Here is a 96,186-nt window from a genome sequence, read left to right as displayed (position 1 = left end):
CCACGGCCAGCATGCTCGCCGACATCACGCTCAAGATTCAGGAGACACGCCCTAGGTGCTCGCCACCGTCTCCGGCTTCGTCTCCTCGGGGACACGTGTCGCGTGGTAGTCCGAGGTGCTGGTGTGGTCGCGGCCCTCGTCGACGCCGGCCGCGCGCAGCAGCAGCGTGGCGACCACGGCGACGAGGAGGTTGAGGATCAGCGCCAGGAACCCGACGTAGATCTGTACCCGCGAACCGTCCCACGGCGCCCAGCCGAAGAACGACAGCTTGTCCAGGGCGAGCGCCGAGCCGCCGAAGTGCTGCTTGCCGTTGGCCGGGTTGGGGATCTGGTAGAGCAGGTACATCCCCCAGGCCATGCCCGCGGCCCAGCCCGCGACCAGCGCCCCGCGGTGGAACCAGCGCGTGTAGAGCCCGATGGCCACCGCCGGCAGCGTCATCAGAATGATCACACCGCCGATGAGCTGGAGGTCGATGGCGAACTGCGGGTCGACGGCGACGATGAACAGCACGGCGCCGACCTTGACCACCAGCGAGGCGAGCTTGGCCTGCCGTGCCTCGTCGCGCGGGGTGGCGTCGCGGCGGAGGTACTCCTTGTAGATGTTGCGCGTCCACAGGTTCGCCGCGGCGATCGACATGATCGCGGCCGGCACGAGCGCGCCGATCCCGATGGCGGCGAAGGCGACGCCGGCGAACCACGCCGGGAACTGCGTGTCGAAGAGGACCGGCACGATCGTGTTGGTGTCGGCGCGCCCGGTGGAGCCGTTGACCAGCGGCTTCACCCCCGCCGCGATGGCGACGTACCCGAGCAGGGCCAGGAGCGCCAGCAGGAGCGAGTACGCCGGCAGCGCGGCCATGTTGCGCCGGATCGTGCCGCGGCTCTGGCTGGAGAGCACGCCGGTGACCGAGTGCGGGTAGAGGAACAGCGCCAGCGCGCTGCCCAGGGCGAGCGTGGCGTACTGGAGCTGGTTGTTCGCGGTCAGCAGCGTCGAGCCCGCCGGCTGGCCGGTGGTCGGCGACGGCTGCGACAGCTTGGCCTGGCTGGCGTCGAAGATCGGGGCCCAGCCGCCGAGCTTCAGGGGCAGGTAGATGATCGCGACGAGGATGACGATGTAGATCAGCAGGTCCTTGACGACCGCGATCAGCGCCGGCGCCCGCAACCCCGACTGGTAGGTGTAGGCGGCGAGCACGACGAACGCGATGAACAGCGGGGCGTGACCCCAGAAGCCGGTGCCGTTGAGACCGATGGTGCGCAGGACGGCCTCGAGCCCGGCGAGCTGCAGGGCGATGTAGGGCATCGTCGCGACGATGCCGGTGATCGCAATGAGGAGCGCCAGGGTCGGGGAACCGAAGCGGCCGCGGACGAAGTCCGCCGGGGTGACGTACCCGTGCACCCGCGACACCGACCACAGCCGCAGCAGGGGCAGCATGACCAGCGGGAACGCGATGATCGTGTAGGGCACCGCGAAGAAGCCGAGCGCGCCGGAGGAGAAGAGCAGCGCCGGGACCGCGACGAAGGTGTAGGCGGTGTAGAGGTCGCCGCCCAGCAGGAACCAGGTGACCCACGAGCCGAACTTGCGGCCGCCGAGGCCCCACTCGTCGAGGTGCTCGATGTCGGCGGCCCGACGCCAGCGGCTGGCCATGAAGCCCATGACCGCGACGGCGACGAACAGCAGCGTGAAGACGATCAGCTCGACGGTCTGCACGCCGCTCATCGCTCACCCTCCTCGTCGACGTGGCGGGTGATGCGGTGGACCACGATCGTGCAGAGGACCCCGACGGGGATGATCGCGAGCTGGAACCAGTAGAAGAACGGCAGCCCGCCCAGCGTCGGGGTCTCCTGGTTGAACAGGAACGGCAGGATCGTGATCAGCGGGATGAGGAGCAGCAGGTTCCACCAGCGGAACCTGACGTCGGTCCAGCCCCGGGGCGGCGACGTCTCCTCCGTCGGGCTCGAGGACTCCCCGGGTGGTGGGGCGGACGTCGTCATCGCGGGACCTCCTCGTCGGCGGATGCTCACGCAGAGCGCGGTGATGGTAGGCCGAGAGTGAGGTCGAGGTGAAGCGGTTGTGCTGCGCTCTGTACGCAATCGTGCGCCGAGCGTTCACGCGATCGGGTGGCGCGCGCCGGGAGCGACCGAGCGTCGGTACCGGCTGCGCCTGATGCGCACACCCCGGACGAACGAACGGCGCTGTCGCTGCGTCGGTCGCAGCGACGGCGCCGTTCGTTCTCCCGGCGGCGGGGCTAGCTGTCGTCGAGACGCTGCTTGAGGGCGTCGAGCTCGTCGCGCATCGAGGTCGGCAGCTTGTCGCCGATCTTGGCGAACCACTCCTCGATGAGCGGCAGCTCCTCGCGCCACTCGTCGGCGTCGAAGCGCAGCGACGCCTCGATGTCCTCGATCGGCTCGCTGAGCCCCTCGACGTCGATCTGGTCGGCGGCGGGGACGTGCCCGATCGGCGTCTCGGTGGCGGAGGCCTTGCCCTCCATCCGCTCGATGATCCACTTGAGCACGCGGCTGTTCTCGCCGAACCCGGGCCACAGGAAGCGGTTGTCCTCGCCCCGGCGGAACCAGTTCACGTAGAAGATCGACGGCAGCTTGGTGGCGTCGGCGTTCTTGCCCACGTCCACCCAGTGCTGGAAGTAGTCGCCGACGTTGTAGCCCAGGAAGGGCAGCATCGCCATCGGGTCGCGGCGGACCTGGCCCTTGCCGCCCTTGGCCGCGGCCGTCATCTCGCTCGACATGGTGGCGCCCATGAACGTGCCGTGCTGCCAGTCGAACGACTCGGTGACCAGCGGGATCGTCGTCTTGCGACGGCCCCCGAACAGGATCGCCGAGATCGGCACGCCCTGCGGGTCGTCCCACTCGGGCGCGACGACGGGGCACTGCGAGATCGGCACGGTGTAGCGCGAGTTCGGGTGGGCGGCCGGCTTGGCCGAGCCCGGCGTCCAGTCGTCCTCGGTCCAGGAGGTGAGGTGCTGGGGGTCGCCCTCGAGGCCCTCCCACCAGACGTCGCCGTCGTCGGTGAGCGCGACGTTGGTGAACAGGGCGTTGCCCTGCTCGATGGTGCGCATCGCGTTCGGGTTGGTCTTCCAGTTCGTCCCCGGCGCGACGCCGAAGAAGCCGAACTCGGGGTTGACCGCGTAGAGCCGTCCGTCGGCGCCGAAGCGCATCCAGGCGATGTCGTCACCGACGGTCTCGGCGCGCCAGCCCGGGATGGTCGGCTGGAGCATCGCGAGGTTCGTCTTGCCGCAGGCCGACGGGAAGGCGGCCGCGATGTAGTACGCCTTCTCCTCCGGGCTGATCAGCTTGAGGATGAGCATGTGCTCGGCGAGCCAGCCCTCGTCGCGCGCCATCGCCGAGGCGATGCGCAGCGAGTAGCACTTCTTGCCCAGCAGCGCGTTGCCGCCGTACCCGGACCCGAAGCTCCAGATCTCGCGGGTGTCGGGGAAGTGGCTGATGTACTTGGTGTCGTTGCACGGCCACTTGACGTCCTGCTGGCCGGGCTCGAGCGGCGCGCCGACCGAGTGCAGCGCCGGGACCCACTCGGTGTCGCCCTCGTCGAGGCGGCGCTGCACCTCGGGGCCCATGCGGGTCATGATGTGCATCGAGGTGACGACGTAGGCGCTGTCGGAGATCTCGACGCCCAGCTTGGGGTGCTCGGCGTTGACCGGGCCCATGCAGAACGGGATCACGTACATCGTCCGACCGGCCATGCACCCGCGGTACAGGTCGGTCATGACGGCCTTCATCTCGGCCGGGTCCATCCAGTTGTTGGTGACCCCCGCGTCGGCCTCGTCGACCGAGCAGATGAAGGTGCGCTCCTCGACGCGAGCGACGTCGTCCGGATCCGAGGCGGCGTGGAACGAGTTCGGCTTCTTCTCCGGGTCGAGCCGCGTGAACGTGCCGGCGTCGACGAGCTCCTGGGTCAGCCGGTCCCACTCGTCCTGGGACCCGTCGCACCACACCACCCGGTCCGGCGTGGTGAGCTCGGCGACCTCGGCCACCCAAGCGATCACCTCGCGGCGTCGGATCGGCGGGTTCTCGAGTCCTCGGATGGTCGGAACAGCAGTCATGCGTCTCCTCGGTCGCTGGCTCGCTCGCCGCAACGCCGCGGACCGCGAAGCGGCCCCGGTCGCCTCGGGAACGGAGTCATCGCCGGGCACGACGCCGTGCCCGGTCGAATACTCCGACGGTGGGACTCGACGTTAACGAGACTTCCCGAGAAGGACACCGCCGGGCGCTGTCGGGGGCCTCACTTCCACGATCAAGCTGAACGATTCAGGACCGATGGGGTAAACGCAGTGTGTCGAGAGCGGCCGGCAGCACGTCGCCCAGTGCCCCCGTCAACCGGATGCTCGCCACGGCGTCGGCACGGCTCGGACCGCTGGTCACGACCGCGACCGGCAGGCCCCGGCGTGTGGCGGCGTGCACGAACCGGAGGCCGGACATCACCGTGAGCGACGATCCGAGGACCACGAGTGAGCGAGCCCGCTCGACCAGCGCGAAGCAGTGGTCGACGCGCGGGCGGGGGACCGACTCGCCGAAGAAGACCACGTCCGGCTTCAACGGTCCGTCACCGCACGCCGGGCAGGTGATCATCGTGAAGCGGTCGAGCTCGTCGTCGGCCAGCTCGGCGTCGCCGTCGGGGTTGATCGTGACGGCGCGGGCGTCGAGGTCGGGGTTGAGGGCGGTCAGGCGCTGCTGGACCGACGTCCGTGTGGGCATCGCCCGGCACCCCAGGCACACGACGCGGTCGAGCGCGCCGTGCAGCTCGACGACGTCGCGCGCGCCCGCCGCCTGGTGCAGCCCGTCGACGTTCTGCGTGATCACGCCGCCGACCAGGCCGGCGCGCTGCAGCGCGGTGACGGCCCGGTGCCCGTCGTTCGGGCGGGCGGCGGCCATCTGCGGCCAGCCGACGTGGCTGCGCGCCCAGTACCGGTGGCGCGCGACGGGGTCGCCCACGAACGCCTCGTAGGTCATCGGGGCGTGGCGGCGCGCCGCGCTCGTCGGGCCGCGGTAGTCGGGGATGCCGGAGTCGGTGGAGATCCCGGCGCCGGTGAGCACCAGCGCGCCGCCCTCGCCGAGCAGCGTGGCGAGCGCGGGCACGTCGCCGCGCACCGGGACGTCGGCCTCCCACGCCTCCTGCGGCGCGGTGCTCATGGTCGAGCTCCGCGTCGCTGCGTCTCCGGCGGAGCGCATCCTGACCACGCTCTCCATCATGCGCCTGTCCCCCCGTGAGCGAACGTCGGCGTCACAGCCCCTGAGTTCGCTCACGGGGCTCAGCGGCCGGGGGACACCGAGGTCATGTGGTAGTCGGGGACGCGCAGCGGGGGCATGGCGGCGCGGGTGAACCAGTCCTTCCACTCGCGCGGCAGCGTCCGCTCCGTGGTGCCGGCCTCGGTGGCGCGGCGCAGCAGGTCGAGCGGCGACTCGTTGAACCGGAAGTTGTTGACCTCGCCGACGATCTCCCCGCGCTCGACGAGGTAGACGCCGTCGCGGGTCAGGCCCGTGAGCAGCAGCGTCGTCGGGTCGACCTCGCGGATGTACCAGAGGCAGGTCAGCAGCAGCCCGCGCTCGGTCGAGGCCACCATCTCCTCGAGCGTCGCCTCCTCGCCGCCGGTGAGCACCAGGTTGTCGGTGGGCGCGGCGAACGGGACGTCGTACTCGGCCGCCGCGGCCCGCGGGTAGGCCAGCGTCGCGATCTCGCCGTCGCGCACCCACTCGACCCGCCCCGTGGTGGCTCCGTTGTCGAACACCGAGACCTCGTCGCCGGAGTAGGTCGTCGCCAGCACCGGGGTGTAGGCGAGGTCGGGGAAGCCCGGCGCGGCCGGGTCGCCGGCGAGGGTCAGCGGCAGCGCGCCGAGGCGCTCGCCGACCCGCGTGCCGCCGGCCCGCGAGAAGGCCGAGCGGCCCTCCTGCGCGGGCCGCCCGCCCATCGACCAGGCCAGGTAGATCATCAGGTCGGACACCGCCGAGGGCGGCAGGATCGTCTCGTAGCGCCCCGCGGGCAGCTCGAGCCGGCGCCGGCCCCACGGCAGCCGGTCGCGCAGGCGCCCGACCAGCGCGGTGACGTCGATGTCCGCGACGTCGGTCGCGCCCTCGCCGCCCCACACCGACGTGCCGGTCGCGGGGTCCTTGAGGTTGAGCTCGACCGCCCCGCCCGGCTCGACCCAGCGCCGCCGCACCCCGGCCGAGGTGCCGAGCCAGGTGGTGGTGACGCGGTGGTCGGCGAACCCGAACGACGTCTCGTCGGCACGGAACGACGCCCCGAGCTCCTCGGCGAGCCGGCCGAACACGGCCATCGAGGTCGCGCCGGCGGGGTCGTCCCAGTCCCCCGGGGCGCCGTCCGTGGCCGCCGGCAGCGGGGCGGCGTCACGGGCGGGCCCGGCCCGGCGGGCCGCCTCCACCGCGCCGTCCACCGCCTCGCCGATCACGGCGTCGCCCTCGGGGCCGGCCGCGAGCGCGGTGGGCGCGGGCACCGTCGCGACCCCGGCGCCCGTCCCGCCCTCCAGCGGCACGAGCATGATCACCGACAGGCGGCGCTCCACGGTCTGCCCGTTGGTCGTGAGCGTGGAGTTCGCCCAGCGCACGACGGCCTCGGACACCTCGCGGACCAACGCCACGACGCCCGCGTCGGGCGCCCGGCGCGCCGCGATCGCCAGGGTGCGCTCGACCAGCGCGGATCCCGGCGCGCTCACGACCCGCTCCCCGTGTTCAGGACGTTGACCCGGCGCAGCAGCGCCGACGGGCACCCGTGACTGACCGGTGCGACCTGCCCGGGCTGGGCCTTGCCGCAGTTGAACGCGCCGCCGAGGCGCCACGTCGAGCGTCCGCCGACCGCCTCCAGCGAGCCCCAGAAGTCGGTCGTCGTGGCCTGGTAGGCGACGTCGCGGACCTGGCCGACCAGCTTGCCGCCGCGGATGCGGTGGAACCGCTGGCCGGTGAACTGGAAGTTGTAGCGCTGCATGTCGATCGACCAGGAGCGATCGCCCACGATGTAGATGCCGTCCTCCACCCCGTCGATCAGCGCCGCGGTGGACCGGTCGGTGTCCGGGTCGGCGCGCAGCGACACGTTCGCCATGCGCTGCAGCGGCACGTGCTCCGCGGAGTCGGCGTACGCGCAGCCGTTGGAGCGCGCCAGCCCGAGGCGCGGCGCGAACGAGCGGTCGACCTGGTAGCCGACGAGCACGCCGTCGCGCACGAGGTCGAAGTCCTGGGCCGCGACGCCGTCGTCGTCCCAGCCGACACTCGCGAGCCCGTGCGGCACGGTGCGGTCGCCGGTGACGGTGAGGACGTCACTGCCGTAGCGCAGCGTGCCGAGCTGGTCCGGCGTGGCGAAGCTCGTGCCGGCGTAGGCGGCCTCGTAGCCGATGGCCCGGTCGTACTCGGTGGCGTGCCCGATCGACTCGTGGATGACGAGCCACAGGTTGGTCGGGTCGATGACGAGGTCGGTCGGGCCGGCGACGACGCTCGGCGCCGCCACCTTCTCGGCCAGCAGGTCGGGCAGCTCGGCGAGCTCGGCGTCCCAGTCCCACCCGGTGCCGGTGAGGTACTCCCAGCCGCGCCCGGCCGGCGGCGCGAGGGTCCGCAGCGTCTCGAAGCCGCCGCCCGCCCGGTCGACGGTGGTGATCGTGACGTCGGGGTCGACGCGGACCCGCTGCTGGGTCGTCGTGGTGCCCGCGCTGTCGGCGTAGAACGTCTGCTCCTTGACCTGCACGCAGCTCGCGGCGACGTGGTCGACGCCGGGCGCGGCGAGCAGGCCCGTCGACCGCTCGGTCAGCAGGCCGATCTTGTCGGCGACGTCCACGGCCCACGGGTCGACGTCGTACGGCGAGACCCAGGTGACGCCGGCGTGCACCGGCTCGTCGGCGAGCGTGACCCGTTCCGTGACCAGCGCGGCGAGGGTGCCCGACACCTCGAGGGCCCGGCGCGCGGTGGCGGCGGCGGTCTCGGGCGTGAGGTCGACGTGCGCGGCGAAGCCCCACACGCCGTCGCGCAGCACCCGCACCGCGAGGCCGACGGTCTCCTGGTCGGCGGCGACCACGACCCGCCCGTCGCGCAGCTCGAGGTGCTGGCTGCGCAGGCGGTGCACGCGCAGGTCGGCGTGCTGGGCGCCGCCGCGGCGGGCGGCGTCGAGGGCGGCGTCGGCGAGCGCGGCACGGGGCAGGGCGAGGAAGTCCGCGTCCACCGCGTGCGTCACGGGGCTGACCACGAGCGCCGAACCTACCCGGGCGCACCCCGGCCGGGGCGCAATCAGCCGCCGCGGACCCACCGTCCGGTCGCCGGATCGATGGTCGGCGCCGGCGGGACGGGGCCCTCGTCCCAGGGCACGTCCTCCGTGACGACGCCGCCGCCGTCGTGCACGCGCGTGATCACGTCGATCCGCGCGTCGCCGTCGAGGTCGGTGCCCAGCACCAGCGCGTCGGGCCCGGGCACCACCGCGGTGTCGGGGCGGCCGTCGGCGTCGCTGTCGACGGTGGCCGGGCCGAGCACGTGGGTGCCGGTGACGAGCAGGTCGGCCGGCACGGGATCGATGTGGACCTCGGGGTGCAGCTCGGGCACGTCGACCATGCCCCGCAGGCTAGGTCGCGGGCGCCGCCGACGGGTGCGGTTCGGGCACATCCACCCGGTCCCGCAGCTCGGCGAGCCGGCGCAGCAGCGTCTCCGCGCGGTCGCGGCCCTCGCGCGCCTCGGCGGCGGTGCGCGCCGCGACCCGGTCGGCCTCGGCGCGGTCGGCGCCCGCGTGGCGCACGGCGGCCAGCGCGTCGTCCAGGTCGCGCGCCCGGTCCTCGAGCGCGGCGTCGAGGGCGAGGGTCACCTCCCGCTCGGTGGCGATCAGGGCGTCGGCGAGCACCCGCTCGAGGTCGCCGCGCACCTCGGCGAGCGCCTCGACCGACCACTGGCGCAGGTGCGCCCGGTCGGCGGCCAGGCGACGGGCGCGCGCCACCCAGCCCGCCGCGCCCAGCCCGAGGCCCACCGACACGGGCACCAGGACCACCCCGAGCGCGGCCGGAGCGATCGGCACCGCGAGCAGCGGCAGCAGCGCGAGGCGCGAGAGCCCGAGCCCGCCCGACGCGCCGGCCACGACGAGCAGGCGGTCCTCGGCCGGGCGCGGGCGCGGGGCGGGCACGAGCGCGGGCTCGCCGAGGTCGGCGACGCGCAGCGCGGGCAGCTCGCCCGCGGGCACGAGGTCGGCGAGGGTCGCCGCCACCAGGTCGCGCAGCCGCGCCCCGAGCCCCGCGACGACCTCGGCGGCGAGCGTCTCGACCTCGCCCGCGAGCTCGCGGGGCACCGCCGCGAGCCCCGCGCGGTCGGCGTCGTCGATCCGGGCGCGCACCGCGACGCCCAGCGCGCGCACCCGGGCGGCGAGGTCGTCGGTGGCCGCGACCCGGGCGGCCGCGAGGTCGGAGCGCCAGCGCGTGTGGTGGTCGCGGCGCAGCGCGGCGCGGGCGGCGAGGAGCTCGTCGCGCCGTCGGGCGAGGTCCCCGCCGGCCGGGGCCCGCAGGGCCGTCCGGGTCGCCTCGGCGCGCGCCGCGACCCCGTCCAGCGCGCCGGCGAGCAGGCGCAGCGCGTTGGCCTCGGCGAGCATCCGGCGCCGGCGCGCGACCAGCCGGTGCAGCTCGCGCTGCAGGGCGGCGAGGCCGGAGCGCCGGCGCAGGGCCTCGGCGCCCGCCGGCGGCACGTCGCCCGCCCGGCGCGCCAGAGCGGCCGAGACCGGGAACCAGGGCGCGTCCGCGAGCCGCGGCACCCGCGCGGCGACCAGCGCCCGGTCGGCCTCGAGGACCGTGCGCCACCCCCGGTGGGCCTCGGTGCGCGCGAGCGCGAAGACCACGGTGTCGACGCGCGCGGCGGCGCGGGCCAGCGCGTCGAGCTCGTCGACGCCGAGCGGCGCGGCGGCGTCGGCGAGCACCAGCGCCGCGGTCGCCCCGTCGACCGGCCACGTGCCGGGATCGGCGGGGCGGGCGGGCACGACGAGGTCGAGCTCCTCGAGCAGGGGCACCGGGCCCGTCGACGCCGGGGTCGCGCGCACCGCTCCGTCGGCGCCCGGCTCGGGCGGCGTGGCGAGCCCGAGCAGCGCGGCCAACAGCTCCCCGCGCCCGCGTCCCGGCGCGCCGACCAGGGCGACGGTCGGCCGGACCGGGGCCGGCGGCGCGGCGGCCCGGGCGGCGGCGTCGGGATCGAGCCGGGCGAGCAGGGTGGCCAGGGCCTCGCGGGTCCGGGCCACCTCGGCGGGGATGTCGGTCACACCGTCAGCTCCCGCCACAGCCGCACGTAGGTGCGGTGCACGACGTGCGCGAGGTCGGCGATGCGCCGCGGCGCGCCCCACGCCCCGTAGGCGCGCCACCAGGCCGCACGCCGGGACGCGTGGCCCGCGAGCTCCACCGGATGGGCGCCGGGGTGTGCCAGGCGGAGGTCGGGCTGGCCCGGCGCGGCGAGGCGGTCGACCTCCTCCAACAGCTCGGCCGGCAGCCCGAGCACGCCGGCCCGCAGCCGGGCGCGCGCGGCGAGCAGGGCCCGGTCGGCGAAGGCCTCCCGGCGGGCGAGCGAGCCCGCGGCGTCGCCGATGCGCGTGCCCTCGCCGGCAGCCGCCTCCTCGGCCGCCTCGGCCCGCGCCCGCGCGGCACCGAGGGCGGCGAGGTCACGCAGGCCGGCCGCGGCGGCGTGCAGGTCGGCGCGGGCGCGCACCTCGTCGTGCAGCCGCCCGACCAGCGACGCGAGGCCGGACGCGGCGAGCAGGGCGTCGCACAGCTCCCCGACCCCGGCCGAGGCGTCGGCGCGCAGCAGGGCGAGCCCGAGCGCGAGGCCTCGCAGGTCGAGCAGCTCGAGCAGCCGCACCCGCGCCTCGACGCCCACGGGCAGCTCGGCGGTGGTGAAGAGCTCCGCGTCGAGCAGGGCCACCTCGAGCACCGCGGGGTCGGCGCCGGCGAGCAGGCGCAGCGCGCCGACGTCCTCGGTGCGCAGCGCGCCCGTCACCGCGGTCTCGGCGAGCAGACCGATCACCGGCGTCACCGGGCCCACCCGGTCGCCCAGGCGCCGTCCGAGCTCGACGGCCAGCTCGCCCCCGTCGTCGGGACCGACGGTGTCGGCGCGGCCCAGCACGGCCACCACGCCGGCCGGGCCGTGGGTGGCCGGGCCGGGCAGGACCTCGAGGTCGCCCGGGTGGGCCGTGGCGGGCAGCACGACGAGCGCGGCGTCCGCGTGCGCCCCGCCCGTGGGACCCGCCGGGCGGCGTGCCGAGCCGGTGCCCGGGGTGTCGATCACCGTGAGCTCGTCGAGCGCCGCGCTGGTCAGGGTGACGACCAGGTGGTCGACGTCCTCGGGGTGCACACCCAGCCGGTCGCCCACCGCGGCCGGCACCCGCCCCCCGGCGGCCAGGGGCAGCGGGCGGCGGGTGCCGTCGACGAGCACGACGTCGAGCCGGTCGACCGGGCCGCGGACGTAGCAGGCGGTCAGGCCCGTGCACTCGCCCGCGCCGGTGGGTGCGACGCGGCGCCCGATCAGGGCGTTCACCAGCGTGGACTTGCCCGACGACACCGGCCCCGCGACGACGAGCGACGGCGTGGCGAGCATCCGGTCGGCGATCGCCTCGACCTCGTCGGCGGTGGGCAGGGACACCCGCGGGGCCAGCGCACGGCATGTCGCGACGATGGCGCTGCGCAGAGGGCCCACAGTGGTCGGAGAGTAGGCGTCCGGCACGTCACGCAGGGGCGGGTTCCGCAGGTCTGCGAGGGTTTCGGTTGATCGCCCGTCAGGGGAGACTGCTCACGAACCGTCACGCGGGAGGGGAAGCACCCAGTGCTCGACACCGGCACGTACCTCTTCATCGTCGCCGTCGGCGGCGTCATCACGCTGGTGGTGGGTCAGATCCTCATGCGCTCGGGCATCGGCTTCCTGCGCGACGTGTTCGACTCCGAGGAGACCGCGGTCTCCGCCAACCGACTGCTCGGCGTGCTGTTCCACCTCGTCGCGCTCGGCTTCCTCGCCCTGATCTCGACCTACCGCCCGTTCGACGTGCAGGGCACCGTCCAGATCGTCATCACCCAGCTCGGCGGCGTGATGCTGCTCCTCGGTGTGCTCCACGGCCTGACGCTGCTGCTGCTGGCGCGCATCCGCAGCCGTCGCCGCAGCGAGACGATCGAGTCGGAGATGACCGCGCAGTACGAGCAGCAGCGACGTGCCCGGCAGAACCCGCGCCAGCAGGTGATCGAGGGCGGTCCCCCGTCCGGCGGAGCGTCGCACTGACCCGTCGTCCTGCCGAGGCCGTCCGAGCTCGTTCGATCGCCCGACCGGGCGATCCTTCGCTGCGTGGCTAACCCGCTCCGAGATCGCAGCGATGTGCGGGTGTGACCCTCGTCCCCTTGACCCGCCGCCCGCCGCGTGTGGCGGCCGAGCCGCTGACGATGCCGATGCCGCGGCTCACCGACGTCGTGCACGCCGTGACCGCGACGTTCGGCTCGACCGGGTGGACGCTGCGGTTCGGCCCCTCCGGCCAGCAGGTCGTGGTCGACCGGCTCTCCGAGGCGCACGCCGCCGCCCGCCGGCTCGTGGGCGCCGCCCTCGGCCTCCCCGCGGCCGCCGTCCGTATCCGGATCACTCCCGACCGCGCCACGCTCGCGCCGCTGCGCCGCTCCTGAGCCCGGCACCGGCCCCCGCCCGGATCCCGTGTGAAGATCGGGGGGTGGCAGGGCCCGAGCACGACACGCTGTCGACGTCCGCAGGGGACGTCCGGCGTCGCTCGATCCTGAGCTTCACCGACCGCGGCGGGCGGATGACCGCCGGCCAGCAGCGCGCCTGGGACCGGCTGTGGCCCCGCTACGGCGCCCTCGCCCCCGGCTTCGACCGCGACGGTGCGGGGCCGCCGCCACCCACCCGCGACGGGCTGCTGGACGCGCCGGCCTGGTTCGGCCGGGAGGCCCCGCTGCGCGTCGAGATCGGCTCCGGGATGGGCGAGACGACCGCGGAGCTCGCCGCCGCCGAGCCCGACGCCGACCACGTCGCCGTCGAGGTCTACCCGCCCGGTCTCGGCCAGCTCCTCCTGCGCATCGAGGAGCGCGGCCTCGGGAACCTCCGGCTGCTGCGGGGCGACGCGGTCGTCGTGCTCGAGGAGCTGATCGCCCCCGACTCGCTCGCCGGCCTGCGCGTCTACTACCCCGACCCGTGGCCCAAGCGCCGCCACCACAAGCGCCGCCTGGTGCAGCCCGCCACGGTGTCCCTGATGGCCTCGCGGCTGGCGCCCGGCGCGACGCTGCACCTCGCCACCGACGTCGCCGACTACGCCGAGTGGATGCTCGCGGTGACCGACGCCGAGCCGCTGCTGGAGAACCCGCACGGCGGTTTCGCGCCCCGCCCGCCGTGGCGCCCGCGCACCAAGTTCGAGTCCCGCGCCGAGCAGGAGGGACGCCCCAGCCGCGATCTCCTCCTCGTGCGGACCGCGTCCGGGGGGAGCGCCCCCTGAGCACGCGTCGCATCCGGAGGCGGGCGGTTAGAGTCGGCCCCGTGTCCCCCTCGCCCGCCGACCTGGCCACCCCGCCCACCGCGCTGACCGGGGGCGAGGTCGAGGAGACGGGCCCGGCGCAGGCCGAGGAGCCGACCGCGGAGGCCCCCCCGAGCCGCACGCTGCTGGTCTGGGACGCCCCGAACATCGACATGAGCCTCGGCTCGCTGCTCGGCACGCGCCCGACGTCGGCGTTCCGCCCGCGGTTCGACGCGGTCGGGCGCTGGCTGCTCTCCGAGGCCGGCCCGGACGGGCTCGCCGAGGCCACGGTGTTCACCAACGTCGTGCCCGGCTCCACCGAGATCGTGCGGCCCTGGGTCGAGGCGCTGCGCAACGTCGGGTTCGCGGTGTTCGCCAAGCCCAAGATCGCCGACGACTCCGACGTCGACGAGGACATGCTCGCCCACATCGAGGCGCGCCGCGTCGAGGGCGGGCTCACCCACGTCGTCGTGGCCTCCGGCGACGGGCGCGCGTTCCGCGAGCCGCTCGAGGACCTCGTCGCGGCGGGCGTGACGGTCACCGTCATCGGCTTCCGCGAGTACGCGGCGTTCGCCGTCGCGTCCGACATCGTCGACTTCCTCGACCTCGAGGACATCGAGGGCGTGTTCCGCGAGCCGCTGCCGCGCGTCAGCCTCGACACCCTGCCCGACACCGGCGCCTGGCTGCCGCCGCTGCGCTCCCTGCGCTCGCTGCTGGAGCGCTAGTCGGGGGTGGCGCGGAGGCGGAAGAACGCGTTCGCGGCCGGCCGGAACACCAGCACCAGCGCGACGAGGACGGCCGCCAGGTACGTGACCCGCAGGCCGACGACACCGAGCTCCGCCACCCCCGCCCCGGCCAGGGAGGTCGCGGGGGAACCGCCGGCCGCCAGCCAGGTGATCGGCTCGGCGACCGCCGCGAGCGTCCCCACGACACCCATCAGCAGGGCGAGCAACCACCGCACGACGGTGCGGCCCTCGCGCAGGGCGAGCACGAGGACGACGAGCCCCGCGGCGATCACGGCGCGCTTGACCAGCGCGCCCGGCCCGGGAGGGTCCGGCAGCGCGAGGCGGACCAGGGTCTCGGCGACCCCGGCGCCGACGGCGACCAGCCAGACGACGACCGCGGCGCGCACGGGACGAGGGACGGGAGGCGAGACGGTGGGGGTCGACATGCCGGTCACGGTCCGCCGCGCCGCGCGGATCGGACAGCGGGCAGACGCCCGCTCCGGGGTGGGCTGTCCCTACGTGCCGCGCGCCGGGACCCGGTGGGCGCGCTGATGTGAGACTGGCGCCCGTGCGCCGCCGTCTGCATGCCCCGATCGTCCTGCCCTGCGACGAGTCGATGACCGTCCTGCGCGACGCCGTGGTCGACATCGACGACACCGGCCGGATCGCGCACGTCGGGCCGGCGTCCGGTGCGCCGGCGACCGACGCGCCGACCACGCGCGTCACCGGGCTGCTCATGCCCGGGCTCGTCAACACCCACGCGCACACCCCGCTCACCGTGCTGCGCGGCAAGGGCGGCGACCTGCCGCTGATGCGCTGGCTCACCGAGGTCGTGTGGCCCGCCGAGGCGAAGCTGGGCCCCGCCGACGTGCGCGACGGGATGCTCGCGGGCACCGCGGAGATGCTGCGCGGCGGCGTCACCACGTCGACGGAGATGTACTTCCAGAACGAGAACGTGGTCGAGGCCGTGCTCGCGATCGGCTCGCGGGTGGTGCTGACCCCGGGGATCATCACCGCGCCCGGGATGGAGCGCTTCGGCACCTGGCAGCAGATGCGCGACGCGATCAGCCGGTGGATCGACGCCGACGGGCTGCGGTTCGGGCCGGGCGAGCGGATCGAGCTGGGTTACGGCCCGCACTCGGCGTACACGCTGCCCACCGAGGCGATCGTGACCACGGCCGCGCTGGCGAAGGAGCGTGGCGCGCTCATGCACCTCCACGTGGCCGAGGCGGTCGGCGAGGACGACGCGGTGCGCGCGGAGTTCGGCTCGGTACCCGCGATGCTGGAGGCGACGGGCTCGCTGGGCGGGCGGGTGCTCGCCGCGCACGCCATCCAGCTCTCCGACGACGACGTCGCGATCCTCGCCCGCCACGACGTCGCCGTGGCCCACTGCCCGGGGTCGAACGCCAAGCTCGCCGCCGGCATCGCCCGGCTCGCCGACCTGCGGGCGGCGGGCATCCGCACGGGCCTGGGCACCGACTCGCCGGCCTCGAACGACGACCTCGACCTGTGGGAGGAGCAGCGCCTCGCCTCGCTGTTCGCCCGCCAGCGCGGCGCCGACGCGACGGCACTGACCGCGGCGGGCGCGCTCGCCATGGCCACCCGCGAGGGCGCCCGCGCGCTGGGCCGCGACGACCTCGGCGTCCTCGCGCCGGGCGCCTGGGCCGACGTGGCGCACGTGCGCGTCGACGACGCCGCCTTCGTCGACCCCGACGACGACGACCAGCTGATCTCGAACCTCGTCTGGGCCAGCGGCTCGCGGGGCGTGCGCGACGTGTGGGTGGCCGGCGAGCCGGTGCTCGCCGACGGCGCGCCGACCCGCGTCGACCCCGCCGAGGTGCTCGCCGGCGCCCGCCGCGTGGCCGCCAAGGTCCGGATGTGAGCGGAATTCCCGGCTATGGCCGGGAATTCCGCTCACGGGACGATCGCCGCGGCCGGGTCTCGTGCGTGTCGCCCCGCAGCGGCCCCTCGACCAGTCGGGTCAGGCCGTCCACCACGGCCGCGCGGTCCGGGCCGAGCACGCCGAGGACCTCGTCGTAGAGCCCCTGGATCACGGTCGCCGCTCGTCCGACCAGCGCCTCGCCCTCGGCGGTGGTCTCGACGATCCGGGCGCGCCGGTCGGTCGGCGACGGCACGCGGCGCGCGAGGCCCGCCCGCTCGAGCCCGTCGAGCGTGGTGACCATCGTGGTCTTGTCGAGCAGGGCGTCCTCGGCGATCCGGCCCTGCGTGCGGTCGCCGGCGGAGGCCTTGTCGAGCACGCAGTACTGCCGCGCGGTGAGGCCGAGGTCGGCGAGCGCCGTGGTCATCCGGGCCGCGAGCGATTCGCTCGCCTTGTCCACCAGGAAGCTCAGGTCGGGGGTCACGCGCGCCATGTCGGGAGCCTACGGAACCTTCCACAACGGGACGATCTGCGCGACGGGTCAGACGGTGCGCGGGGTCCGGGCGCGTGGCTAGGGTCCGGGCCATGAGTGGCGAGTACCGGCAGGCCTACGACCGCAGCATCAACGACCCCGACGGCTTCTGGCGCGAGGCCGCCGGTCTCATCGACTGGTACCGCGAGCCCGAGACGATCGTGGACGCGTCGGCCCTGCCGTTCTCGCAGTGGTTCGTCGGCGGCGAGCTCAACACCTGCCACAACGCGCTCGACCGCCACGTCGACGGCGGGCGCGGCGACCAGGTCGCGCTCATCCACGACTCCCCGGTCACCGACGACCGCCAGCGCTTCACCTACCGCGAGCTGCGCGACCGCGTCGCCGCGTTCGCCGGCGTCCTGCGCGCGCAGGGCGTCGACAAGGGCGACCGCGTGATCATCTACATGCCGATGATCCCCGAGGCGGCCGTCGCCATGCTCGCCTGCGCCCGGCTCGGCGCGATCCACTCCGTGGTCTTCGGCGGGTTCGCCGCCCGCGAGCTGGCGGTGCGCATCGACGACGCCAAGCCCTCGGCGATCGTCAGCGCGTCCTGCGGCATCGAGGGCAAGCGGACCATCGAGTACAAGCCGCTGCTGGACAAGGCCATCGAGCTCTCCTCGCACGACCCGGGCCCCTCGATCGTCTTCCAGCGCCCGCAGTACACCGCCGAGATGGGCGAGCGCGACGTCGACTGGGCCGAGGCCGTCCGGGACGCCGAGCCCACCGAGTGCGTGCCCGTGGCGGCCACCGACCCGCTCTACGTCCTCTACACCTCGGGCACCACCGGCAAGCCCAAGGGCGTCCAGCGCGACAACGGCGGGCACGCGGTGGCCCTGCGCTGGTCGATGGAGAACATCTACGACGTCGGGCCCGGCGAGGTCATGTTCACCGCGTCCGACGTCGGCTGGGTCGTCGGGCACTCCTACATCGTCTACGCGCCGCTGCTGACCGGGGCGACGACGGTCCTCTACGAGGGCAAGCCCGTCGGCACCCCCGACGCCGGCCAGTTCTGGCGGGTGGTCCAGGAGCACGGCGTCAAGGCGCTGTTCACCGCGCCGACCGCGTTCCGCGGCATCAAGAAGGAGGACCCGGACGCGACGTACCTGCAGCAGTACGACATCTCGTCGCTGCAGACCCTCTTCCTGGCCGGCGAGCGCCTCGACCCCGAGACCTGGACGTGGGCCTCGGAGAAGCTCGGCATCCCGGTGGTCGACCACTGGTGGCAGACCGAGACGGGCTGGCCCATCGCCGCCAACCTGCGCGGGCTCGAGCCGATGGAGCTCAAGGCCGGCTCGCCGTCGGTGATCGTCCCCGGCTACCAGGTGGAGATCCTCGACGTCGACGGCTCCGTGCTGCCGCACGGCGAGGAGGGCGCGATCACGATCAAGCTCCCGTTGCCGCCGGGCTGCCTGCAGACGCTGTGGCAGGACGACGAGCGCTTCCGCGAGTCTTACATGAGCCGCTACGAGGGCTACTACCTCACCGGCGACGGCGGCTACCTCGACGAGGACGGCTACCTCTACGTCATGGGCCGCACCGACGACGTCATCAACGTCGCCGGCCACCGCCTGTCGACCGGCTCGATGGAGGAGGTCCTCTCCGGGCACCAGGACGTCGCCGAGTGCGCGGTCATCGGCGTGCACGACGCGATGAAGGGCCAGGTCCCGCGCGGGTTCGTCGTCCTCAAGGCCGGCGTCGAGCGCGACGAGGCCGAGCTGTCGGCCGAGCTCGTCAGGATGGTGCGCGACGAGGTCGGCGCCGTCGCGTCGTTCAAGAACGTGGCGATCGTCCCGGCGCTGCCCAAGACCCGGTCGGGCAAGGTGCTGCGCAAGACCATGCGCGGCATCGCCGACGGCAAGGACGAGGCGGTGCCCTCGACGATCGACGACGCGACCGTGCTCGACACCCTGCGCCCGGTGCTGCAGAAGGGTCCGGACGTCTAACCGGGCAGGTCGATCAGGGTGAGGACGGCGATCCGGTGGCCGTCCTCACCCGCCACCAGCCGTCCGTCCGCTCACGGGTCCGGCGGACCCGCGGGCAGGATGGTCAGGTCAGTCGGCCCGGCCGAGGCCGTCGTCCGGGATGGCCGCGCCGCCGTAGCCGATGTAGTTGCCGGCCGAGTTGCGCAGGCCGCCGGCCTCGACGTCCTCGATGCTGTGGTTCGCGACCATGGTGCGGACGCCCGCGGTGATGTTGGCGACCGGGTCGAAGATGCCGCGGTCGGCGAGCTCGGGCAGCACGGCGTTGCGGAAGGTCGTGTCGATGAGCTGCATGAGCCCCTTCGACGGCGTGCCCGCCGAGGCGTTGGAGTCCCAGTCGTTGACCGCGTTCGCGCGGCCCGTGGACTCCCGCATGATGATCTTCTTGACGCCGGGGGCCAGGCGCTGCGGCAGGCCCATGAGCCCGAGCGCCTTGGCGATCTGCCCGTCGAGGGTCCGCTCGTTGCCCGCCTCGTAGGGCGTGCCGAACTCCAGGGGGCCGTTCTCCCGCGTGACGCTCATCGACTTGATCAGCGAGGAGACGTCGTCCTCGTCCCCGGCGCTGGCCCCGGAGCCGGACGACGAGGACGCCGACGAGGTCGTCGTGGCCGGCATCGCGATGGGGCTCACCGAGGAGGCGCCGCCGAGCGCGTGGCGCCCGGGCGTCGCGGCAGGAGCGGGCTGGTGGGCCGCGGCGAGCGCGAGCGAGGCGGTCGCGGGGTCGGGCGAGGTGGGGGCCTCGGCGTCGGCGACGTGGGTGTCGAGCGTCTGGATCGCCGGGAGCACGGCACCGGCGGCGACCGCGGCGATGAGGATCGAGCCGGTGGTCGAGGACCGACGGGTTGCGCGCCGGCCGGTCGGGGTACTGCTGAGGGAGAACGGGACGGTGTCGGGGTCACCTACTCCGTGACGGCTCACCATCACCTCCTCGTCGTCGGGATGGGTCCGGCGGTACGAGGGGGAGCCGTCGCCGTGACCGATCCGTGATCGGACCGCCCGAACATAGCGAGGTCCGCGCGACCCGCGGCACGCCCCTCCCCGTCCTCGCGCTCCCTGATCGGGGGCGGTCGCGTGTCCGTGGCGGCGAGAGGTCCGGCGGGCGGCCCGCGATCGCCGATGCCTGCCCGTGCATGCCCGCGGACGGCCGGACGGGCGCGGCGAGCGGTCGACCGGACGGCGGGCGGTCGGGTCGACCGGCGAGGTCGGCGGCCGCGTGGGGCGGGCGACCCTTCGGCGCACGGTGCGGTCGTCCGTCGGGCCGCGCGTGTCGCGGGCCTCAGATCGGGTGCTCAGGCTCCGAGGAGGGCGCCGAGCGCGTCGAGGGCGCGGTCGCCCTCCGCCGCCGCGGCCGCCGACGCGGCGGCCAGCCCGAAGTACCCGTGGACGAGCCCGGCGCCCTCGGGCCGGCGGACCGCGACGCCGGCCGCCTCCAGCGCGTCCGCGTACGCCCGGCCCTCGTCGCGCAGCGGGTCGAGCTCGGCGGTGGCGACGACGGCCGGCGCCACCCCGTCGAGGCCCCCGGGCTCGGCGGCGGCGCGCAGCGGCGCGAGCGCCGGGTCCTCGCGCAGACCGGGCCCGGGCACGTAGTGCCCCCAGAACCAGTCCAGGTCGGCGCGGGTGAGGAAGGGGCCGTCGGCGTTCTCGGTGATCGACGGCGAGCTCATCGTGGGGTCGAGCCCGGGGTAGAGCAGCAGCTGCGCGTCGAGCCGCGGGCCCCAGTCGCGGGCGAGCAGGGCCGCGCCGGCCGCGAGCCCGGCGCCGGCGCTGTCGCCGCCGACGACGAGGCGGTCCGAGGGCCGCAGCGTGGCGGCCCACCGCAGCGCGGTGTGCGCGTCGGTGACGGGCGCGGGGTGCGGGTGCTCGGGGGCGAGCCGGTAGTCGACCGACACCACCGTGGCCCCGAGGTGGGTGCACACCCGGCGGGCCGCGCCGTCGGCGGTGTCGAGGTCGCCGAGCACCCAGCCGCCGCCGTGCAGCCAGACCACGGTGATCGCGTGCTGCTCACCGACCGGCTCGTAGACGCGCACGGCGACGTCGGCGTCCTGCCCGGGCACCACGTCGTCGTGCACCGAGCCGACCGCCGCGGCGTCCCCGCGCCGGATCATCGCCAGCTCGCGGTAGTTCCGGCGCGCGTCGGCCACGTCGGCGCGCCACAGCGGCAGCCGGCCGTCGGCCTCGAGGCGGGAGATCGCGGTGGCGAGCTCGGGGTCGATCCGGGACGCGGGTCCTGGGGTCATGGCACCATCCTCTCCCACAGCTAACTCAACCCGAGGGTTGAACAAGCGGCGGCTCGACGCTATCGTTCTCATCAACCGCAAGGTTGAGCAAGGAGTGAGTGAGCGTGGACGACCAGCTCTCCCGGGTGTTCTCGGCCCTCGCCGATCCCATCCGGCGCGACATGGTGGCCCGCCTGGCCGATGCCGACGCCGGGGTCAACGAGCTCGCCGAGCCCTACGACGTCAGCGTCCAGGCGGTGTCCAAGCACCTCAAGGTGCTGGAGGAGGCCGGGCTGGTCACCCGCACGCGCGAGGCGCAACGCCGGCCGGTCCACCTCGAGGCGGAGGTCTTCGACCTGATGACCAAGTGGATCGAGCGCTACCGGCGCCAGGCGGAGGAGCGCTACCGCCGTCTCGACGACGTGCTCGCCGAGATGGACACCGAGCAGAACCCAGCCCCGACCGACCGCGAACGAGGAGCATCCTGATGAGCACCACGACCCGCGAGACGACCATCACCGCCGACCCCGAGGCCCCGACCGTCGTCATCACCCGCGAGTTCGACGCCCCGCGCGAGAACGTCTTCCGCGCGCACGTCGAGCCCGACCTCGTCAAGCGCTGGCTCGGGCCGCGCGACCTGACGATGGAGATCGACACCTACGACGCCCGCACCGGCGGCTCGTACCGCTACACCCACCGCGACGACAGCGGGGAGTACACGTTCTTCGGCTCGTTCCACGAGGTCCGGCCCAGCGAGCGCATCGTCCAGACCTTCACCTACGAGGGCTTCCCCGACTCGGTGACCCTGGAGACGATGACCTTCATCGACCTCGGCGACGGGCGCACCCGCCTCGAGGGGCTCTCGCTCTTCGAGTCCCTGGAGGCCCGCGACGGGATGATCGCGAGCGGCATGGAGGTGGGCGTGAACGAGGGCTACGAGAAGCTGGACGAGCTGCTCGCCGCCGAGTGATCGCCGCCGAGTGATCGCCGCCCGTCCGGGGGGTCGGCGCGGCAGGATGCCGACCCGTGGACACCCTCGACGTCACCGCGTGGTTCGACGCCTACCTCGACCTGTTCGTCGCCCTCGGCCGCGGCGACCGCGACGACGTCGAGGCGATCCTCGAGTTCTACGGCGTCCCGATGCTGCTCAGCGCCCCGGGCGCGAGCGGCTGGCTGCACGACACCGAGCAGGTGATCGGCGTGGTCCGCGGGCAGGTCGAGGGCCTGCGGCACGTCGGTTTCGACCGGACCGTCGTCGAGGACGCGTCGACGGTGCTGCTCAACGACAGCTGCGCACGCCACGAGGGGCGCTTCCTGCGTCTCGCCGCCGACGCCACCGTGGTCGCGGACTTCCGCGCGAGCTACCTCATCGCCGACGGTCCCGCCGGTCCGCGCATCGCGGCGCTGGTGGTCGGCGGCTAGAGGTCGTCGAAGGGCGCGGCGTAGCGGAACGCCCCCCGGGGCGCGGTGGGCGTGAACCGGCGGGCCTGGAAGTACCCGCCCCACGCCGGGTCGGGGCCGTCGACACCGAGGTCCGCGGCCGGCACGAACCCGAAGCGTCCGTACCAGGCGGGCTCGCCGAGGAGCACGACGAGCTCCTCGTCCTGCGCCTCGGCGGCCCCGAGCAGCGTGTGCAGCAGTGCCGTGCCGACGCCGCGCCCCTGCCGGTCGGGGCGCACCGCGACCGGCCCGATGCCGAGGGCGGGCCCGTCGCCGGCGTGGCCGCGGGTCGCGACGACGTGCCCGACGAGCTCGCCCGCGTCCTCGGCCACCAGCGAGAACCGTGGGATCCAGCCCACGTCCTCCCGGAGGCGGTCGAGCAGGCCCACCTCGACGGGGATCACGCCGTCCCCGCCGTCGAACGCGGCGGCGACCACCGCGCGCACCGCCGGGACGTCCTCGGGACGCTCGCGTCGCACGATCACCCGCGCACTGTGGTGGCGGCGCCGCGGAGTCCGCAACGGGGTTCCCGACGGCCCCGGGAACGACGGCGGCCCGCCCCCGGGTGATCGGTGAGCGGGCCGGTGACCTGCGATGACAGGCGTGGAGCGAGTGACGGGAATCGAACCCGCGTTCTCAGCTTGGGAAGCTGATGTTCTACCATTGAACTACACTCGCGCGTCTTTGCCCGAAGCCTACACGGCGCCCCGTTGTCCGGGCCGAGGGGCTGATCCGGGGTGGTCCGCTCCGGCGCGGGGCGCAATCACAGGCGTGTGGTTCACCGCTCGATCACGGTGCGATCACGAGTCGAGTGCGAACAGGTGGCACACAGCGTCACCGTCGGTTAGGTCGACAGGGTAGATCCGCGAACAGGCACTCCTGTTGGGGCTGCGCGTCGTGTTGGCTGGTCAGCGACATGGGACCGGAGACGCCCGAGGAGGAGGACGCCATGACTGCCCGTGAGCAGCACGAGCGCACCCTCCCGGAACTGTTCGTCATCGTCGCGTCCGCGGAGGACGCGACCGCCCTCGCGCCGCTCGGTGAGCGCGACCCCGAGGTGCGCCCCGTCCTCGTCGCCACCGGGCCGGACCCGATGGCGGTCGACGAGGTGCTCGACGACCTCGGGGCCCTCGCCGGGCGCGTGCTGCTCGTCGAGACGCCCGACGCCGGGCCGGCGGCGGAGGTGGCGACGATGCTGCCGCGGCTCGACGCCCTCGTCGCCGACGACACCCCGTCGGTCGTGCTCGTCCGCGGCGGGTCGTCCACCGCGCTCGCGGCCACCCAGGTCGCGGTGTGGCGCGGGGTGCCGGTGGTGGCGGTGCCCGTCGACGGGGCCTCCGACGTCGAGCGCGCGAACCAGGCGGCCATCGCCGCGCTCCTCGCCACGCAGGGCGCGCCGGACGTCGCCCCGGAGCGCGTGCGCGCGGCGGCCGCCGCGCACCGTCTCGTCCGCGAGCGGCCCGAGCCGGGGCACGGGCCGCGCGTCGTGCGCCTCCCGACCCACCGCACGCTGTCCGCCTGACGAAGGTCACCCTGCGCGACGACCGGACCCGAGATCATCACTCAGTGATGAAGGGTGCACGAAAAGTAGAGGCAATTACCCAGTCCCGGCTAACGTCATGCACCGCAAGCCTGATGGTCCTGGTGGACAAACGACGCACCAGGAGGGCGGGGGACGGTGAGGCGAGCACCGAGGCTGATCCACGAGGTCCAGCGACTGGGCCTCACGGTGTCGATCGCTGCCCTCCTCATCGTGCTGCTCGTCGTCTTCCGGCTGGTCTGGTCGGTGGCCGTCACGGCTCCCGCGGACCAGCGCCTGCAGGACGGTCTCCTCGCGCTCGAGGACTCGCACCAGGCGATGCTCGACATGGACGCTTCGCTGCGGGGCTACCTGGCGACCGGTGACCGGTTCTTCGCCGACAGCGCCACCGACGCCGCCCCGCGGCTCGCGGCGGCCGACAGCCAGATGGTCAACCTCCTCGAGGAGCCCCAGCTCCGCCAGGACGTCCTCGCCCTCCTCCTGGCCCAGCAGCGCTGGCGCACCGAGTGGGCCGACCAGGCACGTCGCCTGCCGCCGCCCGGCGGCGCCGAGACCTTCCTCAAGCAGGGCACGGCGCTGTTCGACGACTACCGCGCCCGCAAGGACGCGACCCGCGTCGACGTCCTCGACGCCATCGAGAGCGCCGACGCCGGCGCGGTCGCGGCCCAGTGGGTCATCGGCGTCCTCATCGCGCTCATCGGTGCCGGCACGCTCGTGGTCGCCCTGCGCGGCCGGCAGCGCCTGCAGCGCCACGTCGTCACCCCCGTCGACGGCCTGCTCGCGTCGGTCCGGGGGATCGGCGAGGGCCGGCTCACGCCGCCGGAGCCGGTCGACGGGTCGGCCGAGCTCGTGGCCCTGCGCGACGGCCTCGCGGACATGACCGTCGCGCTGCGCCGGCAGCGGGAGGAAGCGGCGGCGCAGGCCGAGCGCCTGCAGTCCCAGACCGACCGGCTGCGCACCATCCTGATCATGACCCGCGAGATCGCGGGCAGTCTCAACACCCGCTACGTCATCGACTCCACGGTCCAGGCCGCCGTCGCCGTCACCGACGGGCGGGTGCTGCTGTGGCTGCTCGAGGAGGACGGCAACGGCCTCGAGCTCGCCTACGACTCCGACCGCGGCGCGGTGTCCCCGATGGAGACCCACTGCAACCTCGGGGTCGGCGTCGTCGGGCGCTCGGCGCGCTACGGCCAGATCTCCCGCGGCGACCCCGACACCGGCGAGGACGCGGCGGTCGCGGTCCCGCTGGTCGTCGGTGCGCGGGTGATCGGCATCCTCGAGTGCTACGACTCGCCCGACGGCGAGGTCGACGGCCAGCGCCTGTCCGCGGTCGAGATGCTGGCGACGCTGTCCGGCTCGGCGATCGAGGCCAGCCGCCTGCACGCGGCCACCGAGCGCCTCTCGCAGTTCGACCCGCTCACCCAGCTCGCCAACCGGCGCCGGTTGGGCGCGGACCTCGACTCGGCCGTGGCCAACGCCAAGCGGCACTCCTCGCCGATGTCGGTGATCATGCTCGACCTCGACCACTTCAAGGAGCTCAACGACCGCTACGGCCACCAGCAGGGCGACGTCGTGCTCCAGGAGGTCGCGAGCACCCTGCGCACGGCCATGCGCGACGGCGAGACCGCCTACCGCTACGGCGGCGAGGAGTTCGCCGTCCTCGTCACCCGCGGCGGGCCCGACGACGCGGTCAAGCTCGCCGAGCGCCTGCGGGTCCGCGTCGAGGAGGACTTCCGCCGCGGCGACAAGCAGCTGGTCACCGCGTCGTTCGGCGTCGCCGGGCTGCCCGAGCACGCCGGCGACGGCGAGGCCCTGCTCAGCGAGGCCGACCGGGCGCTGTACTCGGCGAAGAACGCCGGCCGCAACCGCGTGCACCGCGCCGGCGGGCTCGTCGACTAGGAGCCGTCCTCCGGGGGCAGGCCGCGCCGGAAGTTGACGTACGAGCGCGACGGCGTCGGCCCGCGCTGGTCCTGGTAGCGCGAGCCGTAGACCGGCGACCCGTACGGGTGCTCGGCGGGCGACGAGAGCCGGAACAGGCACAGCTGCCCGACCTTCATCCCGGGCCAGAGCCGGATCGGCAGGTTCGCGACGTTCGACAGCTCGAGCGTCACGTGCCCGGAGAACCCGGGGTCGATGAAGCCGGCGGTGGAGTGGGTCAAGAGCCCCAGACGGCCCAGACTCGACTTGCCCTCCAACCGCCCGGCCACGTCGTCCGGCAGCGAGATCACCTCGTAGGTGGAGCCGAGCACGAACTCGCCCGGGTGCAGCACGAACGCCTCGTCGCTCGCCGGCTCGACCATGCGTGTCAGGTCGTCCTGCTGCGTCGCCGGGTCGATGTGCGTGTAGGCGTGGTTGTTGAACGTCCGGAAGTGCCGGTCGAGGCGCAGGTCGACGCTGGAGGGCTGCAGCAGCGTCGCGTCGAACGGGTCGAGGCCGACACGCCCGGCCGCGATCTCGGCGCGGATGTCGCCGTCGGAGAGCAGCACGGGCGGACCCTACCGACGCCGCGACCGGGGACGTCGCGCGCATGGGAGCAGACCCCGGAGACCGAACGGCGCCCTCGCTGCATCGGGAGCAGCGAGGGCGCCGTTCGTTCGTCCGGGAGGGGCGGCCCCGCTACTCCGACGCCGGGTTCTGCACGTTGGCCGAGGTGGCCGCGGTGTCGGGGTCGGAGTCGCCGACACCGTCGGTCTCCGCGCCCTCCGTGGGCTGACCGCGCTTCACGGCCGCGAGGAGCATCTGCGAGACGTCCATGACCTCGGTGCCGACGGCCTTGGCCTCGCTCTGGCGCTCGGTGAGCCCGTCGGTGAGCATCACGCGGCAGAACGGGCAGCCGGTGGCGATCGTGTCGGTCTCGGTGGAGATGGCCTCGTCGACGCGCTCCATGTTGATGCGCTTGCCGATGTGCTCCTCCATCCACATCCGCGCGCCCCCGGCGCCGCAGCACAGGGCACGGTCGGCGTGGCGGGGCATCTCCTTGAGCTCGGCGCCCGCGGCCTCGACCAGCTCGCGGGGCGGGCTGTAGACCTCGTTGTGCCGGCCCAGGTAGCAGGGGTCGTGGTAGGTCACGGTCTTGCGGCCGTTCCCGTTCGACCCCGCGTGCCCGTTCGTCGACTCCTTCTCGGCGAGCGCCACCGCGGCGGGCGCGGCCTGGTCGCCGTCGTGCCCCGGCGTCCCGTGCCCCCTCTCGGCGTGCTCCCCTGATGCCGGGATCAGCCCGCGCTCGGTGCCGTCGGAGTGGGGACCGTGGTACTGCAGGCCGGTCGCCGGGTTGATGTCGATCTTCTTCGCGGCCGGCACCGGCGAGGACTCCGGCGCCACCGGCACCAGTTTCTTCTCGCGCACGAGCTGGTTGAGCAGCTGCGTGTGGTGGACGACCTCGTAGTGCCCCTCGAGCTGCGGGTACTCGCGACCCAGGGTGTTCATGCAGTGCGGGCAGGTGGTGACGATCTTGCGCGTCCCCGGCTCGCGGCCCTCGAAGACGGCGTCGAGCATCTCCTTGGTCTGCATGGCCATCATCTGGAAGAGGAACTCGTTGCCCGAGCGCCGCGCCGGGTCGCCGGTGCAGCTCTCCTCCTTGCCGAGCACGACGTAGTCGACGCCCGCGATGTGCAGCAGCTCGGCGGTGGCGCGCACCGTCTTCTTGGCGTTGTCGTCGAACGCGCCGGCGCAGCCGATGAAGAACAGGTACTCGGTCTCGGGGCGCAGCTCGCCGTCGAACTCGGGCACCTCGAAGGGCAGGTCCTTCGCCCAGTCCATGCGGCTGGAGTTGTTCTGGCCCCAGGGGTTGCCCTTGTTCTCGAGGTTGCGGAACAGCACCCCGAGCTCGGCCGGGAACTCCGACTCGATCATGACCTGGTTGCGGCGCATGTCGATGATGTGGTCGACGTGCTCGATGTCGACGGGGCACTGCTCGACGCAGGCGCCGCACGTGGTGCACGACCACAGGACGTCCGGGTCGATGACGCCGAGGGACTCCGCGTCGCCGACCAGCGGGCGTGTGGCCTGCAGGACGTCGGTGCCGCGGTGGCGCTCGTAGCCCGACTCGGGCACGCCGTGGCCGTGGCCGACCTCGGCCCCGCCCGCGTTGGTGGTGCCGTCCTGGGTGGCCGCGCCCTCGTCGACCTCCTTGCTGCCGAGCATGTACGGCGCCTTCGCGAACATGTGGTCGCGCAGGTCCATGATCAGGAGCTTGGGCGAGAGCGGCTTGCCGGTGTTCCACGCCGGGCACTGGCTCTGGCAGCGACCGCACTCGGTGCAGGTCGCGAAGTCGAGCATGCCCTTCCAGGTGAAGTCCTCGATCTTGCCGCGGCCGAAGGACGCCTCCTCGGGCGGGTCCTCGAAGTCGATCGGCTTGCCCTCGTGCTCGATCGGCGGCACGGGGCCCAGTGCCTTGGGCAGGCGCTTGGCCGAGACGTTGATCGGCGCGATGAAGATGTGGAGGTGCTTCGAGTAGAGCACCACGATGAGGAAGCCCAGCGCGACGCCGATGTGCAGCAGCAGGAAGACCGACTCGAGGACCTCGAGGACGCCGACCGGGATGCCGGAGAACAGTGCGCCGACCCCGATCGAGGCCCAGGCGCCCGAGTCGTACGGGAAGTAGCCCAGCGCCGAGGAGGCGCCGCGGAAGGCGAACAGCGTCCAGACGACGTTGAAGATCAGGAACAGGATCAGCCAGGCACCGCCGGTGTGGCTGCCGTAGAAGCGGGAGGTCCGGGCCCGGCGTTCCGGGGCCTGCTGCACGCGCATGATCGCGAAGGCGATGATCGAGATCAGCACCATGATCGCGATGAAGTCCTGCAGGAAGCCCAGGACCGCCCAGCGCCCGATCAGCGGGATGTGGAAGTCCTCGACGAACAGGGCGCCGTAGGCCTCGATGTAGACCGTCAGCAGGATGATGAAGCCCCACATCGTGAAGAGGTGGGCGAGGCCGGGGATCGACCAGCGCAGCAGCTTGCGCTGCCCGAACACCTCCACGAACTGGGCCCGCACGCGCGCGCCGAGACCGTCGGCACGCTTCGCGTCGGGCTGGCCGGAGGCGATCAGGGTGTAGAGCCACCAGGCCCGACGCGCGGCCACGACGACCACGACGAGGGTCAGGGCAAGCCCCAGGACCAAACGGACGATCACGACGGGACCTCCCCGTGGGCCGGGTCCGTGGTGGAGGACCCGGTGAGACAACGACTGCTTCGGCGGCACTGTAACGGCCGGTAGGGACCTCGGCGCTGTGAGAGGTGACCGATGCTACTCACCGGTAACCGCAGCGCCCGCCCGCACCGCGACACGCCCGACCCCGTGACACGACACGGACGAGCGATGCTTTGCGATCGCGAACGCGGTCGCGCCACGCCGGAGTGTGATGACGGCTCGTGGCGTGTGGATCACGATAGGCTCATCCGGACCAGGAGAGCGGGTCCACACCACCCGCCGGTCGCGGAGGGTCGACGATGCGAGCACGCCTGTGGGGGAGGGCGTGGAGAGCGGGTGCTCAACGGCCGTCGGCGGGTGTGATGGGGCCGTTACCGGAGGTGTTGGATTCGCTGAGGGCGCCGTGTTTACTCGACCGGTCGAGAACGGTTTCCGGCACATCGACCAGCACTGTTGCGGGAGGACCGCTATGACCGTCACGTTCCTCGGCGCCGACCTGGTCGCGCAGGCCCCGGGGACCGGCGGGCTGCAGGGCTGGATTCAGGACAACATCGTTCCGCTGATCCTCCTGGGCATCGCGATCATCATGCTGTGGATCGGCGGGCGCGGCGACAACGCCGGCGTCGCCCGCCGCAGCATCGGTCTGATCATCGGTCTGATCGCCCTCGGCATCGCGCTGACGCCCGGTGCGGGTGCGCGTGTCGGTGCGTTCTTCGCCCAGCTCATCACCGGGTGACGCGGGTGCACATCCGCACCGACGACGAGGTCTACCGCGTCGACGCCGTCTGGTTGGGTCCGCCGCGCGCGACCTTCCCCTGGCGCGCCCGCTACTCCGCCTACGGGGTGGGGCTCGTCGTCATGCTCGTCGTGATGTTCGTGCAGCGCCGCCTCGGCATCGACCTCGGCTTCTTCTCGGTGGCCTGGGCGCTGCTGATCACCGTGGCCGTCACGCGCTTCGTGTCCCGTCGCATCAACGACGAGCGCCCGCTGCTGGAGTGGCTGACGCTCTTCGTCCACGAGCTCCGCGGACCACGGGAGCGCCACCGCGTCACCGGCGGGGCGCTGACCACCGGCCACGTGACCGTGCGTCGCGACCGCCCGAAGCTCACCGGCGCGCCCACCGCGATCGCCCTGCCCCGCGGCAGCAGCGGCACGGCCGGGGCCGGGGGCAGGCCCGCCCGCCCGGTCGCGGTCGACCCCGCCGACGACGCCGCCTGGGGCCCGCCACCACGCGAGGACGAGGCGCCGGTGGTGCCGGTCACGCCCGGGCATGCCGCCCCCGAGACCTCCGCCGAGACCGCCGCCGAGACGCCCGCCGCGACGCCCGCCGAGGAACCGGCCGACACGCCGGCCGCGGAGCCCGCCGACCACGTCACCCCCGGCGTCCCGAAGGCCGGTCCCTCGCACGCGCGGGCGGCCCGCCGCACCGGGGTCCCGAGCGAGGCCACCGTGGCCCGCCGGCGTGCCCGCGCGGAGCGGCGGGCCCGCGCCGCGGCGGAGGCGGACTTCGGGCCGCCGGCGAGCGCGGACGTCGGCGAGCCGGTGTCCCGTCCCGGCGCCGACGAGGCCGCCGACGGGCCTGCGGCGCTGCCGCCCGTGCCCGACCCGCATCCGGGCGACGCCACCATGGCCGCCTGGACCGGGGCCCGCTCCGCACGGCGCGAGGCCGTGCCGGCCCGCCGACGTGACTCCGCCGTCCGCAAGGCCGTGCCCGACCCCGACCCCGATCCCGACCGCACCCAGCGGCGTGCCGTGCGTCCCCGGCGTCGCGCGGGCTGGCCGATGTCCAACGAGCCCGCGGGCCCGTCCGGTGCGGGCGGCACCGGCGGCGCGGCCGCCCCGTTCGGGCCGGGCTCGCGGTCGCGCGAGGCCGACCGACGAGGAGATCCCGGTGCTGCGCCGCGGTAGGTCCCGGCGCGCTCTGGACTCCCCACCCGAGGCGATCGAGGCCGGCAGCAGCGCGAGCGGTCTCCGTCCCGCCCGGACCACCACCGGGAACGGTCCGGCGCGGGGCGGACGACGCGGCCGCTCGCTGGTCGGCGAGTCGCCCGCGGCGGGCTACCGGCCCGCGATCTCGCTGCGCGCCATCGACGGCAACCTCGCGCGCACCGCGTCGGCCGTCACCGCCTGGTACCGCCTGGCCCCGCAGCCCTGGAGCTTCCGCAGCGACACCCAGCGCGAGACGCTCATCCGCCAGATCGCGACCCAGCTCGGCGAGCTGCAGGGCCGCTGGCTGCACATCCGCGTCACGTCGCGGCCCTACCCCGTGGCGCTGTGGGCCGAGACGTTCGACCACAACGCGCCCGGGCGGCTCCCGGACGTCGCCGGCGCGCTGAGCTGGGAGAGCTTCCTCGAGGGCGAGCAGCGCCACCTCATGGGCCTGTCGATGTCCGACAAGGAGGTCTTCCTCGGCGTCGAGGTCTCCGGGCGCTCGGTGGTCGACCGCTGGCTCGAGGGCGCCGCGCCGGTCCTGGGCCGCCTGGTCCCGTCGGCGGCGACGGCGGAGCTGGCCGCGCTCGAGTCCGAGATCGCGCACGTCGAGGCGCTCGTCTCGCGGGCCGGCCTCGACGCGGTGCCGGCGACCGCGGAGGACATGGCCTGGCTGATGCACCGCTCGTGCTCGCTGGGCCTGCCCGCGCCGCGCACGGTGGCGCCGGCGTCGGGGGAGCACTGGGAGGCCGAGGACCTCGCCGCGTTCACCGACGGCGTCGCCCTGCAGCAGGAGCCCTACGCGCCGACCGTGCAGGTGCTCGGGCGCTTCGGCACCCAGCCGGTGCAGCGGCACGTCGCGGTGCTGTCGGTGGGCCTCATGGACTCGCTGCGCATCCCCGAGGCCGACGACCCGTGGATGCAGCGCAGCGACCGCCTGCCCTTCCCCGTGGAGTGGTCGGCGCGGATCTACGTGCGCAAGCCCGAGGAGGTCGCCGGCGAGCTGCAGCGCCAGATGGGCAAGGTGCGCAGCCAGATCCGGCACTACACCCACGACCACGACCTCGACCCCCCGATGTCGCTGTCGCGCCAGGCCGACCGGGTGCTGCAGATCGAGGACGAGCTCTCGGGCGGGCTGACCCAGCTCAACACGCGGGTCTACGGGTGGTGGCGCGTCGCGGTGTCCGGGCGCGACGAGGGCGAGGCGCTGACCCGCGCGCAGCAGGTGCTCGACCTCTACCGGCCCCGGGTCGCGATGGAGCACCCGGAGGCGCAGTACGCCTACGCGCGCGAGTTCATCCCCGGCGAGCCGCTGGCGTCCACGGCCTACCGGCGCCGCGGCTCGGTGACCTGGGTGGCCGCGGGCGTGCCCGCCGCCTCGGCGTCGGTGGGCGACCGGCGCGGGATCATGATCGGCGAGACCTGCACGGCCACCCGCCGCCCCGTGGCGTGGGACCCGTGGATGGCGCAGGAGGTCCGGCGGGCGTCGGGCCTCACCGCCGTCGTGGGCGGCCTCGGCTCCGGCAAGTCGTTTCTCACCGGACTGCTCGTCTACAAGACGCTGCGCGCCGGGGCTCGCTGGACGGTGCTCGACCCGTCGGGCCCGCTCGCCGAGCTGACCAAGCTGCCGGAGCTGGCCCCCTTCTCGCGGCACATCCACCTGCTGGGCGCCGACCCCGGCATCCTCAACCCCTACCGCGTGGTGGCCGAGCCGCGCCGCGACCACTTCCTCGACGAGGACGACCCGGACAAGGCGTGGCGCCGCGAGCGCTCGCTGGCCGCCGCGACCCGCCGGCGCCTGGTGCTCGACGTGCTCACCGGCCTGCTGCCCTTCGACGTGGCCCGCCTGCCCCACACCCGGATCGTGCTGCTGCGCGCGGTCCGCGAGGTCGGCGGCGCGCCGGACCGCGACCCCGGCCAGGTCATCGCCGTGCTGCGCCGCCACGCGCGGGAGGGCGAGGAGCACGCCGACGTCGTCGCCGACTTCCTCGAGGAGCGCCGCGAGCTGCCCCAGGCCGCGCTGCTGTTCCCCGACCGGAACGCCGACCCGCGCGAGGACCCCTGGCAGGGCGAGGAGAACTACCGCCTCACCGTGCTGACCATGCAGGGCATGTCCCTGCCGCGCCCGGGCAGCCCGCGCGAGGAGTGGACCGACGGCGAGTCCCTCGCGGTCGAGCTGCTCAATCTCGCGTCCTGGCTGACCCAGCGCACGATCTACACCGCCGACCGGAACCTGCGGAAGGGCGTCGCGCTCGACGAGACCCACTTCTTGTCGCAGATCCCCACCGGCAAGGTGCTCATCGACCGGCTCGCCCGCGACTCGCGCAAGTTCAACGTCCGCGCGCTGTTCGCCTCCCAGCTCGCGGGCGACCTGCTGCGCGTGCCGGGGTTCGCCTCGCTGGTGAACGCGGTGTTCGTCGGCCGCACCGACGACGAGGAGGCGCAGGCCGAGGCGCTGCGCCTGCTGCGGGTGCCCACCGAGGTCGGCTACGAGGAGATGCTCGGCACGCTCTCGCCGCGCCCCCGCCACGACGACCGGCCCGACGACACGCCGCGCCAGTTCGTGTTCGCCGACGGGCACGGCGGCGTCGAGAAGATCCGGATCGATCTCGAGGGTCCGCACCTCGAGCACCTGCGCGAGACGCTCGACACCAACCCCGACGCGCGCCGGGTGCGCCCGCTGCCGCCCGCGTCACCGGGGTCGGGCTCGCACGCCGTTCCGCCCGAGACCGACGCCGAGCGCACCGGGCCGGTGCCGATCGTGCCGCCGGCGGGACCGCCCGGTGGGCCGCTGCCCACCGCCCCCGGTGCCCCGCAGGGCGCCGCCCGCCCGGCGCCCCCGCGCCGCCCCGCGGCCCCGCCACCCGGCACCGCGCGCGTGTCACCGGTGACGCCGTCGCGCGACCCGCTCGTCGAGCGCACCGTCGTCGAGGGCACGGTCCTGGACGAGCGCGCCGACGCCGAGGCGATCACCGCGGGCCCCGACCTCGACGCCCGCCTCGACGATCTGGCGCCCGATCTCGACGACGACCTCGGCGGTGCACCCGACCCCGCACCCGCGGCCGACCCCGCGGTCGTCGGCGACGACGAGTGGGCCGAGGCCTGGGTCATGGACGAGGGCACGGGCGAGGACGCGGCCACGGGCGACGCGGTCGGCGAGCTGGCCGACGACGCGACCGTCACGACGCCCGCCGACCGCAACCCGGGCTGGCGCGAGGGCAGCGAGGTGCAGGACCCCGGTCGGTGGGTGGGCGCCGGCCGCCGCGCACCGGGGACCCCCGGGTGACGCTCGCCGTCGCGATCCTCGTCGCCGCCCTCGTCGTGGGGTGGCGGCGGTCCCGGCGCGCGCCTGACAACGTCATCGGCGTGTCGCCGCAGCGAGGATGTGGCGATCCTGGCGCTGGACGCCAGCAAAGCCGCATCGCTCGCACCCCCCGGGTGCGCAGCACGGGCCGGCGGCGCGCCGCGACCGTCGTGGTCACCACGCTGACCGGACTGGTGCTGGTCGCCCTGCCCGCGTCGGCGGCGCCGCTGGACTGCAAGGCCCCGCCCGACCCCGACCGCCCCGGCACCGGGCTCGTCGGCTCGCTCGACCCCGCTCCGCTCGGGGTCGGCGCCCCGGGCAGCGTGTACCACGAGGTCGGCTACGCCGGGCAGATCTGGTGGACCTACGACCTCGGCTGCGGCCCCGGCGCCGCCCGCGACCCCGCCGCGGCCACCGACACGTGGCTCGGCAACCAGTTCTTCAACCTCGCCAAGCTGGTCGTCGGCGGCGTGAACTGGGCGCACTACCTCATCGAGCGCGGCTCCGGGCTGCTCCAGCCGCTCGACGGGATCGTCCAGGCCGGCACGGCGGCGATGTACGAGGCGGTGTTCACGACCTGGATCGGGGTCGCGCTCATCGTGCTCGCCGCGATCCTGCTGGTGCTCGCGATGCGCGGCGACCTCTCCCGCCAGGCCCAGCGCGCCGGGATCGCGGTGATCGCGCTGGCCATCGCGGCCGCGGCCTACGCGGCGCCCGTGCGCTGGTCGAGCATGCTCGACGGGGTCCTGCTCGACGGCGTCACCGCGATGCAGCGCGGGTTCCTCTCGCAGGTCGGGGTGGGTGACGCGAACACGCTGCCGACCGTGCTCACCGACCAGATCGTCTACAACAACTGGCTGCGGGGGGAGTTCGGGTCCGCCGACGTGCCCCAGGCCCGTGACATGGGCCGGGAGCTGCTGCGGGCGCAGACGTTCACCAAGCAGGAGATCGCGGACGGCCAGGACAACCAGGCCACGGCGGACGCCAAGAAGCAGCACTACACGGCCGTCGCGGACCGCGCGGGCGACCGGTACAGCTACTTCCAGGGCCGGCAGGGCTCGCGTACCGGCGCCGGGATGCTCGCGCTGATCCAGGCCGTGTGCATCGGGCTGTTCCAGCTGATGAGCAAGCTGCTCATCCTCGTCTCGATGCTGATCATCCGGTTGCTGGTGATGATCGCGCCCGCGCTCGCCGTGATCGCCCTGCTCAAGCCCGAGGTGCTGCCCGCGACCCTGCGCGTCGGCGGCGCCGCCCTGGTCAACACGTTGCTCGTGGGCGCGATGGCGGGCCTGCACTCGCTCATGGTCATCGCGCTGTTCCGGCCCGGGGCCGGGGTGGACACGTGGCTCGCGCTGCTGGTCACCGGGGTCGTGACGATCGTGCTCTGGGCGCTGGCGCGACCGTTCCGGCGGCTCGCGGCGATGGTCTCGCTGACCCGCGACCAGATGAGCGGCGTGCTGCCGCCCGCCGGCGGGGGCGTGTTCTCCCGCTTCCTGCCGCGCTCGCCCGCCCGCCAGGACGACTGGTGGACCGAACGGCGCGAGGCCGCGGGCACCGGCGAGGGCTGGCGCCCCGAGGGCAGCACCCCGTCGCGGACCGACCCGACGGTGGCGGCCGCGGGGCTCGCCGACCCGGCCGGCCCGGTGCGCGTCGACAGCGAGCGGGTGGGTGCGCGCGCGGGCAGCCCCGGGCACGACGCCGACCCCGCCGCCGCCCTGGCCGCCCGCACCGCCGCCCGCGCCCTGCCCCGCGGGAGCGGCGCGGTCCCCGGCGCCGCCCCGCGCGGCGACCGCGACGCGACACCTGCCCGCGCCCAGATCAGCGACGCCGACCGCAGCCTCTACCGCAGCGTCGCCGCGCGGACCGGCGAGGCCGGCGGCCAGGGCGGTCCGCGCCGTCCGGTGCAGGCCGAGCTGGTCGACGGCGCGCCGGTCTACCGGATCTACCGACCCAGCCGCCCGATCGGCGCCGGGTCGTCGGGCCGCTCCTCGCGGTCGACGCCCGCCCCGCGCACCGCCCGCGAGGGAGGCGCCGGTGCCGATCCGGACTAGGCGCGGGCGCGCCGCGGCCTACCGCGCGGTGTGGGAGTGGCCCCTGCACTCCCCGGCGCGCCTGTTCCTCGTGGTGGTCGTGGTCATCGCGATCGCCGTGGGCCTGTCCTACCTCGGCGGCGCTGGCGACGGTCCCGGCGCCGGATCGGGGCGCGCACTGGGCCCGTCGACGTCCGCGCCCGACACCGCCACCGCGGCGCCGGGCCGGCCGACGATCACCGAGCTGCGCCCGCAGAGCCTCCCGCTCAGCGCCGCCCCGCCGGTCGCGCTCGCCGTCGCGCAGCGCTGGACGCAGGCCTGGGCCACGCACCCGCCGGGGACGACGCCCGCGCAGTGGAGCGCCGGTCTCGCGCCCTACACCACCGACGAGTACCTGGCGGTGCTGTCGTCGGTCGACCCCGCCAACGTGCCGGGCTCGCGCGTCACCGGCCCGCCCCAGGCGGTCGACGTGCGCCCGGAGGCGGTGCGCGTGCAGGTGCCGACGGACGCCGTGCGCCTCGAGCTCCTGCTGGTGCAGGTGGGCCCGGGCGACTGGCGCGTCTCCGGTTACGACCGGGCGTCCTGACCCGTGATCACCCCGCCCCGGCTGCCGCCCGGTCTGAGGATCCTGCGCCTGCTGCTGCCGGTGGCCGGGCTCGCCGCGTTCATAGTGATCGTGCTGGCCGGTGGCCTGCTCGTGGCGACCCAGTTCGTGCCCGGCGGCGACGAGGGCGCGGAGAGCGGCACCTGCGAGGCCGGCACGGGCACCGGGGTGGGCGGGGGCACGACAGCCGGCGCGCCGCAGACCTCCGCCGAGCTCAACGAGGTGCAGCGCCAGACGGCCGCCACGATCATCGGCGTCGCCAAGGGCATGGCCGTGCCGCCGCGGGGCTGGGTGGTCGCCCTCGCCACCGCCATGCAGGAGTCCCAGATGGGCACGGTCGGCATGGACGTGGCGGTCGACCACGACTCGCTCGGCGTGTTCCAGCAGCGCCCGAGCCAGGGCTGGGGCTCGCCCGCGCAGGTCCGCGACCCCGTGTACGCCACGCGGACGTTCCTCGAGCGCCTGCTCCTCGTCCCCGGCTGGGACACCATGCCGGTCACGCAGGCCGCCCAGATCGTGCAGCGCTCGGCGTTCCCCAACGCGTACGCGAAGTGGGAGTCGCTGGCCAACAGCCTCGTCACCGACCTCGCGGGCGTCGCCGGGGCGATCCAGGAGTGCGTCCCCGCCACCGAGGCCGGTCCGGGCCCCGCGGCCGCCCTCCCGCCCGGCGTCGCGCGCACGGCCATCGAGTTCGCCACCGCCGAGACCGGCAAGCCCTACGTCTGGGGCGCCACCGGACCGAGCAGCTACGACTGCTCCGGGCTGATGCTGCGCGCCTACCAGCGCGCCGGGATCGTGCTGCCGCGCGTCTCCCGCGACCAGTACCACGCGGGCGCCCACGTCCCGGTCGAGCAGGCGCAGCCCGGTGACCTGCTGTTCTGGGCCTACGACGAGTCCGACCCGGACACCATCCACCACGTCGCCCTGTACCTCGGCAACGGGCAGATGATGGAGGCCCAGCAGACCGGCGTGCCGCTGGGCACCCGCACGGTGACGTGGGGCGAGGGCGAGCTGCTGCCGCTGGCGACGCGCCCGGGAACGGGGTCCGACCGGGCCTGACCTCCGGGCGCCGGGCGCTCCTAGGCTGCGGTGGCATGACTGCTGGCACCCCGGTCGTCGTCACGGGGGCGAACGGGTGGATCGGCGGCCGGGTCGCCGCCGCCCTCCACGAGCGCGGGCACCAGGTCGTCGCCGTGTCCCGCGACCCCGCCGCGGCGCGCGCCCGCGGGCCGGCGTGGGAGTGGATCGGGACGGGCGACGAGCTCGAGGAGGCCGTCGCCGCGGCGGGTGCGGTCGTCAACCTCGCCGGGCGCAACGTGTTCGAGCAGCGCTGGACCCCCGAGTACGTCGAGGTCATGCGGCGCAGCCGCGTCGACGTCACGCGCCGCGTCGTGCACGCGCTGGCCGGCCGCGACGCGCCGGGCGTGCTCGTCAGCGCCAGCGGCTTCACCGTCTGCGGCGACGCGGGGGACACCGAGCTGGCCGACGACGCGCCGGCGTCCCGCGAGCTCGTCCTCGGCGACGTCTACGCCGACTGGGAGGACGCGGCCCTCGCGGCGCCGCCGTCGGTGCGGGTCGTCGTCGCGCGGATCGGGGTCGTGCTCGGGTCCGACCACGGCGCCTTCGACTTCTTCCGGCGCCCGTTCCTCGAGGGCCGCGGGGCCGTCCTGGGGTCCGGCGAGCAGTGGGTGCCGTGGGTCCACGTCGACGACGTCGTGGGCCTGCTGGTCGCCGGCCTGGAGGACGAGCGGCTCCGGGAGGTCGTCAACGTCGTCGCCCCGGAGCCCGTCCGTCACCGCGAGCTGGCCGCGGCGCTCGCGGCGTCGGCCGGCACCCCGTGCCGGGGGACCGAGCCCGCCGACGCCGTCCACGCGCGGCTGGGCCCCGCCGCCGAGATGATCGTCACGAGCCAGCGCATGGTGCCGCGGCGTGCGCTCGACCTGGGGTTCCGCTTCCGGCATCCGCGGCTGACCAGCGCCGTCGACGATCTCGCGCGCTGATTTCGGCGAAGTTGAGCCCGCCGGGAACAAGTCGGTGAGATGCTCCGTTGGTCGGTGTGACACACTTGAGCGAAGCAGACTCAGGTTGCGTTTGCGAGGATGGTCTCGCAGGGCAGATACTTGAGCGCAGAGCACTCAACGACACACGGTCTCGAGAGGAGACACGAGCATGGCGCGAGCGGTCGGCATCGACCTCGGCACGACCAACTCCGTGGTCGCCGTCCTGGAGGGCGGCGAGCCGACGGTCATCGCGAACTCGGAGGGCAGCCGCACCACCCCGTCGGTGGTCGCGTTCGCCCGCAACGGCGACGTGCTGGTCGGCCAGTCGGCCAAGAACCAGGCGGTGACCAACGTCGACCGCACCATCCGGTCGGTCAAGCGGCACATGGGCACCGACTGGTCGGTCGAGATCGACGACAAGAAGTACAGCCCGCAGGAGATCAGCGCGCGCACGCTGCAGAAGCTCAAGCGGGACGCCGAGTCGTACCTGGGCGAGGAGGTCACCGACGCGGTGATCACCGTCCCGGCGTACTTCGAGGACGCACAGCGCCAGGCCACCAAGGAGGCCGGGCAGATCGCGGGCCTCAACGTCCTGCGCATCGTCAACGAGCCCACCGCCGCGGCGCTCGCCTACGGCCTGGAGAAGGGCTCCGACGAGCAGACCATCCTGGTGTTCGACCTGGGTGGCGGCACGTTCGACGTGTCCCTGCTCGAGATCGGCGACGGCGTGGTCGAGGTGAAGGCCACCAACGGCGACAACCACCTCGGCGGCGACGACTGGGACGAGCGGATCATCAGCTGGCTCGTCGACAAGTTCAAGAGCTCGCAGGGCATCGACCTGTCCAAGGACAAGATGGCGATGCAGCGCCTGCGCGAGGCGGCGGAGAAGGCGAAGATCGAGCTCTCGAGTTCGTCGAGCGCCGGCATCAACCTGCCCTACATCACCGTCGACGCCGAGAAGAACCCGCTGTTCCTCGACGAGACGCTCTCCCGCGCCGAGTTCCAGCGGATCACCTCCGACCTGCTGGACCGCTGCCGCAAGCCGTTCAACCAGGTCATCAAGGACGCCGGCATCTCGGTCGGCCAGATCAACCACGTCGTGCTCGTCGGTGGGTCGACCCGCATGCCGGCAGTGAACGAGCTGGTCAAGGAGCTCACCGGCGGCAAGGAGCCGAACAAGGGCGTCAACCCGGACGAGGTCGTCGCCGTCGGCGCCACGCTGCAGGCCGGCGTGCTGCGCGGTGACGTCAAGGACGTCCTGCTGCTCGACGTCACCCCGCTGTCCCTCGGTATCGAGACCAAGGGCGGCGTGATGACCAAGCTCATCGAGAAGAACACCACGATCCCGACCAAGAAGTCCGAGGTCTTCACGACGGCCGAGAACAACCAGCCGTCGGTGCAGATCCAGGTCTTCCAGGGCGAGCGCGAGATCGCGGCCTACAACAAGAAGCTCGGCATGTTCGAGCTCACCGACCTGCCGCCCGCCCCGCAGGGCGTGCCGCAGATCGAGGTCAGCTTCGACATCGACGCCAACGGCATCGTCAACGTCTCGGCGGTCGACAAGGGCACCGGCAAGTCCCAGCACATGACCATCACCGGCGGCTCGGCCCTCTCGAAGGACGAGATCGACCGCATGGTGGCCGACGCCGAGGCCCACGCCGACGAGGACCGGAAGCGTCGCGAGGCCGCGGAGACCCGCAACCAGGCCGAGACGCTGGTCTACCAGACCGAGAAGTTCATCACCGACAACGACGAGAAGCTCCCGTCGGACGTCAAGGAGAAGGTCCAGTCGGCGATCGCCGAGCTGAAGACCGCGCTCGAGGGCGACGACACCGAGGCCATCAAGGCCGCCTCGGAGAAGGTCGCTACCGAGTCGCAGCAGCTCGGGCAGGCCCTGTACGCCCAGCAGCAGTCCGAGGGCGGCGCCGCCGCCGGTGCTGCCGGTGCGGACGAGGCGCCCGGGCAGGCCGACGACGTGGTCGACGCCGAGATCGTCGACGACGAGAAGGACAAGAAGGACTGACCTGGTCGGCGGGGCCGCGCGCGACGCGGCCCCGCCGGTCCGGGACGTCCCGTCCCCCAGCTCGACCACACGTCCCCGGTCCCGGCGCTGCCGGGCCCAGCCTCTCGAGGAGGTCACAGTGCAGGATCCGGTCGTCGGCCACGAGGCTGCCGACGCCACCGACTCCAGCGTCGGCGGGGTGCCCACCTCCGGGCAGGCCGCTCCCGGCGGCACCGCCCAGCCGGACGGGGCCACCGACGGCGGCGAGACCGCCGCGCCGGACGGCGCCCAGACCATCGCCGGCGAGGCCCGCGCGGCCGAGTCCGCCGCCGCGGCATCGGCCGCGAACGGTGCGGCCGCGGAGGGTGCCGCCGGGGGTGCGGCCGACCCCGAGCTGGAGCGCGTCCGCGCCGAGCTCGCGGAGCGCACCGCCGACCTGCAGCGGGTGTCCGCCGAGTTCACCAACTACCGCCGCCGCACCGAGCGGGAGCGCGAGTCGACCGTCGCGGGCGCCAAGGCGGCCGTGGCGGGCGAGCTGCTCACCGTGCTCGACGACCTCGAGCGCGCCCGGAACCACGGCGACCTCACCGGGCCGTTCAAGGTCGTCGCCGACCGGCTCAGCGAGACGCTGCAGCGCGCCGGCCTCGAGGCCTTCGGGGCCGAGGGCGACGCGTTCGACCCGTCGGTCCACGAGGCCGTCGCCCACGAGACCTCGTCCGAGGTCTCCGGCCCGACCGTCACCACGGTGATGCGTCGCGGCTACCGCTTCGGCGACCGCGTGCTGCGGGCGGCCATGGTCGGCGTCACCGACTCCGACGGTTCGGCCCCGTCCTCGCCGGCCGCGTCCTCGGCGGCGCCGTCCGAGCCCGCCGACGCCGGCACCACCTCCTGAGAGCGACCCTGACCACCACACCCCCCACACCGCGGAAGGAGCAGTCCCGACATGAGCGCCCGTGACTGGGTCGAGAAGGACTACTACCGCGAACTGGGCGTGGCCAAGGACGCCTCCGTGGACGACATCAAGAAGGCGTATCGCAAGATCGCCCGCGAGAACCACCCCGACGCCAAGCCCGGTGACGCGAAGGCCGAGGCCCGGTTCAAGGCCGCCGGCGAGGCGTACGGGGTGCTCTCCGATCCCGAGAAGCGCCAGCAGTACGACGAGGCCCGCACGCTGTTCGCCGGCGGCCGCTTCGGCGGCTTCGGCGGCGGCCGGGGGGCCGGCGCGGGTGCCGGGGCCGGGGGTACGGGCTTCTCCGGCGGCTTCGACGTCGGCGACCTGTTCGGCGGGCGCGGTGGCGCCCAGCCCGGGGCCGGGGGGCTCGGCGACCTGCTCGGCGGCCTGTTCGGCGGCGGGGCGGGCGCCCCGACCGGCGGTCCCACCCCGGGCATGGGCGCCACCCGCCCGCGCGAGCAGCGCGGCGCGGACGTCGAGACCGACGTGCGCATCGACTTCTCCGAGGCGGTCGGCGGCACGACCCTGCCGCTGCGCCTGGCGTCGCCGACGCGCTGCAACACCTGCGGTGGCAACGGCGCCAAGCCCGGCACCAGCCCCCGCACCTGCCTGACCTGCGGCGGCGCCGGTGTCGTCTCGCGCAGCCAGGGCGCGTTCGCGTTCAGCGAGCCGTGCCGTGACTGCGCGGGCACCGGCTCGATCGTCGACGACCCGTGCCCCGAGTGCGGGGGCGACGGCGTCAGCACCCGGTCGCGCACCCTCACGGTGCGCATCCCGGCCGGCGTCGATGACGGCCAGCGGATCCGCCTCGCCGGCCAGGGCCAGCCCGGCAGCCGCGGCGGCCCCGCGGGCGACCTGTTCGTGGTCGTGCACGTCAACGCCGACGATCTGTTCGGGCGCTCGGAGCGCAACGCCGACGACTTGACGCTCACCGTGCCGGTGACGTTCCCCGAGCTCGTCGACGGCACGACGATCACCGTGCCGACGATGGACGGCAAGGTCTCGCTCAAGGTGCCCGCGGGCAGCCAGAGCGGGCGCACGCTGCGCGTGCGCGGCCGCGGCGTGCACCGCAAGGACGGGCGCACCGGCGACCTGCTCGTCACCGTCGAGCTCTCGGTCCCGCAGCGCCTGTCCTCCGAGGCCCGCGAGGCGCTCGACGCCTACGCCAAGGCGACCGCCGACCACGACCCCCGCGCCGAGCTCACCCGGCGCGCCGAGGCCGCCGCACGGAGGGAGACGGCGTCATGAGCGGGCGCGGCGAGCGGGGCCCCTGGCCGTCCCCGCTCGGCGCCGCCTCCTCCGTGCCGCCGCTGCCCGCCTGGGCCGATGAGGACACCCCGGTCTTCGTGATCTCGGTGGCCGCCCAGATCGCGGGCATGCACGCCCAGACCCTGCGCTCCTACGACCGCATCGGGCTCGTCACGCCGGGCCGCGCCAGCGGCGGCGGGCGGCGCTACTCGGTGCGCGACATCGCCGTGCTGCGCGAGGTCCAGCGCCTCTCGCAGGAGGACGGCGTCAACCTCGCCGGCATCAAGCGCATCATCGAGCTCGAGCGCGAGGTCGGCGCGCTGACCGACCGGCTCGCGGAGGTCACCGAGGAGCTCGCCGGGTGGCGCGCCGCCGCGGAGCAGGCGGCGCGCAACGCCGCCGACGGCGGCTCGTCCGACCGTCTGCCCGCCCGCCGCACCCAGTCGGTGGTCGTCTGGCAGCCCGGCCCGCGCCGCCGAGACTGACGGCGACTAGTCCGTGAACGGGTCGTAGGTGATGCGGTCGAGCGAGACCCCGTCGACGAGCAGCGCCGACGCAGTCGCGCGGATCATGCCGGGTGAGCCCGAGAGCAACACGTCGTGCCGGGACCAGTCCCCGCCGCGCACGACGGCGTCGGGCAGCGTCCCGGGCTGGCTCCGCTCGTCGAGCGGGTCGTCCTCGCACACCGCGGCGACCCCGAGCCACGGGTGCTGCTCGGCGAGTTCCTGCAGGCGGTCGAGCACCGTGAGGTCCTCGGGCACGCGCCCGCCCACGAACACCGTGCACGGGCGCGGCCGGGCCCAGCGGGCCATGTCCTCGCAGAGCGCGAGCACGGGCGCGCCGCCGGTGCCGCCCGCGACCATCAGCACCTCGCGGGTGCTGCGGGGGTCGAGCCCGAGGCGCCCGGCCGGCGGGCCCAGGCGCCACCGGTCGCCCGGCGCCGCGTGCGCGACCATCGCGCGGCTCACCCAGCCGCCCTCCACCGCGCGGACGTGGAACTCCAGCAGCCCGTCGGGCCGGGGTGCCGTGGCGGGGCTCAGCGGGCGCCACATCCGCGGGCGCTGCGGGATCTCGACGGTGAGGTACTGCCCGGCGCGGTGGGGCACCGGGGCGTCGGGCGCGACGTGCAGCACGGCGAGGTCCCAGCTCAGGCGCCGGTGGCCCACCACCGTGCCCTCGGCGACCGCCGGGGCGGCCGCGGCCCGGACCGCCTGCTCCATCGGGCCCGCGGCCAGCGAGAACGCGCGCACCCAGGCGTGCTCGGTCGCGTCGTCCCAGGAGCGCGCGAAGCGGCGCATCGCTCCGATCAGCGCCACGCCGAGCACCTCGTACTGCTCGGCGCGCAGGCCCAGCGCGCGGTGCTCGTGCACGAGCGGCTCGAGCATGGGGCGCAGCTCCCCGGGGCGGTCGACGGTGCTCATCGGCAGCACGAGCGAGCGCAGCAGCCGGCGCGCCGGCTCGGTGACGCGCGCGGGGAACAGCGCGCGCACCTCGGGCGCGAGGCTGAACAGCAGCGCCGCGAACCAGTCGGCGTGCTCGTCGGCGTGCGGCTCGACCTCGGTCCACGTCTGCCGGACGCGGCGGGCGGCGTGCTGCTCGGCGGTCTCGGCGTGGGTCGTGGGCGCGGGTGTCGGCCGGGGTCTCGGCGTCGGGGCGGGGGCAGGCGCCTCGTTCGCCGGCTCCCCCGGGGTGTCGTCCGGCGCGGCGTGGCGTCCGGACCGCACGATCGGCGTCGTGGGCGGCGGCGGGACGGCGCGGACCGGGGCGAGGCGCCGCGGGGCGCGGCCCGCGCGACCCGGGGAGGTCGGGCCCGGGCCGGCCGGGCCGTCCGGCGACAGCGGCTCCGCGGACATGGACGACGTTCCTCCTCGGCCCCCCGGCGCACAGACCACGTACCCGCGCGACCGCACCACTATGACAGGGCGTCAGCGATCGTCACGCAGGGTCCCCGTCCGGGGCTCGTCGTCCGGCTCGCCGCGTGCGCCGGACGGTGGGTGGACGCCCGCTGAGCAGCGACGACGGCCCGGGACGGCGCGGTTCGCCGTCGTTGCACTGGGTGACCGGTCACCGAGACGAGTCGGGAGGAAGAAACCGTGCTCCCACAGAGTTGAGCCGAGTAGACTCAATGTCAGGGACCGGGTGGCTGGTGGGCCGCCCGTCCCGCACCCGTTGCCAGCGCAGGAGGAACCCGCATGGACTTCACCCCCACCACCCGCACCCAGCAGGCGGTCTCGAACGCGGTCCGCGCGGCCACCGTCGACGGGCACCCGCAGGTCTCGCCGGCCCACCTCGCGGCCGCGCTGCTCGACCAGACCGACGGTCTGACCGAGCCGCTGCTGCGCGCGGTCGGGGCGGATCCGTCGGCCGTGCGCTCCGACGTCGGCAAGGTCCTCGCGAGCCTGCCGAGCGCGAGCGGCTCCAGCGTCGCCGCCCCGCAGTTCGACCGCGAGATGGCGCGGGTGCTCCAGCACGCCCAGCAGCTCGCCGCCGACATGGGCGACGAGTACGTCTCCACCGAGCACCTGCTCGTCGGGCTGGCCGCGGCCGGCGGTCGCACCGCCGATGTGCTGACCCGGCACGGCGCGACGCCCGAGGCCCTCAAGGAGGCGTTCACCAAGGTGCGCGGCTCCGGGCGCGTCACCTCCGCCGACCCGGAGGGCACCTTCCAGGCCCTCGAGAAGTACGGCCAGGACCTCACCGAGCGGGCGCGCTCCGGTGCCCTCGACCCGGTGGTCGGACGCGACGCCGAGATCCGGCGCGTCGTGCAGGTCCTGTCGCGGCGCACCAAGAACAACCCCGTGCTCATCGGCGAGCCCGGCGTCGGCAAGACCGCGATCGTCGAGGGTCTCGCCCAGCGCATCGTCGCCGGCGACGTGCCCGAGTCGCTGCGCGGCAAGCGCGTCGTGGCCCTGGACCTGGGCTCGATGGTCGCGGGCGCGAAGTACCGCGGCGAGTTCGAGGAGCGGCTCAAGGCCGTCCTGCAGGAGATCACCGACTCCGCGGGGCAGGTCATCACGTTCATCGACGAGCTGCACACGATCGTCGGCGCCGGCGCGACCGGCGAGTCCGCCATGGACGCCGGCAACATGATCAAGCCGATGCTCGCCCGCGGCGAGCTGCGCATGGTCGGCGCCACGACGCTCGACGAGTACCGCGAGCACATCGAGCACGACCCGGCCCTCGAGCGCCGCTTCCAGCAGGTGCTGGTCGGCGAGCCGACGGTGGAGGACACCATCGGCATCCTGCGCGGGCTCAAGGAGCGCTACGAGGTGCACCACGGCGTGCGGATCACCGACGCCGCGCTGGTCGCCGCCGCCGCGCTCTCCGACCGCTACATCACCGCGCGCTTCCTGCCCGACAAGGCCATCGACCTCGTCGACGAGGCCAGCTCGCGGCTGCGCATGGAGATCGACTCGCGGCCGGTCGAGATCGACGAGGTGGAGCGCATCGTGCGCCGCCTCGAGATCGAGGAGATGGCGCTGGACAAGGAGTCCGACGACGCCTCGCGCGAGCGCCTCACCGCGCTGCGGGCCGAGCTCGCCGAGCGCCGCGAGGAGCTCGACGCGCTGACCGCGCGGTGGCAGGCGGAGAAGGACGCGATCGACGGGTCCCGGGTGCTCAAGGAGCGCCTCGAGACGCTGCGCGGCGAGTCCGAGCGCGCCGAGCGCGACGGTGACTACGAGCGCGTCGCCAAGCTGCGCTACGTCGAGATCCCGGCCCTGGAGAAGGAGCTGGAGGCCGCGGACGAGGCGTCGGCGGCGCCGGTGATGCTCAAGGAGGAGGTCGGGCCCGACGACGTCGCCGACGTGGTGTCGGCGTGGACCGGCATCCCCGCCGGGCGACTGCTCGAGGGCGAGACCCAGAAGCTGCTGCGCATGGAGGACGAGCTCGGTCGCCGCGTCGTCGGTCAGGCCGAGGCGGTCCGGGCGGTGTCCGACGCCGTGCGCCGCGCCCGCGCCGGGATCTCGGAGGAGGACCGGCCCACCGGCTCGTTCCTGTTCCTCGGCCCCACCGGCGTCGGCAAGACCGAGCTGGCCAAGGCGCTGGCCGCGTTCCTGTTCGACGACGAGCGGGCGATGATCCGCATCGACATGAGCGAGTACGGCGAGAAGCACTCCGTGGCCCGCCTCGTCGGTGCCCCGCCCGGGTACGTCGGCTACGACCAGGGCGGCCAGCTCACCGAGGCCGTCCGGCGCCGCCCGTACTCGGTGGTGCTGCTCGACGAGGTCGAGAAGGCGCACCCCGACGTGTTCGACGTGCTCCTGCAGGTCCTCGACGACGGGCGCCTCACCGACGGCCAGGGCCGCACGGTGGACTTCCGCAACACGATCCTCGTGCTGACCTCGAACCTCGGGTCCACCGCGCTCGTCGACACCTCGCTCGACGACGAGGGGCGCCGGGAGAAGGTCATGGAGGTCGTGCGGCGCTCGTTCAAGCCGGAGTTCCTCAACCGGCTCGACGACGTCGTGGTCTTCCACGCCCTGTCCACGGAGGAGCTGACCTCGATCGTCGACATCCAGCTCGAGCGCCTCGGCGCCCGGCTGGCGGCCCGGCGCCTCACGCTGGCGGTCAGCGACGCCGCCCGCGAGTGGCTCGCGCTGCAGGGCTTCGACCCGGTCTTCGGCGCGCGGCCGCTGCGCCGGCTCGTGCAGTCGGCCATCGGCGACCAGCTCGCCAGGGCCCTGCTCGCCGGCGACGTGCGCGAGGGCGACACGGTGACGGTCGACCTCGACGAGCAGGGCGACGCCGGCGCGGGCGCGCTCGTGGTGCGCGCGGCCTGACGCGTTCCGAGCCGTAGGTACTGGGCGAAGGGCCCCTCCGGTCGACGAGTTCGACCGAAGGGGCCCTTCGGGCGGAACCCAAACCGGGACCGGGCGCACCCCCGAACCGGGCGCGCTCAGTGCCGGGTCGCGGCCGCGGTGAGGACGCCGTCCGGGTCGTACGTCGCGGCGATCGCGTCGAGACGCGCCGTGTGTGCGCCGAACACCGCGTCGCGGTCGGCGTCCTCGTCGAGGCCCGCGAAGTTGACGTACACGCCGCCGGTCGCGGACGGCGTGAGCCCGTCCCACGCCCGCCGGGCCCAGCCGATCGCCGCGTCGTCGTCGGCCGGGTCGGTCCAGCCGGCGTCGATGCTGACGTTGAACCGGGCGCGGCGGTGGGCGAACGCCGTCTCGTCGTCGCCGACCGCGGCGACCGCCCCGCCCAGCGTGCGGACGACCGCGATGCACTGCGGGGTCGGGCGACCCTCGCCGCACGCGACGACGGCCTCGGCCGCCGCGTCGGTGAGCTCCTCGAGGAAGTGCGACTTGAAGAAGTAGCGGTTCCCGGCCGGGAAGAGCGGGTCGAGGGCGGACTGGCTCGCCGAGTAGTCGGTGATCGCGGTGGCGTCCATCAGCGATGTGCCGAGGCGGGCCAGGGGCGCGAGCACCTCGAGCCCCTCCTCGGCCGGGCCCGCGTAGAGCCCGGCCACGGCGATGACCGGCATCCCGTGCATCTCGGCGGGGATCGCCGGGTCCGGGGGCACGCTCCAGATCGCGTACTCCGGCGACACCGTGTCCGGCATCCGCGGCACGAGGTCGCGCCAGGCGTCGAGGACCGTGCCCGCCTGCTCGGCGGGGTAGAGCACGAGCGCGCTCGCCACCTGCGGGCCCAGCGGCCGCAGCGCGAACTCCATCGTCGTCACGACGCCGATGCCGCGCCCGCCGCCGCGCACGGCCCAGAAGAGGTCCGCGTGCTCGGTGGCGCTCGCGGTGCGCACGACCCCGTCGGCGGTGACGATCTCCACCGAGCGCAGGGCGTCGCAGCTCAGGCCGTACGCCCGCTGCAGGGCGCCCATCCCCCCGCCGAGGGTCAGGCCCGCGACGCCGGTCTCGGACACCTCGCCGCCCTGGACGACGAGCCCGTGGCGCTGGGTGGCGGCGTTGACGTCGGCCCAGCGCGCGCCGGCGCCGACCCGCGCGGTGCGGGCCTGCGCGTCGACGGTCACGGTGGTCATCGCCGACAGGTCGATCACGAGCCCGTCGTCGCAGACGGCGCTGCCCGCCACCTGGTGCCCGCCCCCGCGGATGCTGACGACCGGCCGGTAGCGGCGGGCCACGTCGAGCGCCGCGACGACGTCGGCGACGTCGCGGCACCGGGCGATGACCAGGGGATGGCGGTCGATGAGGCCGTTCCAGACCCGGCGGGCCTCGTCGTAGCGGTGGTCGGTGCGGTCGATGACGTCGCCGGTGAGGCTCGCGCGCAGCGCGGCGACGAGGGTCCGGTCCTGGGTGATGGTCATGGTGCTCCTCCGGAGGTGGTGATCGGTCAGGCGTGGGTCAGGGCGCCGAGGTCCTCGTCGACGTCCCAGCCGCGGATCTCGAAGTCGGCGAACGCCGGGTGCTCGCGCAGGCCGGCGACGAGCGGTCCGTCGCGGTAGGCCTCGGCGGCGGCGCGGTCGGTGAAGACGTAGAAGCCGCCGTGGTGGGCCCCGTCGAGCAGCCAGGTCTTGGCGACGAAGCCGGGGACCGTGCGCAGCGCCTCGGCGAAGGCGATGGCGCCGTCCCGGGTCTGGTCGGCCGATGCGGACGAGGTGAACGTGATGTGCAGGGCATGCATGGCGGCCCTCCGATCGTGGCGGTGCGTGCGAACGGGCTGTCCGGTGACGACCACCCTGGGCCGATCGGCTGGCACGCCCCTTGCACGTCGCTGACAGGACGGCATGCTCGTCACGGGGAGTGGTGACGGGTGGAGAACGACGGGCGAAGCGCGGACGTGGGTGTCGACGTGCTCGGGCCGTTGCGGCTCACCGTCGACGGCGCCGCGGTGGACGTGCGCGGTCCCAAGCGTCGCGCGGTGCTGGCGATGCTGGCGCTGGCCGAGGGGCGCCCCGTCACCGTCGAGCAGCTGGTGGACGCCCTGTGGCCCGACGACCCGCCGGAGTCCGCGCGCGCCACCGTGCACAGCCACGTCTCCCGGCTGCGCGCCGACCTCGGCCCGGCGGGGGGCCGCTGCCTGACCACCGCGGACGGCGGCTACCGCCTCCGTCTCGCCGAGGGCGGCCTCGACCTGAGGCGCGTGCGCGCGCTGCGGGACCTCGCCCGCGCCACCGACGACCCGGCGACAGCCGTGGGGCTGCTGCGCGACGCCCGGGCCGCGTGGCGGGGCACGGCGCTCGTCGACCTCGCCGACGTGCCCCCGCTGCGCGCGGTCGCCCAGGCGGCGCACGAGCTCTGGCGCGACGTCACCGACCGCCTCGTCGCCGCCCTGATCGCCGCCGGGGCCGCCGAGCAGGCGCTGGAGCCCGCCGCCGACGCTGTCGCGGACGACCCGCTGCGCGAGCCCGCGGTCCTGCTGCTCGTGCGGGCGCAGGCCGCCACCGGCCAGGCGCCGCGCGCCCTGCGGACCGCCCGCGGGTTCCGGGCGCGGCTGGCCGAGGAGACGGGGCTGGACCCGTCGCCGGCCCTGGCCGCGCTGGAGAGCGAGGTCGCGGCGGGCGAGCTCGTGCCGGTGCCGGCGCCGCGCGCGCCCCAGGAGGCCCGCCCCGGTCTCCACGGGCGGGACGTCGAGCTGGCCGCCGCCGAGCAGCTGCTCGCGACCGAGCGGCTGGTCACCGTGGTCGGGGCCGGCGGCGTCGGGAAGACGCGGCTGGCGCACGAGCTCGCCCGCCGCGCCCCCGGCACCACCACGCTCCTGCTCGCGCCGGTCACCGACCCGGCCGGCGTCCCGCACGCGCTCGCCGGCGCGCTGCGCCTGCACACCGGCACCGGCGACGTCCTCGGCGCGTGTCTCGACGTGCTGGCCGGGTCCCCGCGGCTCGTGGTGCTCGACAACTGCGAGCACCTGCTCGACGCGGTCCGCGGGCTCGCCGCCGCGCTCCTGGAGCACTGCCCCGGGACCACGCTGCTCGCCACCAGCCGCGAGCCGCTCGGGCTCGCCGAGGAGGCCGTCGTCCGCCTCGCGCCGCTGGCGACGCCCGGGGCGGCGTCGCCGCCGGAGGAGCTGCCGGGGGTCGCGGCCGTCGCCGTCTTCCTCGACCGGGCCCGCCGGGTGCGCCCGGACCTCGCGTTCGGGCCCGACGAGCTGGGCGACGTCGCCGAGATCGTGCGCCGGCTCGAGGGCCTGCCCCTGGCCATCGAGCTGGCCGCGGGCCGGCTGCCGACCTTCGCGCCCGCTGCGCTCGCGGCCCGCCTCGACCGGTCGCTGGACCTGCTCGGCAGCCGCGCCCTGCACGAGCGGCACCGGACCCTGCGCGCGACCGTGGCCTGGTCCTACGACCTGCTCAGCGCCGACGAGCAGCGCCTCTTCCGGACCCTGGCGGTGTTCGCCGACGGCGTCGACCTCACCGCGGTGGAGTCCACGGTGGCGGCGCTCGGACTGCGCGGCGACGCCGGCGACCTGCTCGCGCGCCTGGTCGACGCCTCGATGGTCGAGGCGGTCCCCGACCCGGCCGGCCGCACCCGCTACCGCATCCTGGAGACGCTGCGCGCCTTCGGCCGCGACGAGCTCGTGGCCGCCGGCGAGGACGCCGCCGCCGACGCGCTGCTGGTGACCTGGGCGGTGGAGCTCGCGCGGTGGGCGCAGCGGACCTCACGGACCGCCGACGAGGCGGCCGTCGACCGGGCGCTGCGCCGGGAGCAGGGCAACCTGCGCGCGGCCTGGCGCCTGGCCCGCGGCCGCGGCGACCTCGACGCGGCCGTGGCCGTGATCGTCCTGCTCGTGGAGGCGGCCACCTGGCGCGACCTGGAGGAGATCCGCGGCTGGGCGACCGAGCTGCTCGACGACCCGGCCCTGGTCGGGCACCCGGAGGAGGGCCAGGTGTGGGCGGCGGCCGCCCAGGACGCCTACATGCGGGCCGACGCGCCCCGTGCCGACCGGCTCGCGCACGCCGGCCTGGAGCGGCCCAGCGGCGTCGAGGGCCGGCGGTTCAACCGGTCGGTGCTCGCGCAGGTCGCGCTCACGCTCGGCGACTGGGAGGCCGCCGTGGCCCACGACGTCGCGGCGCGCGAGCTGGCCACCGGGCCGGTGCCGCAGCCCGGGGTGGGCGCGCTGGGCGCCCTGTACGCCGGTGACCCGGCCCGGGCGCGGGAGCTGGTCGCCCGCCTGCCGGCCGGCGACGTGCCGACCCTGCTCGGGCTCGCCGCCTACGTGACCGCGGAGATCGACAGCGTCGAGGACCGGGTCGACGCCGCCGAGGACGGCTACACCACCGCGATCGCGCACGCCCGCGCGGTCGGGTCGACCTTCCTCGAGGCCATCGCCGCGGTCGGCCTCGCGTCGCTGCGCTCGCGGGTCGGTCACCTCGGCGCGGCCCTGCGCGGCTACCGCGAGGTGATCGACCACTGGGCCGAGGGCGGCAACTGGGGCCACCAGTGGGTGACCCTGCGCAACCTGGCCGTGCTGCTGCGGACCCTCGACGACCACGCCACCGCCGACCTCCTCGACGCCGCCGCCGACCGCGCTCCCGACGCCCCGGACCCGCCGGGCGGGCGCGGCGCCCCGGACCCCGCCGCGCCGGACCGCGACCGCGCGCTCGCGCTCGCCCGGGACGCCGTCGCCCGCCACCTCGAGGGTCGTGACAGCGACGTGCACGCCCGCTGACAGGCCCCCGACGGACCCTCGACCGCGTCACCGACCGATGCCGAGCGAGGAGACCGCCGTGACCCTCACGACCAGCACCCACACCGCCCCCGTCGTCCGCAGCGTCGACGCCGTCCACCGGCTCGGCACGATCGTCGGCGTCTGGGCCCACCCCGACGACGAGGTCTACCTGTCGGGCGGGCTCATGGCCGCCGCGGCGGCCCGCGGCCAGCGGGTCGTCGTCGTCACCGCGACCCGCGGCGAGCACGGCACCGACGACCCGGGCCTCTGGCCGCCCGCCCGGCTCGCGGCCCGGCGCGGCGAGGAGATCGTCGCCAGCCTCGACGCGCTGCACGACACCATCGAGCACCGCTTCCTCGGCGACGCCCGCGGCCGCTGTCACCTCGACGGCTCCCTGCGCGGCGACCCCGGCGAGGACACCGTCGACGAGCTCGCGGCCGTCATCGCCGACGTCGCGCCCGACACCGTCCTGACGTTCGGCCCCGACGGGATCACCGGCCACGGCGACCACCGCGCGGTGTCGGCGTGGACCGGCCGCGCGGTGCGCCAGCTCGCCGGCGCCGCGCCGCGCCTGCTGCACGCCTGCGTCACGGCGCGCTGGGTCGAGCGCTTCGGCGAGTTCGTCGAGCCGATGGACGACACCGGCGACGCCTTCGCGCCGTTCCCGGCCGAGCACCTCGCGGTCGACCTCGAGCTCGACGGCGGTGTGCTCGCACGCAAGGTCGCCGCGTTGCGCGCGCAGACGACCCAGACCGCCTCGCTCGAGGCGGCGCTCGGCTCGACGCGCTACGTGGACTCGGTCGCCGGGGAGTACTTCCGTCCGGCGAGCGCGTCGTGACGACCCGTCCGCACGGGGGCCGGCTGCTGGTCGCGACCGTGGCCGCGACCAGCGTGGGCCTCGGTCTCGCCACCGGCACCGGGCCGCTCGTGGGGCCGGTTGCCGCGGAGTTCGGGGTCGCGCGCGGCGCCGTCGCCGTGATGCTGGCGGCCACCCTGGCCGTCACGCTCGGGCTCGGCGTCATCACCGGCCCGTGGAGCCAGCGCCACGGCGCGCGGCCGCTCGTCGTCCTCGGCGCCGTGGCGATCCCCGCGGGCCTGCTCGTGCTCGCCGGCGCCGGGTCGTTCCCGGTGGCGGCCGCGGGGTTCGCCCTCGGGGTCGGCGGCGGGGCGGGATGCCTGTTCGTGCCGCTGCAGACCGCGGTCGCCGCGGTGATCGAGCGGCGCCGGGACGCGGCGCTGGTGGTCGCGTCCGCGGGCGCCGGGCTCGCCACCGTCGTCACCCCGCCGGCGACGGTCGCTCTCGTCGGCGCGCTCGGGGTCCGCGGCGCGGCCGTGGTGCTCGCGGTGGTCGCCGCGGTCGTCGTCGGGGCGTGCGCGCCGGCGGCCCCGACCGGGCGCCGCGACGCGACGACGAGCGCCGCGGGCCTGCGCACGGTCCTGGCGGACCCGGCCTTCCGGCGCTTCGTGCTCGGGGCCGTCGGGCTGTGCGCAGCGATGTTCGTGCCGTTCGTGCACCTCGCGTCGTTCGCGACGCTGCGCGGCGCCGGCCTCGCGATCGGCGCCCTCCTGGTCGCCGTGGCGGGATCGGCGAGCCTGCTCGCCCGCCTCGTGGCCGTGCCGGCGGTGGCCCGGTGGGGTGCCTGGCCGGTGTGCCGGGCCGGCGCGGTCGCGCTGCCCGTGAGCGTCGCGGGGTGGCTGCTCGCGGACGGCCGGCTCGCGGGTCTCCTCGCGTTCGCCGTCGTGTTCGGGTGTGCCCACGGCGCCTACGTCGGGGTGAGCGGCGCGGCCGCCGCCCAGCTCTTCGGCGTGGCCGGCTTCGGGCTGCGCCTCGGGGTCATGCACCTCGCGGCCGCGGCCGGGGGTCTGCTCGGCCCGGCGGTGGCGGGTCTCGTCGCCGACGCCGCGGGCAGCCCGGCGGCGGGGATCGCGGTGGCGGTGGCCTGCGGCGCGGCGGGGTGCGCGGTGTTCCTCCGCGCCGGCGTCACAGCGAGCGCGCCAGCACCAGCGCCTCGGTGAGCGGGGGCGGCGGGCCCGGCCGCCGCTCCAGCGCGCCGGGCCGCAGCACGTCCTCGACGACGTCGCCGCGGGCGGTGCCGCCGGCGCGCAGCAGGACGTCGGCGTCGCCCGGCCGGTCGGACGCGTGGGCGAGGCGGGCGAGCCAGCGCAGGCTCAGCGCCACCTCGGCGGCGTACCCGAGCCCCGAGTACGCGTCGAGGGCGCGGCGGAGGTGCTCGCGGGCCTCGTCCAGCGCGCCGTCGCGCAGCGCCAGCGCGCCCAGCGTCCGGCGGCCGACGCCCGACCCGATCGGGTAGTCGATCTCCTCGCAGGCCCGCGTCGCGCCGTCGGACGACGCGCGTCCCGCCCGCGGATCCTCCGCCGCGACCAGGCACCCGCGGACCACGCCCGCCCACGCGACCAGCGCCGGGCTGCCGATCGCCGGCGCGGCCCGGTGGGCCGCCTCGACCTGCTCGAGGGCCTCGCCGAGGCGTCCCGTCGCGGCCAGGGCGATGGCGCGGAAGGTGAGCAGCTCGTTGTGCCAGGGCGTCATGGCGTGGGCGGCGGCGACCTCGAGGGCCTCCTCGGCCCAGCGCAGGGCGTCGTCGTCCCGGCCGGTCGTGCGCGCCCGGAAGAACAGCGCGCGCCGGGCGTTCACCGCGGCGAGCGGGGACGACCCGGACAGCGCCTCGCGCGCCAGCGTCGCGCCCCGCTCCGCCGAGCCGCGCAGCACGTGGGCGACGGCCGCCGCGGCCGCCGCCTCGCTCCGGGCGCGCCCGGAGGAGTCCGGCCAGCGCCGCAGCACGGCGTCGCCGAGGTCGGCGACCGGCATCGCGCTGCGGTTCTTGAGCACGCTGCACATGGGGACGAACAGCGGGAGCGCGCGATCGGGCCCGTCGTCGTGGGCGACGCACCAGCGCAGCGCGTCCGCGACGTCGGTGTGCAGGTTCTGCAGCGTGACCAGCAGGTGCGCGGGCCAGGCGTGCACCATGAGGTCGCGGGCGTCGACGGCGGCGGCGAGCACCGAGTCGACCCAGCGGTCGCGGACGGCCTGCTGCTCGCCGCGTTCCTCGAGGCGGTCGCGGGCGAAGCGGCGCATCGTGGCCAGCAGCGCGTACCAGGTGCGGCCCGCCCGCTGCTGCACGGTGAGCATCGACGCCGCGACCAGGCGGTCGAGGTGGTCGACGGTGTCGAGGAGGTCGTCCTCGCCCGCCACCGCGTGGGCGTGGTCGGCGGTGAAGCGCCCGGCGAACACGCCGAGGCGGGCGAAGAAGCGCCGTGTCGGCCCGGGGAGCCGGTCGTACGACCAGGCCACGGTCGCGTCGAGGCTGCGGTGCCGCGCGGGCCCGGAGCTGCCCGTGCGCCGCAGCAGGTCCAGCCGCCGGTCGAGGTGCTCGAGCACCTCCTCGGGCGTGAGGCTGCGCAGCCGCACCGCGGCCAGCTCGAGGGCCAGCGGGAGCCCGTCGAGGCGCCGGCACAGGGCGGCCACGGCGGCGGCGTCCGCCTCCGTGTCGACGCGCGCCCCGCAGGCCGCCGCGCGGTCGGTCAGCAGCCGGGCGGCGGGGCTCTCGCGCACCGCGGCGGGGTCGTCGCGGGCGGGGAGCGCGAGGGTGCCCAGCGCGAGGACGTGCTCCTCGGGCAGGCCCAGCGGCTCCCGGCTGGTGGCGAGCACGGTGACGCCGGGGCAGCGCGCCAGCAGCCCGGTCACGGCGGGCGCGACGGTGTCGAGGACGTGCTCGCAGTCGTCGAGCAGGAGCAGCCGTTCCGCGCTCCCGAGCGCCTGGCCGGCCGCCTCCAGCGACGGGAAGCCCAGCGCGTCGGCGATCGCGCAGCCCACCGCGCCGGTCTCGGTGACGCCGTCGAGCTCGCACAGCGCGACGGCCCGCCCGGTCTCGGCGGCCGCGGCGGCGCGGGCCACCCGCGTCTTGCCCACCCCGCCGACCCCGATCACCGTCACGACCCGGGCGACGGCGAGCAGGCGCGCGACCTCGGCGAGCTCGGCGTCGCGGCCGTGCAGGGACGCCGCCGTGCTGCGGGGCGGCGGCGCGCGGGGCGCCGGGACGACCGCCACCGTCTCCTGCTGCGCGAGCACCGCCGCCTCCAGGGCGCCGAGCTCCGTGCTCGGGTCCAGCCCGGCCTCGTCGGCCAGGCGCGCCCGGTAGCCGCGCAGGACGGCGAGGGCGTCGACGCTGCGCCCCGCGCGGTGGAGCGCGGTGGCCAGCTGGCGGTGCGGGCGCTCGCGCAGCGGGTCGGCGGCCGCGGCGCGCTCCGCGTCGGGGAGCACCTCGTGGTGGTGGCCCGCGGCGAGCTCGGCGTCGAGGAGCTCGGCGCGCACCGTGTGGCGCAGGGCGTCGAAGCGGACACGGTCGGCGGCGAGACCGCCCGCCTCGATGCCGGGGAGGTCGGCGAGGTCGGCCAGCGCGGGTCCGCGCCAGCACGCGAGGGCGTCGCGCAGCAGTCCGGTCGCCTCGGGCGGGCCGGGTGCGGCCCGGGCACGGCGCAGGAGCCGCTCGGCGCGGTGCAGGTCGAGCTCGCCGGCCTCGACCCGGAGCCGGTACCCGGCGGCCTCGCGACGCAGCCGCGCGCCGACGTCGCCGAGCGCGGCGCGCAGGCGCGAGACCGTGGTGTGCAGCCGCGCGCGGGCCCGGTCGGGGGGGTCGTCACCCCATAGCGCGTCGATGAGGCGCTCGTCGCCCACCGGGTGGCCGTCGGCGCAGAGCAACAGGGCGAGCACGGTGCGTGGCCGGGTGCCCCCGAGCGGGACGCGGTCTCCGCGGTGCCGGACCTCGACGGGCCCGAGCACGCCGAACTCGACGTCCACGCTCATCCCTCGCATCCCGGGCTCATCGAGCATAGGACCGCTGGCAGCGCACCGACAGCGGCGTGGCAGCGCGCGCGCCGACCGTCGCGTCAGCCGGCGAGGAGCCGGCACGACGGTCAGGAGGCCGGCATGGACCAGGACAAGGTGATGGAGTTCCTCGGGCAGGTCGTCACGGACATGGGGGCGACCGGCGCCGCGGGGCAGGTGGTGCTCGGCGGCCGGCTCGGGCTGTACCGCGCGCTGGCGCGGGGAGCGGCCACCCCGGAGGTGCTCGCCGAGCGGACCGGCTGCGACGCGCGGTACCTCACCGAGTGGCTGCGGGGACAGGCCGCCGGCGGTTACGTCGCGTACGACGCGACGAGCGGCGCGTTCTCGCTGACCGAGGAGCAGGCGTTCTGCCTGGCCGATCCGGAGGGCCCGAACGTGTCGGCGATCTTCCGGATCGGGCTGGGCTACCTGCGCGCCGAGCCGCGGATCGCGGAGGCCTTCCGCACCGGGGAGGGGATGCCGTGGAGCGACCACGACGAGGACGTGTTCATCGGGTGCGACGCATTCTTCCGGCCGGGCTACGTGGCCGAGCTGGTGCCGCACTGGATCCCGGCGCTCGACGGGGTCGAGGCGAGACTGCGCGACGGCGCCCGGGTCGCCGACGTGGGCTGCGGGCTGGGCACGACCTCGGTGCTGATGGCCGAGGCCTTCCCGCGCAGCACGGTCACCGGCTCGGACTACCACGACGAGTCCATCGCGCTGGCCCGCAAGAAGGCGGCGGACGCCGGGGTGGGCGACCGGGTGACGTTCGAGGTGGCGTCGGCGCAGGGGTTCACCGGCACCGGCTACGACCTCGTGACGATGTTCGACTGCCTGCACGACATGGGCGACCCCGTCGGCGCGGCCCGCCGGGTGCGGGAGGCGCTGGCCCCGGACGGCACCTGGCTGCTGGTCGAGCCCTACGCCGGGGACACCGTCGAGGAGACCCTCAACCCCGTCGGCCGGCTCTACTACGCGGCGTCGACGTTCCTGTGCGTGCCGAACGGGCTCTCGCAGCCCGGCGGCTACGCGCTCGGGGCGCAGGCCGGCGAGTCCGCGATCCGCGACGTCGTCACCACCGCCGGGTTCACGCGCTTCCGCCGCGCCGCGCAGACCGCGTTCAACCTCGTCTACGAGGTCCGTCCCTAGCTGACAGGGGAACGGCAGCGGACCGACAGGTGGTGTCGTCACGGTCGATCCCATGACGACGATCGAGAGCAGTACCCGCACCACCGAGGCCTGCGGCGAGACCGTCTTCGGCTGGATCCTCGGGATGGAACAGACCGCGGCGCTCTACCTCGGCGACCGGCTCGGGTGGTACCGGTCGCTCGCCGAGGAGGGCCCGGCGACGGCGCCGGAGCTCGCCGCGCGGACCGGGACCGCGTCGCGCTACGCGCGGGAGTGGCTGGAGCACCAGGCGGTGAGCGGCATGCTCACCGTCGACGACCCCGCCGCCGCGCCCGACGCGCGGCGCTTCGCGATCCCGGACGCGCACGTCCCGGTGCTCGCCGACCTCGACAGCGAGGCCGTCCTGACGCCGTTCGCGCGCATCCTCGTGGCGACCCTGCGCCGGATCGACGACCTCCTCGAGGCCTACCGCACCGGCGGCGGGGTCAGCTGGGAGACCTTCGGGGACGACGCGCGGGAGGGCCAGGCCGCCCAGAACCGCCCGCTGCTGCGCGACGCGCTGTGCCGCGACCACCTGCCGCTGCTCGGCGACGTCGACGCGGCCCTGCGCGCGGGCGGGCGGGTGGCCGATGTCGGTCTCGGCGAGGGCTGGTCGGCGATCGGCATCGCCCGCGCCTACCCGACCGCCACGGTCGACGGGTTCGACGTCGACGCCGCCTCGGTCGACGCCGCGCGCCGGCACGCCGCGGACGACGGCGTCGCCGACCGCGTCACCGTGCACCGCGCCGGGATCGAGACGGCGGAGGCCGGCGCGTACGACCTCGTCTGCGCCTTCGAGTGCCTGCACGACATGCCCGACCCGGTCGGCGTGCTCGCGGCGATGCGCCGGGCCGTCGCTCCGGGCGGCACCGTCCTGATCATGGACGAGAAGGTCGCCGACGCCTTCGCGCCCGACGGCGACGAGATCGAGCGGCTGTTCTACGGCTTCTCGCTGATGTGCTGCCTGCCCGACGGGATGTCCACACCGGGCTCGGTCGGCACCGGCACCGTGATGCGCCGCGGGACGCTCGAGGCGTACGCGCGGGAGGCGGGGTTCACGACGGTCGAGGTCCTCGACGAGCTCGACCACGAGATCTTCCGCTTCTACCGGTTGGGCTGAGGCTCGACCCGCCCGCTCGTCCCGTCGACGCGCACCCACGACACGTCGGCGAGGCGGGCGACGGCGTCGCGGACGCCCACGACGGCGGGCAGCCCGTACTCGCGGGCGACGACGGCTCCGTGGGAGTTCGACCCGCCCATCTCCATCACCAGCCCGCCGGCGGTGAGGAACAGGGGCGTCCACCCCGGGTCGGTCGACGGGCAGACCAGCACGTCGCCGGGCTCGAGGTGGGCGCCGTGCGGGTCGGTGATGACCCGCACCCGGCCGGTCACCGTGCCCGCCGACGCCGGGACGCCGGTCAGGGCGCCGCCCTCGGCGGGCTCCGGGTCGGCGAGCGCCTCGGGCTCGGTCCCGTCGGAGAGCACGATCCGCGGGACGTGGCGGCGGCGCAGCTCCCGCTCGTAGGTGGCCCTCCGCTGCGCCACCAGGGGGCGCCGGTCGACGTCCTCGCGGGCCTCGGACAGGGTGAGGAAGAAGACGTCCTCGGCGTGCTCCAGGTGCCCGGCGGCGGCCAGCTCGGCGCCCACCACGGCGAGCTCCGCCCGGGCCGCCGCGAGCACCGTGACCAGCCAGTACTTCGGCAGCTCGCGCAGCCCGACGAGCGCGCGGGCGCGGTGCAGGGCGAACGCCACGACCCGCCCGCGCAGGCCGCCGGCGCGCGCGGCGAGGGTGCGGACCGTGGCCTCGGCCTCGGCGGCACCGCGGGCGAACACCGCGTCCGGGGCGCGGGCGGGGTCGTCGAGGCGGACGTAGTTGGCGAGCACGCCGAGCAGGTGCGCCGGGTCGTCGGACCATCGCGGCAGGCCCAGGTCGATCTCGGCGACCGCGCGCCGGCCGTGGACGGCGAGGAAGGCGTCGAGCCCGTCCGGCCGCGCGCCCGCGGTCAGGTCGGCGACGGCCGCGGGGTCGTCGCGCAGGTGGACCGCGAGGTCCCACAGCGCCAGGTCCATCTGCGTGGTGACGTTGTGCGGCAGCCCGCGCAGCACGGTGCCCAGCTCGCCCGGGCGGGCGCGCTCGCCGAGGAGCTCCGCGGCGAGGCCGAGCGCGAGGAACCCGGCGACCGGCGCCGGCGCGATCCGCGGCGCCATCGGGGCGAAGCCGTCGGTGAGCATCCAGCGCACCCGGTCGAGGCGCTCCTCGCGGGTCGCGCCCGCGGGTGACGGCAGGATGCGCTCGCCGCTCCGGATCCGGTCCTCGGCCCGCGCGCGGGCTCGCGCGGGGCGGAGCCAGGCGCCCACGACGTGGACCGGGACGCGGTAGCGGACGGCGATCCGACCGACCCGGCGCAGGGCGGGCAGCGGCGAGCGGCGCGTCACCGCCAGCTCCGGGTCGTCGAGTCGCGTGGCGATGACCTCGGCCGAGCGCCGCTCCATCACCCCGAGCACGCCGAGGGCCCCGGCGCGGCCGACCCGGCTGCGCAGCACGTCGGTGATGTCGACGAACACGCGCTCGCCGGCCACGGACAGCATCGGCGGGCCCTGCTCGGGGTCGTCGACCGGCGTACCGAACAGGCGCGCGGCGCCCGTCGCGAGGTGGCGGGCGGCCGAGAGCCCGACCGGGGTGAACGGGCGGAACACGCCCTGCGCGACGTTCGCCGAGAAGTACACGCGCCGGCCCGGGCGCCCCGGGACGAGCGGGTAGAGCGTGGTGATCGGCCGCGACTGGGTCAGCCAGGCCCGGCCGTCGCCGTCGATCGCCCACTCGGTGTCCTGGGGGGCGCCGAACAGCGCCTCGGCGCGCCCGCCGAGGGCGGTGAGGGCGTGGACGTGCTCGGCGGCGAGGGACGCGGCGTCGGTGCGGGCGACCGTCTCGGTGCCCCCGCCGGCCCGGGCGAGCACGACCGCCCCGCCCGCGCCGGCCCGCCGCTGGGCGACGGTCCCGTCGGGGTCGACCACCAGGTGCTCGGGATCGACCGACCCGGAGACCACCGACTCGCCGAGCCCGGGCGCCGCCTCGATCACCGACTGCCCGCGCCGCCCGGTGACCGGGTTCGCGGTGAACAGCACGCCGGCCCACCGGGCGTCGACCATCCGCTGGATGACGACGGCGAGGGCGACCGCGGCGTGGTCGATGCCCTGGGCGCCGCGGTAGGCCACGGCGCGGTCGGTCCACAGCGAGGCCCAGCAGCGGCGCACCGCCTCGAGCACCGCGTCGGGGCCGACCACGTTGAGCTCGGTGTCCTGCTGACCGGCGAAGCTGGCGTCGGGGAGGTCCTCGGCGGTCGCCGACGAGCGCACCGCCACCGGCCCGTCGGGGCACGCGGCGCGCACGGCGTCGGCGACGTCGTCGGGCACCGGCACGGCGAGGACGGCCGCGCGGGCCTTCTCGGCGAGGACGCCGGTGTCGCCGGGGTCGGAGAGCAGCCCGTCGAGCGCCGTGCCGACCGCCCGCCGGTAGGCGGCCGTGGTGACGCAGACGCCGCCGGGCACCGGGAGGCCGGCGCGCACGAGGGCCGCGAGGTTGGTCGCCTTGCCACCGACACGTCCGAGCGTCGCGGGGTCGGCGGGGTCGATCGCCTCCAGGGCCAGCACCAGGCCGGTCGTCGTGGTCACGGGGTCCTCCTCTCCTGCCGGGCGGCGTCGCCGAGCAGGGCCATCGCGCGTCCCACCAGGGCCCGGTCCGCGGGGTCGAGGCGGTTCATGATCTCGAGCTGGGCGTCGGCCCGGGTGCGCTCGAGGCGGCGGAGCAGCGCGTCACCGTCCTTGCTGATCGCGACCCGGCGGACCCGCCGGTCGGTGGGGTGCTCCTGGCGCTCGACGAGCCCGCGGCGCACGAGGGCGTCGACGAGGCGGCTGGTCGCGGAGTGCGAGCGCCCGACCCGCTCCGCGAGGCCCCCGAGGGACACCGGCTCGCGGACGTCGAGGACGTAGAGCGTGGCGAGCTGCGTCAGCGACAGCTCGTCGCCGCCGTCCACGGCGCTGAGCAGGTCGAGCAGGAACGCCGGGATCATCGCGCGCCGCATGTCGCCGAAGCCGGCCGCTAGGCGCTCGCGTTCGTCCATGCTGATCCTTGCAATCCTGCAATGTGTGCAGTCATGCAAACATCGGGTCGAGGGGGTGTCAAGCGGCGCTACGCTCCCGCCGCGGGTGAAGGGGGCCGTGGTGGGCATGGTGCGGGTCCTGGGAGCGATCGCGGTCGACGACGCCCCGGTCCGCTCGGCGCGCGTGCGCCGCCTGCTCGCCGTCCTCGCCCTCGAGCCCGGACGGGTGGTGGCCGTCGACCGGCTGGTCGCGCACGTGTGGCCCGACGACCCGCCGGAGCACGGCGAGGCGGCCCTGCACAGCCTGGTGGCGCGGGCCCGGCGGGTGCTCGGGGACGGGGTGCTGCGCACCGAACCGCCCGGCTACGTGCTCGACCTGCCGACCGACGCGCTCGACGCGACCGCGGTCGTCGCCCTGCGGGACCGGGCCCGCGCGGGGGCGGGGGCCGCCGACCTGCTCGACGAGGCGCTGGCGCTGTGGCGCGGCCCGGCGTTCGCCGAGTTCGCCGACGAGGAGCCGTTCCGGCCGGTCGCGGCGCGCCTCGGCGAGCTGCGCGCGGACCTCGAGGACGCGCGGGCGCGCGCCGACCTCGACCTCGGGCGCCCCGCCGACGCGGTCGCCCGCCTCGAGGAGCTCGTGGCCGCGGCCCCGTTCCGCGAGCGGCGCCGCGAACTGCTGGTCGAGGCGCTGCACCGCGCCGGGCGGGCGGGTGACGCGCTCGCCGCGGTCGCGGCCCACCGCCGCCTGCTCGCCGACGAGCTGGGCCTCGACCCGGGCCCGGAGATGCGCCGCCTCGAAGCCCTCGTGCTGGCGGGGTCGCCGCCGGCCGCGCCCGAGGTGCTGGCAGCGAATGTCACCTCCGCTGCTCCCGAGGCAGCGAGGGCGTCGTTCGCTGCTCCCCCGGGGCCGGCGCTGCGCGGGCGCGACACCGCGCTCGCGGGGATCGCGGCGGCGATCGGGGACGGGCCGGTGACCCTGGTGGGTCCCGGCGGGGTCGGGAAGACGACGCTCGCCCGGCACGTCGCCGCGGCGGTGGGCGCGTCGTTCGCGGACGGGGTCGTCGTCGCCGAGCTCGCCACCGTCGCCACGGGCGCCGAGGTCGCCCCGGCGGTCGTGGCCGCGGTCGGCGCACCCGGCGCGTCGGGCACCGACCCCCGCGACCGCGTCCCCGCCGTCCTGCGCGGCCGGCGCCTGCTGCTGGTGCTCGACAACGCCGAGCACGTCGTCGACGCCGTCGCCGCGCTGGTCACGGGCCTCGCCGCCGCCTGCCCGACGGTCGCCGTGCTCGCCACCAGCCGCGAGCCGCTCGGCGTGACCGGCGAGCGCGTGCGGCCGGTCCCGCCGCTCGCCGAGGACGCCGCGGTCGCGCTGTTCGCCGAGCGCGCGGCCGCCGCCGACCCCGCCTTCGCGCTCTCCGACGCCAACCGCGAGGCGGTCACCGAGATCTGCCGGCGCCTCGACCGGCTCCCGCTGGCCCTCGAGCTGGCCGCCGCCCGGATGCGCGTGCTCTCGCCCGCCGAGCTCGCCGCCGACCTGCCCCTGCACCGGCGCTTCCTGCGCAGCCCCCACCGCGGCGCCGACCTGCGTCACCGGACGCTGCACGCCGTCGTCGACTGGTCCTACCGCCTGCTCGACCCCCGCGAGCAGACGGTGCTCGCCCGGCTCGGCGTGTTCGCCGGCAGCTTCACCCTCGCCGCCGCGCGGGCCGTCGCCGACGACCCCGACCTCGACGGCGTGCTCGCCGACCTCGTGGACAAGTCGCTGGTCACCGCGTCGGTCGACCACGCCCGCCACGGACCCTCGCGCTACGCCCTGCTCGAGACGGTCCGCGCGTACGCCCGCGAGCGCCTCGAGGAGGCCGGGGAGACCGCCGCGCTGCACCGGCGTCACGCCGAGGAGGCGCGCGGGTTCCTGCGCCGCACCGGGCGCCTCGCGGGGCCGGACGCCGACCGTCGCCTGGCCGCCGTCCTCGCCGAGTGGGACGAGCTGCGGGCCGCGGTGGCCTGGGCGTCCGCGCACGATCCGGCGCTGGCCGCGGATCTCGTCGCCGCCCTGGTCGACGTCGGCGAGGTGCGGATGACACCGGAGCTGTTCGCGTGGGCCGAGGCGCTGCTGGCCGGCGGTGGCGATCTCGGTGCCGCGCGGGCGGCGGTGCACGCGGTGGCGGCCGAGGGCGCGCGGTTCGCCGGCGACCTCGACCGCGCCGAGCGGCACGTGGCCGAGGGGCGGCGGGCCCTCGCCGACGGGGACGACGGGGCCGCCGCCGTCCTGGCCTTCCTGCACTCCGAGGTGGCGGGGTTCGCCGGGCGGTCCGCGGAGTCGGCGTCCGCGGCGGCGGACGCCGAGCGCCTGGCCGCGGCCGCCGGCGACCACCGCGTGTGGGCCCTCGCCTGCTGCTGCCGCGTCCTCGCCGTCGCCTACGACGGGGACCGGGACGAGGCCCTCGCCGGCGCGGACGCCCTGGACGCCGCGGTGCGCGACGGCGGCGATCCCCTGATGCGCCCGTGGAGCGTCTACACCCGCGGCGAGGTGCGCGTGGAGCACGATCCCGCCGCGGCGCTCGACCTCGTCGTCGACGCCGCGCGCCGTGCCCGCGCGGTGGGCGAGCAGTACGTGCTCGGCGTCGCGCTGGTGACCGTCACCTCGCTGCACGCCCGCCAGGGCGACGTCCCCGCCGCCGCCCGGGCGGCCGCGGAGTCGCTGGAGCACTGGCGCGGCACCGGCAACCGCACCCACCAGTGGGTCGGGCTGCGGGCCGTGGTCGAGCTGCTGGTCCAGGCCGGGCGGGACGAGGTCGCCGCGGAGCTGCTCGGCGGGCTGGTGGCGCGCCGGTCGGGCGGGCCGCTGTTCGGGGCGGACGCCGCGCGCCTCGCCGTCCTGCGCGACGCGCTGGCCGCCCGCCTCGGCGCCGACGCCCTCGCCCGCGCCGAGCACCGCGGCGCCGCCCGCGACGACGACGGCCTCGTCGACCTGGCCCGGGAGGCACTCCGGGATTCATGAGAAGGCCCTCACCAGCGTCTCCCGGGCGCCTCACGGCCGCCGCCGACGCTGGTCCGTGCCGGGCGAGGCCCGCGCGAGACACCGGAGGCCGTCATGACCCGCACTCGCTCCCTGCTCGTCCTCGCCACCCTCGGCGGCGCGCTGGCCCTCACCGGATGCGCCGCCACCGACGATGCGCCGATGCCCGTCGCCGTGTCCGTGCCCGCCGTCACGGGGCCGTCCGGGCCCGCCGTGCCGATCCCCGGCGCGCCCGCCGGGGTCGTGGACGACGACGATGACGACGACGGCGTCCTCGACCGCGACGACGCCGACGACCGCGACGGCGCCGATGACCGCGGTGACGACCTCGATGACCGGGACGACGACCGGGACGACGACCGGGACGACGACCGGGACGACTGACCAACCGCCGCGGTGACCGGCCCCCGCGCCTCAGCCCAGCCGGTACCCCATGCCGCGCACCGTCGTCATCCGGTCGGCGCCGAGCTTGCGGCGCAGGTAGCGGACGTAGACGTCGACCACGTTGGAGCCGGGGTCGAAGTCGTAGCCCCAGACGCGGGAGAGCAGCTGCTCGCGCGAGAGGACCTGGCCGGGGTGGCGCAGGAACGTCTCGGCGAGCACGAACTCGCGCGCGGACAGGTCGACCGTCGCGCCGTCGACCGTCGCCTGCCGGGTCCGCAGGTCCAGCGACAGGGTGCCGTGGCGCAGCACGGTCACCTCGCCCGGTCCGGCGTCGGCCAGCCGGCGGCGCACGCGCGCGAGCAGCTCCTCGAACCGGAAGGGCTTGGCCATGTAGTCGTCGGCGCCGCCCTCGAGCCCGGCGACGGTGTCGGCGACGCTGTCCCGCGCGGTCAGCACGACGACCGGCAGCCGCGAGCCCGACGCGCGCAGCTCGGCCAGCACCGCGAAGCCGTCGAGCCCGGGCAGCCCGATGTCGAGCACCAGCAGGTCGTGGTGACCGCCCAGGGCCTGGTCGCGGGCGGCGAGGCCGTCGTCGACCACGGTCGTCGCGAACCCGGCCGAGCGCAGGCCCTTCTCCACGAACGAGGCGATCCGCGGTTCGTCCTCGGCGATGAGGATGCTGCTCACCGCACCTCCGATTCGGCACGCAGGGGCAGGACCAGGGTGAACGTGGCGCCGGGCCCGCTCTGGCCGGGCAGGCCGGTGCCGACGCCGTCGGAGACCTCGACGTGGCCGCCGTGCGCGCCGGCGATGGCGCTCGCGATGGCGAGCCCGAGTCCCGCGCCGTCGGAGCGCCGCGCGGACCCGTTGCCGCGGGCGAAGCGGGCGAAGATGCGCCCGCGGTCGGCCAGGGCGACGCCGGTCCCGGTGTCGGCGACCCGCAGGCGCAGCGTGGCCGCGTCGGCCCCGGCGCCGAGCACGATGCGGTCGCCCGGTGCGGTGTGGTGGGCGGCGTTGTCGGCGAGCACGAGCAGCGCCTGCGTCACCCGCTGGGCGTCGAGGTCGGCGAGCAGGGCCTGCGGCGTCCCCACGAGCGCCCACTTCCGGTCGGCGAGCCCCGAGGCCTTGCTCAGGGTCTCCTCGAGCAGCGCGGGCACGTCGGTCGGCGCCGGGCGCACGAACTCGGGCTGGCCCGACATGGATTACACGCACGACGCTCGAGAGGGCCGCCGAGCTGCGTAAACCCAGCCAGCAAAGATCAAAACGTACGGGCGTTGTCCCCGCCGGCATCACCCCTGCCTGGTCTCGTCCTCCTCGTCAAGCGCTGCCTCAACGATCCGGCGCACCGTGTTCCGGTGCATCCCGGCGTGATCGGCAATCTCCGTGTGCGGCACGCGGGCGCGGTCAGCCGCGAAGATCGCAGCTCTCAGGTCAGACTCCGCCTTATCGGCGGCCGCCTTCGCCTCGTCGCGCTTGCGCTTGGCAACGTCGACCCGGCCTAGCGCGGCTGCCTTCCGGTCCGCGTTCGCCACGCCCGGCACCCTTGCACGGGCTAGTAGCCGGGTCACCTGCACGGACACAAGGCAAGGGCACCTCGAAGAGTCATATGCACCTAGCTAGTGCACACTGCTCTCCATGGCTCGGTATCACCTTCATGCGCGACTACTGACCGGGTCGCTAGCCCAGCCGGACAGAGACGAACTACAGACATCCGAGTGTGAGTCTCAGGACCGTCTGAGGCACCTGGCCGAGGAGCTGTCGGCCCGTGGCTTCACGGTTTGGTTGTTCGCCCACCGTCACGGTCATGACGTGCCTCCGCACGAGCGGTACCGGCTGATCGAGACGTGGCGTCCACAGGAATCGGACGCGACGTGGCCCCAAGAAGACCAGCAGCCTGCTGAGTAGGGCCCGATCGGTACGACCGTTAGATTCATCCGTGTTGCATGATCGCGAAGGCGCGGACTGAGGGACTCCGATGAGTTAACCCGGCTGGTCCTATTTGATCGTTATCGGCCGCGCGACACTGACACTATGGGGGAGGGCCAGGGATCACGAGCGAAACCTGAGCGGAAGCGGTTCTTCGCGCTTGCGGCGGCGTTGATCTCTGTCATCGCTGTCCTGGTTCTGGGTGCCCTCGTCACCGCAGAGGGTCGACGTCCTCCTACCACGGGCACAGCCTCCACAAACATCCCCCCTAATACCCGCCAGTACACCCCCACTTACACCCCTTACTCCACTTACGCCCCCACTCCGTCGACAGCTTCTTTCGAGTTCACGCGTCCGCCCAACCGTGCTGCGCCGGACAGCGCCGGTGGCGGCGGTAGCGGCGGTAGCGGCGGTGGCGGGTCCCGCAGCTCACGCACCCTTCCCGCCAGACCTACTACCCAAGAGCCTCCGGACGAGCCCACCGACGACGAACTCCTAAACGAGCCCCAAGCGGCTCCGCCGACGGAAAACCCTGAGGTCGCCCGCGCTCGTCAACTAGCAGAGCAGAGGCGAGCTGCTTTACGCAATGGCACGATCTTCTTCGGGGTGGCAAATCCAATGCTACAAGGGCAGACGCAGCGGATTATTGTGAGGGCGTCTGACATTGCAGAACGGAGCGTGGCACTCGGCCAATTCCCGAATGACCGGCCAGCTCCATACGAGGAGCCCATACCTGTGGGCCTGAGCCTGACCGCCGAACTCGGCGGCGACGGATTCGAGCCAGTTGCAATTGGAGGGACCGCCGACCGCCCGACTGCTCCGGGCGATGTTGCGGAATGGCAGTGGGACGTGAAAGCCACCAAGCCCGGCTTTAAAGTGTTAACGCTCACTGTGAGATCCTATTACGGAAGTAATGAAGCTGTAGCCGTGCGGTATATCAATCAGTCGATCCAAGTGGATCGGGATTGGGGCTACACCCTCACCAATCTTCTCGGCTCACCGGCCTGGACGGCGACGGGTCTCAGCGTGCCCGTGATCTTGGGGGGCATCGGCGGCGTGTGGGCTTTCCTGCGACGGAGAAGAAAGAAGCAGGCGGACAGTGAGCCTCCGCAGCCGCCGTCACCTCAGCCTGCTGAGAAGGCTGAACAGCCACCCTCCACGGGCTACCTGTAGGGAGTGCCCGCCGTAACGAACCGGCCCTTCGGAGCGATCACGACTGGGAGCAGATAGCGCTGCAATCCAAGTGGAGAGGGCTTGCCGGTGGACCGGAGATTTGACGGTGGTTGGCAATCACGACCGCAGCAGCCACCGCCCAAGTACTCGCCTCCGCCGAATTATCCGCCGCAGCGGCACTATGTGTACGCCCAGAACTATGCCCCGTGGAACGGCCTCGCTATCGTGTCGTTCATCGCGGCACTGTGTTGGTTCTTCTGGATCGGGTCGCTAGTAGCAATTGTCTGCGGGCACATCGCGTATAACGCGACAAGAGATCTAAGGACCGCGCGCGGCAATGGTCTCGCCCTCACTGGTCTAATCTTCGGGTATTTGCAGATAGCTGTCGCGGTGCTGTTAATCGTGGCCGTATTCAACGGCGCGACACAATGACGCACAGTACTCCGGAGGGATTCACGGTCCGCGCCTTTGCGCCGTCCCGGAACGGGCGCAACCGTGGCGGCTACGTGGTGACCCATCCCAACGGCACCCGTGTCACGTTCTATGACGACGGCGACGTTCGGCTGTTCCGTCCAGAGCACAGCATGGAGGAGTACGACCGCATGCGGCACCGGAACAACTCCACCGTGCCCGGCGACAGCGTGAACTACCGCTTCCATCCGATCACCCAGTAGCTAGTTGCTCTCCACGGAGAAGCCTCTCGCGCCAGTCGCCTTCTCTCAGTTCCTGCCCCGAACTCGGCTCGACTTCCACTGTTGCGCGTAGTGGCGAGTGCGATGGCGCAAGTTTCAAGGCGTTCTCAGCGAGAAGCCCAAGCGAGGCGAGAGCAGCCCCGGCAGCAGCAACCCAATCCATCATCTTTAGATGATTCTGGGCGAGTTTTAGCAACTCCTCACTCGCCTGCCGGGGATCATGGACCTCTCCGTCTGCTCCAAGACCGATCGACGGGGTCCTCAAGAACTTGCGGAAGCTTACAAAGCGGAATTGATGCTCGTCGACCATCTTCCCAAATTGTTCCAGCGGGTGATCTTGCATGAAAAACTCCGCAAGGCTTGCTTCCGCGAGGTAGTCGAGACCAAGCCCCTCGGTCCGCGCGCGAGGTAGCAGCTCCTCGGACAGCCTCCGCCACCTTGCCTGGCACACGTACCACATTCGCCGTACTCGAAAACGGTCCCAGAGCGCCATCGCCAGAGCGTCATTAGCCGCAAGAGTTTCAGAGACCTCAACTATAACCTCCTGCGCAAGGTACTCACCCGCCGAAAGCTCTCTGACCTCATTTGCGATACGCTCTAACAGCGCCTGTGAATGGAAACAGCTCAACGTGAGGTCGACGCACGTCTCGTTGTCAAGGATCAAGTCGCTCATTATGCGCATCTCCGCCACGTGCGCCAGCACATCCGCTAGAAGTATCTGCCTCTCCCGGCCTGCCTCCTGTCGGCGGAAAAGTGCTTGCAGCAGGTTGTAGGCGATAGGGACGCCAAAGCAAGCGGAGGCAACTCCGGCCAGCATGTTCGTCAGCAAGCTCAGCGAGCCCCAATTATCCTCTAGGTCGAGATACAGGCCATTTGACCTATTATCGCGCCGGGCACAAACAGGAACCAGAGCGCCGCTCCGAACGTCCATGCCTGGCTCGGATGAGGCCACTTGCGTGTGCGCCTCGCGACCATGAAGCCCTCCTGAACGTGCTCGTGCTGATGACCTTAGCCGGACAGCCACTACCGATAAGTCAAGTAGCGCTGACGCGCGTTCAACACTCTTGAACGTACGTCCGTCCGTAGCGCTCCACCACAACCACCTCATTAGGGCGGGGGTCATGGCGCCCTCTAAAGAGAACCTCGTCCCAGACGCGACCTATGCCCGGAGAATGGTTCTCGCGGCTCTTGGTTCCCGTAGAGCCGATGCCGGACGGCCGCTCGCGCATCGACGAGCGTCCCTCCCCACGCAAGCATGGTGAGTCCGTCCATCGTGGCCCACAGGCCAGAACACACGGAACCGTACAACAGGACCACAAGCGCATCGTGGGAATGAGCAAGGTTCTGGATCACGCGGACCTCCGGGGACTCTCGTTGCTGTCAACGATTCAAGTCCTACTCGGTTCGCCCGCGAAAAGCGAAACTGTAGAGCATAGCGAGAGTGCGGGCGCGGCATCTAAACGCGTTCATGCTGTAGAGCATGAACAGTGTTAGGGATACGTGAGCAGGTCGCGTGCGCGCGGTTGTGTCGTTCGCCACGGTCCGGCGCTACGTGTCCCGGACGTGGGTCCGCCCGTACGCCTCGACGAGCAGCCGCTCAGACGGCCGTGGCACGTGGTGCCCCCGGTAGATCAGCTCAGAGCACTCCCGGGACCGCCACGTCCTGCGCCCGCGCTGTCCCATCCTCGTCCCGGAGCACTCGCAGTGCGACCACCCGACAAGCATTCTCCCCGGCCCTAGCGCGTGCCCGCGCGAGCACGATTCCGGGGGAGTCTCGATTAGCTCCGGGGCGCCACTCATGCCCCCATTATCCGCCTGGCCGTCCCCGCGGGCCTCTCACTCTCCGCAGCTCGAGACGTCACTCTCTGCGGTCAGTTGGGACGTGTACCAACCATTATGCTATCTACCCGTCCGGCTTCGCTGTCACGCACCTACTAATGGCGCACATAATGGGTCCAACGCGTATAGGTGCGTCGCCGTATTGGCTGGTCTAGGGCTTGATTGGATCTGTGACGTAGCCGGTCGGGGGCTCGGCTTGCCTTGACTGTTAAGTGTCACGTAGCGTCTGCGCCGTCAGCCGCAAGTGATCGATTAAGACGAAGGTTCAGAGAATGATCGCGAGCACGATGCACGGGGGAGACGGCGGGAACCGTACCCGCGTGGATCAAGTACGGCGCGCGGCCGGGTGCGAGCACGTGGATTCGCCGCCCAGCATAGTCACGGCGACGGACAAGAGCACCGGGCAGCGACGCGCGTTCTTCCGGTGCACCGAACCTGGATGCCGTGTGGAGTTTGATCCCCGCAAGTAGCGGGCCGTTATCAGCACGCGGCCCGGTGGGAATTCCTGCCGGGCCATCTTTATGCCTTGAGAACGGAGAGGGGATCGGCCCGGAGGGAGACCGGGGCGATACCGCCTACCCAATTCACGAGAACGGAAGCCATCATCCATGGCGCTGTGCGAGAAAGGTCTACATGAGCGGCCGGAAACGGCTGGCAAGTGCCAGCCCTGCAATTCTTTGCTGGTCAAGCGGAGGCGCGCAGCCAAGCGCGGAAAGCCGTTGTGTTGGACCGGCGAGCACCCGGAACCTGTGCCGGGGCTGATTTGCCCGTGCGGTGAGCCGCCCCCGATCCGGGGTGGTTGGACTGGGTAGTAGCGGACCGCCTCGTACACGGCGTCCCAGCGGGCCGTAAGCCCACGTCTGTAGAGGTGTCCTGCGCCGTGCGGACGGTCCTGGTGCAAGAGCACGGACACGATGCGGTTCATCCGCTCGAGCTCGTCGTCGACCAGCCCCACGGTGGCGCGCACGTCGGCGGGGTCGTCGACGTCGACCACCTCGAGGTGGCCGCGCACGATCGTGATCGGGGTCCGCAGCTCGTGGCCGGCGTCGTCGACGAAGCGGCGCTGGGCCCGCGCGCCGTCCTCGACGCGGTCGAGCATCGCGTTGACCGCCCGGACCAGGGCGCCGAGCTCGTCGCGGGTGTCGGCGCGGGCGGTGATGCGCGCGGACAGGTCGGTCTCGGTGATCGCGCGCGCCGTGTCGGCGACGTCGCGCACCGGGCGCAGGATGCGGCCCGCGACCAGCCAGGCGGCGACGGCGGCGAGCACCGCGGTGACGGCGCCGGCGGCGACCATGAGCAGGGCGGCGTCGTCGGCGGCCGAGCGCTCCTGGTCGGCGAAGTAGGCGACGACGATGACACCGCGCGCCGGGTCGCCGGCCAGCGTGACGGGCACGGCGATGTAGCGGACCTCGCCCGCCGCGCTCTCGTAGCGGGCCTCCACCGGCGCCGGCACCGACCCGGCGAGGCGGGCGAACCCCGGGTCGCCGGCGAGCAGCACGGGGCTCTGCTGGCGGCTCTGGTAGCGGAAGACCCCGTCGAGGTAGCCGAGGAACTTCTCGTTGGGACGCGCGAGGTTGTCGGTGATCGCGGTCTGGGGCACCTGGTCGACCGACGCGAACGGCGCGCCGTCGGTGGGGCTGCGGCCCGATGCGGTGAGCGCCGTGAACTCCTCGATCTCGGTGCGCAGCGCGGTGTCCATGCGGGCGTCGGTGGCGCGGATCAGGAGCTGCCAGGTGACGACGGTGACGACGGCCATGCTCCCGAGCACGAGCAGCAGCACCCAGGCGACGATCCGGACACGGGCGCCGCGGGCGCGCAGGTAGCCGACGGGGTGGGCGACGGGGTGATCAGCCGTCGCCACCGTCGTCGTCGCCGGCGTCCCCGCCGTCATCCCCGTCCTCCTGCCCGGCCGGCGGCGGCGCCACGGTCCCGTCGTCGTCCTGCTCCGGGGCCGGGGCGGGCGCCCCGCCCGGCACCGACGGCACCGACACCGGCGCCGGCAGCGGCGACTCGGTGGACGTGTCGCACGCGGTCGCGCCGACCGCGAGCCCGGCGAGCACGAGCGCGGCAGCGATGGTCGAACGAGTCATGCGGCCACCCTCGTCGTCGCGGGTGAGCCGCCGGTGACGCCGGGATGAGAACGTTCTCATCGTTCGTCCGGTTCCCGGAGACGGAGCGAAGCGGAGCTCGACCCGTGACCCGGCTAGTCGATCTCGGTGACCCGTCCCGCGTCGACGTGCCAGTGCCGGGTGGTCGCCACGCCCGCGAGCAGGCGCCGGTCGTGCGAGACGAGCAGCAGGGTGCCCCCGAACGAGGCGAGCGCGGACTCGAGCTGCTCGATGGCGGCGAGGTCGAGGTGGTTGGTGGGCTCGTCGAGCACGAGCAGGTTCACCCCGCGCGCCTGCAGCAGGGCCAGCGCGGCGCGGGTGCGCTCGCCGGGCGAGAGGGTGTCGGCGCCGCGGTGCACGTGCTCGGCGCCGAGCCCGAACTTCGCGAGCAGCGTGCGGACCTCGGCCGTGGGCCAGCGGTCGAGCTCGGGCTCGCGCGAGAAGACGTCGAGCAGGGCCGTCGACCCGGTCAGCAGGCCACGGGCCTGGTCGACCTCCCCGACGACGACGCCCGACCCCAGCGCGGCGCGCCCCTCGTCGGGCGCGAGGCGCCCGAGCAGCAGCGCGAGCAGCGTCGACTTGCCGGCGCCGTTGGCCCCGGTGATCGCGACCCGGTCGGACCGGTCGAGCTGGAGGGTGACGGGGCCGAGGGTGAAGGCGCCCCGGCGGACGACGGCCCCGTCCAGCGTCGCGACGACCGTGCCCGAGCGCGGCGCCGCGGCGATCGTCATCCGCAGATCCCACTCCTTGCGCGGCTCCTCGACGACCTCCATGCGCTCGAGCCGGCGCTCGGTCTGCGCGATCTTCGAGGCCTGCTTCTCGGAGGTCTGCGCGTTGTGGTGCTTGATGAACTTGTCCTTGTCGGTGGCCTTCTTGCGGGCGTTGCGCACGCCCTTGTCCACCCACTGCTTCTGTGTCTGCATCCGCGCGGTGAGCTCGGAGCGTTTCTCGGCGTACTCCTCGTAGGCCTCGCGGGCGTGCCGGCGGGCCGTCGCGCGCTCGGCGAGGTAGGCCTCGTAGCCGCCGCCGTACTGGGTGACCTGCTGCTGGGCGAGGTCGAGCTCGAGCACCGAGGTCACCGTGCGGGCCAGGAACTCGCGGTCGTGGCTGACGAGCACCGTGCCGGCCCGTAGGTCGCGCACCCAGCGCTCGAGGCGCTCCAGGCCGGCGAGGTCGAGGTCGTTGGTGGGCTCGTCGAGCAGGAAGACGTCGAAGCGGGCCAGCAGCAGCGAGGCGAGGTTGGCGCGGGCGGCCTGGCCGCCGGAGAGCGCGGTCACGGGGGCGTCGAGCAGGGCGGCGTCGAGGCCCAGGTCGTCGGCGACCTCGGCGGTGCGCTCCTCGAGGTCGGCGCCGCCGAGGTCGAGCCAGCGCTCCAGGGCCGCGGCGTAGGCCTCGTCGCCGCCGGGGGCGCCCTGCGACAGCGCGGTGGTCGCCGTGTCGAGGGTGGCGGCGGCCGCGGTGACGCCGGTGCGCCGGCCCACGAAGCCGCGGACGGTCTCGCCCGGCACCCGCGCGGTCTCCTGGGGCAGGTGCCCGACGGTCGCCGACGCGGGCGAGAGCGCGACCGAGCCCTGGTCGGGCGCGGCGAGGCCGGCGAGCAGCCGCAACAGGGTCGACTTCCCGGCGCCGTTCACCCCGACCAGCCCGATGACGTCGCCGGGGGCGACGACGAGGTCGAGTCCGGAGAACAGCACCCGGGCGCCGTGCGCGGCGGCGAGGTCCCGCGCGACCAGCGTGGCGCTCACGATCACCGAGCCTAACCGCGCCGCACCACCCGTTTCGGACGTCCCATGTGAGCGGAGTTCGGTGCGATAGCCCCGAATTTCGCTCACGTGGTCCGGCGCGCCGAGGGCGCCCTGCACGATGGGGGGACGCGGGCGTCGTACCCTGCGTGCGTGCCTGCCTGGGTCTGGTTCGTCATCGCGGCGCTCGCCGCGGGCGGCGGGGCGCTGCTGCTGCTCTCCGACCGCGCCCGCACCGGCGGGCACCGTCGCGACCGGCGCAAGTGGGCCGAGCAGAAGAGCTGGGAGTTCGTCGACGTCGATCCCGTCCTGCCGAGCCGCTGGCGCTACGGCGCCGTGCACCAGGGTGGCCACGGCCGCGCGCTCGACCTCGCCACCGGCGCGGTCCCGGGCCCGGGCGGCCGTCGGCTCGCCCACGTCTTCGACCACGAGCAGGCCGGCCAGATCACGGGCATCGTCGCCGCCGTGCGCGGCGTCGCGACGCTGCCGGTGGCCATCGAGCTGCGCCTGCCCTCGGCCCCGCTGCCCGACGACGCGGGCCTCGACTCGCTCGGCCAGGTCGGCGAGCGCTACGCCTTCGTCACCTCGGTGGCCCAGGCCCGCCCGCTGATCACCGGCGACGTCGCGCGCGCCGCCGACCTGGTCGGCGACGACGTGCCGCTGGTCTGGGCCGAGGACACCTGGGTGCTCGCCACCACCGACCCGGGCGCCGACCCCGACCGCGTCCAGGGTCTCCTGCAGGCGCTCGTGGAGCTGTCGGTCGCGCTCGAGGACGCCGCGGGCGGGGGCGACGGCGACGGCGACGGCCCCGAGCCCACCCCGGCCGCTGCCGACCACGACGCGGAGGCCGACGTGCCCGCCGACGAGCCCCGCCCGACCCACCGCGACCGCCCCGCCGACATCCCCTACGACGTCGAGGACGACGAGTTCGGGCCGGGCGCCCGCAGCAGTTCGTCCTCGGGGCGGTGAGCGGGCCCGTACCGCGCCGGACCCTGGTCACGTCGGCCGACACCGACCTCGGCCGCGCGTTCGTCCGGCGCCTGCACGCGGCGGGCGACGAGCTCGTCCTCGCCGGTGGGGAGCGCGGCGCCCTCGAGGCGCTCGCCGACGAGCTCGGCGGCACCCGGCCGGAGATCCTGCCCGGGGACCTCGCGGACGCCGACGACGTCGACCTCGTCGCCCGCCGTCTCGAGACCTCGACCCGCCCCATCGACCTGCTCGTCGTCGGGCCGACGCCCCCGAGCACCGAGGGCCTGCCCGAGGCCGACCCGGCGCGGGTGCGCGCCGCGCTCGACCGCACCGCTGCCGCCGCGCTGGTCCTCGTCCGGGCCGCGCTGCCCGGGATGATCGCGCGCCGGCACCCCGGCCCGGGCGGGGTCATCACGACCGCCGGCCCCGGCGCCTACCTGCCGCTGCCCGGCGCGGCCGGGCTCGACGGCGCCGCGCAGGCCTACGTCGCGATGCTGACCGAGTCGCTGGCGCAGCGGCACCACGCCGACGGGCTCACGCTCACCGTCGTCTGCCCGACCCCGCCCGGCGTCGGCGGGGGCCCGCGGACGAAGCAGGCCGTCCCCCTGCGCGTCGCCCCGCCCGACGTGGACACCGTCGCGGGCGCCGCCCTCGCCGACCACGCCGCCGGACGCGCCGTCTCGACGCCCGGCGTGGGGATGAAGGCGCTGGTCGGGACCTCGCGGCTCGTCCCGTTCGCGGCGCTGCGCGTGTCGTCCGGGATGCGCCGCACGACGTTCGCCGGCGCGCTCGCGGCCCGGCGCGGACCCCGCGGCGCCCGGGAGGGCACCGCGCTCGTCACCGGCGCCAGCTCCGGGATCGGGGCCGCGTTCGCCGAGCACCTCGCCGTCGCCGGGCACGACCTCGTCCTCGTCGCCCGCGACGCCGCGCGTCTCGAGAGCCTCGCCGAGCGCCTGCGGGCCCGCCACGGCGTCGGCGTCGAGGTGCTGGTGGCCGACCTCGCCGCCGCGTCCGGGCGCCGCCGGGTGGTCGAGCGCCTGACCCTCGGCGAGACCCCGGTGGCGCTCCTGGTCAACAACGCGGGCTACGCGACCGCCGGCGAGTTCGTCGACACCGACCCCGGCGCCCTGCGCGCGAACTACGAGGTCAACATGGCCGCGGTGCTCGAGCTGACCGCGGCCGTCCTGCCCGTCATGGTGGCGCGCGGGCGCGGCGACGTGATCAACGTGTCGAGCGTGGCCGGCTTCCTGCCCGGTCGCGGCTCGGTCTACAGCGCGGGCAAGACCTACGTCACGGCGCTCTCGCAGAACCTCGCCCTGTCCCTGGGCGGCACGGGCGTGCGGGTCATGGCACTCTGCCCCGGGTTCACGCGCACCGAGTTTCACGCGCGTCTCGGGCAGGACCGCCCGGGCCCCGACTGGCTGTGGCTGGACGCGGGCACGGTGGTCACCGAGGGCCTGGACGACCTCGAGGCGGGAAAGGCGGTGTCCGTGCCGGGAGCGGTGTACAAGGCGATCGTCGGCGTCACGCGGGTCGTGCCGCGCGCGGTCCTGCGGGCCCTGGCGTCGCGGACGGCGACGGGGCGCGGATGAACGTCCCCCGGAGACGGAGCATCCGGGTGAGCACGCCGACAGGGGAGCTCGCCCCGTGAGACCGGCCGTCGATACCCACGCCCGCGCCCGGCTCGCCGCGCTGGTCGCGGAGCTGGCGGTCGTCCGCGGGAAGGTGACGCTGTCGTCGGGCCAGGAGGCCGACTACTACGTCGACCTGCGCCGCGCGACCCTGCACCACGAGGCGGGCCCGCTCATCGGGCGACTCGTGCGCGAGGCCACCGCCGACTGGGACTACGACGCCGCGGGCGGGCTGACCATGGGCGCCGACCCGGTCGCGCTCGCGGTGATGCACGCGCCCGGGCGCCCCGTCGACGCGTGCGTGGTGCGGGCGGCGGCCAAGACCCACGGCATGCAGCGGCGCATCGAGGGCCCGGACGTGGCCGGGCGCCGCGTGCTCGCGGTCGAGGACACCTCGACGACCGGCGGCAGCGTGCTCACCGCCGTCGACGCGCTGGTCGAGGCCGGCGCGCAGGTCGTCGGCGTCGTCACCGTCGTCGACCGCGCGACCGGTGCGACGGAGGCCGTCGAGGCCCGCGGGCTCGAGTGCCGGTCGCTGCTCGGGCTGGCCGACCTGGGGCTGTGACCGGCCCCGACGAGCCCGCCGACGAGGACGGGCCCGGTCCCACCGAGTGGCGCACCGGCCCGGACCCGGTCGGCGTCGGGCCCTGGCCCGGCGGTCCGGAGACGTGGCCCGACGACCCCCGCTACGACCCCGAGCTCCTCGCGGCGGGCGACCGGCGCAACGTCGTCGACCGCTACCGGTACTGGCGCCGCGAGGCGGTGGTCGCCGACCTCGACGCCCGGCGCCACCCGTTCCACGTCGCGATCGAGAACCTGCACCACGACGCCAACATCGGCACGATCGTGCGCACCGCCAACGCCTTCGCGGCGGCTGCCGTGCACGTCGTGGGGCGGCGGCGCTGGAACCGGCGGGGCGCGATGGTCACCGACCGCTACCAGCACGTGCACCACCACCCCGACGTCGCGGCCCTGCTCGCGTGGGCGCGCGGGGAGGACCTCGCCGTGGTCGCGGTCGACAACGCCCCCGGGGCGGCGCCGCTGGAGACCGCGGTGCTGCCGCGCCGCTGCGTGCTGCTGTTCGGTCAGGAGGGCGTGGGGCTCACGTCCGAGGCCGTGGCGGGCGCGGACACGGTGCTCGCCATCGCCCAGTTCGGTTCGACCCGGTCGATCAACGCCGGCGTCGCCGCCGGGATCGCCATGCACGCGTGGATCCGCGCGCACGCGGACGTCTAGGGCTCGCGCCGTGTGTCGATGACCTGGGTCGGCTCGTCGTTGGCGCCGTCGAGCACGTCCTCGGCCAGCCCCTGCGCCCCGAGCTTCCTCTCGCGCCGCGCCTTGATCATCTCGATGGCGATCGGCACCAGCGACAGCGCCACCACCAGGATCAGCATCATCTCGATGTTGTTCTTCACGAACTCGAACTGGCCGAGGGCGGCGCCGAGCAGCGTCACGCCGGCCGCCCAGGCGACGCCGCCGATCAGCGAGAACGTCAGGTAGCGGCGGGCGTCCATGCGCCCCACGCCGGCCATGACCGTGATGAACGTGCGCACGATCGGCACGAAGCGGCCGAGCACGATCGCCCGGTTGCCGTACTTGTCGAAGAACTTCTGCGTCCGCTCGACGTTCTCCTTCTTGAAGAGCTTCGAGTCGGGCTTGTCGAAGATCGCGGGTCCGGCCTTGAGGCCGATGTAGTAGCCCAGCGCGTTGCCGAGGAACGCGCATACCACCAGCAGGACGCACACCAGCCACAGCGGGGTGCTGATCAGGCCGGTGACGACGGCGAGACCCGTGATGAACAGCAGCGAGTCGCCGGGCAGGAAGAACCCGACCAGCAGGCCGCACTCGGCGAAGATGATCAGGCACACACCGACGAGGGCCCACGGGCCCAGCGACTCGATGATGTACTGCGGGTCGAGCCACTCCGGGCCGAGGGCCTGCACCGTGGTCGTGGCGGCGGCGAGTGTGGGCGACACGTCTGTGAACCGTACGCGGCGGACCTGGGCGCGGGCCTCCGGGTCACCCCGAAACGCCGGCGGGGAGGCTCGTGTGAAGCCCGTGTGGGCGCCGGGTCAGCCCCGTATCAGCTCCGGGTCAGCCCGGCAGGCCCAGCGTGCCGACGGCCGCGAGCGCGCCCGCGATCGCGCCGGCGAGCAGCGCCACGCCCGACCACCAGGCGATCCGGGCCGGCGTCCAGGCCGTCGGACCGGCGTCGTCGGTCGGCACCGGGGGCGGCGGGGCGGCGCCCGGCGCGGGCCGCTGGTGAGGCACACCGGGCCCGGGCGGGCGGACGGGGCCCGTCGGCAGCGGGGGCGCGGGCCGGCCCGCCGGCGGCGGCCCGCCCGGGGGCGCCTGGGGCCAGGGCCGGTCCATCGTCCCGCGCGGGGGACGGGCGGCGGGGCGGGCCATCGGCGGTCCGTTGCGGGGCGGCGCCGGGTAGGGCCCGGTGGAGCCGGCGGGCGGGGTGGGCGGAGCGGGCGGGGTGGGCGGCGCGGGCGTGGGGTGGGCGACGGTCTCGGGCGCGGCGTCGGGGGTGTCGCGGCGACGCGCGAGGGGCCGGAACCGGTCGCGCAGCCGGGAGCCGCTCGAGCCGGCCGGCTCATCGGAGGACGCCGGGGCGGGGGTGCCGTCCGGTGCCGCGTCCGGGGTGCCGCCCGGGGAGGACACACCGCCCGCGGCGTGCGCGCGCAGGGCCTCGGACAGCAGCCGTTCGTCGTCCATCCCGGCCGATGCTAGCGGCGAGCCCCGGCGACCCCCAGGGGCCGTGCGGGGGTCAGCCGCCCTCGACGAGCTTGCCGATGGCCTCGAGGCCCCGGCTCGCCGTGGACTTGACGGTGCCCTTGCTGATGCCCGTGGCCTCGGCGATCTCGGCCTCGGAGAGCCCGCCGTAGTAGCGCAGCACCAGCACCTCGCGCTGGCGGCGGGGCAGCTTGCCCAGGGCGGACACCACGGCCTGGTGCTCGGCGGAGAGCATCGCCAGCGACTCGGCCGAGCGGGCGTCGGCCGTGTGGGGCGGGGTGTACTCGCGGGCGGTGCGCCGGCGCCGCAGCACCGACCGCGACCCGTTGACCACCGCCGTGCGCAGGTAGCCCAGCGCGGCGTGCTCGTCGCGCAGCCGGCCCCAGTGGCGGTGCAGCCCGGTGAACGCCTCCTGGACGACGTCCTCGGCGGTCGCCGGGTCGTCCACGAGCAGCACGGCCAGGCGCACGAACCGCATCCGGTGCTCGCGGTAGAGGTCCTCGAGGGTGCGCGGGGCCTGGTCCTGGGTGGCGACGGGACCGCTCGCGGGCGCCGGCCCGGGTCGGCCGCCCGGCCCCACCGGCGGGGGCGGCGACGCGGGCCGCGCCGACGGATGGACCACCGAGGCGTCCGCGGGGGCCACCGCGTCGATGGCCCGCAGGCTGCCCAGCGTGCGCTCGACCGCGCTCTCCCCGGGATGGGCCACGTCACCGACGATAGCCGCTCACCAGCTGTGGTCCCGGTGGGGACGAGGGTCGGTCCGTGGATCACCCGCGTGGCGCAGGCGGCCACGCAACGGGAAACGGGTCACACCGCACGACGCAGCGCCGGATCGGGCGGGCTGCGTCATACTGCGCCGACGTCCGGCCGGAGGAGTGTCCGCTCCGGTGCCCGGCCCCTGTCGACGCCCCTGGGAGGCACGACGATGCCCATCGCGACCCCCGAGGTCTACAACGAGATGCTCGACCGGGCGAAGGCGAACGCGTTCGCCTTCCCGGCGATCAACTGCACCTCGTCGGAGACGATCAACGCGGCCCTGCGCGGCTTCGCCGAGGCGGAGAGCGACGGGATCATCCAGTTCTCCACCGGCGGCGCCGAGTTCGGCTCCGGCCAGTCGGTGAAGGACATGGTCACCGGCGCGAGCGCGCTGGCCGAGTTCGCGCACGTCGTGGCCGAGAAGTACTCGATCAACGTCGCGCTGCACACCGACCACTGCCCCAAGGACAAGCTCGACGGGTTCGTTCGCCCGCTGCTCGCGATCAGCCAGGAGCGCGTCGACGCCGGCCGGAACCCGCTGTTCCAGTCGCACATGTGGGACGGCTCGGCGGTCGAGCTGCACGAGAACCTCGAGATCGCCCAGGAGCTGCTGGAGAAGGCCGCCAAGGCGAAGATCATCCTCGAGGTGGAGATCGGCGTCGTCGGCGGCGAGGAGGACGGCGTCGCCAACGACATCAACGAGAAGCTCTACACCGCCGCGGGCGACTACGAGCACACCGTCGACGCGCTCGGCGGCGGCGAGAAGGGCCGCTACCTGCTGGCCGCGACGTTCGGCAACGTGCACGGCGTCTACAAGCCGGGCAACGTCAAGCTGCGCCCCTCGGTGCTCAAGGAGGGCCAGGAGGTCGCGGCGCGCAAGCTCGGCCTCGCCGACGGCTCGAAGCCCTTCGACCTGGTGTTCCACGGTGGCTCGGGCTCGCTGCTCGAGGAGATCCACGAGGCGCTCGACTACGGCGTGGTCAAGATGAACGTCGACACCGACACGCAGTACGCCTACACGCGCCCGATCGCCGCGCACATGTTCTCGAACTACGACGGCGTCCTGAAGGTCGACGGCGAGGTCGGCGACAAGAAGGCCTACGACCCGCGCAGCTACAACAAGAAGGCCGAGGTCGCCATGGCCGAGCGGGTCACCACGGCCTGCGAGAACCTGCGCTCGACGGGGCAGACCCTGGGTCGCTGACCGGCTCGGGGCCGGGCGGATGATGGGGCCATGACCATCCCGACCGGCCCCGGCGCGGGGCACGGGCACAACCTGCTCGGTCCCCAGCCCACCTACCTCCCCGAGACGCCGGAGCCGGCGGCGCGGCTGGAGCGCGGCGAGGACCCGGCCGCGGTCGTCGCCGACCACCCGACCTACTCGGCCGGGTGGGCGACGCTCGCCGAGCGCGCCGAGGCCGCCGGCGAGCACGTCGCCGCGTACGCCTACGCCCGCACCGGTTACCACCGCGGGCTGGACCAGCTGCGCCGCAACGGCTGGAAGGGCTTCGGCCCGGTGCCGTGGAGCCACGAGCCCAACCAGGGCTTCCTGCGCTCGGTCGCGGCGCTGGCCAAGGCGGCGCGGGCGATCGGTGAGACCGACGAGGTCGAGCGCTGCCTGCAGCTCCTCGACGACTGCGACCCGGAGGCCGTGGACGCGCTCGGCCTCGCCTGAGGAGCCGGACCGTGGACCGCCTGGAACGGCTGGCGCGCAGCCGGGCCCGACGGCTGCGCGACTCCGGGCTGCCGGTGCTGCAGTGCGCGCTGGCGGCCGGGCTCGCGTACCTCGTGGCGCGCGACGTCGTCGGGCACCCGGTGCCGTTCTTCGCGCCGATCGCGTGCGTGCTGGTCCTCGGGGTCTCGCTGACCAACCGGCTGCGCCGCTCGGTGGAGCTCGCCCTCGGGGTCAGCGTGGGGGTGGCCGTCGGCGACCTCATCGTCGTGCTCATCGGCCCCGGCTGGTGGCAGATCAGCGTCGTCGTGGGACTCGCGCTCCTCGCCGCCCTGCTCTTCGACGTCGGCGCCCTGCTGCTCAACCAGGCGGCGGTGTCGGCGGTGCTGGTGGCGACGCTGCAGCCGCCGGGGACGACCGGGGCGTTCACGCGCTGGATCGACACGCTCATCGGTGCGGCGATCGGGCTGGCGACCGCGGCGACCCTGCCCTCGCACCCGCTCACCCGGGCCCGGCGCGGCCTCGCGGCGCTGCTCACCGAGCTCGAGGAGGTGCTGATCGGCACCGCCGACGCACTGCGGACCGCGGACCCGGAGGCCGCGGCGGCGGTCCTCGAGCGGGCGCGGGCCACGCAGGGGCGGGTCGACGCCCTCGCGGACGCGGTCGACGCCGGCTTCGAGATCACGGCGATCGCGCCGCTGCGCCGCCGCCACCGCGGGGAGCTCGCGCGCCTGCGCGTGGCCGTGCGCGCGGTCGATCTCGCGCTGCGCAACGCCCGCGTGCTCGCGCGGCGCGGGCACGCCGCGATCCGCGACGGCGAGGAGACCGGCGCCGACGTCGTGGCCGTCCTGCGCACCCTGGCCGAGGACACCGCGACGCTGCGCCGCGAGCTGACCACCGGCGAGTCGACCGACGGCGCGCGCAGCGCGCTGCTGGACACGGTCGGCGCGGTGCCGGCGCGCGGCGGGGGCTACTCGGCGGACGTGGTCATCGCGCAGATCCGCTCGATGCTCGTCGACCTCCTGACCGCGGCCGGGATGGACCGCGACGAGGCGGTCGCCGCCACGACGAGCACCCGGCTCGGGGACGACGGCCCGACACCGTCGTGACCCGGCCCGACCCGTGTCCCCGGGACACGGGTGGTGGTCAGGACGCCCGGCGGAGGGCGCCCGGGGCGGGCGCGGCCTGCGGGGTGACGGTCTCGGGGCGGTCCTCGCCCGCGCCCGCGTCGGCCCCCGGGACGAGCGCGAGCGCGGGGGCAGCGGGCTCGGCCGGCTCGGCCGGCTCGGCGGGTGAGGCGGCCGGCAGGGGGCGGCGGACGCGCGGCGTCGGCTTCTCCGTGACGGCGTGGGCCTCGAACCGCTCGAGCAGGCAGGTGACAACCATGATCACGATCGGGAGGAGCACGACCACCACCAGCATGGTGATGTCATACCCCGCCCCCGTGGGGGCATGCACGTCATCGGCAGGTGGGCACGGACGGTGGCTGAGCGGTTGCCCAGCGCACTCGGGCGGCCCACCGTCCGGCGGGAGGATCCCGCCGGACGTCCCAGGCCGCCCGGTCACCGGGCGCATCCGTCAGGGACGCACCAGCCGCCAGTCCTCGGTGTGGCGGTACCAGCTGCGCCGCGACACCGGGCGGTCCCCGGGGACGCCGTCGCGCACGACGGTGACCGCCGGGCGGCTGCCCAGCTGCACCGCGCGCCCCGACTGCTCGGTGACCCGTCCGGCGCGCAGGCCACCGAGCCGGCGCGGCCCGGTGACGGTGACCGTGACGCCGCCGGCGGGGTCGGGGGCGACGGCGATCTCGGCGGCGTCGCCGCGCAGCACCCGGTGCTGCTCGCAGTAGACCTCGCCGTGCACGGGCCCGGTGGTGTGGCGGCCGGCGACCAGCCCGCCGTGGTCGTCGCGCACCAGCGGCGCCGGGCGGGCGGTGCCGTCGCGGGCGAGGGCGAGCGCACCCGCCGCGTCGGTGGGCAGGCCCCAGACAGCGGCGGCCGCCGAATCGGGCGCGGGCAGGACGGCGACCTCGACGTCGAGGCGCCCGCGGCGCAGCAGGCGCACCAGCACGGCGGCGAGGGCGGCGTCGTCGCCGGCCACGACCAGGCGCCCGGCCGCGTCCAGGTCGTCGAGCAGCGGGTCGACGTCACCGCGGGCGGGCAGCGCCGGGAGCCCGACGGGGTCGAGGTCGCGCAGGGCGTCGCCCCAGCGGTCGCGGGCGGGGTCCCCGCAGGTCACCACGCGCATCGAGAACACCCGTGTGGACTACCCTTCCGTTGCACGGGGCGGCCTGCACTCCCGTGCGCGTACCGCAGTCGAGGTCAGGGAGTGTCACATGCCGGCCATCGTGCTCATCGGCGCCCAGTGGGGCGACGAGGGCAAGGGCAAGGCCACCGACATCCTCGGTGAGCAGGTCCAGTGGGTCGTGCGCTACCAGGGCGGCAACAACGCCGGCCACACGGTGGTGCTGCCCGACGGCAAGAACTTCGCCCTGCACCTCATCCCGTCCGGGATCCTGACGCCGGGTGTCACCAACGTGATCGGCAACGGCGTGGTGGTCGACCCCGGGGTGCTGCTCGAGGAGCTCGCCGGCCTGGAGGCCAAGGGCGTCGACACGGGCAAGCTGTTGATCTCCGCGGACGCGCACGTGATCATGCCGTACCACGTGGCCATCGACAAGGTGACCGAGCGCTTCCTGGGCAAGTCCCGGATCGGCACGACGGGCCGCGGCATCGGGCCCGCCTACCAGGACAAGATCGCCCGGGTCGGCGTGCGGATGCAGGACCTGCTCGACGAGAAGCTGCTGCGCGAGAAGGTCGAGGCGTCGCTCGAGCTCAAGAACCAGATCCTCGTCAAGATCTACAACCGGCGGGCGCTGGACGTCGACGAGGTCGCCGACACCGTGCTCGGCCACGCCGAGGGCTTCGCGCACCGGATCGCCGACACCCGCCTCGCGCTGAACCTGGCGCTCGAGCGCGGCGAGACCGTGCTGCTCGAGGGCTCGCAGGGCACGCTGCTCGACGTCGACCACGGCACCTACCCGTACGTCACGTCGTCGAGCCCCACCGCGGGCGGCGCCGCCGCCGGCTCGGGCATCGGGCCCACGCGCATCGGCCGCGTGATCGGGATCCTCAAGGCCTACACCACCCGCGTCGGCTCCGGCCCGTTCCCGACCGAGCTGTTCGACGCCGACGGCGAGTACCTGCGCAAGACCGGCGGCGAGTTCGGCGTCACCACCGGCCGCAGCCGACGCTGCGGGTGGTTCGACGCGGTGATCGCCCGGTACGCGGTGCGCGTCAACGGGCTCACCGACCTGTTCCTCACCAAGCTCGACGTGCTCTCCGGGCTCGAGAGCGTGCCGATCTGCGTGGGCTACGAGGTCGACGGCCGGCGCGTCGACGAGATGCCGATGACCCAGTCGGACGTCGTCGCCGCGACGCCGGTGTACGAGACGATGCCCGGCTGGTTCGAGGACATCTCCGCGGCGCGGCGCTTCGAGGACCTCCCGGCCAAGGCCCGCGACTACGTCGCCCGGATCGAGGAGCTCTCGGGCGCGCCGGTGTCGGCGATCGGCGTCGGGCCCGGGCGCGAGGAGACGGTCCTGCGGGACGCGCCGACCGCCTGAGTCGTCGCGGCGACGAGGCGACGGCCCGGCAGCGCTCCGTCGTCGCACCGTCCTGGCGTTCCCGTCGCCTAGGATCGGTCGGGTGGGCGCCTGCGAACACCTCCTGACCATCGGCACCGACGGTCCGGCCGCCGACCCGGCGCCCGACGCGGTCGCCCGCGACGGCGAGACGCTGATCTGCCCCGACTGCCGGGCCGAGGGCTCCACCGCGTGGGCCCACCTGCGCAAGTGCGTCGAGTGCGGGCACGTCGCCTGCTGCGACTCCAGCCCGTACCGGCACGCGTCCAAGCACCACGAGGACACCGGCCACCCGGTGATGCGCTCGCACGAGCCGGACGAGACGTGGCGCTGGTGCTACGTCGACCGGCGTCTGGCGCCCTGATCAGGGGCTGACGGCGGTCAGCGCGGTGTCCGGGTCGTCGCTGAACACGGCGTCGACGCCGACGGCGACGAACTGCTCGTACTCGCCGAACGCGTCGCCGTAGGTGTCCTTCGGCGCGCCCGCTCCGCCGCGGCGGCGCTGCAGGGGCAGGAACTCGTTCTCGTTGCGGAACGTGTAGGGCATGACCCGCAGGCTCGCGGCGTGGGCGTCCTGGACCAGCCCGGTCGGGGCGCCGGCGGCGTCGTCCGGTCCCAGCGGGACGATCCACTCCTTGCTCGGGCCGAGCCAGGTCGCGTACGTGGCGACGTCGCGCAGGCCCTGCGGGGTGAGCAGCGCGTCGGAGGTCCGCGGGTCGTTCGCGGCGACGACGTCGGCCGGGCGCGTGCCCGCCGAGTCCACGAGCTGGAGCAGCGGGCACCCGACCTGCCCCTTGAGCGCCCGCAGGTTCGCGGTCTCGAACGACTGGATGATCACTCCGGAGTCCGCGCGGTCCCGACCGCGCCGGCGCAGGGTGTCGACGAGCGCGGGCTCGACGGGCAGGCCGAGGCTCGCGAAGTAGGTCGAGTGCTTGACCTCGGGCAGCACGCCCACGGGGCGGCGCAGCTCGGCGGCGAGGCGGTCGAGCAGGTCGAGGACCTCGTCGAACGTGACGACGGGGAAGCGGCCGTCGTAGAGCGTGTTGTGCGGGCGGGTCTCGGGGATGCGCTCCACCGCCCGCAGCGTGCGGATCTCGGCGAGCGTGAAGTCGGTGGTGAACCAGCCGGTCGCCGTGGTGCCGTCGATCTCCTTCGTGGTGCGGCGCGCGGCGAACTCGGGCCGGGTCGCGACGTTCGTCGTGCCGCCGATCTCGGGCTCGTGGCGCGCGACGAGCACCCCGTCGCGGGTGGGCACGAGGTCGACGTCGACGGCGTCGGCGCCCATGCGGATCGCGAGCTCGTAGGCGGCGAGCGTGTGCTCCGGCCGGTAGCCCGAGGCGCCGCGGTGGCCGACCACCAGGATCCGGTCGGGTCCGCCGGGCGCGGTGCCGGTGCCGCCGGGGGACGGGGACGGCGTCGTGCTCGGGGGCGGGGCGCCGGTCGGCGCGGGTGCCGCGGGGCCGGCGGCGACCGGCGTGTCGGCGCACCCGGCGGCGAGCGCCCCGGCGGCGGCGAGCCCGCCCCACAGCGCGGAGCGACGGGTGAACGCGGGCCCCGGCATCGTCATCGGGCGCAGTGTTCCGGGGCCCGCGCGACCCCGCCACCCGCCCCCGGTGAACGCGGGGCGTCAGGGCGAGCCGGTCTGTGCGAGCGATGCGGCATCGCTGGCGTCTGACGCCAGGATCGCCACATCCTCGTCGTGCGACACGCCGCCAGCTCGCGCCTCAGGGGGTGCCCGTAGCGTGTCGCCCGTGCGCGTCCTGGTCATCGGTTCCGGAGCCCGCGAACACGCCCTCCTGCACGCCCTCGCCGGCGATCCGCGGGTGACGGCGCTCGCGGCCGCCCCCGGCAACGCCGGCACCGCGGCGCTGGCCGAGCACCCCGGCCTCGCGGACCCGACCGACCCCGAGCAGGTCGTCGCGCTCGCGCGGCGGTGGCGCGCCGATCTCGTCGTCGTCGGCCCCGAGGCCCCGCTGGTCGCCGGCGTCGGCGACGCGCTGCGCGTGGCCGGCGTGCCCTGCTTCGGCCCGACCGCGGCCGCGGCGCGCATCGAGGGCTCCAAGGCGTTCGCGAAGGACGTCATGGCCGCCGCCGGAGTGCCCACCGCGCGCAGCGAGTCGGTCGACAACCCCGGCGGCCTCGACGCCGCCCTCGCCCGCTTCGAGGCGCCGTGGGTGGTCAAGGACGACGGGCTCGCCGCCGGCAAGGGCGTGCTCGTGACCGAGGACCTCGAGGCCGCCCGACGCCACGCCGCGTCCGTGCTCGAGGCCGGCCACCCGGTGCTGCTCGAGTCGTTCCTCGACGGGCCCGAGGCGTCATTGTTCTGCGTCGTCGACGGCACGACCGTGGTCCCGCTGCTGCCGGCCCAGGACTTCAAGCGCCTCGGTGACGACGACGCCGGCCCGAACACGGGCGGGATGGGCGCCTACGCGCCGCTGCCCTGGGCGTCCGCGGGACTCGTGGACGAGGTGGTCGAGCGGATCGTCGTCCCGGTCGTCACCGAGCTCGCCGCCCGTGGCGCGCCGTTCTCGGGCCTGCTCTACGCGGGGCTCGCCCTCACGTCGTCCGGCCCGCAGGTGATCGAGTTCAACTGCCGCTTCGGCGACCCCGAGACGCAGGTCGTGCTGGCCCTGCTGCGCAGCTCGGCGGCCTCGCTGCTCGCCGCGGCCGCGCACGGGCGCCTCGCCGACGAACCCGCCCCGACCTGGTCGGACGGCGCCGCCGTCACCGTCGTCGTCGCCGCCGAGGGCTACCCCGGCACGGTGCGGACCGGCGACGTGATCCGCGGCGCCGACGACCCGAACGTCCTGCACGCGGGCACCCGGCGCCGCGACGACGGCGCCGTGGTCTCGAGCGGCGGGCGGGTCCTGTCGGTCGTCGGGACCGGCGCCGACCTCGACGCCGCCCGCGCCGACGCCTACGAGCGCCTCGCCGCCGTGCACCTTCCCGGCGGCCACCACCGCACCGACATCGCCCGCGACGCCGCCGCCGGACGGGTTGCCATGCCGGTGCGCGCCTGATTCTCCGAAAGCGCCCCATCGGCGCGGGGCGTCGACCTACTCTCCGCGCATGCCCGACCTCGTCCTGCGCCCGGCGGCCGTCGAGCAGGCGCGCGCCGGCGTCTCCGCGGAGGCGCGACGCCTCCCGGCGATGATCGACCGGGTCACGGTGCCGCGCGCCGGACTCGGCGACCTGACCGCGGCCGGGGCGATGGTCGGCGCGCTGGACGAGGTCGTGCGGGCGCTCGACGCCGAGCTCGGGGCGGCGGGGTCGCGTCTCGACGGTGTCGACCGCGCCCTCGACGCGGCCCTGACGGCGGTGTCGTCGGCCGACCGCGACGCGGCGTCGTCGCTGGCCGCGGCCTGAGGGCATGGCGTTCGACGCCGTCGGCGAGCTCGCCGCGCAGCCGGGCGGGCAGGAGCTCAGCGCGCTGGTCGCCCGTGCCCAGCGGGTGGACCCGGAGGGCCTGCTCGAGATGGGACGCGGGCTCGCGGCGATGGCCGAGGGCGTCGACGACTCGCTGCGCACGCTCGGCCGCCACGGCGACGACATCCGCGCCGCCTGGCAAGGGCGAGGTGCCGACGCGCTGGCCGGCTACCTCGGCGACGTCGGCGCCGCCGGGGTGCGGACCCTCGACGCGACCGGCCGCATCCGGGCGCGCATCGACCGCGCCGGCCAGGAGCTCGCGGGCATGCGGCGCGAGGTCGACGGCCACGTGTCCCGGGCGCTCGACGCGTCCCGGCGTGCGCGGGCGGAGGCTCTTGCCGACCCCGCGCGGGCCCCGTTCGCCGACCACCACGTCGCCCGCGCCCTGGCCGAGCCGACCGCCGCCGCGCGCGCCGCCGTCGTCCGGGCCGAGACGCTCCTCGGCGACGCCGCGGTGGCCGTGCGCGAGCTCGCGGGGGAGCTGTCCGCGTTCTCGCGTCTCCCGTCCCCGGACGTGCGCCCGGTCGCCCCGCCCGCCGGTGCCGGCCCCCTCGGTGGGTCCGGTACCGGACCGGCCGCCACGGTCCCGGCCTCCGGCGGGGCCCAGGGGATCGATCTCGCGAGGGCGGGGTCCGGCGACGTCACGGACACGTCGTCGCTCGACTCGTCGCCGGCCGGCGGGTGCGGGAACCCGTCGGGTGGCGACGCTCCGGTGTCCGACGCAGCGGACCGGGACGACTCGACCTCGGACGGCGCCGGTGGGTCCGAGTCCGCCGGCGGAGATTCTTCGGATGTCGCAGCGTCCGACGAGGATGGCTCGGCCACCGGCGATGACGGATTCACCGGGACGTCGGCCGACCTGGACGGTGCCGCCGGGTCCGGTGGCGGTGACGCTTCGGATGTCGCAGCGTCCGACGAGGGTGGCTCGGCCGCCGGCGATGACGGGTTCACTGGCACGTCGGCGGACCTGGACGATGCTCCGGACTCCGAAGCGTCCGACGGAGACGATTCGACGGAGGAGGGCGACACCGGGCCCGCGGCGGACCGGGACGAGAGCGAGGTCGAGAGCGGGTCGGCTCAGGACGATGCCTCGGTTTCCGAGGCGTCCGGCGCGGGTGACCCGTCCAGCGACGACGACCCACCCGACGACGACCCACCCGACGACGACGCCCGTGACAGCGACCCGGAGGGCGGAGCGGTGACGAGCGCATCGACCGGCAGCGGAGACACGACGGGCGCGGCTCCGACCCCGGCGACCCCGGCTCCCCCGGCGGGCGGCCCGAAGGGCCAGGTCGGCGACTGGATCCGCGAGGCCATGGCGATCCTGCAGGCCGAGGGCGTGCCGGTGGACAAGATGGACCCCGACGACATCGCCACGATCATCGACCACGAGTCCGGCGGCGACCCCGAGGCGATCAACAACTGGGACTCGAACGCCGACAAGGGCACGCCGTCGCAGGGGCTGATGCAGACCATCGGGCCGACGTTCGACGCGTACAAGCTCGACGGGCACGGGGAGATCACCGATCCGGTCGACAACATTCTCGCCGGGGTCCGGTACGCGATCGCCCGGTACGGCTCGGTGTCGGAGGTGCCCGGCGTCGAGGCCGTGGCCCGTGGCGACTCCTACGTCGGCTACTGACGCGGGTTCTCCCGAACGGCACGTGCGCCGGCGCGTCCGCGCCTACCGTTCCGGACATGGCCGACCTCGATCTCCACGTCCGCGCGCTGGAGGAGGCACGCACGGCCGTCGCGGGCGAGTCGGCCCGGATGCCGGGCCTCGCCGACCGCCTCGCGGCGACCCCGACGCCGGACTTCGGCGCGCTGGCGGCATCGGCGGCGCTCGCCGACGCGGTCGTGGCGCTGCACAAGGCGCTGGTCGGCGACCTCGAGTCCGCGGGCGCCCGTCTCGGCGAGGCCGACCGGGCGCTCGACGCGACGATGCGCGTGATGCAGGAGACCGACCGCTTCGCCGCCCGCTCCCTCACGGCGGGCGGGACCTGAGCCGTGCCGGGCGACGTCGAGGGCCAGCTCGCCGGGGAGCCCGCGGCCGCGGAGCTCGCCGCGATCGCCGCCCGTCTGCGCACCGTCGATCCGGGTGCGGTCCGGGCCGCGGCGGCGCAGGTGCTGGCGGTCGGCGACGGCGTCGAGGGCTCGGTGCGCGCGGTGGACCGGGGCCGGGCCGCGGTCGAGGGACGCTGGGAGGGCGCGGGCTCGGCGGCGTTCGGCGCGTGGGTCGCGACGTTCGCGACGGCCGGCGAGCAGGATCGCCGGGCGATCGCCGAGGCGGGGACGACGCTCGAGGGCATCGGCACCACGCTCGAGGGGCTGCAGCGCGAGGTCGACCAGCAGGCGGCGCAGGCCCTCGCGCTGGCGGGCGCCGCACGCCGGGCGGCCCTCACCCCGGACGCCCCGCCCGAGCTCGCCGACCGCATGGCCGGCGACGCCGTGCGCGGCCCGACCGAGGCGGCGCGGGCCGCGGTGCGGCGCGCCGAGGCGGAGCTCGCCGCCGCGGCCGGGCGCCTGCGCGGGGTCGCCGACGAGATCGGCGCGTTCGGCGCGCTCGCGGGTCCCGACGCCGAGGTGATGGCCCCGCCGCCCGGCACCTCGCCGCCCCGGCACCCCGCCGACGCAGCGACCGCCGGCCCCGGAAGCAGCTCGGGGAGGGGCAGCGATGCCCCGACGGGTTCCGGCGCGCCGGTCGTTGCCTCGGGCGTGGTCCCGCCGGGCGAGGTCGGCGACTGGATCCGTCAGGCGACGGCCATCCTGGCGGCCACCGGGGTCCCGCCGGAGAAGATGGACCCGGCCGCGATCGCGACGATCATCGAGCGCGAGTCCGGCGGCGACCCGAACGCGGTGAACGACTGGGACTCCAACGCCGCGAAGGGCACGCCGTCGCAGGGCCTGATGCAGACGATCGGGCCGACGTTCGACGCCCACAAGCTCCCGGGCCACGACGACATCCGGAACCCGATCGACAACATCATCGCCGGCGTCCGGTACGCGATCGACCGCTACGGCTCGGTGTCCCAGGTGCCGGGCGTACAGGCCGAGGCCCGCGGCGACGCCTACGTCGGCTACTGACCGGGCGCCGTGTCAGGGTGGCCGGGTGACGACTCTGGCGCGCCTTGGACCGGCGGTGCGGGCGACGGTCCCCCCGTTCCACGTGATGGACGTCTGGGCGGCGGCGGGGGAGCGCGCGCGGACGCACGGCGACCTCGTCAACCTCTCCGCGGGCCAGCCGTCGACCCCGGCGCCGGTCGACGTCCGCGCCGCGGCCGCGCGGGCCCTGGACGAGCAGATCCTCGGCTACTCCAGCTCGCTCGGCACCGTCGAGCTCCGCGACGCGATCGCCGCGCACCACCGGACCCGCTACGGCGACGACACGGTGCGCCGCGAGGACGTCGTGGTCACCACGGGCGGATCGGGCGGGTTCCTGCTCGCCTTCCTCGCCGCGTTCGACGTCGGCGACACGGTCGTGCTCGCCCGGCCCGGCTACCCCTGCTACCGCAACATCCTCGCGGCGCTGGGCTGCGACGTCGTCGAGCTGCCGTGCGGCGAGGAGACCCGCTTCCAGCCGACCGTCGCGATGCTCGAGGAGCTCGACCGCGTGCCCAAGGGCGTCGTCGTCGCGAGCCCGGCCAACCCGACCGGCAGCGTCATCGAGCCCGACGAGCTGGCGGCGCTCGCCCGGTGGTGCGAGGAGCACGGCGTCCAGCTGATCAGCGACGAGATCTACCACGGCATCGAGTACGGGGACGCCCCGCCGACCGCGAGCGCCTGGAGCACGTCGCGCGAGGCCATCGTCGTGACGTCGTTCTCCAAGTACTGGTCGATGACCGGCTGGCGGCTGGGCTGGCTGCTCGTGCCCGAACGGCTGCGCCGGGCCGTGGACGTGGTCGCGGGCAACTTCACCGTCTGCCCGCCCGTGCCCGCGCAGTACGCGGCGCTGGGCGCGTTCACCCCGGCGTCGCTCGCGGAGGCGGACGGGCACGTCGAGCGTTACGCCCACAACCGCCGGCTGCTGCTCGAGGGCCTGCCGGACCTGGGCGTCACCCGTCTCGCGCCCGCCGACGGGGCGTTCTACGTCTACGCCGACGTCGCCCACCTCACCGACGACACCCTGGCGTTCGGGCAGCGGATGCTCGCCGAGACCGGCGTCGCCGTGGCCCCGGGCATCGACTTCGACCCGATCGACGGCCACTCCTGGATCCGCCTGTCCTTCGCCGGCGCGACCGCCGACGTGCGCGAGGGCATCGGTCGACTCGGACGCTGGTTCCCGACGCTCTAGACGCCTACTCTCCGTGGCCATGGGACCGGACGACGAGGCACGGCTGGAGGCCTGGGAGCGCCGTACCGACTACCCGCTGACCGGCCTGGCGGTGCTCTACCTCGTCGTCTACGCCGTCCAGGTGCTCGCGACCCGGCCGGGACAGGTGTCGTGGTGGTGGCTGGACGCCGCGCTCTGGGCGCTGTGGGCGGTCTTCGTCGTCGACTACGCCGTGCGGATCGTGCTGGCGCGACGCAAGGGGCGGTTCATCATCCGGCACCCGCTCGACCTGCTCGTGGTCCTGGCGCCGTTCTTCCGCTTCCTGCGCCTGCTGCGCCTCGTGGCCGCGATCTCGATCCTCGGGCGGGTGCTGCGCGACGACTTCCGCGGCCGGGTCGGCAGCTACCTGATCGTCTCGATCACCCTGCTCAGCGTGGTCGCCGCGCTCGGGGTGTTCGAGGCCGAGCGCGACGCGCCCGAGGCGTCGATCCTGACCTTCGGCGACGCGCTGTGGTGGGTGCTGACGACGATCACGACCGTCGGCTACGGCGACCTCTCCCCGGTGACGACCGAGGGCCGCCTCGTCGCGGCCGGTCTCATGCTCGCCGGGATCGCCGTCCTCGGCACCGTGACCGCCGCGATCGCGACGTGGTTCCTCGAGCAGGTCGGCGCCCGCGATGCCTCGGAGGCCGTCGCCGCGCCGCCCCGCGCCGACCCGGCGGACCTGCGCCACGCCGAACTGCTCGCCGAGCTGCGCGACCTGCGCCGGCGGCTCGACGACCTCGAGTCCGCGCCCGACCGCCCGACCGAGTCCGCGCCGGGCTGACGGTCCTCGGCGTGTCGCGCCGACGAGCGTGTGGCGATCCTGGCGTCACATGCCAGCGATGCCGCATCGCTCGTACCGCGGGCAGCCCTACGGGGCCGGCGCGGGGACGGTCGCGGCGCGGTCGAGGACCGTCGCGATCATGTCGTCGTCGATGTCGCGGTGGGTCACGAAGCGCACGCCGGGGCCGAAGGGCACCGCGCGCACGTCGGCCTCGAGTAGCGACGCCACGAGCGGGGCCGGCGCGGACGTCGGGACGAGGACGATGTTCGTGTCCGGGGCGATCACCGGCCAGCCGAGCTCCTGCAGACCGGACGCCAGCCGGGCGGCACGGGCGTGGTCGCCGGCGAGGTCGCCCGCCTGGTCGAGTGCCACGAGCCCGGCCGCGCCGACCACGCCGCCCTGGCGCACGCCGCCGCCGAGCATCTTGCGCAGCCGCCAGGCGCCCTCGACGAACGCCGCCGACCCGGCGACCACCGACCCCATCGGCGCGCCGAGCCCCTTGGAGAGGCACACGCTGACGGTGTCCACGCCCGCCGCCAGCGACGCGACCGGGACCCCGAGCGCCGACGCCGCGTGCCAGATCCGGGCGCCGTCGAGGTGGATCGCCAGCCCCGCGTCGCGCGCGGCGGCGACCAGGGCGCGGTGCTCGTCGACCGGGGTCACGGCCCCGCCGGCCCCGTT

At 74.8% G+C, this 96,186-nt stretch carries 85 protein-coding genes and 1 tRNA gene (1 of these 86 running past the window's edge); 49 read left to right on the top strand and 37 right to left on the bottom strand.

Translation table 11 applies throughout. From position 1 onward, the window contains the following. Positions 1 to 51 precede the first annotated feature (51 nt). From mctP to PHK61_RS20210, 9 genes are all read right to left on the bottom strand, one after another. Positions 52 to 1,713 (bottom strand): monocarboxylate uptake permease MctP, encoded by a 1,662-nt coding sequence (gene mctP / locus PHK61_RS20250; RefSeq protein WP_274282821.1) that lies wholly within the window; start codon positions 1,711 to 1,713, stop codon positions 52 to 54. Continuing rightward, the gene (locus PHK61_RS20245; protein ID WP_274282820.1) at positions 1,710 to 1,988 is read right to left on the bottom strand and encodes a DUF3311 domain-containing protein; all 279 of its coding nucleotides are present in this window, start codon (positions 1,986 to 1,988) and stop codon (positions 1,710 to 1,712) included. Before PHK61_RS20245 ends, mctP begins: the two co-directional genes overlap by 4 nt. A gap of 254 nt (positions 1,989 to 2,242) precedes the next feature. Beyond that, positions 2,243 to 4,072, bottom strand: coding sequence for a phosphoenolpyruvate carboxykinase (GTP) (locus tag PHK61_RS20240; RefSeq protein ID WP_274282819.1), 1,830 nt, complete (start codon positions 4,070 to 4,072; stop codon positions 2,243 to 2,245). Between the two features lie 205 nt (positions 4,073 to 4,277). Then, the gene (locus PHK61_RS20235) at positions 4,278 to 5,159 is read right to left on the bottom strand and encodes an NAD-dependent protein deacetylase (protein ID WP_274282818.1); all 882 of its coding nucleotides are present in this window, start codon (positions 5,157 to 5,159) and stop codon (positions 4,278 to 4,280) included. 119 nt (positions 5,160 to 5,278) lie between these two features. Further along, on the bottom strand, positions 5,279 to 6,697 hold the full coding sequence (locus PHK61_RS20230; RefSeq protein WP_274282817.1) for a metallopeptidase TldD-related protein: 1,419 nt from the start codon (positions 6,695 to 6,697) through the stop codon (positions 5,279 to 5,281). Beyond that, positions 6,694 to 8,199, bottom strand: a complete 1,506-nt coding sequence (locus tag PHK61_RS20225) for a TldD/PmbA family protein (protein WP_274282816.1) — start codon at positions 8,197 to 8,199, stop codon at positions 6,694 to 6,696. The genes PHK61_RS20230 and PHK61_RS20225 overlap by 4 nt, the downstream gene beginning before the upstream one ends. A gap of 53 nt (positions 8,200 to 8,252) precedes the next feature. Beyond that, on the bottom strand, positions 8,253 to 8,570 hold the full coding sequence (locus PHK61_RS20220; RefSeq protein ID WP_274282815.1) for a DUF6802 family protein: 318 nt from the start codon (positions 8,568 to 8,570) through the stop codon (positions 8,253 to 8,255). A gap of 10 nt (positions 8,571 to 8,580) precedes the next feature. Continuing rightward, positions 8,581 to 10,245 carry a hypothetical protein gene (locus PHK61_RS20215; protein WP_274282814.1) on the bottom strand — a complete coding sequence of 555 codons (1,665 nt, stop codon included), beginning with the start codon at positions 10,243 to 10,245 and terminating at the stop codon, positions 8,581 to 8,583. Then, positions 10,242 to 11,615, bottom strand: a complete 1,374-nt coding sequence (locus PHK61_RS20210) for a dynamin family protein (protein ID WP_274282813.1) — start codon at positions 11,613 to 11,615, stop codon at positions 10,242 to 10,244. Before PHK61_RS20210 ends, PHK61_RS20215 begins: the two co-directional genes overlap by 4 nt. Positions 11,616 to 11,795: 180 nt before the next feature. On the opposite strand from PHK61_RS20210, the gene PHK61_RS20205 reads away from it, so the two are divergent. From PHK61_RS20205 to PHK61_RS20190, 4 genes are all read left to right on the top strand, one after another. Continuing rightward, the gene (locus PHK61_RS20205; protein ID WP_274282812.1) at positions 11,796 to 12,242 is read left to right on the top strand and encodes a hypothetical protein; all 447 of its coding nucleotides are present in this window, start codon (positions 11,796 to 11,798) and stop codon (positions 12,240 to 12,242) included. A gap of 101 nt (positions 12,243 to 12,343) precedes the next feature. Next, complete coding sequence (locus PHK61_RS20200) at positions 12,344 to 12,634, top strand: hypothetical protein (RefSeq protein WP_274282811.1); 291 nt, start codon at positions 12,344 to 12,346, stop codon at positions 12,632 to 12,634. A 134-nt stretch (positions 12,635 to 12,768) separates the two neighbouring features. Continuing rightward, positions 12,769 to 13,455: a tRNA (guanosine(46)-N7)-methyltransferase TrmB gene (gene trmB / locus PHK61_RS20195; protein WP_274282827.1), complete on the top strand. Its 687-nt coding sequence runs from the start codon at positions 12,769 to 12,771 to the stop codon at positions 13,453 to 13,455. Positions 13,456 to 13,496: 41 nt separating this feature from the next. After that, positions 13,497 to 14,198: an NYN domain-containing protein gene (locus PHK61_RS20190; RefSeq protein ID WP_274282810.1), complete on the top strand. Its 702-nt coding sequence runs from the start codon at positions 13,497 to 13,499 to the stop codon at positions 14,196 to 14,198. On the opposite strand, the gene PHK61_RS20185 is transcribed toward PHK61_RS20190, so the two are convergent. Further along, positions 14,195 to 14,644 carry a hypothetical protein gene (locus PHK61_RS20185; RefSeq protein WP_274282809.1) on the bottom strand — a complete coding sequence of 150 codons (450 nt, stop codon included), beginning with the start codon at positions 14,642 to 14,644 and terminating at the stop codon, positions 14,195 to 14,197. The two genes, PHK61_RS20190 and PHK61_RS20185, sit on opposite strands and share 4 nt — an antisense overlap. 122 nt (positions 14,645 to 14,766) lie before the next feature. Here PHK61_RS20185 and PHK61_RS20180 point away from each other — a divergent pair, with 122 nt between their 5' ends. Continuing rightward, on the top strand, positions 14,767 to 16,080 hold the full coding sequence (locus tag PHK61_RS20180; protein WP_274282808.1) for an amidohydrolase family protein: 1,314 nt from the start codon (positions 14,767 to 14,769) through the stop codon (positions 16,078 to 16,080). Between the two features lie 13 nt (positions 16,081 to 16,093). Here the strand turns inward: PHK61_RS20180 and PHK61_RS20175 are convergent, their stop codons facing one another. Further along, entirely contained in the window at positions 16,094 to 16,570 is a 477-nt protein-coding gene (locus tag PHK61_RS20175) for a MarR family winged helix-turn-helix transcriptional regulator (RefSeq protein ID WP_274282807.1), read from the bottom strand. 92 nt (positions 16,571 to 16,662) lie between these two features. Here PHK61_RS20175 and PHK61_RS20170 point away from each other — a divergent pair, with 92 nt between their 5' ends. Next, on the top strand, positions 16,663 to 18,552 hold the full coding sequence (locus PHK61_RS20170) for a propionyl-CoA synthetase (RefSeq protein ID WP_274282806.1): 1,890 nt from the start codon (positions 16,663 to 16,665) through the stop codon (positions 18,550 to 18,552). A gap of 108 nt (positions 18,553 to 18,660) precedes the next feature. Here PHK61_RS20170 and PHK61_RS20165 read toward each other — a convergent pair whose 3' ends face one another. Together PHK61_RS20165 and PHK61_RS20160 are read right to left on the bottom strand one after the other, a co-directional pair. Beyond that, on the bottom strand, positions 18,661 to 19,506 hold the full coding sequence (locus tag PHK61_RS20165) for a transglycosylase SLT domain-containing protein (RefSeq protein WP_274282805.1): 846 nt from the start codon (positions 19,504 to 19,506) through the stop codon (positions 18,661 to 18,663). 371 nt (positions 19,507 to 19,877) lie between these two features. Beyond that, positions 19,878 to 20,825, bottom strand: a complete 948-nt coding sequence (locus PHK61_RS20160) for an alpha/beta hydrolase (protein WP_274282804.1) — start codon at positions 20,823 to 20,825, stop codon at positions 19,878 to 19,880. Between the two features lie 161 nt (positions 20,826 to 20,986). Here PHK61_RS20160 and PHK61_RS20155 point away from each other — a divergent pair, with 161 nt between their 5' ends. Genes PHK61_RS20155 through PHK61_RS20145 form a run of 3 tightly spaced genes read left to right on the top strand, consistent with a single transcriptional unit; the run spans position 20,987 to position 22,226 of the window. Further along, on the top strand, positions 20,987 to 21,292 hold the full coding sequence (locus PHK61_RS20155; protein WP_420791419.1) for an ArsR/SmtB family transcription factor: 306 nt from the start codon (positions 20,987 to 20,989) through the stop codon (positions 21,290 to 21,292). After that, the gene (locus tag PHK61_RS20150) at positions 21,292 to 21,774 is read left to right on the top strand and encodes an SRPBCC family protein (protein WP_274282803.1); all 483 of its coding nucleotides are present in this window, start codon (positions 21,292 to 21,294) and stop codon (positions 21,772 to 21,774) included. Before PHK61_RS20155 ends, PHK61_RS20150 begins: the two co-directional genes overlap by 1 nt. A 56-nt stretch (positions 21,775 to 21,830) precedes the next feature. Next, entirely contained in the window at positions 21,831 to 22,226 is a 396-nt protein-coding gene (locus PHK61_RS20145) for a DUF6841 family protein (RefSeq protein ID WP_274282802.1), read from the top strand. On the opposite strand, the gene PHK61_RS20140 is transcribed toward PHK61_RS20145, so the two are convergent. Together PHK61_RS20140 and PHK61_RS20135 are read right to left on the bottom strand one after the other, a co-directional pair. After that, the gene (locus PHK61_RS20140; protein ID WP_274282801.1) at positions 22,223 to 22,729 is read right to left on the bottom strand and encodes a GNAT family N-acetyltransferase; all 507 of its coding nucleotides are present in this window, start codon (positions 22,727 to 22,729) and stop codon (positions 22,223 to 22,225) included. The genes PHK61_RS20145 and PHK61_RS20140 overlap by 4 nt on opposite strands. 119 nt (positions 22,730 to 22,848) lie before the next feature. Next, a tRNA-Gly gene (locus PHK61_RS20135) sits at positions 22,849 to 22,922 on the bottom strand. 271 nt (positions 22,923 to 23,193) lie between these two features. Between PHK61_RS20135 and PHK61_RS20130 the strand changes: the two genes are divergently transcribed. Together PHK61_RS20130 and PHK61_RS20125 are read left to right on the top strand one after the other, a co-directional pair. Beyond that, positions 23,194 to 23,766 carry a glycosyltransferase family protein gene (locus PHK61_RS20130; protein ID WP_274282800.1) on the top strand — a complete coding sequence of 191 codons (573 nt, stop codon included), beginning with the start codon at positions 23,194 to 23,196 and terminating at the stop codon, positions 23,764 to 23,766. Positions 23,767 to 23,922: 156 nt separating this feature from the next. Next, positions 23,923 to 25,683 carry a diguanylate cyclase gene (locus PHK61_RS20125; RefSeq protein ID WP_274282799.1) on the top strand — a complete coding sequence of 587 codons (1,761 nt, stop codon included), beginning with the start codon at positions 23,923 to 23,925 and terminating at the stop codon, positions 25,681 to 25,683. On the opposite strand, the gene dcd is transcribed toward PHK61_RS20125, so the two are convergent. Then, on the bottom strand, positions 25,680 to 26,270 hold the full coding sequence (gene dcd / locus PHK61_RS20120; protein ID WP_274282798.1) for a dCTP deaminase: 591 nt from the start codon (positions 26,268 to 26,270) through the stop codon (positions 25,680 to 25,682). The two genes, PHK61_RS20125 and dcd, sit on opposite strands and share 4 nt — an antisense overlap. Before the next feature lie 130 nt (positions 26,271 to 26,400). Next, entirely contained in the window at positions 26,401 to 28,914 is a 2,514-nt protein-coding gene (locus PHK61_RS20115; RefSeq protein WP_274282797.1) for a heterodisulfide reductase-related iron-sulfur binding cluster, read from the bottom strand. A gap of 487 nt (positions 28,915 to 29,401) precedes the next feature. On the opposite strand from PHK61_RS20115, the gene PHK61_RS20110 reads away from it, so the two are divergent. The 11 genes from PHK61_RS20110 (at position 29,402) to PHK61_RS20060 (ending at position 43,486) form a co-directional block, all read left to right on the top strand. Continuing rightward, the gene (locus PHK61_RS20110; RefSeq protein ID WP_133828392.1) at positions 29,402 to 29,668 is read left to right on the top strand and encodes a hypothetical protein; all 267 of its coding nucleotides are present in this window, start codon (positions 29,402 to 29,404) and stop codon (positions 29,666 to 29,668) included. After that, entirely contained in the window at positions 29,665 to 30,840 is a 1,176-nt protein-coding gene (locus tag PHK61_RS20105; protein ID WP_274282796.1) for a hypothetical protein, read from the top strand. Before PHK61_RS20110 ends, PHK61_RS20105 begins: the two co-directional genes overlap by 4 nt. Further along, positions 30,824 to 34,147 (top strand): ATP-binding protein, encoded by a 3,324-nt coding sequence (locus PHK61_RS20100; protein ID WP_274282795.1) that lies wholly within the window; start codon positions 30,824 to 30,826, stop codon positions 34,145 to 34,147. The genes PHK61_RS20105 and PHK61_RS20100 overlap by 17 nt, the downstream gene beginning before the upstream one ends. 152 nt (positions 34,148 to 34,299) lie before the next feature. After that, complete coding sequence (locus PHK61_RS20095) at positions 34,300 to 36,216, top strand: hypothetical protein (RefSeq protein ID WP_274282794.1); 1,917 nt, start codon at positions 34,300 to 34,302, stop codon at positions 36,214 to 36,216. Further along, on the top strand, positions 36,200 to 36,781 hold the full coding sequence (locus PHK61_RS20090; RefSeq protein WP_274282793.1) for a hypothetical protein: 582 nt from the start codon (positions 36,200 to 36,202) through the stop codon (positions 36,779 to 36,781). Before PHK61_RS20095 ends, PHK61_RS20090 begins: the two co-directional genes overlap by 17 nt. 39 nt (positions 36,782 to 36,820) lie before the next feature. Further along, positions 36,821 to 37,858 carry a C40 family peptidase gene (locus PHK61_RS20085; protein ID WP_420791418.1) on the top strand — a complete coding sequence of 346 codons (1,038 nt, stop codon included), beginning with the start codon at positions 36,821 to 36,823 and terminating at the stop codon, positions 37,856 to 37,858. Positions 37,859 to 37,893: 35 nt separating this feature from the next. After that, entirely contained in the window at positions 37,894 to 38,799 is a 906-nt protein-coding gene (locus PHK61_RS20080) for a TIGR01777 family oxidoreductase (RefSeq protein WP_274282791.1), read from the top strand. 169 nt (positions 38,800 to 38,968) lie between these two features. Next, positions 38,969 to 40,822 (top strand): molecular chaperone DnaK, encoded by a 1,854-nt coding sequence (gene dnaK / locus PHK61_RS20075; protein WP_274282790.1) that lies wholly within the window; start codon positions 38,969 to 38,971, stop codon positions 40,820 to 40,822. Positions 40,823 to 40,940: 118 nt separating this feature from the next. Further along, the gene (gene grpE / locus PHK61_RS20070) at positions 40,941 to 41,693 is read left to right on the top strand and encodes a nucleotide exchange factor GrpE (protein WP_420791412.1); all 753 of its coding nucleotides are present in this window, start codon (positions 40,941 to 40,943) and stop codon (positions 41,691 to 41,693) included. A 51-nt stretch (positions 41,694 to 41,744) separates the two neighbouring features. Further along, positions 41,745 to 43,001, top strand: a complete 1,257-nt coding sequence (gene dnaJ, locus PHK61_RS20065; RefSeq protein ID WP_274282789.1) for a molecular chaperone DnaJ — start codon at positions 41,745 to 41,747, stop codon at positions 42,999 to 43,001. After that, positions 42,998 to 43,486: a heat shock protein transcriptional repressor HspR gene (locus PHK61_RS20060; protein WP_274282788.1), complete on the top strand. Its 489-nt coding sequence runs from the start codon at positions 42,998 to 43,000 to the stop codon at positions 43,484 to 43,486. Before dnaJ ends, PHK61_RS20060 begins: the two co-directional genes overlap by 4 nt. 6 nt (positions 43,487 to 43,492) lie before the next feature. On the opposite strand, the gene PHK61_RS20055 is transcribed toward PHK61_RS20060, so the two are convergent. Beyond that, positions 43,493 to 44,854 (bottom strand): FAD-binding oxidoreductase, encoded by a 1,362-nt coding sequence (locus tag PHK61_RS20055; protein WP_274282787.1) that lies wholly within the window; start codon positions 44,852 to 44,854, stop codon positions 43,493 to 43,495. Positions 44,855 to 45,193: 339 nt separating this feature from the next. On the opposite strand from PHK61_RS20055, the gene clpB reads away from it, so the two are divergent. Continuing rightward, positions 45,194 to 47,782: an ATP-dependent chaperone ClpB gene (clpB, locus tag PHK61_RS20050; protein WP_274282786.1), complete on the top strand. Its 2,589-nt coding sequence runs from the start codon at positions 45,194 to 45,196 to the stop codon at positions 47,780 to 47,782. A 116-nt stretch (positions 47,783 to 47,898) separates the two neighbouring features. On the opposite strand, the gene PHK61_RS20045 is transcribed toward clpB, so the two are convergent. Both PHK61_RS20045 and PHK61_RS20040 read right to left on the bottom strand, forming a co-directional pair. Continuing rightward, positions 47,899 to 49,281: an FAD-binding oxidoreductase gene (locus PHK61_RS20045; protein WP_274282785.1), complete on the bottom strand. Its 1,383-nt coding sequence runs from the start codon at positions 49,279 to 49,281 to the stop codon at positions 47,899 to 47,901. 26 nt (positions 49,282 to 49,307) lie between these two features. Further along, positions 49,308 to 49,598 carry a YdhR family protein gene (locus PHK61_RS20040; RefSeq protein WP_274282784.1) on the bottom strand — a complete coding sequence of 97 codons (291 nt, stop codon included), beginning with the start codon at positions 49,596 to 49,598 and terminating at the stop codon, positions 49,308 to 49,310. A gap of 129 nt (positions 49,599 to 49,727) precedes the next feature. Here PHK61_RS20040 and PHK61_RS20035 point away from each other — a divergent pair, with 129 nt between their 5' ends. The 3 genes from PHK61_RS20035 to PHK61_RS20025 are packed head-to-tail and all read left to right on the top strand — an operon-like array spanning position 49,728 to position 54,596. Beyond that, positions 49,728 to 52,580 carry an AfsR/SARP family transcriptional regulator gene (locus PHK61_RS20035; RefSeq protein WP_274282783.1) on the top strand — a complete coding sequence of 951 codons (2,853 nt, stop codon included), beginning with the start codon at positions 49,728 to 49,730 and terminating at the stop codon, positions 52,578 to 52,580. A 58-nt stretch (positions 52,581 to 52,638) separates the two neighbouring features. After that, entirely contained in the window at positions 52,639 to 53,418 is a 780-nt protein-coding gene (locus PHK61_RS20030) for a PIG-L deacetylase family protein (protein WP_274282782.1), read from the top strand. Beyond that, positions 53,415 to 54,596 carry an MFS transporter gene (locus PHK61_RS20025; protein ID WP_274282781.1) on the top strand — a complete coding sequence of 394 codons (1,182 nt, stop codon included), beginning with the start codon at positions 53,415 to 53,417 and terminating at the stop codon, positions 54,594 to 54,596. The genes PHK61_RS20030 and PHK61_RS20025 overlap by 4 nt, the downstream gene beginning before the upstream one ends. Here PHK61_RS20025 and PHK61_RS20020 read toward each other — a convergent pair. Then, positions 54,562 to 57,402: an ATP-binding protein gene (locus PHK61_RS20020; RefSeq protein ID WP_274282780.1), complete on the bottom strand. Its 2,841-nt coding sequence runs from the start codon at positions 57,400 to 57,402 to the stop codon at positions 54,562 to 54,564. The two genes, PHK61_RS20025 and PHK61_RS20020, sit on opposite strands and share 35 nt — an antisense overlap. Before the next feature lie 123 nt (positions 57,403 to 57,525). Here PHK61_RS20020 and PHK61_RS20015 point away from each other — a divergent pair, with 123 nt between their 5' ends. Next, positions 57,526 to 58,572 carry a class I SAM-dependent methyltransferase gene (locus tag PHK61_RS20015; protein ID WP_274282779.1) on the top strand — a complete coding sequence of 349 codons (1,047 nt, stop codon included), beginning with the start codon at positions 57,526 to 57,528 and terminating at the stop codon, positions 58,570 to 58,572. A 52-nt stretch (positions 58,573 to 58,624) separates the two neighbouring features. Then, on the top strand, positions 58,625 to 59,710 hold the full coding sequence (locus tag PHK61_RS20010) for a class I SAM-dependent methyltransferase (RefSeq protein ID WP_274282778.1): 1,086 nt from the start codon (positions 58,625 to 58,627) through the stop codon (positions 59,708 to 59,710). Here PHK61_RS20010 and PHK61_RS20005 read toward each other — a convergent pair. Beyond that, positions 59,695 to 62,262: a PEP/pyruvate-binding domain-containing protein gene (locus tag PHK61_RS20005; protein WP_274282777.1), complete on the bottom strand. Its 2,568-nt coding sequence runs from the start codon at positions 62,260 to 62,262 to the stop codon at positions 59,695 to 59,697. The genes PHK61_RS20010 and PHK61_RS20005 overlap by 16 nt on opposite strands. Continuing rightward, positions 62,259 to 62,711 carry a MarR family winged helix-turn-helix transcriptional regulator gene (locus tag PHK61_RS20000; RefSeq protein ID WP_274282776.1) on the bottom strand — a complete coding sequence of 151 codons (453 nt, stop codon included), beginning with the start codon at positions 62,709 to 62,711 and terminating at the stop codon, positions 62,259 to 62,261. The genes PHK61_RS20005 and PHK61_RS20000 overlap by 4 nt, the downstream gene beginning before the upstream one ends. A gap of 85 nt (positions 62,712 to 62,796) precedes the next feature. Here PHK61_RS20000 and PHK61_RS19995 point away from each other — a divergent pair, with 85 nt between their 5' ends. Both PHK61_RS19995 and PHK61_RS19990 read left to right on the top strand, forming a co-directional pair. Next, positions 62,797 to 65,691 carry an ATP-binding protein gene (locus PHK61_RS19995; protein ID WP_274282775.1) on the top strand — a complete coding sequence of 965 codons (2,895 nt, stop codon included), beginning with the start codon at positions 62,797 to 62,799 and terminating at the stop codon, positions 65,689 to 65,691. Between the two features lie 93 nt (positions 65,692 to 65,784). Beyond that, a complete protein-coding gene (locus PHK61_RS19990) occupies positions 65,785 to 66,093 on the top strand; it encodes a hypothetical protein (RefSeq protein ID WP_274282774.1) in 309 nt (102 codons plus the stop codon). A gap of 30 nt (positions 66,094 to 66,123) precedes the next feature. Here PHK61_RS19990 and PHK61_RS19985 read toward each other — a convergent pair whose 3' ends face one another. The 3 genes from PHK61_RS19985 to PHK61_RS19975 all read right to left on the bottom strand — a co-directional run bounded on the left by PHK61_RS19985 (position 66,124) and on the right by PHK61_RS19975 (position 67,625). Beyond that, positions 66,124 to 66,780: a response regulator transcription factor gene (locus tag PHK61_RS19985; RefSeq protein ID WP_274282773.1), complete on the bottom strand. Its 657-nt coding sequence runs from the start codon at positions 66,778 to 66,780 to the stop codon at positions 66,124 to 66,126. After that, positions 66,777 to 67,292, bottom strand: coding sequence for a sensor histidine kinase (locus tag PHK61_RS19980; protein ID WP_274282772.1), 516 nt, complete (start codon positions 67,290 to 67,292; stop codon positions 66,777 to 66,779). Before PHK61_RS19980 ends, PHK61_RS19985 begins: the two co-directional genes overlap by 4 nt. A 90-nt stretch (positions 67,293 to 67,382) precedes the next feature. Continuing rightward, positions 67,383 to 67,625, bottom strand: coding sequence for a helix-turn-helix domain-containing protein (locus tag PHK61_RS19975; protein WP_274282771.1), 243 nt, complete (start codon positions 67,623 to 67,625; stop codon positions 67,383 to 67,385). A 1,129-nt stretch (positions 67,626 to 68,754) separates the two neighbouring features. Here PHK61_RS19975 and PHK61_RS19970 point away from each other — a divergent pair. The 3 genes from PHK61_RS19970 (at position 68,755) to PHK61_RS19965 (ending at position 69,866) form a co-directional block, all read left to right on the top strand. After that, complete coding sequence (locus PHK61_RS19970; protein ID WP_274282770.1) at positions 68,755 to 69,192, top strand: hypothetical protein; 438 nt, start codon at positions 68,755 to 68,757, stop codon at positions 69,190 to 69,192. Positions 69,193 to 69,279: 87 nt separating this feature from the next. After that, entirely contained in the window at positions 69,280 to 69,624 is a 345-nt protein-coding gene (locus tag PHK61_RS32110; protein WP_420791417.1) for a DUF4190 domain-containing protein, read from the top strand. Positions 69,625 to 69,698: 74 nt separating this feature from the next. After that, positions 69,699 to 69,866 (top strand): hypothetical protein, encoded by a 168-nt coding sequence (locus tag PHK61_RS19965; RefSeq protein WP_274282769.1) that lies wholly within the window; start codon positions 69,699 to 69,701, stop codon positions 69,864 to 69,866. Here the strand turns inward: PHK61_RS19965 and PHK61_RS19960 are convergent. The 4 genes from PHK61_RS19960 to PHK61_RS19945 form a co-directional block, all read right to left on the bottom strand. Continuing rightward, the gene (locus PHK61_RS19960) at positions 69,856 to 70,815 is read right to left on the bottom strand and encodes a hypothetical protein (protein WP_274282768.1); all 960 of its coding nucleotides are present in this window, start codon (positions 70,813 to 70,815) and stop codon (positions 69,856 to 69,858) included. The genes PHK61_RS19965 and PHK61_RS19960 overlap by 11 nt on opposite strands. A gap of 1,233 nt (positions 70,816 to 72,048) precedes the next feature. After that, positions 72,049 to 73,614 (bottom strand): HAMP domain-containing protein, encoded by a 1,566-nt coding sequence (locus tag PHK61_RS19955; protein WP_274282767.1) that lies wholly within the window; start codon positions 73,612 to 73,614, stop codon positions 72,049 to 72,051. Further along, complete coding sequence (locus PHK61_RS19950) at positions 73,571 to 73,813, bottom strand: hypothetical protein (RefSeq protein WP_274282766.1); 243 nt, start codon at positions 73,811 to 73,813, stop codon at positions 73,571 to 73,573. The genes PHK61_RS19955 and PHK61_RS19950 overlap by 44 nt, the downstream gene beginning before the upstream one ends. A gap of 113 nt (positions 73,814 to 73,926) precedes the next feature. Next, on the bottom strand, positions 73,927 to 75,576 hold the full coding sequence (locus PHK61_RS19945) for an ABC-F family ATP-binding cassette domain-containing protein (RefSeq protein WP_274282765.1): 1,650 nt from the start codon (positions 75,574 to 75,576) through the stop codon (positions 73,927 to 73,929). Positions 75,577 to 75,726: 150 nt separating this feature from the next. On the opposite strand from PHK61_RS19945, the gene PHK61_RS19940 reads away from it, so the two are divergent. Genes PHK61_RS19940 through PHK61_RS19920 form a run of 4 tightly spaced genes read left to right on the top strand, consistent with a single transcriptional unit; the run spans position 75,727 to position 79,409 of the window. Continuing rightward, positions 75,727 to 76,542: a type III secretion system chaperone family protein gene (locus tag PHK61_RS19940; protein ID WP_274282764.1), complete on the top strand. Its 816-nt coding sequence runs from the start codon at positions 75,727 to 75,729 to the stop codon at positions 76,540 to 76,542. Next, positions 76,539 to 78,134 (top strand): SDR family NAD(P)-dependent oxidoreductase, encoded by a 1,596-nt coding sequence (locus tag PHK61_RS31930; RefSeq protein WP_337993984.1) that lies wholly within the window; start codon positions 76,539 to 76,541, stop codon positions 78,132 to 78,134. Before PHK61_RS19940 ends, PHK61_RS31930 begins: the two co-directional genes overlap by 4 nt. A 55-nt stretch (positions 78,135 to 78,189) precedes the next feature. After that, positions 78,190 to 78,738: an orotate phosphoribosyltransferase gene (pyrE, locus tag PHK61_RS19925; RefSeq protein ID WP_274282763.1), complete on the top strand. Its 549-nt coding sequence runs from the start codon at positions 78,190 to 78,192 to the stop codon at positions 78,736 to 78,738. Continuing rightward, complete coding sequence (locus PHK61_RS19920) at positions 78,735 to 79,409, top strand: TrmH family RNA methyltransferase (RefSeq protein ID WP_274282762.1); 675 nt, start codon at positions 78,735 to 78,737, stop codon at positions 79,407 to 79,409. Before pyrE ends, PHK61_RS19920 begins: the two co-directional genes overlap by 4 nt. Here the strand turns inward: PHK61_RS19920 and PHK61_RS19915 are convergent. The 3 genes from PHK61_RS19915 to PHK61_RS19905 form a co-directional block, all read right to left on the bottom strand. Further along, complete coding sequence (locus PHK61_RS19915) at positions 79,406 to 80,149, bottom strand: DedA family protein (RefSeq protein WP_274282761.1); 744 nt, start codon at positions 80,147 to 80,149, stop codon at positions 79,406 to 79,408. The genes PHK61_RS19920 and PHK61_RS19915 overlap by 4 nt on opposite strands. Positions 80,150 to 80,267: 118 nt before the next feature. Continuing rightward, positions 80,268 to 80,894: a hypothetical protein gene (locus tag PHK61_RS19910; protein WP_274282760.1), complete on the bottom strand. Its 627-nt coding sequence runs from the start codon at positions 80,892 to 80,894 to the stop codon at positions 80,268 to 80,270. A 52-nt stretch (positions 80,895 to 80,946) separates the two neighbouring features. Further along, positions 80,947 to 81,618 (bottom strand): SigE family RNA polymerase sigma factor, encoded by a 672-nt coding sequence (locus tag PHK61_RS19905; RefSeq protein WP_274282759.1) that lies wholly within the window; start codon positions 81,616 to 81,618, stop codon positions 80,947 to 80,949. A gap of 219 nt (positions 81,619 to 81,837) precedes the next feature. On the opposite strand from PHK61_RS19905, the gene fbaA reads away from it, so the two are divergent. From fbaA to PHK61_RS19890, 3 genes are read left to right on the top strand one after another with little or no spacing between them, the layout of a single operon-like run. Next, positions 81,838 to 82,872: a class II fructose-bisphosphate aldolase gene (gene fbaA / locus PHK61_RS19900; RefSeq protein ID WP_274282758.1), complete on the top strand. Its 1,035-nt coding sequence runs from the start codon at positions 81,838 to 81,840 to the stop codon at positions 82,870 to 82,872. Between the two features lie 30 nt (positions 82,873 to 82,902). Next, positions 82,903 to 83,343 (top strand): DUF3151 domain-containing protein, encoded by a 441-nt coding sequence (locus PHK61_RS19895; protein ID WP_274282757.1) that lies wholly within the window; start codon positions 82,903 to 82,905, stop codon positions 83,341 to 83,343. Between the two features lie 11 nt (positions 83,344 to 83,354). After that, positions 83,355 to 84,449, top strand: coding sequence for an FUSC family protein (locus tag PHK61_RS19890; protein WP_274282756.1), 1,095 nt, complete (start codon positions 83,355 to 83,357; stop codon positions 84,447 to 84,449). A gap of 37 nt (positions 84,450 to 84,486) precedes the next feature. On the opposite strand, the gene PHK61_RS19885 is transcribed toward PHK61_RS19890, so the two are convergent. After that, a complete protein-coding gene (locus PHK61_RS19885; RefSeq protein ID WP_274282755.1) occupies positions 84,487 to 84,762 on the bottom strand; it encodes a hypothetical protein in 276 nt (91 codons plus the stop codon). A 156-nt stretch (positions 84,763 to 84,918) separates the two neighbouring features. Next, positions 84,919 to 85,587 (bottom strand): hypothetical protein, encoded by a 669-nt coding sequence (locus PHK61_RS19880; protein ID WP_274282754.1) that lies wholly within the window; start codon positions 85,585 to 85,587, stop codon positions 84,919 to 84,921. Positions 85,588 to 85,675: 88 nt separating this feature from the next. Between PHK61_RS19880 and PHK61_RS19875 the strand changes: the two genes are divergently transcribed. After that, positions 85,676 to 86,965 carry an adenylosuccinate synthase gene (locus PHK61_RS19875; RefSeq protein ID WP_274282753.1) on the top strand — a complete coding sequence of 430 codons (1,290 nt, stop codon included), beginning with the start codon at positions 85,676 to 85,678 and terminating at the stop codon, positions 86,963 to 86,965. An 82-nt stretch (positions 86,966 to 87,047) separates the two neighbouring features. Then, positions 87,048 to 87,347, top strand: a complete 300-nt coding sequence (locus PHK61_RS19870) for a UBP-type zinc finger domain-containing protein (protein ID WP_274282752.1) — start codon at positions 87,048 to 87,050, stop codon at positions 87,345 to 87,347. On the opposite strand, the gene PHK61_RS19865 is transcribed toward PHK61_RS19870, so the two are convergent. After that, positions 87,348 to 88,550 (bottom strand): glycerophosphodiester phosphodiesterase, encoded by a 1,203-nt coding sequence (locus PHK61_RS19865; protein ID WP_274282751.1) that lies wholly within the window; start codon positions 88,548 to 88,550, stop codon positions 87,348 to 87,350. Positions 88,551 to 88,734: 184 nt separating this feature from the next. Between PHK61_RS19865 and purD the strand changes: the two genes are divergently transcribed. The 7 genes from purD to PHK61_RS19830 all read left to right on the top strand — a co-directional run bounded on the left by purD (position 88,735) and on the right by PHK61_RS19830 (position 95,505). After that, positions 88,735 to 90,003, top strand: coding sequence for a phosphoribosylamine--glycine ligase (purD, locus tag PHK61_RS19860; protein WP_274282750.1), 1,269 nt, complete (start codon positions 88,735 to 88,737; stop codon positions 90,001 to 90,003). Positions 90,004 to 90,052: 49 nt separating this feature from the next. After that, complete coding sequence (locus PHK61_RS19855; RefSeq protein WP_274282749.1) at positions 90,053 to 90,349, top strand: hypothetical protein; 297 nt, start codon at positions 90,053 to 90,055, stop codon at positions 90,347 to 90,349. A gap of 4 nt (positions 90,350 to 90,353) precedes the next feature. Then, complete coding sequence (locus PHK61_RS19850; protein ID WP_274282748.1) at positions 90,354 to 92,051, top strand: transglycosylase SLT domain-containing protein; 1,698 nt, start codon at positions 90,354 to 90,356, stop codon at positions 92,049 to 92,051. A gap of 56 nt (positions 92,052 to 92,107) precedes the next feature. Continuing rightward, a complete protein-coding gene (locus PHK61_RS19845; RefSeq protein WP_274282747.1) occupies positions 92,108 to 92,413 on the top strand; it encodes a hypothetical protein in 306 nt (101 codons plus the stop codon). Between the two features lie 3 nt (positions 92,414 to 92,416). After that, on the top strand, positions 92,417 to 93,493 hold the full coding sequence (locus tag PHK61_RS19840) for a transglycosylase SLT domain-containing protein (protein ID WP_274282746.1): 1,077 nt from the start codon (positions 92,417 to 92,419) through the stop codon (positions 93,491 to 93,493). A gap of 85 nt (positions 93,494 to 93,578) precedes the next feature. Continuing rightward, positions 93,579 to 94,700, top strand: coding sequence for a pyridoxal phosphate-dependent aminotransferase (locus PHK61_RS19835; RefSeq protein WP_274282824.1), 1,122 nt, complete (start codon positions 93,579 to 93,581; stop codon positions 94,698 to 94,700). Positions 94,701 to 94,719: 19 nt separating this feature from the next. Further along, positions 94,720 to 95,505, top strand: coding sequence for a potassium channel family protein (locus tag PHK61_RS19830; protein WP_274282745.1), 786 nt, complete (start codon positions 94,720 to 94,722; stop codon positions 95,503 to 95,505). Positions 95,506 to 95,592: 87 nt separating this feature from the next. On the opposite strand, the gene PHK61_RS19825 is transcribed toward PHK61_RS19830, so the two are convergent. Beyond that, positions 95,593 to 96,186: the 3' portion of a threonine aldolase family protein gene (locus PHK61_RS19825; RefSeq protein WP_420791416.1), read on the bottom strand. 378 nt of this gene lie beyond the right edge of the window; the window shows 594 of its 972 coding nt (coding positions 379-972); its start codon lies off the right edge, out of view — the gene reads right to left on this strand; its stop codon occupies positions 95,593 to 95,595.

This window comes from Actinomycetospora lutea (genome assembly GCF_028737205.1).
GTDB lineage: Bacteria > Actinomycetota > Actinomycetes > Mycobacteriales > Pseudonocardiaceae > Actinomycetospora > Actinomycetospora lutea.
The sequence above is the reverse complement of the archived record's forward strand: the minus strand, read 5'-3'. Positions and strand labels throughout refer to the sequence as shown.

What these genes read in the sequence shown, in the direction of transcription:
- PHK61_RS19830 (WP_274282745.1), top strand. Translation starts at nt 94,720, where the DNA reads ATGGGACCGGACGACGAGGCACGGCTGGAGGCCTGGGAGCGCCGTACC.
- fbaA (WP_274282758.1), top strand. Translation starts at nt 81,838, where the DNA reads ATGCCCATCGCGACCCCCGAGGTCTACAACGAGATGCTCGACCGGGCG.
- PHK61_RS19910 (WP_274282760.1), bottom strand. Translation starts at nt 80,894, where the DNA reads ATGGACGACGAACGGCTGCTGTCCGAGGCCCTGCGCGCGCACGCCGCG.
- trmB (WP_274282827.1), top strand. Translation starts at nt 12,769, where the DNA reads ATGACCGCCGGCCAGCAGCGCGCCTGGGACCGGCTGTGGCCCCGCTAC.
- PHK61_RS19955 (WP_274282767.1), bottom strand. Translation starts at nt 73,614, where the DNA reads ATGACGGCGGGGACGCCGGCGACGACGACGGTGGCGACGGCTGATCAC.
- PHK61_RS19845 (WP_274282747.1), top strand. Translation starts at nt 92,108, where the DNA reads ATGGCCGACCTCGATCTCCACGTCCGCGCGCTGGAGGAGGCACGCACG.
- PHK61_RS20080 (WP_274282791.1), top strand. Translation starts at nt 37,894, where the DNA reads ATGACTGCTGGCACCCCGGTCGTCGTCACGGGGGCGAACGGGTGGATC.
- PHK61_RS20155 (WP_420791419.1), top strand. Translation starts at nt 20,987, where the DNA reads ATGGTGGCCCGCCTGGCCGATGCCGACGCCGGGGTCAACGAGCTCGCC.
- PHK61_RS20110 (WP_133828392.1), top strand. Translation starts at nt 29,402, where the DNA reads ATGACCGTCACGTTCCTCGGCGCCGACCTGGTCGCGCAGGCCCCGGGG.
- PHK61_RS20240 (WP_274282819.1), bottom strand. Translation starts at nt 4,072, where the DNA reads ATGACTGCTGTTCCGACCATCCGAGGACTCGAGAACCCGCCGATCCGA.
- PHK61_RS20045 (WP_274282785.1), bottom strand. Translation starts at nt 49,281, where the DNA reads ATGACCATCACCCAGGACCGGACCCTCGTCGCCGCGCTGCGCGCGAGC.
- PHK61_RS20245 (WP_274282820.1), bottom strand. Translation starts at nt 1,988, where the DNA reads ATGACGACGTCCGCCCCACCACCCGGGGAGTCCTCGAGCCCGACGGAG.
- PHK61_RS20055 (WP_274282787.1), bottom strand. Translation starts at nt 44,854, where the DNA reads ATGTCCGCGGAGCCGCTGTCGCCGGACGGCCCGGCCGGCCCGGGCCCG.
- PHK61_RS19895 (WP_274282757.1), top strand. Translation starts at nt 82,903, where the DNA reads ATGACCATCCCGACCGGCCCCGGCGCGGGGCACGGGCACAACCTGCTC.
- PHK61_RS19835 (WP_274282824.1), top strand. Translation starts at nt 93,579, where the DNA reads ATGGACGTCTGGGCGGCGGCGGGGGAGCGCGCGCGGACGCACGGCGAC.
- PHK61_RS19855 (WP_274282749.1), top strand. Translation starts at nt 90,053, where the DNA reads ATGCCCGACCTCGTCCTGCGCCCGGCGGCCGTCGAGCAGGCGCGCGCC.
- PHK61_RS19980 (WP_274282772.1), bottom strand. Translation starts at nt 67,292, where the DNA reads ATGTCGGGCCAGCCCGAGTTCGTGCGCCCGGCGCCGACCGACGTGCCC.
- PHK61_RS19850 (WP_274282748.1), top strand. Translation starts at nt 90,354, where the DNA reads ATGGCGTTCGACGCCGTCGGCGAGCTCGCCGCGCAGCCGGGCGGGCAG.
- PHK61_RS19865 (WP_274282751.1), bottom strand. Translation starts at nt 88,550, where the DNA reads ATGACGATGCCGGGGCCCGCGTTCACCCGTCGCTCCGCGCTGTGGGGC.
- PHK61_RS19950 (WP_274282766.1), bottom strand. Translation starts at nt 73,813, where the DNA reads ATGACTCGTTCGACCATCGCTGCCGCGCTCGTGCTCGCCGGGCTCGCG.
- mctP (WP_274282821.1), bottom strand. Translation starts at nt 1,713, where the DNA reads ATGAGCGGCGTGCAGACCGTCGAGCTGATCGTCTTCACGCTGCTGTTC.
- PHK61_RS20235 (WP_274282818.1), bottom strand. Translation starts at nt 5,159, where the DNA reads ATGAGCACCGCGCCGCAGGAGGCGTGGGAGGCCGACGTCCCGGTGCGC.
- PHK61_RS20150 (WP_274282803.1), top strand. Translation starts at nt 21,292, where the DNA reads ATGAGCACCACGACCCGCGAGACGACCATCACCGCCGACCCCGAGGCC.
- PHK61_RS19990 (WP_274282774.1), top strand. Translation starts at nt 65,785, where the DNA reads ATGACCCGCACTCGCTCCCTGCTCGTCCTCGCCACCCTCGGCGGCGCG.
- PHK61_RS19885 (WP_274282755.1), bottom strand. Translation starts at nt 84,762, where the DNA reads ATGCTGGTGGTGGTCGTGCTCCTCCCGATCGTGATCATGGTTGTCACC.
- PHK61_RS19960 (WP_274282768.1), bottom strand. Translation starts at nt 70,815, where the DNA reads ATGGACGTTCGGAGCGGCGCTCTGGTTCCTGTTTGTGCCCGGCGCGAT.
- PHK61_RS20000 (WP_274282776.1), bottom strand. Translation starts at nt 62,711, where the DNA reads ATGGACGAACGCGAGCGCCTAGCGGCCGGCTTCGGCGACATGCGGCGC.
- dnaJ (WP_274282789.1), top strand. Translation starts at nt 41,745, where the DNA reads ATGAGCGCCCGTGACTGGGTCGAGAAGGACTACTACCGCGAACTGGGC.
- PHK61_RS19875 (WP_274282753.1), top strand. Translation starts at nt 85,676, where the DNA reads ATGCCGGCCATCGTGCTCATCGGCGCCCAGTGGGGCGACGAGGGCAAG.
- PHK61_RS20060 (WP_274282788.1), top strand. Translation starts at nt 42,998, where the DNA reads ATGAGCGGGCGCGGCGAGCGGGGCCCCTGGCCGTCCCCGCTCGGCGCC.
- PHK61_RS19880 (WP_274282754.1), bottom strand. Translation starts at nt 85,587, where the DNA reads ATGCGCGTGGTGACCTGCGGGGACCCCGCCCGCGACCGCTGGGGCGAC.
- PHK61_RS20175 (WP_274282807.1), bottom strand. Translation starts at nt 16,570, where the DNA reads ATGGCGCGCGTGACCCCCGACCTGAGCTTCCTGGTGGACAAGGCGAGC.
- dnaK (WP_274282790.1), top strand. Translation starts at nt 38,969, where the DNA reads ATGGCGCGAGCGGTCGGCATCGACCTCGGCACGACCAACTCCGTGGTC.
- PHK61_RS20020 (WP_274282780.1), bottom strand. Translation starts at nt 57,402, where the DNA reads ATGAGCGTGGACGTCGAGTTCGGCGTGCTCGGGCCCGTCGAGGTCCGG.
- PHK61_RS20220 (WP_274282815.1), bottom strand. Translation starts at nt 8,570, where the DNA reads ATGGTCGACGTGCCCGAGCTGCACCCCGAGGTCCACATCGATCCCGTG.
- PHK61_RS20010 (WP_274282778.1), top strand. Translation starts at nt 58,625, where the DNA reads ATGACGACGATCGAGAGCAGTACCCGCACCACCGAGGCCTGCGGCGAG.
- PHK61_RS20185 (WP_274282809.1), bottom strand. Translation starts at nt 14,644, where the DNA reads ATGTCGACCCCCACCGTCTCGCCTCCCGTCCCTCGTCCCGTGCGCGCC.
- PHK61_RS20040 (WP_274282784.1), bottom strand. Translation starts at nt 49,598, where the DNA reads ATGCATGCCCTGCACATCACGTTCACCTCGTCCGCATCGGCCGACCAG.
- PHK61_RS20160 (WP_274282804.1), bottom strand. Translation starts at nt 20,825, where the DNA reads ATGACCCCAGGACCCGCGTCCCGGATCGACCCCGAGCTCGCCACCGCG.
- PHK61_RS20015 (WP_274282779.1), top strand. Translation starts at nt 57,526, where the DNA reads ATGGACCAGGACAAGGTGATGGAGTTCCTCGGGCAGGTCGTCACGGAC.
- PHK61_RS20130 (WP_274282800.1), top strand. Translation starts at nt 23,194, where the DNA reads ATGACTGCCCGTGAGCAGCACGAGCGCACCCTCCCGGAACTGTTCGTC.
- clpB (WP_274282786.1), top strand. Translation starts at nt 45,194, where the DNA reads ATGGACTTCACCCCCACCACCCGCACCCAGCAGGCGGTCTCGAACGCG.
- PHK61_RS20170 (WP_274282806.1), top strand. Translation starts at nt 16,663, where the DNA reads ATGAGTGGCGAGTACCGGCAGGCCTACGACCGCAGCATCAACGACCCC.